The sequence below is a fragment of the Pseudomonas sp. 14A genome (assembly GCF_018132745.1).
In the GTDB taxonomy this organism is placed as follows: domain Bacteria; phylum Pseudomonadota; class Gammaproteobacteria; order Pseudomonadales; family Pseudomonadaceae; genus Aquipseudomonas; species Aquipseudomonas mercuritolerans.
In genome coordinates, this window is record NZ_JAGRQJ010000001.1 from 173,015 (window position 1) to 288,357 (window position 115,343).

Below are 115,343 nucleotides of genomic sequence, written 5' to 3' on the forward strand. Positions count from 1 at the left end.
CTCCAGAAATCCAGGCAGTACCACTGCAACTGGCCGGCATGGCGCTCGAACAATGGCTGCAATTCCAGCTCGGCCATGGCCCGGCTGATGCCGTGCAGTTCGGCGTAGCGCTGGGGCAGGTGCTCGAGCCAGAAATGGTTGTCGAAGTGCAGATCCAGCAGCGTGCCGTCCATGTCGAGCAGAACGGTATCGATGTCGGACCACGGTAAAGAAGGCATGGCAACGTCTCGAACGGTGAAAAGATATCCGACGCAAACAATCGGGAAAGCCGCGTTATAGTAGCGCGTTCACGCCAAGGAGCTTTGCATGCGCCAGAAACCCACCGTACTCGCCCGCGAGATCGTCGCCACCAGTCGCCTGTTTCGCGTCGAAGAACTCAAGCTGCGATTTTCCAATGGCGTGGAGCGCACTTACGAGCGTCTGGTTGGCAAGGGCGCTGGCTACGGCGCGGTGATGATCGTCGCGATGCTTGATGCCGAACACGCGGTGTTGATCGAGGAATACTGCGGTGGCACCGACGAATACGAACTGTCTCTGCCCAAAGGCCTGATCGAGCCGGGCGAGGACGTGCTGGCGGCGGCCGAGCGGGAACTCAAGGAAGAGGCCGGTTATGGCGCGCGTCAACTGGAACATCTGACCGAGCTGTCGCTGTCGCCCGGTTACATGAGCCAGAAGATCCAAGTGGTACTGGCCACCGATCTCTACGAAGAACGGCTGGAAGGCGATGAGCCGGAGCCGATGCGGGTCGACAAGGTCAACCTGCGCGAACTGTCGGCGCTGGCGCTCAATCCGCAATTCACCGAAGGCCGCGCATTGGCGGCACTATATTTGACCCGTGATCTGCTGAGCCAGCGCGGGGTGTTCAGCTATGAGTGAGACGTCGATGAGTTTTCCCCATCCGCTGATGGCGCCAGTGGTTGAGCTGGCATTGCAGGCTGGCGAGGCGATTTTGCCATTCTGGCGTGCAGGCGTTGAAGTCACGGCCAAGTCCGATGATTCGCCGGTGACAGCCGCCGACCTGGCTGCGCATCACCTTATCGTTGCGGGGCTGACGGCCCTTGATCCGAGCATTCCAGTGCTGTCCGAAGAGGACGCCGATATCCCGCAGAGCGTGCGCGCCGGTTGGCAGCGCTGGTGGCTGGTGGATCCGCTGGACGGTACCAAGGAGTTCATCAGCGGTAGCGAGGAATTCACCGTCAACATCGCGCTGATCGAAAATGGCCGGGTGGTATTTGGTGTGGTGACGATGCCGACCAACGGTCGTTTTTACGTCGGCGGTGCCGGATTTGGAGCCTGGCGTGGCGACGAAGGTGGTACGCCGACGGCGATTCAGGTGCGTGATGTGCCTGCACCGGGCGAGGCGTTTACTGTGGTGGCCAGCCGTCGCCATTCAAGTCCCGAGCAAGAGCGTTTGCTGGCCGGGTTGAGCGCCAGTCTTGGTGAGTTGCAACTGGCCAATATCGGCAGTTCCTTGAAGTTCTGTCTGTTGGCCGAAGGTGCTGCCGACTGCTATCCGCGACTGGCGCCGACTTCGCAGTGGGACACGGCGGCAGCTCAGGGCGTGCTGGAAGGTGCGGGGGGCGAGGTGCTGGATTTAAAGGGTGAAACGTTCAGTTACCCTGCGCGGGAATCGCTATTGAATGAGTTCTTTCTGGCGCTGCCGGCGAAGGCTGCATGGCGAGCCCGGTTGTTGGAGCTGGCCCGAGGCTAACTGCCTGATCCGCAATTCCCCTCACCCCAGCCCTCTCCCCCAGGAGAGGGAGCCGACCGAGTTGTCTGGCGCCATGCATCGACCTGGAGAATCGAGTCGATTGTGGATTCCGCGAAGCAGTTTCAGGTCGACGTAAATCTGTAGCATCCCCGTATCGGTTCCCTCTCCCCCAGGAGAGGGAGCCGACCGAGTTGTCTGGCGCCATGCATCGACCTGGAGAATCGAGTCGATTGTGGATTCCGCGAAGCAGTTTCAGGTCGACGTAAATCTGTAGCATCCCCGTATCGGTTCCCTCTCCCCCAGGAGAGGGAGCCGACCGAGTTGTCTGGCGCCATGCATCGACCTGGAGAATCGAGTCGATTGTGGATTCCGCGAAGCAGTTTCAGCTCGACGTAAATCTGTAGCATCCCCGTATCGGTTCCCTCTCCCCCAGGAGAGGGAGCCGACCGAGTTGTCTGGCGCTATGCATCGACCTGGAGAATCGAGTCGATTGTGGATTCGGCGAAGTAGTTTCAGGTCGACGTAAATCTGTAGCATCCCCGTATCGGCTCCCTCTCCCCCAGGAGAGGGAGCCGACCGAGTTGTCTGGCGCTATGCATGGACCTGGAGGATCGAGTCGATTGTGGATTCGGCGAAGCAGTTTCAGGTCGACTTAAATCTGTAGCATCCCCGTATCGGTTCCCTCTCCCTCGGGAGAGGGCTAGGGTGAGGGGCTGTTGATCTTCAACGGTGCAAAACGTACTGCCCGGTAAATCTAACCGCCTCGTCCTCACTTCCCGCATTCAGTATCCGCGTATCCAGCGTCAGCCGCGCCCGCCCATATCGCCGATACATCGCCACAAAGCGCTTCCACACCGCCGCATCCGGCGCCGGGCAGATGGCCACGGCGTCCCCGGTCACCGGCAGCGGATAACTGATCTGTCCTTCCTGAATGACGATATGTCCGTCGGCAATCCCTTCTTCCTTCAAACGTAAATGCAACCAGCCCCAACCGGCCAGCACCGCGCCGCAGTAGAGGCTGCCGCCAAACATGGTGCTCTTGTGATTGACGTTGGGCGCAAGCGGCAGGTGCAGGCTCAATTGCTGCTCACGCCACTCAAGCACTTCGAGGCCCATCTCGGCGGTCAGCGGAATGTCGTGATGCAGCACCGTTTGCAGGTATTCGCTTGCGCTGCTCATTCGTGGTCTTCCCCGTGGCTGCTGTCGCCGAAATTCAGACCGTGTTTGCGCAGCTTGTCATGCAGGGTCTTGCGCGGAATACCCAAGGCTTCGGCGAGGCTGCGCACCGAGCTGTGCGAGCGCGCCAGTTCAGCGGCTATCAACGATTTTTCGAAGTTTTCCACTTGCTCGCTGAGGCCGCCACTGACCACTTCTACCGGCGTGCCGCCGCTGCCATCAGCGCTGTTGTCCAGTGCCAGTTCAAGCCCGAGGGCGAAGCGTTCGGCGGCATTTTGCAGTTCACGCACATTGCCCGGCCAGGTGTGGCGCAGCAGCAGGGCGCGGTGTGCCGGTTGCAGTTCGTGGGGGGGCAAGCCGTGACGGGCGCTGGCTTCATCGGCGTAGTGCTGGAACAGCACCAGTGCGTCTTCGCCCCTTTCGCGCAGCGGCGGGATGCGCAGCGGTGCGACGTTGAGGCGGTAATACAAGTCGGCGCGGAAGCGACCCTGATCCGCCGCTTGGCGCAGATCTTCCTTGGTCGCGGCGATGACGCGGATGTCCAGCGGGATCAACTGATTGCCGCCCAGGCGTTCAACAACGCGCTCCTGCAGCATGCGCAGCAGTTTCACTTGCACGTCCATGCTCATGCTTTCGATTTCGTCGAGAAACAGCGTGCCGCCGTTGGCGAATTCGAATTTGCCGATGCGGCGTTTTTGCGCCCCGGTGAAGGCGCCGGGTTCGTGACCGAACAGCTCGCTTTCCACCACCGATTCCGCCAGCGCGCCGGCGTTGATCGCCACGAACGGACCGTTGCGGCGGCTCGACAAGTCGTGCAGCGCGCGGGCAACCACCTCTTTGCCAGCGCCGGTTTCGCCGAGGATCAGCACGTCAGCCTTGGTCGCCGCCAGCGCACCGATCTGCTCACGCAGACGCAGCATCGGCGTCGAATGGCCGACCAGTCGCGCGCTCAATTCGTTGCGGTCGCTCAAGGCCAGACGCAGGCTGCGGTTGTCCAGCACCAGCCGCCGTAGCGCGAGGGCGCGACGGACGCTGTCGAGCAGCGCATCGCTGGCAAAGGGTTTTTCCAGAAAATCGTAAGCGCCGGCGCGCATCGCCTGCACTGCCAGCGGTACGTCGCCATGGCCAGTGATCAGCAGCACCGGCAGCTCCGGATCCTGTGCATGCAACTCGCTCAACAGTTCGAGGCCGTCCATGCCCGGCATGCGGATGTCGCTGACCACCACCCCCGGCCAGTCACGCTCAAGTTGCGCGGCCAGGCCCTTGGCTTCGGACAGCGGCAGGATTTTCAGGCCGGCCAGGTCCAGCGTCTGGCCGAGGGCCTGGCGCAAGTGCGGATCGTCGTCGATCAACACTACCTGGATGCGATTGTCGATGGTCATGCACTTCGATCCTCGGACGGTTGCAGGCTGACTCCGGGCGCACCGGCGCGCAGGCGCAGGGTGATCAGGGCGCCGCCTTGCTTGTGGTTGGCGAACGACAGCTCGCCACCAAAGGCGCGCATCAGCGTTTCACAAATGGCCAGCCCCAGACCCAGACCCTGGGTGCGGGTCTTGGTGGTGTAAAAGGGCTCGCTGGCGCGGCCAAGGGCTTCCATGCAGAACCCGGGGCCGTTGTCGCGAATGTACAGATTGACGCCGTCGGCGGTGGCTTCGGCACTCAGCCACAATTTGCGCGGCGGGCCTTTTTCGGTCAGCGCATCGAGGGCGTTGGCCAGCAAATTGCCGAGCACCTGGCGTAATCGGGTTTCGCCGGCCTCGACCCACAGCGTCGCGGCGGGCAAGTCGCGAATCAGTTCGACCTCCATGCTGCGCCGACGTTTGGCCAGCAATGCCAGCGCATCGTCCAGCGCCGGTTGCAGGGCGACGCTTTCCGGTGCGTGACGATCGCGGCGGGCGAAGGCGCGCAGGTGGGCGATAATCGAGGCCATGCGCCCGGTCAGTTCGCTGATCAGCTTGAGGTTGCCCCGGGCGTCCTCGGTGCGCTGATGATCGAGCAGCACTTCGGCGTTTTCCGCATAGCTGCGAATTGCCGCCAGCGGCTGATTGAGTTCGTGACTGATGCTTGCCGACATGGTCCCCAGCGCCGACAGTTTGCCGGCCTGGACCAGATCGTCCTGGGCGCGCACCAGCTCCTGCTGCGCGTGCTCGCGCTCAAGCACTTCCTGTTTCAAACGGCGGTTGAGGCCTTCCAGATCGCTGGTGCGCTCGGCAACCCGGCCTTCCAGTTCGCGGCGCGCCTTGGCCTCAAAGGCGATGCGCTCCAGATAGTGCCGGCGACGTTGCATCATCAAACCCACCAGCAGCATGACCACCAACAGCGTTGCGCCGCCGATCGCGACCACCGTGCGCACCGGACGATCGATCAGCGTGCGCGGGGCGAGGATGCTGACGCTCCAGCCGGTTTCGGCGATGTCGTGGGTCTGCGTCAGCCAGGCGTCCGGGCTTAGATTCAGCGGTCGGGGTTCGCGGGTCGGGTAGGGCTGGATCGCAGTGATCGCGGCGCGCTCGGTTTCGCTCAACTCGCGGGTGGAGCGGAAGCGCCATTCCGGGCGCGAGGTGAGAATGACCACGCCGTTGTGGTCGGTTACCAACAGTTGTTCCGGGGTTTTGCCCCACAGGCTTTCGGTATGGTCGAGGTCGACCTTGATCACCAGCACGCCGATGATCTTTTCGCCGTTGCGCACGGCGGCGGCGAAGAAGTAGCCGCGTTTGGCCGAAGTGGTGCCCAGCCCGAAGAAGCGCCCGAGGCGCCCGGCCATGGCTTCGCTGAAATACGGGCGGAAGGCGAAATTGCGGCCGACGAAGCTGTCGCGTTTGTCCCAGTTCGATGCCGCCAGGGTCTGGCCGGACGTGTCCATCAGGTACATGACTTCGGCGCCGGTCTGCGCGGCGATGTTTTTCAGCAGGCGATTGGCGTTGCCTTGGGTCACGCCGTCGTCCGGCGCACCAAGCACCGCGCGCAGGGCCGGCAGATCGCCGAGAATCTGCGGCAACACTTCGTAGCGATGCAGGGTGCCGAGCAGGTTGGCCACGTAAAGATCGAGGGTCTGGCGATTCTGCCCGGCAAGCTCGCTGCGGTAATAGCGTTCGGCGAGATGCTCCAGTGGCCACAGCAGCGGCGCCAGGCACAGGGCCAACAGCGCTAGGCTGCGCCAGCGAGGTCTGCGGGGAAGCGGTGGTTTCATGAGCCGATGCGCCTGAGGTAACTGGCGCATTATGCCCGGCCTCAGGCGAAGACGTCAGCGTCCTTGAGAAGCACGGCCGTCTGGTCCTTGGCCGATAGCTTCGGTGCTTCGCCCAGTTGCCAGTCGATGCCCAGCGCCGGGTCGTCCCAGCGAATACTGCGCTCGGAAGACGGGTCGTAATAATTGGTGGTCTTGTAGAGGAATTCAGCGAACTCGCTCAGCACGGCGAAACCGTGGGCGAAACCCTCCGGTATCCAAAGTTGGCGATGGTTTTCCGCCGACAGACGCACCGCCACCCATTTGCCGAAATACGGCGAGCTGCGACGGATATCCACCGCCACGTCGAGCACTTCACCTGCGGTCACCCGAACCAGTTTGCCCTGGGTGTTCTGCAACTGGTAATGCAGGCCACGCAGCACGCCTTTTTGCGAGCGCGAATGGTTGTCCTGCACAAACTGCGTTTCCAGACCGGTAGCGTCCTGAAACGCCTTGGCATTGAAACTCTCGTAGAAAAAACCACGCTCGTCGCCGAACACCTTGGGTTCGATGATCAGAACACCGGGCAGATCGGTGGTGATGACATTCATGGGGATTTCCATTGATAGGTGTGAATGGCCGACATTCTTGCGCAAAGCGCTGCGGGGCGCGAATGTTGGGTTTGAATTGGAGCGTTCATTGAAGCCGGGGGTTGCGTAACCGCCAATGCAATGGCGATATAAGCGCCTAATAAAATTTCAGGGGTCGTTTCATGCCGCTCGCCACGTTGATTCATCGCGCCAGTTTGCCCGGTCCGCAGGTTTCAGAGGCGCAGGCGCTGCAATGGCTGGCCGAATATTACGGACTTGTCGGTACGTTGCAGGCGCTGGGCAGCCAGCAGGATCTGAATTATCGCGTCGACAGTGCGCGCGGGCGCTTCGTCTTGAAAGTCTGCCGTGGCGACTACGCCCTTGTGGAGCTGCAAGCCCAGCACGCCGGCCTCAAGTATCTGACCGAGCATTCGGCGATCAAGGTGCCGCGCGTCATTGCAGCCAATAACGGTGCCGATCTGTTGTCGTTGCAAGCCAGTGGCGAAACGGTGCATGTGCGGTTGCTGGAGTACATCGACGGCCAGCCGTTGACCGATTTCGATCACCTTGGCCAGGACGTGGTCGCCGGGTTTGGCCGGCTCTGTGGCGAGATGGATCTGGCCCTGGCAGGTTTCGATCACCCGGGTCTTGAACGTACCTTGCAGTGGGACGCGCGTCACGCCAACGCTTTGATCAGTCATCTGTTGCCGGTGGTCACTGACGCGCAGCAGCGTGCGGCGATCGGCGTTGCCGCCGAGCAGGCCGAGCGCCGTTTGCAGCCGTTGCTGGACAAACTGCCGGTGCAGGCGATTCACATGGACATCACCGATGACAACGCCGTATGGGCGCGCGATGCACAGCGGCATTGGCAGTTGCAGGGCGTGATCGATTTCGGTGATCTGGTGCGCACCTGGCGCATCACCGATCTGTCGGTGACCTGTGCGGCTTTGCTGCACCACGCCGATGGCGATCCGTTTGTAATCCTGCCGGCGGTCAAGGCCTATCACGCGGTCAATCCGTTGCAGTACCCAGAACTGCAAGCGCTGTGGCCATTGATCGTGGCGCGGGCGGCGGTGCTGGTGCTCAGTGGCGAGCAACAGGTGAGCATCGATCCCACCAATACGTATAGCCGCGACAATCTCGGTCACGAGTGGGAAATCTTTCGCGTCGCGACATCGGTGCCACAGGCGCTGATGGAAGCGGCAATTCTCAGCGCCGTGGACCAGCCCCTGCCGAGTATCGAAAAAAACCAGTTCGCGCCGCTGTTGCCCGAACTGGTCGGGCGCGAATTTGCGCTGATCGATCTGGGCGTTTTGAGCCCGCACTTCGAGGCGGGCAACTGGCAGCAGCAGGGCATCGATCAGCGCTTGCTGACAGAGGCCGCAGCGGTACATGGGCTGGCGGCGACGCGTTATGGCCAGTATCGCTTGTCACGTACTCGGCCAGACTGCGCGACTGAGCCGGACACGTTCCCGTTGCATGTCGAATTGCGTGTGCCGACTGGAACCGAAGTGCAAGCGCCATTCGCCGGCGTGCTGAATCAAGCGGCAAACGGTGCGCTGCAACTCGATGGCCCACAGTTCAGCGTTCGCCTGTGGGGCGTGACGCCAGTTCTTGGCCATGGCGCGGCACTGGATCAAGGCCAGAAGCTCGGCACGGTCACGGGCCCGCTGCTTGTGCAGATGTGCCGGGGAGCAGAACTCGACGCGCCGCTGTTCTGCACGCCGTCCCGTGCATCTGCGTGGCAGGCGTTGTGCCCGTCGCCGGCGACTCTGCTAGGGCTGGCCTGCGACGCCGAGCCTGAGCTGGACGCGAAAACCCTGCTCGAACGCCGCGATGCCAGTTTTGCCCGCACGCAAAAACACTATTACGTTGACCCGCCGCGCATTGAACGCGGCTGGCGCAATCACCTGATTGATATGCACGGCCGATCCTATCTGGACATGCTCAACAACGTCGCCGTGCTCGGCCACGGTCACCCTCGGATGGCGGCGGTCGCGGCGCGGCAGTGGTCGTTGCTCAATACCAATTCGCGCTTCAACTACGCGGCGGTCGCCGAGTTTTCCGAGCGCCTGCTGAAGCTTGCACCGCAGGGCATGGATCGCGTGTTCCTGGTCAACAGCGGCAGCGAGGCCAATGACCTGGCGATTCGTCTGGCCTGGGCCTACAGCGGCGGGCGCGAAATGATCAGCGTGCTTGAGGCGTATCACGGCTGGACGATCGGTGCCGATGCGGTATCGACGTCGATTGCCGACAACCCGAAGGCCCTGGAAAGTCGCCCGGACTGGGTGCACCCAGTGCCGGCGCCGAACACTTATCGCGGCGAATTCCGTGGCGCCGATTCGGCGCCGGATTACGTGCGCAGCGTCGAGCATCATCTGCAAAAACTGGCCGAGCAGAAGCGCCAACTGGCCGGTTTCATCTGCGAGCCGGTCTACGGCAATGCCGGGGGTATTTCTTTACCGCCGGGCTATTTGCCGCAGGTGTATGAAAAGGTCCGTGCGCAGGGCGGGGTGTGCATCGCTGACGAAGTGCAGGTCGGTTACGGGCGCATGGGCCATTTTTTCTGGGGCTTCGAACAGCAGGGCGTAGTGCCGGACATCATCACCATGGCCAAAGGCATGGGTAACGGCCAGCCGCTTGGCGCGGTGATCACTCGCCGGGAAATCGCCGAGGCGCTGGAGGCTGAGGGCTATTTCTTCTCGTCGGCAGGCGGCAGTCCGGTCAGTTGCCAGATCGGCATGGCGGTGCTCGATGTGATGGAAGAGGAAAAGCTCTGGGAGAACGCCCAGGTCGTCGGCGGCCACTTCAAGGCGCGCCTGGAAGCGTTGATCGATAACCATCCGTTGGTCGGCGCGGTGCACGGCTCCGGGTTTTATCTCGGGCTGGAACTGATCCGCAATCGGCAGACACTGGAACCGGCAACCGCCGAGACTGCGTTGCTGTGTGATCGTCTGCGTGAGCTGGGGATTTTCATGCAGCCGACCGGCGACGATTTGAACATTCTCAAGATCAAGCCACCGATGGTGACGTCGCGCCAGAGCGTGGATTTCTTCGTCGATATGCTGGATCGGGTGCTTACCGAGGGCCTGTAAGCAAGGCACATCCCCTGTGGGAGCGAGCCTGCTCGCGAAAGCTGTGTATCAGTCGCCACATGCGGTGACCGACACAGCGCATTCGCGAGCAGGCTCGCTCCCACATTTGTTTTTGGTCTTAAGTTCGATTTGTATCGAGTTAATTGGCGTTCTGACAGAGAGATTCTTTCTTTACAGCTTTCAAAACCGATATTTATCGGCTATAAAGTTGCCATTGCTCCGGCATGGTGATCTCTTGTCCGGTGCGCGCGTTTTCTTTTCGGTCGAATTCTTCGACCGTCAAAGCACTAGCCCGGAGATGATTCATGAGCCGTATCGTTACCGTCGCCGCCACGCAGATGGCCTGTTCGTGGGACTTGGAAGCCAACCTCGAAACCGCTGAAAGACTGGTCCGCGAAGCCGCCGCCAAAGGCGCGCAGATCATCCTCATCCAGGAACTGTTCGAGGCGCCGTACTTTTGCCAGAAGCCGAATCCGGATTACCTGCAACTGGCTACGACCGTTGAAGAAAACGTCGCCATCAAGCATTTCCAGAAAATCGCCAAAGAGCTGCAAGTGGTACTGCCGATCAGCTTCTACGAACTGGCCGGGCGTGCACGCTTCAACAGCATCGCGATCATCGACGCTGACGGCAGCAACCTCGGGATTTATCGTAAAAGCCATATCCCCGACGGCCCGGGCTATCACGAAAAGTATTACTTCAACCCGGGCGACACCGGCTTCAAGGTGTGGAACACCCGTTACGCGAAAATCGGCGTCGGCATCTGTTGGGACCAGTGGTTTCCGGAAGCGGCGCGCAGCATGGCCCTGCAAGGCGCGGAGATTCTCTTTTATCCAACCGCGATCGGCAGCGAGCCGCATGACAAGACCATCTCTTCACGCGATCACTGGCAGCGGGTGCAGCAGGGCCATGCCGGCGCCAACCTGATGCCGCTGATTGCCAGTAACCGGATTGGCAATGAAGAGCAGGACGGCTACGACATCACCTTCTACGGCTCTTCTTTCATCGCCAACCAATTCGGCGAAAAAGTGCAGGAGCTGAATAAAACCGAAGAAGGTATTCTTGTGCACACGTTCAACCTCGACGAGCTGGAACACATTCGCAGCGCGTGGGGTTCATTCCGCGACCGCCGGCCGAATCTGTACGGCGCGTTGAAAACCCTCGACGGTTCCCTGGAGTCCTGATGACCACATTGAAAAGTACCCCACGCGCCGATGGCTTCTACATGCCGGCCGAGTGGGCGCCGCAAACCCAGACCTGGATGATCTGGCCGGAGCGCCCGGACAACTGGCGTCTGGGCGGCAAACCGGCGCAGGCTGCGCACGCCGCGGTGGCCAAGGCCATCGCCCGTTTCGAACCGGTGACCGTTGCGGTCTCCGCCGGCCAATACGAAAACGCCCGCGCGCGCCTCGATGTGCCGAATATCCGCGTGGTGGAAATGTCCAGTGACGACGCCTGGGTTCGCGACAGCGGCCCGACCTTCGTCATCAACAACCGTGGCGAAGTGCGCGGCGTGAACTGGGATTTCAACGCTTGGGGCGGTTTCGATGGCGGTCTGTATGCGCCGTGGAACCGTGATTCGCAGGTCGGCGGCAAGATCCTCGAGATCGAACGCAGCCCGCGCTACCGCACCGAAGGTTTCGTGCTCGAAGGCGGTTCGATTCATGTCGATGGCGAAGGCACGCTGATCACCACCGAAGAATGCCTGCTCAACCGCAATCGCAACCCGCACCTGAGCCGCGAAGAAATCGAAGCGGTGCTCAGCGACAACCTGTCCGTGGACAAGATCATCTGGCTGCCGGATGGCTTGTTCAACGATGAAACCGACGGCCATGTGGATAACTTCTGTTGCTACGTGCGCCCGGGCGAAGTGCTGCTGGCATGGACCGACGATCCGCAGGATCCGAACTACCCACGCTGTCAGGCCGCGATGCAAGTGCTGCAAAGCAGCACCGATGCCAAGGGCCGCCCGTTCACGGTGCATAAAATGCCGATTCCGGGGCCGCTGTACGCGACCGAAGAAGAGTGTGCCGGCGTCGATGCGGTGGACGGTTCGCAAGAGCGCAATCCGTCCGTGCGCCTGGCCGGTTCCTACGTGAACTTCCTGATCGTCAACGGCGGCATCATCGCGCCGAGCTTCGACGACCCGATGGATGCCCCGGCCAGGGAAATCCTGCAGAAGTTGTTTCCGCATCATGAAGTAGTGATGGTGCCGGGCCGCGAACTGTTACTGGGTGGCGGCAATATTCACTGCCTTACCCAACAGCAGCCAGCGCCGCACAAAGAGTGAGTTGAGTCGTAACAGCTTGAGTTGTTTAGCAAAACAGCGAGGCAATGATTAGCTCGCTACGCATGAAAGCAAGCCCGCAGCCCGTCAGGACCGCGGGCTTGTTTGTATCCTCCGGTCGACAATCGGCGCTCCTTGGCATAGCTCTTGTATTGCTCCTGCTGCACTAGGGAGAGAGGGGAACTTCAACAGTTCTGTCACAAAGCTTGGATAACGTAGCCGCTCATGAATGGGAGAGAGCGCTGAAATGAACGCCGAAGTGAACGTAATCAGCGAGCGGACTGTGCATCCCATGGCCGTCAACGGCGAATCGCTCCAGCTTGTCGCGCACTGGTTGAAGTCCAATGGAACGCGTCAGATCAGGGAACCTGATCCGCGCCGGATGATGATCGAGCGTTACCCCGCTGGCCTGTTCAGCGAGGCCGAGCTGGAAGCCTTGTGGGATGTGATGGAAGGATAAGAACAATAGGGATTGGTAAAAGCGCTGCCGGGATGGTGGCGCTTGTTTTGCCTGATTTTTATCCACAGGTATACAAAGGTGGGAGCGAGCCTGCTCGCGAAGACGTCAGCCCTGCCAATGACTTCATCGAATGATCCACCGATTTCGCGAGCAGGCTCGCCCCTACAATTCAGAACTCCCTGCTTAACCTCATTTTTCTGCAATAGCCCAGCAAGAAAATTACGTTTCTTAGACGTTTTTCGCCTATTTAAAGACGATTCTTGAAATTGACACACTGTTCAGGGCGCGGCTACGATTCGGCCCAACGCCTGTGGCTAACCGCCATGACTCAAAACAAGGAGCAGGCCCGCCATGACGGTCTCGCTGGCGGGTCTTTTTGTTTCGGGGTGAATACAAGAGTGCAAAAGCGCCGTTTCAGCCGTTCGACACAGCGCGTTTCAACCCGTAATAAGGAAAACAAAATGTTGAACAAGCGAATCAGTCTGATCGCACTGGGGATGTTGAGTGCTACACAGGCCATGGCTAACGACCAGGCCGAATCCAAGGGTTTCGTTGAAGACAGCAGCCTGAAAGTGCTGCTGCGCAACGCCTACATCAATCGTGATTACAAAGACGGTAACAAGGACAAGGCCGAATGGGGCCAAGCGGCCATCGGTACGTTCTCGTCGGGCTTCACTCAAGGCACCGTCGGTGTCGGCGTGGACGCTTTCGGTCTGTACGCATTGCGCCTGGACGGCGGAAAGGGCCGTAGCGGCGCCGGCGGCATCGACTTCTTCAAGCAGGAAAATGATGGTCGCGCGAACCACGACATCGCCAAGGGCGGTGCTGCGGTCAAGTTCCGTGTGTCCAACACCGTACTGACCTACGGCGACCAAATGCCGGCCCTGCCGGTGCTGAGCTACGACAACGTGCGTCTGCTGCCGGAAAGCTATACCGGTACCTTGGTCACTTCCCGTGAAATCCAAGGCCTGGAATTGAACGCCGGTCGTTTCACCGCCGAATCGCGCAAGAGCGATGAGGGCCGTGACAGCGGCGGTCTGAAGTCGATCAACGTGTTGGGCGGCAGCTATCAGTTCACCGAACACTTCAAAGGCGCGCTGTACGCCTCCGACGTTGAAGACGTCTTGAAGAAACAGTACGTGAACGCCAACTACGTGATTCCGTTCAACAAGGATCAGTCCCTGACCCTGGATTTCAACGGCTATCGCACCAAGCTGGACAGCTCGTACGTGCGCGAAAACACCGTGCCGGGCGAAAGCATCGTCACCGGTCGCGACAACAAGATCTGGAGCCTGGCAGCCACCTTCGCCACCGGCCCGCACTCGTTCACCGTGGCGCACCAGCGTTCCACTGGCGACAGCAACCTGGGTTATGCCTACGGCGGCTATCAGAAAGATCAGGGTCGTGTCGGCGACGGTGGTAACTCTATCTACCTGGCCAACTCCTACTGGTCTGACTTCAACGCCGAAGACGAACGCAGCTGGCAGCTGGGTTATGGCCTGGACTTTGGTTCGTTCGGCGTTCCAGGTCTGAGCTACAACTTCGCTTACGTGCGCGGCGACAACATCACCACGTCTACCAGCGAAGGCGGCACCGAGCGCGAAATCTTCAACCAGTTCAAGTACGTCGTGCAAAGTGGCCCGGCCAAAGACCTGAGCGTGAAGTTGCGCAGTTCGATCCTGCGCGTGTCGCAGAAATCCAGCGAGTACAACGTCAGCGGTAACGAGTTGCGCGTATTCGTGGACTACCCAATCAATATCTTCTGATGATCGATCCTTTGTAAGAGAAATGAGAAAACCCCGATTCGATCGGGGTTTTTTTTCGACGGTTTTTCAGTGAAAACCGGAAATAACCGGTGTTCTTGTCATGTAAAAGTCGTTTTTCAAGGGCTGCAGATTCCGTTTCAAGCAGAGCTTCAAATGCCTGAAATTCTTTCTCATGGACGCAAATTCTCCACCCAATAGATTAGGGCGTTCAACGCAGCGGAGAATTTGGTAATGATCGTTTTGAACAGAGAAGTGGGCGAATCGCTACGGCGCGACAAGTTTGTCAACGTCCAGGGTGGTGACTTCAATCTCTACGGTCATTTTGCCGACTTCGTCAGACTGACCAAAAGTTGGGAAAACATGGAGCCTGACAGCTACTACGGTCAGGCCGAAGCCGGCATGCGTTACCGTCGTTACAGCGACTTTGAATACAACCCGAAAACCCGCGAGCTCAAGCAACTGGAGCATCGCCCCTATGTGCAATCGAAAGAGAACAACGCTTACGTCGGTGGCGTGGTGCGGCACTTTCAAGACTTTTCCGAGGAAGTGATCTCTTCACCGGTGATGCGCAGCCTGATCGACACTGATTTCGAAGTGTACAAAAGTGTGCTGCCGGAAGAGTTGCACGATGAAATCTGGCAGTGCCAGATCCATCAGATCCGCATCGAAATCAAACCCGGTAAACAGTTGGAAATCACCCCTGAAGGTATTCACTGCGACGGCTATCCGTTCAGCGGCGTGCACTTCTGGGGGCGCAATAACGTCGAGGGTGCGGAGAGCCGTTTGTACGACACCCACAAGCAACAACTGGCGGCGACCACCTACGAGGAAATTCTCGACACCACCTACTTCCTCGATCGCGACATGCGCCACTACGTGACCCCGGCGCGCAATACCCACACCCATGCCATGGCGTACCGGCAGATTCTGGCGATTTCCTTCTCGCGGCCCGGGACCGCTTTCGACATTGTTCGCTAATCAGATCACCCCAATCGACGGCGTCGAATGCTCGACGCCGGTGGTACTGCGCCGCGCCACCGCCAAGGATGCGCAACGCATGGAGCGCTTCTTCCGCCAGTTCGACGAAGTGTCGTTCTGCGAATGGCAGGACGCCAAGTGCCTGCGCGGCGTGTTGATCCAGAAAACCACCACGGCGTATCTGGCTTTCGATGTGGATGGCGAGATCGTCGGCGCGGTGCTCGGCGGCATGCTCGGCAGTCGCGGCACGATCAACCATCTGGCCGTAAGCCCGCGTTACCGCAGTCAGGGCGTTGGCCAGCGTTTGGTCGAAGCAGCGTCGTCCGACATGAAACGGGTCGGGGTGTTGCGGATGTTTCTGTTCGTCGACGATGCTAACCTCGCGGGCAAGCGATTCTGGACCGCCCAGGGTTTTTGCGAGCCTCACGGCGAACGAACATTTGAGAGGGATCTATGAATGAAAGGTCCGGCAGCGCGCCGCTGATGGCGACTCATCAGCCGTCGCGCACGTTTGCCGAAGCCAGCCCGGTGGTCGCCGGGTATTTCACTGTGTCGTTTGTCTTCGGGCTGATGGCGGTCAACGCCGGCCTGCCGATGTGGCTGCCGGTGGCGATGTGCTTGTTCGTCTATGCCGGCGCATCGCAATTCGCCGCGCTGGCGCTGATCTCCAGCGGTGCGTCGCTGACCACCATTGTGCTGACCACTTTCCTGATCAATGCGCGGCACATGCTGATGTCGGTGTACATGGCCAAGGCCCTGCGTGCATTGGGCTTGAGCCGCATGGAGCGTTGGGCTTACGCCGGTGGCCTGACCGATGAGTCCTTCGCCTTTCATAGCGTCAAGCTCGGCACGGGCGCGCCGGTCAACGTGCGCTACCTGATCGGCTTCAACCTGTTTTGCCACACCTCGTGGGTGCTCGGCGGTTTGCTTGGCGCGGTCTGCGCGCAGTACGCGGCGCACTTGATCAAATATCAGCTCGATTATGCGCTGACGGCGATGATGCTTTACGTGCTGGTCTCGCTGTGCAACACGCGCAACAAACTGATTGCCGCAGCTGCTGCCGTGGTCTGCATGGGTGCGCTGAGCCTGATCGGCAGTTCGCCCTTCAACGTATTTATCGCGACGTTTGTGGGCTGCGGAGTGGGTGTATGCCTGACCAAACGTTCCTGATTCTGGTGGTGGTGCTGATGATGGCGGTGACCTTCCTGCCGCGCGCCTTGCCGCTGCAGATCAACACCGAACACTGGCCGCCGTTCGTGGCGCGCGCACTGGAATATCTGCCGGTGGCGATCGTCGCTGCGATCAGCCTCACGCCCCTGTTGATCAAGGACCGGCAGATTCAGCTCGATCGCCCGGAATTCTATGCCGCGATTCCGACGTTGCTATGTGCGTATTTCAGCAAAAACCTCTTTCTCAGTGTGGCGGTGGGGACGGCTGCGTACATTGCGCTCGGCTCGTTCATGTAGCGCCAGATCAACGACATCGTTCAGCGCCTGGTGGGACAACTCCGGATTGTTCACCGCCAGGCGCACTTCGAGGAAATCCTCGAAACCGGGGAAAATCGTCAGACCGTTCTTCTGAGCCGCTTCACGCGAGACCATACCCACCGCGTCCATCTGAGTGATCAACGACAGCGTCAGGGTTTCGCTGCAGGAATAAACCATACGCTGGCCGTTCTCGTGATTGCCCAGCCCGGCGTCGAGAAAACGCAAAAAGCTGTGGGAATACGGACAATCTTCCGCAGGACGCACCTGAAACTTGTTGCCCAGCAAAGTCAGCGGATCGTTCTCCTGACCGCAATGCGCACCGACCACCTGCACCTGCACCTCCGGCAGCACGATACTCGGCAGCCCCGGCCGCTGCGGGCCGATCAGCACGGCAAGGTCGAAATCTTCGTTCTTCAGCTTGCTGAGGTTTTCCATCGACTCGGCGTAGCTGAATTCCATCTGGTAGTCGGGAAACACCTCGATCAGCCGTCCGATCATGCGCCGGTTGAAGTCAGGCGACAGGGTGTTGTTCAACGCCACCTTCAACGTCCGCTGACCGGGTACCTTCAGCGCCTCGACCTTTTCTTCCATCTGTCGAGTGGCGATCAGCACTTTGTCGATGTAGGGCGTGAGCTCCGTGCCTTGTGGCGTCAGCGTCAGGCCCTTGTTGGAACGGCGAAACAAGCGGAAACCGAACTGCTCTTCGACCTTGTTCAACTGTGCGGCCAACGCCTGCACGGTCAGGCACGAATGCTCGGCTGCGGCCGACAACGAGCCGGTCTGCACGATGCGCATGAGGTTGCGTAAGGTTCTGCTATCCATGGGTAATGCCCTCTGAAGTGGGCTGGGTATTGTTGTTTACGAAACGACCGAAACGGCGCCATATGCCGGCTATATTCCTGCACCTGAGCATAGTTGTCGCGGATTTAGTAGCGAATTGATTTCCCCGCCGATGGCTGGAGGCTGACAGAGGATCGGGGTTTTTGGTGAAGTGGGGGTGATGAAGGTCAAAAAATTGCGTGGTTTTGGTGCGCGGGGAGATTCTTTCGAAGAGAAACAGCTTACATCTCCCTAGCTTTTTGCCCGCGTCATACGCAGATAGGTCTCGGGTAAAGTAACGATTTAGCTGATAGCGCCCAACAGTCAAAGAGTTGAAATGGATGTCTGGCATGCGAGCCATGGTGGTAGATAACCACCTATCAACTTCGCGTTGACCGACCAAAATCACTCCGAACACAATGCAGAGGTAGCGCTGATGTAGCTACAAAACCACGATGAGGTAATTGAAATGGCTGCACTACTGAAAACTACCGATGTGCGCTGCCGCATTGATGAGGATTTGAAAGCGCGTGCCACTGAAGTCTTGAACGCTTGCGGGCTGAGCATTAGTGACGCCATGCGACTTTTTCTGCGACAGGTTGTTGCTACTCAGGGGCTTCCCTTCGAGGTGCGAGTTCCATCGGAAAAGACGGCCCGCGCAATGATGGAAGCACGAGAAATCCGTCAGCGTTTCGACTCGATAGACGACATGCTGAGGAATGCTGATGGCGAAACAGGAGAAAACACAAAAACGCGCTGATCGACCTAAACAGTGTGCACAGACTTCTGAATTCAAGAAGTCTTGGGATCGTTATAACCGTGCCGGAAAGCGAGATATGAACGACGTTCGGAAGGTGATGGCAATGTTGTTCCTGGGGCAGCAGTTACCGGCAGAATATCTGGATCATGCGCTGACTGGAGTTGGTCTGGATTCCGCGAGTGTCATATTGGTGGCGATTTTCTGATGGTTTACTAGAACACACGTCCAGACCTGATCACGTTCGTGGATTTAGGGAGTCATTCAGAACTGTTTCAATAGCGCAGAAATACATAAGCCGGCTTAACTCGGGCTTCTTTGCGTTTGATTGTTACGATTCGTTCGTTTGTGTATCAAAACACTAAAAAATTACAGTTATGTACTAGTCTTCAGCTAAGACAAAAAATCAGGAGGCGTCTATGCCTACCTCATCCCCAGTTCTCACCCCACACGAACAACTCGACGCCCCCGAAGCCGGCCGCGTTGCGTTGAAGTTCTTCTTCAGCCTCATGGAGCATTGGGGCTGTAGCGCTGAGCAACAACGCACCCTGCTCGGTGGAGTCGGCAACACCACATTCTATAAATACAAACACCTGCCAAACATACGCCTGCCCCACGACACCCTTGAGCGCATCTCTTATCTGATGGGCATCCACAAGGCGTTGAGCATCATCTTCAGCAATAGCCGCGAGCGCACCTACCAGTGGGTCAGCAGCCCGAACACCGCGGCACCGTTCAATGGCAAAACCGCGCTTGATTACATGCTGGCGGGCCGGGTGGTCGATATCGCGGATGTGCGCCGCTACCTCGACGGAGTCCGCGGTTGAAAACTCCGCAGCTGGTCGATGTGCCATGGCCACGCGCGTATCGCATCGTCAACAGCAGCTTCCCGCCGATCGCGCTGTTCGAAGACGTCCTCGACCCCGAAGACCTTGAAGTTGCCTACGCCATCGAAGCGTTAACCAATGATCGGCTGGTCGAACAGGCCGGCGTCCTTGCCCGCGTACGTCCCGAAGATCGCCTGTCCGGCCCCGGTTCCAGCCCGGTGATGGCCGCGTTCACTCACGTCGGCAAACGCAGCCGTTTCAGTGACGGCACCTTCGGCGTCTATTACGCCGCCAGCAGCCAGAGTGCGGCCATCGCTGAAACCTGTTTTCATCAGGAACGTTTCCTGGCGGCAACACAGGAAGCTGATCTCGAACTGACCATGCGCACTTACGTCAATCAGGTGGTCAAACCGCTGCACGATGTTCGCCATGGCTTTGATCATCTGCATCAGCCTGATCCTGAGGCCTATGGCCCATCACAGCTGTTCGCGCGGCAACTGCGCGACGCCGAGTCGTGGGGCTTGCTCTATAGCAGCGTGCGGTTGCCTGGGCATGAATGCGTTGCGGCGTTTCGTCCGCCGGCGGTATCGATTCCGAAGCAGGGCAAGCACTTGCGCTATGTCTGGAGCGCAAGTGAGGGCAGAATTTCGTTTGTGTTCGAGGTCAGTCAGGTCTGAATTATCGCTTTGACTTCGTCGAGTGTTTTGCCCGGAATGACGCTGGAAGGAATTCGCGAAGAGGGCGACAAGTTGTAAACGGCAAACTCTTTGCCGACGACTTTGTCGGACATGAGTTTCAGAGATGGAAGTATTCTGGAGTGGAAATGCTGATCCAGGCCGCACGGCGAGATAGAACTTCCATCAGTCTCGTAAAAGCGCCCGGCCGACTGGTTCATGTCCGCTCCCACCAAAATCACCTTTGAAAAGCCTGCGTGATAGGCAAGTTGGAGTGCGAGATACAAGACTGTGCGGGCATCAAAAAAACCATGGGCCAGGTTTTTGCTGAACCCGATACTGCGGTTTCGACTACCCCAAACAGCGCGATTACGTACCAGATCCTGGTTGTTGCGCAGTAGCCATTCAGTGAAGGTTGGTTTGGGCGCTTTCTTGAGCAAATAGAGATCACCTGTCGGCTCAACAATCAGTTCCTGAGCCTGGTTAGCCCACACAGCTACACGCTGACTAGTGCGCATCGCATAGGCAAACAGTTCAGGTTGTTGTAGCGAAAAACTGGTATCGGTGCATGCGTAGAAAAACGGCTTTATGCCTGTTCCCATGAACATGGATATCGCACCGTTCACCGTAATCATCGGGATGTCGGCAAACTGTTCGATGGGAAAATCTTTCGCGGAGCTGCCCGAAACGATGATGAATGCAGCGCCGTGAGCGATATTTCGGCAGTCAGCAAAGTCCCTGACGTGGAGGGGACGTGGGGAGGCATTTGGCGTTCTTGATGTCGAGTTCATCGATGGTCTCTAGGTCCATGTCATGCATTCAGTCCGTTGTGCTGACGTGATGAAGCGAGATGACTCTTCCACAGCGCCGCGCTTTGTAAGTGAGTGTTGCGCTCGGCGTTAGTTCCAGTTGGCTGCTGGGCAGCCGATGCGTTGGCCAAGAACGCTCCAGTGGCTGGCGGGTTATCTGGATAGATCCAGGAGGGAAGACGGGCATGTTTTCGGCAGGCCTGAAACGCAAAAAGCCCTCGCATCAACGAGGGCTTCATATGAAGGTTTACATCAATGGTTTGTCTGGCGGCGCATCCATTACTTTCACCACATCATCGATCAGTGCCTTGCTTGGCTCGTGCAGATACTGCGAGGCATAAGCATGAAGATGAGGATCGCGCGCGACTGAAACAACAAATTTCCCAAGGCATGCTCCATGCATTTCGTCTGTCCCTACTAACGTTTATGGTGTGGCTGGTGATGTCGTGCCTGGTAGTGGAGGTATGCGCAAGGTGCGCTGCACTTGCAGCGGCATGGTAAGCGAGGCGGTATACGCATCATTTATTACAACACGCTTGCTGAAGGCCCGATTTGGTTGCTCATTGCCTACACCAAGGCAAAGCTCGACAACTTGCCCGTAGCCTTCCTCAAGCAACTGAAGGAGGAAATCAGCGATGGTCGATGAACTGGAGCAATTCCAGCAGGACTTGCTGGAATCTGTACGTCAGATGAAAGCCGGAAAGGCCGCGCGCGTAAAACAGGTGCCGCTCTCTGCGGCAGCAGAAGCACGCGCCAAGGTGGGGGTTTCACAAACTGCGTTCGCCAAACTGATCGGTGTCAGTCTGCGGACCTTGCAGGATTAGGAGCAGGGGCGCAGGCAGCCGACGGGTGCAGCGCAGACTCTCTTGCGGGTGGCAAGTCAGCATCCTGAGGCGTTGCGGGATTTGCATATTGCTTGATACAACTAAGGCCTTTGGCCTGACCTCTGCAATACGAAACGAAGCCCCTGCATTTTTGCAGGGCTTCGTTTTGTATGGCGTCAGCACTAAAATCGTAAAAAATGAATTCAGGTTGCGACTCTGTCATTTTTTGAAAAACGTGGTCTGTCCTCAATTCTGTTTCTCCGCGCAATGGCAAAAGAACAAGACCTCTGGCTTCCTCTTCCCCAAACACCATTGCGATTGCCGTTTCCAGTTATCTGGAAATCCCATAAGTTTCAAATCACCCGGTTCCCTCTGGTCCATTATTTCGGCCAAGTGAAATTTCCACTGGCTGTCTGGACTGATCAAATCGGTTAAATACGCCAGCATCGTTAGCACTATAAATAGCCGCTGCTTGGGTTGAGGCCGATCGCCAGGCGCATTTTGGATGACCCATTCTTTTGGTAAGGATGGTCGAATCGAGAGCTCTCTGTTCCATAGCCGTGAGTGGTGGGCGCAGCAGTTTCGAATGAAGGTCAGAGTGTGGAGCCAGGAGGCCAGTACTTCGAAGGGGAGATTGAATCTGCTCGCGATCGCTTTCTTGTCGACGCTTTTGCCTATGGCATTGAACATCGTGGATACCGTCCCAAGGCTAAGCTCTTCCAGAACAGCCCAGGCGGGCGGCAACTCGGGATGGGAATAGGTTGATCCGTAGAATCGAAAATAGTTATCGCGCATGCGATTTTCAATTCGCTGCTGCTGGACCTGATCAGCTCGGCTGCTCTTTTTTATACGATCAATCTCACGTTCCAGTTTGTTGCGCTCCTTGCCCAGTTGATCGCGCAGGGGCCGCAATAAATCGCCGTGTGAATATGAAGAAGAGAAGATTGACGCGTCAGCTATCCAGTCAGGCCCGTACTTAGGGCACATGTGATTGCTGATAGCCGCTCGTATGGCGACTTCGACACGTTCGATAGCATCCATGGTTATGCGTCGCAACGAGCCATCGAAGCGGTAGATGTCGACGACTGCTTTCAGAGTGCTACCAGGTTTGAATGTGTGTTCAGGGTTTGTTTCCTGAAAAGGGCGCATGTAGGGGCTCAAGCGAAACAGCGTGACCACTTCCAGGAAACGCATGGCGCGCTCGTCATTTGCGACTTGCAGGCCTCGTTGCTTTAGCAGTTCCAATTGCTGTTCTACGCTGAGGGCCGGCTTGTCGAAGGGCCTCATGTAGTTTTCTCCAGGCCAAAAAAAACCCGCACGATTTGAGCTTGCTGACTGGGTCAACCTAGGCTTGGCGGGTGTGTTGGGGTGCATTATAGGTAGGTGCAAGAGCCCTTCAATGTTGGGCTGATGTGAAATTGTAACGGGTCCAGGCGCGCGGGCAGAGTAGGGGGCTGCTGGTTGAGATAAGGCGTCGTTGGTTTTGTCGCAGCGATGCGGACCTCCTAGTGGGCTCCAAACGCCAGAAACAACAAAGCCCCTGCATTTCTGCAGGGGCTTTATTTTGTATGGTGCCGGCACCAGGAGTCGAACCCGGGACCTACTGATTACAAGTCAGTTGCTCTACCAACTGAGCTATACCGGCGTGTGGGCGACGATTATAGCGATTGGGTTGATCCTGTAAACCCCTGAATTCAGACTATTTTTGCATTCCCGGAAAATGAGGCCCTGCGTAAATTTATACGCAGCTTTTTGTACCTCACCTGCAGTGAGGCATTTATGCAGGGCGGACAGTTGAGTTTGGGCTTTCGGGACCCTGAAGTTACTCACTCGGCTTGCCCAATATTCGTCGGTTATGTCGTTTTGATTGGCACCTTATGCACAACTGAGGGGCGCTAGGACTGCTTGGGCGAGGTTTTGTGAAGCCATTCTCATCTTGTTCGCAAATCCCTGTTTTACCGGTTTTTATTTATGTGAACAAAAAATGACCAGTGTTGTTAAGGCGACGAAACAGGCGCAGATATTGGATCCACGGAAAATCCATCAACAGAGTTATCCACAGGCTGTGATGTTTTCAGCGCGTTCGGCGAGCAGCAGTAAGTTACGCGGTGTAAGTGAGGTATCGCAGAAGGTCCCGAGGCGTACGAAGTATCCCTGTTCTGCGAGGAAAAGCGCTCGATCCAGATTCAGCCAGAGCTCAAGCGGTCGTCGGAACAATCCGCGAAGCAATTCCAGGTTGCGCACTTCGGCCAACCGCTGCCAACCGGCGGCTTCGAGTGTCGACCAATCTGGCGAGCCGACTGTGGATAACTCCTTCAGCGCTGCTAGATCGAGACAATAGTCCGCAAACGGTTTATCCAGCCAGGCGCTGGGCAGGGAGGGCGTTGGAAGGTAGTCATCGACGCCGCGCACTTGCCGTTGCAGCAGGTCGAAAGCCAGGCGACGAGCCATCGAGGTGTCGCGCTGACGTCGGACGCGAGCACCGGCGGTGACGGTTTCGCTCATCGGCAACGCCAGATCTTCCAGCGACAGCTTTAGGAGCGATGCCGATCCTGCGCAGGACAAGGCCTGATATTCGTTGCGACTGATGCGGTTGTAGCAGCAGGGCGCAATCGCCATTTGCTGGCAACCTGCGGCACTGGCCAGTTGCATCAAGCGCACATGCAGATCACCGCACGCGTGGAGGGCGATGGGTGTGTGCGCGGCGTTCAATACGGCTGGGGCATCCGCCGCGAGTACATCCTGTTCGACATGCAGGGCGTTCAAGTGATGACGCTGACTCAAGGCCTGACCGCTGGCGACCAATAAAGGATCGTATTCAACGCAAGTCAATTGTTGCCCGGCACCCAACAGGCGGCGTCCCAGATGCCCTTTGCCGGAGCACCGGTCCAGCCAATGCGTCGGCTGCGAGGCGAAAGACAAGCGACTGGCAAACGCTTCAATCTGCTGCCACTTACGACCCGGCACATCGACATTCAAGCGATGCCCGGCAGCCTCAAGCGCATGCCCCGACAACTCACCGACCGCACTCAGCTCAGCCGACAACTTCGCCAATGAAGCGAACGGCTCCGGCGCTTCAACAAGATCAGCAGGATGGTTGTGCGTGCGTTCTGCATCTTCCAGCGACCGCCCGCGTAGCCACGCAGACACCTCGGGATAAGACGCTTCCCAGGCAAGCGAAAGGTGGGTGAACGGCCGAGGTTTCCACAGCGCCTGATGCTTAATCAAAAAAGCATCCAGCGCGGTGAAGCGGGCGAGTAGGGCCTCGCCCGTCAGCACGTGGGACGTTTCAGCGGCCTTGGCAGGCATCGACGCGCAGCCAGCGTTCCAGCAGCTTGAAGCCGCGAACCAGCACGTAAGCCATGACCAGATAGAACACGCCGGCGGCAAAGAAAATTTCCACCGGCAGATAGGTGCGCGCAATGATCGTGCGCGCCATGCCGGTCAGTTCCAGCAGGGTCACGGTGCTGGCCAGGGCGCTGGCTTTGAGCATCAGGATCACTTCGTTGCTGTAGGCCGGCAGGCCGATGCGCGCGGCGCGGGGCAGGATGATGTAGAACATCGCTTTCGGCCTGGACATGCCCAAGGCCCGCGCGGCTTCGATTTCTCCCGGCGGAATTGCCTGAATGGCACCGCGCAGAATCTCGGCGATGTACGCCGCCGTGTGCAAGGTCATGGTCACGGTCGCACACCAGAACGGATCGCGCAGGTATGGCCACAACGCGCTTTCACGTACTGCGTCGAACTGCGCCAGGCCGTAATAGACCAGGAACAGCTGCACCAGCAACGGCGTGCCGCGGAAAAAGAAGATGTAGGCGTAAGGCAGCGAGCGCACGTACCAGCGCTTCGAAGAGCGCGCGATGCCCAGCGGAATGGCGAGCAGCAGGCCGGCAATGACCGCGATGGCGACCAGTTCCAGCGTCAGGGTCGCGCCCTGTGCCAGTTTTGGCAGCCACTTGATGATGACTTCCCAGTTCATTGCGCGCTCCTCGCAAAGCCGCGAGCGGCGCGTTTTTCCAGCAAGTGCATGCCGGTCATCGCCAGCACTGTCAGGCCGAGGTACATGATTGCCGCGACCATATAGAAGGTGAATGGTTGTTTCGACACGGTCACGCCAATCTGCGCGTGACGCATGATTTCTTCCAGGCCGATGACCGATACCAACGCGGTGTCCTTCATCAGGATCATGAACAGGTTGCCCAGGCCCGGCAGGGCGATGCGCCACATCTGCGGCATGATCAGCCGGGTAAAAATCCGCCATTTCGACAGGCCCAGGGCCTGGCCGGCCTCACGGTGACCTTTGGGAATGGCCAGCAGGGCGCCGCGAAACACTTCCGTGGCGTACGCGCCGAAGCACAGGCCCAGTGCGATGACACCGGCGGCAAACGCGTTGAGTTGCAGGTCGGGATTGCCGAAGTACTCACCGAGGGCGCGCATCAGGTTGACCGTACCGAAGTAGATCAACAGCACCCAGAGCAATTCCGGGACGCCGCGTACCAGCGTCGAATAAGTGCCGCCAAGCCATTGCAGCGGCTTGTACGGGGAGGTCTTGGCCAAGGCGCCGAGCAGGCCGAGCACCAGGCCCAGGCACAGGGCGGTGAGGGCCAGTTGGACGGTCATCAGCGCGCCAGCGGCGAGCGCCGGGCCGAATCCGTAGAGGTCGATAATCATGGGTTTCTGTTCAAATTGCGGCAGGCAAAGTCGGGAGCCGGTGCCGCTTGATCACGGCGCCGGTCCCACAGGTCAGATCAATAGATACTGAACGGGAAGTACTTGTCGTTGATTTTCTTGTAGGTACCGTCAGCGACGATTTCCTTCAGGGCTGCGTTCAGCTTGTTGCGCAGCTCGTTGTCACCCTTGCGCACGGCGATGCCGATCTTGTCGCTTTCCACCACCGGGTCGCCCTTGAACTCGTAGTTCTTGCCGGCGTCGGTTTTCAGCCAGTCATAGTTGGCGTACTTGTCGGCGAGGATCGCGTCGACACGACCGGAGGTCAGGTCGAGGTAGGCGTTTTCCTGGGTGTCGTAGAGGCTGACCTTGATGTCGTCACCGTAGGTGTCTTCCAGCCAGGTGCCGGCCAGCGTTGCGCGCTGGGTGCCGATGGTCTTGCCCTTGAGCGAGTCCTTGTCGGTTTTGAAATCGACATTTTTCGGCGCGATGAACTGCAATTTGTTCGAGTAGTACGGGTCGGTAAAGTCCACCGCGGCTTTGCGCTCTTCGGTGATAGACAGCGAGGAAATCAGGAAGTCGAACTTCTTCGCGTTCAGCGCCGGAATGATGCCGTCCCAGTCAGAGGTGACGACGGAGCATTCGGCTTTCATCTTCGCGCACAGGGCGTCGCCGATTTCCTTGTCGAAGCCGACCACTTGGCCGCTCGCGTCTTTATTGTTGAACGGCGGGTAGGCCGCTTCGATGCCCATCTTCAGGGTTTCAGCCATGGCACCGGCGCTGAACGCGAGGGTGACGGCGGCGGCCAGGAAGACCTTTTTGAAGTTCTGCATGCATGTTGCTCCGTTAGCGGTTGCTGGACATGAATTGTTTGCAGCGCGCCGAAAGCGGGTTGTCGAACACCTGCTGTGGCGATCCTTGCTCTTCTATAAGGCCCTGATGAAGGAACACCACTTCGCTGGAGACCTGGCGGGCGAAGCCCATTTCGTGGGTCACGAGCAGCATGGTGCGGCCTTCTTCGGCCAATGCGCGGATGACACTAAGTACTTCCTGAACCATTTCCGGGTCAAGCGCGGAGGTGGGTTCGTCGAACAGGATCACCTTCGGCTGCATTGCCAGCGTGCGGGCGATGGCGGCGCGTTGTTGCTGACCACCGGACAATTGCGCCGGGTAGGCGTGGCGCTTGTCAGCGATGCCGACCTTGGCCAGCAACGCTTCGGCGACTTCGATGGCCTCGGCCTTGCTCTGGCCGAGCACGCGGCGCGGGGCCTCGATGACGTTGTCGAGCACGCTCATGTGCGGCCACAGATTAAAGTTTTGAAATACAAAACCAATCTCCGAGCGCAGGCGGTTGATCTGCTTGCCGTCGGCGGCGACCAGTTCGCCGTTCTTCGCGGCCTTGAGCTTGAGTTCTTCACCGGCCACCAGGATCTGGCCCTGGTGCGGGTTTTCCAGCAGGTTGATGCAGCGCAGGAACGTGGACTTGCCGGAACCGGAAGAGCCGAGGATCGAGATCACGTCGCCGTCGCGGGCGGTCAGCGAGATGCCTTTGAGCACCTCAAGCTGTCCGTAGCGTTTGTGCAAGTTGCGGATTTCAAGCGCGGGCGTGGCCTCAGCCATGTGCGTTCCTCATATATGTTGCGCTCCTGCTGTTGGCGGGCCTTCCTGGCGAGGCGGCCAAGCTAGCATAGCGTTTCAATGGCAGCCAACAGCGCTACGAGCGGTAAACGGGTGGCATGTGGCGGGTTGTCGCATCGGCGCAGCAGACTGTCGCCCCTTCAACAACCTAACGGGTGTTTGATCATGCAAACCCGTGGGTGCCGCGTAAAAAAAGGCGCGATGTTGCCAGCTTTGGCGGGGTGTTGGAAGCGCTATCCGGCCGAACGTTCCTTATTCGCCCTTTTTCTGTGCGCCGCACACTTTTTCTGTGTGTTTCTGGTGCGCTGATTCGTCTTGAAAGTGAGTCGCCGGGTAACGTTCTGGCGAATAGCCATTAAACTCAATGACTTGCATCGGATGCCGGAGCCCCCGGCACTCAAGGACTTGAAACATTTTGGCGCAAATATTGCGTGCAGAATAAGGAACAGGCCGTTGGATTCTTTTTACGAGAAAGAATTTTCAGACGCGCCGGACGCACTCGCTTTCCTTGCAAAGGTAGTCTCTATGAGCAGTACCCCAAGCTCCACTGGCCTCGAACAGGGGCTCAAACCGCGTCATGTGACCATGTTGTCGATCGCCGGGGTGATCGGCGCCGGTCTGTTCGTCGGCTCCGGCCACGCCATTGCTGCCGCCGGCCCGGCCGTGCTGCTGGCCTACGCCGCTGCCGGCACTCTGGTGGTGCTGGTGATGCGCATGCTCGGCGAAATGGCCGTAGCCTCGCCGGACACCGGTTCGTTCTCGACATATGCCGACCGCGCGATCGGTCACTGGGCCGGTTTCACCATCGGCTGGTTGTACTGGTGGTTCTGGGTGCTGGTGATTCCGCTGGAAGCCAACGCCGCCGCGACCATCCTGCACGCGTGGTTCCCGGGCGTGGACATCTGGGCTTTCGCTTTGGTCATCACCATGCTGCTGACCGTGACCAACCTGTTCAGCGTGAAGAACTACGGCGAGTTCGAGTTCTGGTTCGCCCTGATCAAGGTGCTGGCGATCATCGGCTTCATCGGCCTCGGCCTTGCGGCGATTTTTGGCTTCCTGCCGACCAGCCAGGTCAGCGGTGTGTCGCATCTGTTCGACAGTGGCGGCTTCCTGCCCAACGGCATGGGCGCTGTGCTGGGCGCGATCCTGACCACCATGTTCTCGTTCATGGGCACCGAGATCGTCACCATCGCGGCGGCGGAATCGAAGGACCCAGGCAAGCAGATCTCCAAGGCGACCAACTCGGTGATCTGGCGAATCGGCTTGTTCTATCTGGTTTCGATTTTCATCGTGGTGGCGCTGGTGCCGTGGAACGATCCTACCCTGGCCAACCTCGGTTCCTACCAGACCGTACTTGAGCGCATGGGCATTCCCAACGCGAAGATGATCGTCGACATCGTCGTACTGGTGGCGGTGACCAGTTGCCTGAACTCGGCGCTGTACACCTCGTCGCGCATGCTGTTCTCCCTCGGCAAGCGCGGCGACGCCCCAGCCATGTCGACCCGCACCAACAAAAGCGGCACGCCTTACTGGGCAGTGATGTTGTCGACCGGCGCAGCGTTCCTCTGCACCTTCGCCAACTATGTGGCTCCGGCCGCGGTGTTTGAATTCCTCCTGGCCAGCTCCGGCGCCATCGCCCTGCTGGTGTATCTGGTGATCGCGTTCTCGCAACTGCGTATGCGTAAACAGCGCATGGCCCGCGGCGAGAAGATTGTCTTCAGCATGTGGCTGTTCCCGGGTCTGACCTGGGCGGTGATCATCTTCATCGTCGCCGCGCTGACCATCATGCTGTTCCAGGAAGCCCACCGCGTGGAAATCCTCGCCACCGGCCTGCTGAGCCTGATGGTGGTGGCTGCCGGTCTGCTGGTGTCGCGCCGGCGCAAGCTGGAAAAGCGCGGTGCGGTGGTGTTGAACTGATTTTTAACGCGTAATGCAAAACGGCCGCTGTCAGGGATGACTAGCGGCCGTTTTTGTTTCTGAGCTTTTCAATCAGGTTAAACCCAGTCCTCGATTCGCAAACCGGAAACGCGTTCAAACTCCCGTACGTTGTTCGTCACTACAATGAGTCCAAGTGACCGCGCGTGGCCAGCGATCATTTGGTCGTATGGCCCGATCGGCGTTCCAGCCTTCGCAAGTTCAGATCGAACCATCCCGGCCTGTGCGGCTGCGTCGTTATCGAAAGGCAAGACATCCAGTCTCGCGACAAACCCTTCGACAATCGCCAGATTCTTCTCCGGGACCGCTGACTTTTCAGCACCGTAAATAAGCTCCATGAGCGTGATAGCGCTGATGCACAACTGCCCGGAATGTCGATTGAAGGCTTCCCGGACAATTTGTGGTTTGTTCTTGATGGTGAAGATGCAGATGTTTGTATCCAGCATGTATTTGATCATCAGAACGACTCGCGCTCCTGATCAGTGGGTTGCTCACGGTCAGCCATGAAATCAGGGCTGACGCTGTCGCCATCAAACCAGCTATCCCAGCATTCTCCAGCAGGCGTAATGACGCGTGTTCTGCCAATCGCGATAACTTCCACGCGTTTAACGTCGCCGGGCATCGCAACTGCCTTTGGCAGGCGGACTGCCTGACTTCTATTGCTCATGAAAATTGTGGTCTGCTCCATATCCGACCTCCGGGCCTGATCCTGTGATTGGTTCAGGATAGGTTGTGCTGGGGATATGTCAACGGGATATACATTGTCATTGGGCAAAGAGTGCTAGGCCATCCAAACAAAAAAACGGCCGCTGTCAGGGGTGACTAGCGGCCGTTTTGGTTTCTGAGCAGGGCTTATTCGCTCTTGTCTTCCTGGGTGTCTACCGACTTCCCATAAGCATCCAGCGCCACCCCGAAATCCGTAATGAACTGCGGCTCGCTCAGCCAGGCCTGGGCCTGTTCGATGGTCATGCCGTCGGCCCACATGCGGTAGTCGATGAGCATGTCGGCGGCGAGGTGGGTGGCGGCCATGCCTTCGTTGTCGGCGTTTTCCATGTCGAGCAGTTCAGGATGGTCGACGATGATGAAGGCCAGTTCGCGCAGCAGGGTCAGCAGCATTTCGTCGCGACTGACCGCTTCGGCTTCACGCATTTTGCTGAACATCGCCAGGGTGTATTCCGGGATCGGCTCGGCGAGGTGGCCGAGGTCTTCGTCCTGATCCAGCGGTTTGCGCCCGACCATGCGGATCTGCTTGGCCTTGGCCTTGGCGCGTTTGGCGCGTTTCTGTTGCTTGTTCAGGGATGCCATGGGAGCTCAGTTCTTCTGTTGGGTTTGTGCAGCGATCGCGTCGGATGCCGCTACATAGTCAGCCTGGAAGGCCGGGGATTCGATCCACGCCAGTGCGCCAGCCTCGTCGGTTTCCTGCGACCACTGGCGATACTCGATCAGCGCGGCGAGGATGAAATCCATCGCGCCTTCTTCGCCTTCCTGCTCATAGACCAGTTCCAGCAGCGGGTCTTCGAGGAACGCGGTGCACATGGCTTGCTGGCTGATCTTCTCGGCGTCGATCATTTTCTTGAACAGTTCGGTCAGGTCCACCGATTCGAAATCGATGCGGTCGTCGTTCGGGTCCAGCTCGACCGGCGCTTCGGCGCGCTTGGTGCGGTTCTGCTTGGCCTTGGCTTTGGCCCGGGTGGCGCGTTTTTGCTGCTTGTTGGCGGAGGCCATGATGTGTTCCGTCGTGCGTGGAGAAGGGCTCAGCTGCGCGGGACTTGCCGCCCGGGTGTGTCGGGGGCCAGTGCGCCGGTCTGCAGCCAGGTCAGAGCGATGGGCCATAGTGTGGCTTGGTATGCGCTGCGAAAAAAGCCGAAATGTCCGACTTGTCGTTCGCCGATGTCCTGCGGCTCGATGCGCAGGTGAGTTTTTGCCGCGTTGCTGAAATAGCCGAGCAGGCGTTCGATCGCCGGGATCGTACCGTATGGGTCGTCGCTGAGGCTGATGGCGAGGGTCTGCGCGCGGACGTTGGCGAAAGGCAGGGCGCCCGCCTTTTTCATCAGAGCACGACCGCTTGGACGATCCTCGTAACGCGCGGTGGGTGTGCTCCAGTCGCGGACTACACCGGTGGGCGTGTCCTCCAGCCAGCCGAGCCGCTTGCCTGGAAAATAACCGCAGAGCAGCGCCATCAAAGGCATGACCACATGCCACTTGCCGAACATCCGCCAGCGGTGTTCGGGGGCGTAATCGCGCCAGTAGGCGAACTGCGCACCGACGGTTACCAGCCGTCGGATTACCTTGCCGGATGCGGCGAGACCGGCCGCGCAACCACCGAAGCTGTGGCCAACCACATCGATTGGCTGACCGGGAAACTCCTGCTGCGCGCGTTTGAGCATCGCTTCGAAATCCAGCACGCCCCAGTCGGTCCACGAGGTACGCAGCCCTTTGATCGATTCGCTGCGTGATTCGCCGATGCCCCGGTAGTCGTAGGTCATCACGTCGAAGCCGTGGCTGAACAGATAGGCCGCGAACCGTGAATAGTGCCGACAGCGCACCGAGGTGGCGGCGTTGATGATGACCACCGGGCGCTGAGGATTGGGCGAACTGTGGCGCCAGGTGAAGCCGCCGAGTGCGTAGCCGTCGGCTGCGGTTTCCTTGAAGGGCGTGGCTTTAGTTACAGTCAAAGCTGCTTGGCTCAACTCTGGGGCGCCCACATCGGATGTCTGCTGACAGCTCATGGCGCTTGACCTCGGCGGTTAGGTGCCAACCATAGTCGCCGCGCTGATCAAGAACAATCCGGCCGGTTCATTCACTGGATTGAATGAGCATGCGTTCTTCGATCAACGCCTGTTCGCGGTTGAGTTCAGCACGTAACTCTTCTTCGCTCGGCAGTATCGTCTTGTAGCTGCTGGCGAACAGTTGCTCATTGCCTTTGAGCATGGAATAGCGCGCCACCGAGTCATTGCTTTCCGCGCTCAGAATGATACCGACGGTTGGCTTGTCACCTTCGCTGCGCTTGAGCTCGTCGTACATGCGCACATACATGTCCATCTGCCCGACATCGCGGGCGCTGAGCTTGCCGCGTTTCAGGTCGATGATCACGAAGCACTTGAGCAGGTAGTTGTAGAACACCAGATCGATATAGAGGTCGACGCCGTCAGTGCTGATGCGTTGTTGGCGGGCGACAAAGGAAAAGCCTTTGCCAAGTTCAAGCAGAAAGCTTTGCAAGTGGTCGATGAGTGCTTGTTCGAGTCCGCTTTCCCTGACTTTGCCTGCCGAGGGCAGGCCGAGGAATTCGAGCATGACCGGATCGCGAATGAATTCCCGCGGATTGCATTTCATCGCGTCGATGTTGGTCGTGGCTTCCTCGACCACCTCGGCTTTGTCCGGACTCATCAGCAGGCGCTCGTAGTAGAGCGTCAGGATCTGACGATCAAGGGCGCGGCTTGACCAGTTGAGGTCGGCGCATTCGTTCATGTACCACAGGCGCGCTTTCTCGCTTTCGACCCGCAGTAGCCGGCGGTAGTGGGTCCAGCTCAATTCGGGACGCAGTGCGTCTCGAATTGGAAATTTTTGATAAAACAGGCGCATCTTCCACAAATTGGTTTCATCAAACCCTTTCCCGAATTGCCCGGTCAGATCCTTAGCCAGTAGGCCAATCAATTTTTTCCCATATCCCGCACGTTGGGCTCCCTGTTGTTCAAACTCGACGATATGCCGGCCGATTTGCCAACAGGTCTGCACCTGGATCGTATCGACCGCGCGCAGCACTTTTTGCCGCGCCTGGCGAATCAGTTCGCCCAGTTCGCCCAGCAGTGAATCGATTTTATGGTCTTGCGTATCAGCAGGTTTGAGCTGGCTCATCGGGTCTTCCGCATTCTGGAAACAGAGACGCAAGCATGCCGGGGAAGGCGGCGCAGGTATGTCGGGCGAACCTGCGAGTTCGGAAGGAAGGGCGGGACAGGCGTTGCAGGACTTTGCCACCGGAAGGCGCGTAACAAGGTAAATGTCCGTAGTCCATTTCGTACTTTTTGCCCAGTCAATCGCCGCAGAGTTGGCGGCGCTGCGGTGAGCGATCTGGTGTTGCGCTGGAATGAAAGGAACAGGCAGGTAAGAGGCTGCTTCAAAAAAGCACCCCAGCTTCATCATCGCGAGCGCTTGCCCTTCGGCCTCTGCTCACGCACCCGCCCTTTGCGATAAACCCACAGCCCGAACACACCGATGGCCAACATGAACGCGGTCCAGAAGCTCTGCCAAAGGAACTCGAACCAGTATCGCCGAGGTTGCAGTGCCAAGGTGTAGGTGCTGCGCGGTCCGCGATTGTTGGTGGTGATGGAACCGCTGACCCAGCTCTCGATAAGCATGTAGATCGACAGACACACGGCAAAGGCGATCAGCACCCCAGCGAGCACGGTAAGCCAGAACGTCCAGCGGCTCGGGCGATACGGCGGGGGATGCGGCAAACGAATACGGGTTTTTTTCTGATTCATAAGCGAGGCTCGCGTGAGCCGGTCAGGAAACTGCCGGCTCTTGCAGTTGCTCAGTCGGCATCTGCCGCAGGCTCGTCGGTCGAGTGGCAAGGTGCGCAGACTCGGCAATCACCTTGAGTATGCCGATCACCGCCGGGGTCAGCGCGGTGCCGAGGCAGATGCGCACGCCTGTGGAAGCCTGGCCGTCAGCGAAAAAGATCCCACTGCCAGCGACGTGGCAACCGCGCTCCGTGGCCAGTTGCTGCAATGCCGGCATGTCGGTGTTTGCGGGCATTTCGATCCAGTGGATGAAGCCACCGCGCGGTGGGACGTAGAGGGTCCCGGCCGGGAAATCCGTGCGCACCAGCGCTTCGACGAAACTCGCCAGCGAAGACAGTTGCGACCTCAATCTGGCGCAGTGCTCGTCCATGTAGCCACGGCCGATGAATTCATTGAGAACATTTTGCGCCAGGCTGGAAACGGCCAGGTTGCGCGAAAACATCTGCGCGAGGATGGCATTGCGGTATTTGCCGGCCAGACACCAGCCGACGCGATAACCCGGCGCGATGGTTTTAGAAAAGGACGAGCAGTAGATCGTCTGGCCGCTGCTGTCGTAGCTCTTGAGGGCGCGCGGCCGATCAGCTTCGGGCACCAGGTCGAAGAAGATGTCGTCTTCGATGATCGGCACATCCGCTTCGCGGGCGATCCGTGAAAGTCGGGCGCGCGCTTCGTCGGGCATGATGAAGCCACGCGGATTCTGCAGCGTCGGGTTGAGAAATATCACCGCGACTTTTTTCTGTTTCAGCGCTTCTTCCAGATGATCGACATCCAGGCCCGTGCGGCCGTGGGTGCGGATCGGCAAGGCGCGCATGCCCAGGCGTTCGATGGTCTGCAGAATGCCGTAATAAGTCGGGGTTTCGATGGCGACTGTAGCGCCTTTCGACGCGACGGCTTCGAGGGCCAGTTCCAGAGCGATGGTGTCGCCCGAGGTCACCAGAATATCGTCCGGCCCGCAGACTACACCGCGGGTCAGCATCAGCCCGGCGATGCGCCGTCGCAGCGCTGGCAGGCCGGGTGGCGCGACCAGACCGCTCAGCGCGTTGTCAGTCCTGGCGGCCAGCACCGAGAGGCATTTGTTGAGCAACACGTTGGGCGTGAGATCGCTGTGCAGAACCGCCGAATTCAGCGATGCGGTGGTGCGCGAGGCCGCTTCGGAGAGCATCGCGACCACCGCGTGATTGACGTTGACGGTGACACTGGAAAAGTCGAAGGCGCCGGACGGTTTTGCCCGCCCTGACGCCGAGACGAAGTAGCCGACGCGGGGCACGGTCGAGACGTAGGCATCAGCCTCGAGATCGGCCAGCGCCCGCTGCACCGTGGTGATGCTGGTCTCGAACATTCGCGCCAGAACGCGGATTGACGGCAGTTTCGCTTCGGCCGCCAGGTCACCGCTGTCGATCTGGCGAATAATCCAGTCCTTGACTATCCGCCAGCGCTTGTCCGGCAAATCAAACCTGTCCATAAGTTCTCTGTGATGATTCGAAACAATTCACAGAAAGTAGAGCAAAACGATCCCCGTTGCAGCAACTATGACGATGTTCAGCGCCACCAGTCCGAAGGCGAAGCGGATCAGGCTGTTTTCTTCCTGGCGGTTGGCACCGGCAAGTCCGGTGATCAATGACAGGATCGACAGCGAGCCAAGTGCGCCATGGCCGGCGGCGCTGTTGACCATTGCCGCCAGCCACGCCCCGTGTTCGCTGCTCAGCGCGGCAATGGACGGCATCACCAGCGTGTTGCCGCCGACGTTGGAGCCGGTGACATAACCGGCAATCCCCGCCAGCAGGGCGACCGTCGGCGCCAGCGAAATACCCGACATGGATTGCAACGCGCTTTGCGCCTCGACGAGGAATCCGGCGTTGACCATCACCTGGGACAGCAGCAGGAACAGGAAGATTGTCGTGACCGGAAACTTCGCCCGGTTGAACAGCGCTTGCCACGGGAAACCCGCGCCCGCGGTTTGCCTGAACGCCATCAGCACGGTCACGATCAGCAGCGCCAGCCCTGGAGACGCCAGCGGCTTCCATGAAACGTGTTCGCCCCTGACAACCCACAGGCCATCCCAGCCCGACAGCACGAACAGTCCGCGCGACGCCACAATCACTCCCAGCAAGGCCAGATAAGGCCACGCGGCGCTCGGCCAGCGCACCAGTTTTTTCCGTTGCGCCCAGGAGATGCCCAGGCCAACGCAAGCCACGGCCAACCCGGCCAGCACACCGGAGACTTCCGGGCCGAGCCACAGGTTGACGCCAAACAGCACGGCAACGAACAGGGCCGTCACGACAAGCAGCCCCAGCCACGCTGTGATCCTGCGGATGCCGGCCTGCCACAAGGCCAGCGACGCCAGGCAGAGGAACACCGGCGCGCTGATCAGCGCCGAATGGCTACCGAGGGTTTGCGCCGGCAAATGCGCCAGCAAGGCACCGATCACCGTTGCCAGACCCAGTGTGCCCCACGGCATGATGACCATGCCGGCGAGGGCGATTTTCATCCCCGATTGGCGAGTGAAAAGCCCCATCAGCAGCGGCACCGTGGCGATCAGCGAAACGCCGAAGCCGGTCATCGCTTCCAGCAGCGGTGCCAGGCCCAGCACGATGAAAATCACCTGCGCGGGGGGTGTCCAGCCGAGTTCCTTGACCCACGCGCCGATGGCCTGTGGCGCGCCGCCGCGCTCGACCAGAATGACGAAGGCCAGCCCCGGGACGATGACGCACGCGGTGCTGAGAAACAGGATCGTGGTGTCCTGAAAAATCGCCGAGGAGATCGCCGCCGACACCGGCCCGGCAGCGCCCAGCGCCCACAGCACCAGCACCAGCACGACACCGGCCAGCGCCGCTTGTACCGGCGGACGCCGGAGGATCAGGATCAGCGCGATCACCAGCGCGATCGGTGACATTTGCAGCAAGAGAGAGCTCATAGCGGTTTCCTTGGCTTAATCGTGCGTCTGTCCGCTGTACTCGGTCGCCCGCATGGACGCGCGCTGGCAGAACGTCTGATACCACTCGCTCAGGCGAGCCTGCGCCGAGAAGTCCGAGAGTTGACGGAAAGCGATCCAGTCCAGGGCCGTCGCCAAGGCGATGTGGCCGACGGTGATCGGGCCAGTGAGGTCGACATGCTCTTCGATGAAGCGATACGCCTCCTTGAGTTTGTAAGCCTGGCCGTCCGCGTACGCCGGATAGCGCAAAGCCTCGGGGCGCCGCTCGACTTCCCAGCGCAGCTTGATGCCGACGTCGCACATGCCCTGCGCCAATGCCTGCAGGCGCAGCGCCTTGTAGCGCTCGGGGCCGCTTGCCGGGATGAATTTTCCACCACCGCTCAGGTCATCGAGGTATTCGCAAATCACGATTGAATCGAACAGTGCGCTGTCGTCCGGCAGCATCAGCACCGGCACTTTACCCAAAGGGTTGGCCTGGTAAATGGTCGCGTTCGGTGAAGTCGGGCTGGTCTCGTGATGTATCACCTCAAGGCTCGATGCGATGCCAAGTTCGTGAGCCAGCACCAGTACCTTGCGGGCGTACGGCGAATGCGTCTGATAGTAGAGTTTCATGCGCGAGTTCCTGTCTCAAGGATGGCGGTGGCGACTCGATGGGCGTCCATGAACAGCCGCGAAGGTGCGCCCGCCGAGGTGACGTAGTGGTTGTAATAACAGGAGCCTTCGGCGAGCGGCCCCAGCACCCAGATGTCACGCACCGCTTCGCCGCCGTTCGATTTGGGGTGGCAGGCCGCGTCGACATCGATGCCGTCGATGCCCGGCACATCGGTGCGCGGACGCACAAGGCCCAGGCGCGCGAGGTCGCGCACCGGCGCGCAGTCGCTGTGGGCGACGCCGCTGCTCTGGACGTAACCGGCGATTCGCTTGAAGTGCTCGATCGCGGGGCGTGAGCCAGGCTTGAGAAAGGTCAGCAAACCGGCATCACACAGCGCGAGCAGATCGGCGTGGCGCTCCTTCTGCGGGCCGGCGACCAGACGATTGATCGCCTTGTGCCAGCGGCCATAGAACTGCCGATGCGAATCTTCGGTGAGCCCGTCGAAATCCACCGCCTCACGCAGCCGGTCACGCAAGTCTCGCCATACTTCGATGGCGGCTTTGATCGGCGACGCGCCGCGTCCCAGGCGTGCTTCATGCAAGTCGGCTTCGAGGGTGTCGTAAATCCATGCGTGATAGTTGTAAGGCGTGACGCTGTCGGGCAGTGCGTGGCAGATCAGCTCCAGCGGATTGATTGCCCCGGCAATCGCTTCGAACTCGCGCAGCAAAGCTTCGCAGGCGACAACACCTGCTGGGCCGGCAACGCTGACGGTTCTGAGCTGCTCAAGCAACTGTTGTGGCGCTGAGGGTTTATGCAGGACGGCGACCGCAGCGGCACGCATTTCCAGCAGCATCAGCGGCAGAATGTCCCGTTCGAAATCCAGTCGGCGGTTGTGCGCGTTGACCCGCAACGACTCGATGCGCTCGCTCGTGAGCAGCACGGCGCTATGGCGGGGGCAGCCGATCAAGCCATTGGGACGCGTGCGAAACGGCAGCCCGTCCCGCGACTGGATGAAAATCACCGGCTCCCGACCCGAAGGCTGGTAAGTGTGACTGCCATCGGCCATGGGTTTGTAGATCCCGCCTCTGCCAGCCGTCAGCGCCGCCAGGGTGTCCATGGCGCCCAGGCCCAACCCTTCGATCAACACCGTTTCGCCTGGCTCGACGGTGGTGAGGCTGCCCGGCAACGGGTAAACGTTGTCGACCCGGTTCTGCCCCGCCAGGTGCAAGCGTCCGGTGTGGCCGACGGTCAGCACCAGACGATCCACCGTCACCGCAGCGCCGTCGGCGGTTTGCAGAACGTATTGCTGATTCTCGTTGCGCTCGACCGCCGTGACCTGATGCCGATGCAGATTGACGGTGACCCAGGCGGGTGCGGTCGCGAGGATCTGCGTGAAGGCGTCGGCCAGATAGGCGCCGAGCAGGTGCCGTGGCAGAAAATCCTCCGGCTCGACGTCGCGACCGTCGGCGGCGAGCAGGCCGCTGTCGGGGTCAACCTTGACGCGCCGGGCTCTGCACCACGCGAGAAAGTCCGGCCCTGGCCGTTCCCGGGCGTCGGTCAGATCACCGAACGCTGCTGCGTCGGGAAATACCCCGAGCTGACCGGCGACGGTGTTGAGCAACAGGTAGTCCGGTTGATCGGGCCAGTGCGCGCCGCTGCCGAGCACGTTGGGCTCGAAGATGTCGATGACCACCGGTTGTTGCGGGCGTTCCTCGGCGCGGCTCAACAGGCGCTCGAATACCGACAATCCGCGCGAACCGCAGCCGACCAGGCCGATGTGCACAGGCGCCTTCACCATCTGCGCTCCTCGCCAAAAAATGACGGGATGGCAATTGCCGTACCGGCCGCGACTGCAATGTCGTGGATCATTCGGCCAATTGCGAGATCGAGGATGCCCATGCCGAATGGCGAATAGATCAGCGGTTTGTCCTGGGCGACATGCAGGTCGCCGCGAATCAGCTGCGCCACTGTGCCGGTGACAAAGTCGCGATGGCCGTATTGCTGCTCGGCCAGATGCGGTGAGGTATTGGCCTTCAGGCAATGGGTGATGTCGTCGAAATAGTTGTAACTTTCCTCGATGATTTCGGCGCCGATATCCCGCAGCGAAATGTTCAGAACAATCTGCCCCGGGCGGAACGTGCCCTGGCCTTTTACGTACGGCTCGCCCGCGCTGGTGGCGAACACCACGATGTCGGCAGTCAGTGCGTCTTCGAGCGACAGCAGACGCACATCCGGCAGGCCCAGTTGTTCGCCAAATTCCGCGAGGGCTTGGGCCGACTCGGCGTTGAGATCATGAATGCCCACGCTATCGAAGGACCAGTCGTCGGCGACGAAAGTCTCGAGGATATTCCTAGAAATTACCCCGCCACCAATGATCGCAAGCTTCGGCGCGTGGCGGTTCTGACCATTCAGCCACCAGGCACCCAAAACTGCCGAGGCTGCCGTGCGCACGGCACTGATCAGCGCACCTTCGAGCAGCGCGTAGGGGTAACCGGTCTCGGGATCGTTGAGAATCAGCACCGCAGATGCGCGCGGAATGCCCGACTTGATGTTGTCGGGATAACTGGCAATCCACTTGATTCCGGAGACGGATTGATCGCCCTCGCTGTCGACGATGGCCGCCGGCAGCGCAATGATCCGGTTCGCCGGTTGCGCAGGGAAACGCAGAAAATAACTGTCGGGGTTAACGGTTTCGCCACGCTCGTGGGTCAGATAGGTCTGCGCCACCATGTCGATGGTTGCATGCCGCAGCCCGTTGAGGATGTCTTTGACGACAGCGCCGGGGATGACGTGGAACGGTTGGATCGGATTCTGTTTGGTCATGAGGTTTACGCCGAGAGTGCCAGAGCGATTTCAGGGAAAAGGGGCTGCAGTGCGGTTGCGCCGATCCGCTGGGTGACCCAGTCGTCGGAATAGATGGTTTCGAGATAGCGCTCACCCATGTCGGGGGAGATCGCCACCACGACATCGTCGGGCCGGATATGCGGCGCCCACTGGCGGATGCCGGCGAGCACAGTGCCGGTGGAGCCGCCGAAGAGCAGGCCGTAGCGTTGCGCCAGCCAACGGCAGACCTTGATCGTCTGTTCCTCGGGAATCGACAGGAAGTCGTGAATGCCCGACGACTCGAATATCTCTGGCAGACGGCTGGTGCCGAGCCCCGGAATATGGCGCGTGCCGCCCGGCAGTCCGAACGTCACCGAGCCGACGGTATCGACGGCAATGACTTTGGTGTGCGGATGATGTTCGGCAAAGTAGTTCTTGCAGCCCATCAGCGTGCCGGTGGTGCCAGCGCCGACGAACAGATAATCGACCTGGGGAAACTTGCGCGCGATGGACGTCGCAGTCGCTTGATAGTGAGCGAGGGGGTTGGTTGGGTTCTTGTACTGGTTGAGCCAGATGTAGTCGGCGTTATCAGCGACCAGTTGCTCGATCAGACGAATCCGCGAATTCAGATAACCGCCGTTCTCGTCGCGTTGATCGACCATGAGCATTTGCGCGCCCAGGGCGTGAATCAGCTTGCGGTTCGGCGCGGAAATATTCGGGTCGATCACGCAAACGAACTGGTAACCCTTGGCAGCGCAGACCATGGCCAGCGCAACGCCGAGATTGCCCGATGAGGATTCGATCAGGCGGGTCTTGTGGTTAATCAGTCCGCGAACTTCAAGATCAGTGATCAGCGCGTGCGCGGTCTTCAGTTTGATGGAGCCGGCGGGATTCAGTCCTTCGATTTTGAGCTGGATCGTTGCGCTGCAAAGATCGCCGATCTGCACATAACTGTCTTCATTGATGAGTTGCTTGATCATACGTCGTCCGTTTCGCTGTTTTGCCGGGCGCACGGGGGCGCCAGCATTCATCCTGGAATGTTTGAAAAGCAGTAACTGCAGTTCGCCTGTGGGTTGGGTTCAGATTTTTTTGCTGGACAGGAAGTGACCTTGCGGGCGACGCCGATCGATTCAAAAAATCAGGTTTTGCGCTCTGAGGGCTACAGAAACCCAGAGTGTTGCGGGGCGCAAAGTGGAGCCAGTCATTGGCTCGCCAAGGCTTGCGCAAAGTATTGGCGAAACGCCATCTGCGCGGAGAGATACAGATTTCGGGTTTTTTCCAGTACAGCTGGAATTGGGTGTATCGAAGGGAGAAGTGAGGAGGGGGATCAAATCGCAGGCATAAAAAAACCCTGAATCTTGCGATTCAGGGTTTTCGGTATTTGGTGCCCAGAGACGGAATCGAACCGCCGACACGGGGATTTTCAATCCCCTGCTCTACCGACTGAGCTATCTGGGCAACGGGGCGCATTAAAAGGGTTTTTCGGATTTACGTCAACGACTTTTTGAAAATTTCTTAAATTAATTCCGTCGCTTACGAAATCTGCGGGTTATTCGGCTGGCGGCACGTAGCCTTCGGCCTTGGCGTATTCCTCGCCGGAGAAGTACTTGTCCATTTCGCCCTGCAGGTATTTGCGATCTTCGGCGTTCATCATGTTCAGGCGCTTTTCGTTGATCAGCAGGGTCTGGTGTTTCTGCCAGTCGGCCCAGGCCTTGGCCGAGACGTGGTCGAAAATGTCCTGGCCCTTGGCACCCGGGAAAGGGGCGCGTTCCAGCGCGGGCAGTTCTTCTTTGTACTTGCGGCACATTACGGTGCGGGTCATGGCGATTCTCCTGCATTCAAGACGGCGGCCGCGCGTTCGAGCAAGGTCTTGACCGGGGCAGCAAGGCCCAGGCGCGGCGGGGTGGCGAGGTTATACCAGAGCCAGTCGGCCTCGGCCACGTGATGGCTGGCTTCCTGCACCTGAACCAGCCAGGGTTCGATGGACAACTGGAAATGGCTGAAGGTGTGAACCAGGCTCGGCAGCGCCTGCTGCTGGCCCATGGTCAGTGAGTGCTGATCGGCCAGATGTTGCAGATCCTCCAGGTCATCCAGTTCCGGCAGGCTCCACAAACCGCCCCACAGTCCCGTCGACGGGCGGCGGTAAAGCAGAATCGCGCCTTCACCGTTGGTGAGCATCGGCATCAGCGTGCGTTTCTGCGGGATGGCCTTGCGTGGCTTGGGAATCGGATAACGGGTTTCCAGGCCAAGCATGTGCGCTTCACAGCCACGCTTGAGCGGGCACAGCAGACAGCTCGGCTTGCTGCGCGTGCAGAGTGTCGCGCCAAGATCCATCATCGCCTGGGTGTAGGCGTTGACCCGATCGTGCGGGGTGAAGCGCTCGGCGTTGGCCCACAGCTGTTTGGCGACTTTCGGTTCGCCGGGGTAGCCCTCTTGCGCGGTGAAGCGCGCCAATACGCGTTTGACGTTGCCATCGAGGATCGGCGCGCGCAGGCCCATGCTGATGCTGGCGATTGCCCCGGCGGTGGACAGGCCGATGCCTGGCAGCTCGGTGAGTTTTTCCACGTCACGGGGGAATTCGCCAGCGTACTGGCTGACGACGATCTTCGCGGTCTTCTGCAGATTGCGTGCGCGAGTGTAGTAACCCAGCCCGGTCCACAGGTGCAGCACCTCGTCTTCCGGCGCCTCGGCCAACGCTTCGACCGTTGGCAGCGCCGCCATGAAACGCTCGAAATAGTTGAGCACGGTGCTGACCTGAGTCTGCTGCAACATGATCTCGGACACCCAGACCCGGTACGGGTTGATGTCCTGCTGCCATGGTAAGTCGTGGCGACCATGGCGGTCGAACCACTCCAGCACCGCCGTGGAAAACTGCTCCGCTGTCATCGCTTGAACAGCCCCTTCAATGCGTTTTTCAGTTCCGGGCTGACTTTGTCGCCCAGTTTCTCGTCGATCTTCTCGCTGAGCTTGTTGCCGGCCATCTTGCTGGCGACCTGACCGAGACGATCATTGTCGACGCGGCAGGCCTTGGCTCCCAGCTCCAGCGGGCCACGGCAGCGCAGTGGCCACTCGATGCCGACGAACTTCTCGCCGACCTGACAGGCCGGGTCGGGCATGGCGCTGGTGTCGCCCTCGACGATGATGCCGACGCGGTAATCCATGCCGAGCACGCGCAGGTCGATGTCGCCGTCACCGTTGACGGTCATGCCGGGGATGCGCACTTTCAGGTCTGGGTTGCTGGCGACGCCGTTGCGCACGGTCAGGTTGCCCTTGAGCTCCTCGAACGGCGTGTCCTTGCCCCGTGGCTCGCCGCTGAGGGACTTGCGATTGAGCGTGGCGATGCCTTTGCACAATTGCTGTTCAAGGTTGGCGTTGAGCAGCACACCGTTGTTGATGACGAAACTGGCGTTGCCGTTCAGCGTATCGATCAGCGCCTGTTGGCTGTTGCCGCTGCCAGTGAAGCTGCTGGTCAGCGTCACCAGGCCTTTGACCGGCGGGTTCTTGCCCTGGCTTTCGATGATTTTTTCCACCGGGACGCGATTGAGGCGGGTCTGCAGGTTCAGCACCGGCGCGCTTGGGCGCACGTCGAGTGTGCCGTTGGCGACGAAGCCGCCGTTGTACAGATCGCCGCTCAGGTTAGTCAGCGTCAGCAGGCCGCCCTGGCCAGTGGCTTTGAGCGCGGCGTTCTGTATCGGCAGTTTGTCGAGGGTCAGTTGGCCGAAAGTCAGGTCGGCATCGACGTCGAGTTTGGCCAGGCGTTCGACCGGCAGCAGACGCTCGGTGCTCCAGGCGGTTTTGCTCGGTTTGTCCGGCAGCGGCGTGGTGCCGGCCACAGCCCCGGCCTCGGTGCTGGCGACTTCGGCCTGACGTGTTTGCGTGGCGCTGTTGGCTTGGGCAGATTTCGGTGGCAGGTAGCGATCGGCGTTGAAAGTGTCGGCCTTGAGAATTGCGCGCAGCGATTGTTTGGCGAAGTCCTCGATGGCGATGCGACCGCTGAAGCTGCTGTCATCGAGTTTCAGGTTGATGTTGTCGAACGACAGGCTGGTCGGAGTGGCCGCAACGCGGCTGACCAGTTCGACCTTGCTCAGGCTGCCTTCGCCCATCGCCGGCAGTGTCTGGCCGATGCTGTCGACGAATTTCGCCAGATCGAACTGCGCAATGGAAATGCCGCCGCTGATCTGTGGCGTCTTGTCGAGGTCGTTGGCTTTCAGCTCGCCCAGGGCGCGCAACTGGTTGGCGGAAATCTTGATGCCGGTCCACTCGGCGACGTTCGCTGCCTTGTCCAGCAGCAACTGGCCCTGAGCAGAGAAGGTCATGGTCTTGCCTTGCAGCGGATCGCCAGCGAGTTCGCCAGTGAGTTTCAGGTCTTCAAACTTGTAGCGTTGCAGGGCGCGCTCGAAGCGCAGCTCACCGTTGAGCTCGGTGCGCACGCGCAGCACCGGTTGGTTGGTGCCAAGGAACGCGGTGGCTTTCACCGGGATATTGGTCGAGTCATGGACCGGGCCGGTGCTCAGCTGAATGCTTTCGGCGCTGAACTGCTTGCCGGTCAGCTCATCATTGTATTCAACGCGGGCGTTGTTGACGGTCAGGCTGTCGATGTCGAGGCGGATCGGTTGCGCCGGTTTTTCCACGGCGACAGTCGGCTCGCTGGCGGTCGCGCCCGCTGTGGCCGGTGGAGTCGAGCCCGGCGCCACAGGCACCTTGCCGATGTCTTCCCAGTTGCCGTGGCCGTTCTTGTCACGGTTCAGGCGCAGGTTGAGGCCTTCGACGCGCACGTCGCTCATCTGCACTTCGCGGCGCAACAACGGCAGCACGCGCACGGACAGGCCGAGCATCTGCAAGTCGGCAAACGGTTCGGCAGGTTTGGCCAGGGTAGCGACGCTGGCTTCGTGCAATTCCAGGCCGAGCCACGGGAACAGGCTCCAGCCGATATCGCCATTGAGCGTCAGCTCGATGTGGGCCTTGTCGCGGGCAATCTGGCGGATCTCGTCTTTATAGTCGTTGGGATCGAAGAGGTGGGTCAGGGCAAAGCCTGCCGCCACAATGATCAGCAACAGCCCGAGAAGTACCAGACCCAGGATTTTGCCGAACGCTTTCATGGGCGAGTCCTTGTAGTTAGTCGAATTGGTCATATGGCCGGGGAGTATAGCGCTGCCGGCACCCGGTTCGGTGTGGCGTCATCTGCCGAGGGTCGGCGGTGGCACCTGCAACTTCGCCACCGGGCCTGCGCTTGAGGATGCCCGGCGGGCGTCAGAGGGTGCAATTCGTCCCCCGCTTGCGACGCCATTTTTTGCGCTTGGTTCACCAGTCGTTCAGTCACGCCCAGTCGACGGGTAACTTTTCACACGCATAAATGGGACAAGTAGCAAACGGCGTGGTGCCTTTGCAGACGCGGGGTTGGCAGCTTCCCGAGTCGTACGAGAACAGATGACTTGAAAAAAGGTGATATCAGTTTGGTTTTTCTGTCACCTGAGAATGGTAACCTTCGCCAGTTCGTCCGCCCGTCTGCGACTTAACGTCGCGCCTTCAAGGAGCTTCACCTCAAAAAACGGTCATGCCTGCGTGCATAAGGCCGAGGGTGAGCAGTGGCTGGCGAACCATACTAACAATTGGGGGATACACAATGAGCACGAGCATCACGGCGGACGGCCTCAAGGCCGACCAGCCTGCGTTCCTGTCCAAGGAACGCATCATCGCCAAGCCCGGTTTCAACCGCTGGCTGGTTCCACCGGCCGCTTTGGCCATTCACCTGTGCATCGGCATGGCCTACGGCTTCTCGGTGTTCTGGTTGCCGCTGTCCAAGGCACTCGGCGTTAGCGCGCCGGTGGCTTGCGCGCCGGACATGAGCTTCATCGCACAGGTATTTTCGTCGAACTGCGACTGGCCGATCTCCATGCTCGGCTGGATCTACACGCTGTTCTTCATCTTCCTCGGCTGCTCGGCAGCGATCTGGGGTGGCTGGCTGGAACACGCCGGTCCGCGCAAGGCTGGCGTTGTTTCTGCGTTGTGCTGGTGCGGCGGTCTGCTGATTTCCGCGCTGGGTATCTATACCCATCAGATCTGGCTGATGTGGATCGGCTCCGGCGTGATCGGCGGTATCGGTCTGGGCCTGGGCTATATCTCGCCGGTGTCGACCCTGATCAAGTGGTTCCCGGACAAGCGCGGCATGGCGACCGGCATGGCGATCATGGGCTTCGGTGGCGGCGCGATGGTCGGTGCGCCGTTGGCGACTGCGCTGATGAGCCACTTCGCTTCGCCAGAAGGCGTGGGCGTATGGCAGAGCTTCGTGGCCATGGCGGCCATTTACTTCGTATTCATGATCGGTGGCGCACTGTCCTACCGCGTGCCGCCAACCGGCTGGAAACCTGAAGGCTGGACCGCTCCGGCGAAGAAAGCTTCGAACGCGATGATCACCAACCGTCACGTCCACGTGAACGTTGCGTGGAAAACTCCGCAATTCCGTCTGGTCTGGCTGGTGCTGTGCCTGAACGTGTCGGCGGGTATCGGTATCCTCGGCATGGCTTCGCCACTGTTGCAGGAAGTGTTCGGCGGCAAACTGCTGGGCGTCGATGTGCCGTTCGGCCAACTCGACGCTGGCCAACTGGCCTCGATCGCGGCGATCGCAGCGGGCTTCACCGGTCTGCTGAGCCTGTTCAATATCGGTGGCCGGTTCTTCTGGGCCTCGTTCTCGGACTACCTGGGCCGCAAGAACACCTACTTCGTGTTCTTCGCGCTGGGTTTTGCCTTGTACGCGCTGATTCCGAACATGGGCCATCTGGGCAACGTTGCGCTGTTCGTGGCGGCGTTCTGCATCATCCTGTCGATGTACGGCGGTGGTTTTGCCACCGTTCCGGCGTATCTGGCCGACCTGTTCGGTACGCAGATGGTCGGTGCGATCCACGGTCGTCTGCTGACTGCCTGGGCCGCTGCCGGTGTGCTCGGTCCGGTGCTGGTCAACTACCTGCGTGAATATCAGCTGAGCATCGGCGTGGAACGCGCTGCCGCTTACGACATCACCCTGTACATCCTCGCCGGCCTGCTGGTGCTGGGCTTCCTGTGCAACCTGATGGTGCGCCCGGTGGCCGACAAGTACTTCATGACCGACGCCGAACTGGCCGCCGAACAGGCGCTGGGCCACGACAAGGGTGCCGATGCCAGCACCGTTCTGGAGTGGAAAGCGGCGCCGGGCACCAAGCCTCTGGCGATCGCGGCATGGCTGGTGGTGGGTATTCCGTTGGCGTGGGGTGTGTGGGTGACCCTGCAGAAGACGGCGGTACTGTTTCACTAAGGTGTTAGCTAAATAAACACCGAACCTGTGGGAGCGAGCCTGCTCGCGAAGACGGAGCACCAGTTGACATCAATGTTGGCTGGCGTACCGCATTCGCGAGCAGGCTCGCTCCCACATTTGTTTTTGGCATGCCTGTTATGGCTTGTATGGACATGTCTACCCGCGACAACCGGGTGTTCTATCCGTCAGGCATCTCACCTCTCGTGTTTCTGTTTGCGCCTCACGTGCCTATAATGGCTGCCTTTTTCGCCCAATGATTTTGCGGAGCTGGTGATGGCCGAACGTAAGGCGTCTGTCGAGCGCGACACTCTGGAAACCCAGATCAAAGCCTCGATCAACCTTGATGGCACCGGAAAGGCCCGATTCGATATCGGTGTACCTTTTCTTGAGCACATGCTTGACCAGATCGCCCGTCACGGGTTGATCGACCTGGATATCGAATGCAAGGGCGATCTGCATATCGACGACCACCACACGGTGGAAGACGTCGGTATCACCCTCGGCCAGGCCTTCGCCAAAGCCATCGGCGACAAGAAAGGCATCCGTCGCTACGGCCATGCCTACGTGCCGCTCGATGAAGCGCTGTCGCGCGTGGTGATCGATTTCTCCGGTCGCCCGGGCCTGCAGATGCACGTGCCGTACACCCGCGCCACCGTCGGCGGTTTCGACGTTGACCTGTTCCAGGAATTCTTCCAGGGCTTCGTCAACCACGCGCTGGTCAGCGTGCACATCGACAACCTGCGCGGCACCAACACTCACCACCAGATCGAAACCGTGTTCAAGGCTTTCGGCCGCGCGCTGCGCATGGCCGTCGAGCTGGACGAGCGCATGGCCGGGCAAATGCCGTCGACCAAAGGCGTTCTGTAATGCAGACGGTTGCAGTTATCGACTACGGCATGGGCAATCTGCACTCGGTGGCCAAGGCGCTTGAGCACGTCGGCGCCGGCAAGGTGCTGATTACCAGCGATGCGAAGGTGATTCGCGAAGCCGACCGCGTGGTATTCCCGGGCGTTGGCGCGATTCGCGATTGCATGGCGGAGATCCGTCGCCTCGGCTTCGATTCGCTGGTCCGTGAGGTCAGCCAGGATCGACCGTTCCTCGGCATCTGTGTCGGCATGCAAGCCCTGCTCGATACCAGCGAAGAGAACGCCGGCGTCGACTGCATCGGCCTGTTCCCCGGCGCGGTGAAATTCTTCGGCAAGGATCTGCACGAAGACGGCGAGCACCTCAAAGTCCCGCACATGGGCTGGAACGAGGTGAAGCAGAAGATCAGTCACCCGCTCTGGCATGACATCCCGGATCTGGCGCGTTTCTACTTCGTGCACAGCTACTACATCGCCGCCGCCAATGCGCGTCAGGTGGTGGGCAGCGGTCATTACGGTGTCGATTTCGCCGCAGCGCTGGCCGACGGTTCGCGTTTCGCCGTGCAGTTCCACCCGGAGAAAAGCCATACCCACGGCCTGCAACTGCTGCAGAACTTCGCTGCGTGGGACGGTCGCTGGTAAATGGCTGTCAAGAAATCCAAACCGCCGATTCTGACCCTCACTCCCGAGCAGGAGAGCGAGGCCAGTCGCAAGATTCAGCGGTTCATGGAAGATCGTTTCGAATTGGACCTGGGTTCGTTCGAGGCGGCGGAAATTCTTGAGCTGTTTACCCGCGAGATTGCTCCGCACTATTACAACAGGGCGATTTTCGATGTGCAGACCCACCTCAAGGAACGGTTTGAAAGCATCGAAAGCGACCTGTGGGCGCTCGAAAAAAGCAGCTGAAAGCTACAAGCTTCAAGCTGCAAGAGTAAAACGAACACACGCATGCTTGCAGCTTGTGGCTTGCAGCTTGCAGCTCTTTTGACGAAGGAAAAAGCATGCTGATTATCCCCGCTATCGATCTCAAGGACGGTGCCTGCGTACGTCTGCGCCAGGGCCGCATGGAAGATTCCACGGTGTTCTCCGATGACCCGGTGAGCATGGCTGCCAAGTGGGTGGAGGGCGGTTGCCGTCGTCTGCATCTGGTCGACCTCAACGGCGCGTTCGAAGGCCAGCCGGTCAACGGCGAAGTGGTGACCGCGATCGCCAAGCGCTACCCGACCCTGCCGATCCAGATCGGTGGCGGCATCCGTTCGCTGGAAACCATTGAGCATTACGTCAAGGCCGGCGTCAGCTACGTGATCATCGGGACCAAAGCCGTAAAAGATCCGGCGTTCGTTGCTGAAGCCTGCCGTGCGTTTCCGGGCAAGATCATTGTCGGTCTGGATGCGAAAGACGGTTTCGTCGCCACCGACGGCTGGGCTGAGATCAGCACCGTGCAGGTCATTGACCTGGCCAAGCAGTTCGAAGCCGACGGCGTGTCCTCGATCGTTTATACCGACATCGCCAAAGACGGCATGATGCAGGGCTGCAACGTGCCGTTCACCGCTGCGCTGGCCGCTGCCACCAGGATTCCAGTGATCGCTTCCGGCGGCATCCATAACCTGGGTGACATCAAGTCGCTGCTCGACGCCAAGGCACCGGGCATCATCGGCGCGATCACGGGCCGCGCGATCTATGAGGGCACTTTGGATGTTGCAGAGGCTCAAGCTTTTTGTGATGGCTACGCGGCCAGATAAAAGCAGCTTCAAGTTGCAAGCTGCGAGCTGCAAGTTAGAAGCGCGACCGCAATCCGCCCTTTCTTGCAGCTTGAAGCTTGAAGCTTCTTAATCGGAGATTAAGTCTTATGGCGTTAGCCAAGCGCATCATCCCTTGCCTGGACGTGGACAACGGCCGGGTCGTCAAAGGTGTGAAGTTCGAGAACATCCGCGACGCCGGTGACCCGGTGGAAATCGCCCGTCGCTACGACGAGCAGGGCGCCGACGAGATTACCTTTCTCGACATCACCGCCAGCGTCGATGGCCGTGACACCACGCTGCATACCGTCGAGCGCATGGCCAGTCAGGTGTTCATCCCGCTGACCGTCGGCGGTGGCGTGCGTACCGTGCAGGACATCCGCAACCTGCTCAATGCAGGCGCGGACAAAGTGTCGATCAACACCGCTGCCGTGTTCAACCCGGAATTCGTTGGCGAAGCCGCGCAGCATTTCGGCTCGCAGTGCATCGTCGTTGCCATCGACGCCAAGAAAGTCTCCGGCCCCGGCGAAACCCCGCGCTGGGAAATCTTCACCCACGGCGGGCGCAAGCCGACCGGTCTCGATGCAGTCGAGTGGGCGAAGAAAATGGAAGGCCTCGGTGCCGGCGAGATCCTGCTGACCAGTATGGATCAGGACGGCATGAAAAACGGCTTCGACCTCGGCGTGACCCGCGCCATCAGCGACGCGCTGGGCATTCCGGTGATCGCTTCCGGTGGCGTCGGCAATTTGCAGCATCTGGCCGACGGCATTCTCGAAGGCCATGCCAGTGCGGTGCTGGCGGCAAGTATTTTCCACTTCGGCGAATACACCGTGCAGGAAGCCAAGGCCTACATGTCGCATCGCGGCATCGTCATGCGCTAAAGCGTACAGGCCAGTGGACAGCATGGCGCGCCCAAGGCACTCTTGGGCACGCCATGGATTCCGGTAGCCCGACATGATCAAACGCCTGCTTGTTGTTCTCGCCAGCGCCTCGTTGTTGTTCATCAGCAATGCCCGGGCCGAAACCAGTCCCGACACCGATCTGGTGCTGCTCACCGAGAACTTCCCGCCGTACAACATGGCGAAGAACGGCAAGAATTTCGCCCAGGGCGACAACATCAACGGTATTGCCACGGACATCGTTCGCGAGATGTTCCAGCGCGCCGGCCTCACTTACAGCCTGACCCTGCGTTTCCCCTGGGAACGTGTCTACAAGCTCGCCCTGGAAAATCCCGGTTATGGGGCCTTCGTCATGGCGCGCCTGCCTGATCGCGAAAGACTCTTCAAATGGGTCGGCCCGATCGGACCCGACGACTGGATCCTGCTGGCCAGGGCTGACAGCAAGATAACCCTGGAAACCCTCAATGATGCGCGCAAATACAGGATCGGCGCCTACAAGGGCGATGCGATTGCCGAGACCCTGACCAAACAGGGCCTCAAACCGCTGGTGGTGCTGCGCGATCAGGACAATGCGAAGAAACTCGTCAACGGCCAGATCGATCTCTGGGCTACCGGGGATCCTGCCGGCCGTTATCTGGCGCGGCAGGATGGCGTGACCGGTCTGAAGACCGTGCTGCGCTTCAACAGCGCCGAACTGTATCTGGCACTGAACAAGGATGTGTCAGATACAGTCGTTGCCAGGTTGCAGGCTGCGCTTGATCAGATGCGCAAGGACGGAGTTGTCGACGAGATCATGGGACGCTATCTGTAGTCACTGGCAACTCTGTGCTTGTTGGCAACGCTGCGGCTTCGTTATCCGTTTCGTCCTCGACTGTTGTGCTTTGCATGTGCGCGGCCTCGGCAGGCAGGACTGTCGCGTTTGGTTGCGGTGGTGTGTACACGCTGAAATGCAGGTTCTTGCCATCGGTGTAGCTGACGACGCTGCCGATCTGTGTGCCGTCCGCGCGCAGCAGCTTATAGTCACTCTGAGTCAGATACACCGCCATCGAGCTGTTGCTGGCCACGATAGCCGCGACCTCGATAGGTGCCGGGTTGAGCCATTCGTTCGAGTGCATTTCACACTGGGTGAAATCATTGTTCAACCGCGCCGAAAACAGAAAGGGTTGGGACAGATTGCTCTGCCACTGTGCGCCGAACTCGATCAAAGTGGCGCTGGTAAACAGGCGCAGTCTATCGTTTTGTTGCAGGCGGGGGGCGACCCAGCGGACGGTCTTGTTGCTGTCTTCCGTGTTGTGGCAATGGCCAACGAGCTGATAATGATCCGTGCGCTGTAGCAGATACTCAGGTGACTGACTGAGCTGTTGGCGTCGGGTGAGCTGTGGGTCTTTTACGATGAACCAAGGCAGTCGCGCGCTGTAGGCAGGTTGCTCGGGCACCCGCAGGTCGGGTGGCGTGACATCCGCAAGGACTGGCACGGCGGGGCGTGCATTGACGTCAATCTCAATCGGGATACGCAGGGAATAAATGGTGAAATTGGCGGGTTTGGAATAACTCTTCAAGCCGACGAAGGTGCCGGGCGCCAGATGGATTTCATCCGCAGGCGCCGAAGGCGGAACGGCGCTCCACGTGCTGATGCTTTGTCGGGCTCCACTGCCCTTGTCTGTCCACACCGATTCAGCCAGGCCGGAAGCAATCAAGAGGTCGGCACGGACGCAACGGACAGCGTTCAAGGAAGGCTTTGAGTGACCGTCGGAGCAGACCGAACCGAGCGCTACATACCCTTGCGGAGGAATGGGTCGCCAGATCGCCCCGTCCTTTTTCGAGCCTGAGCCTGTGTCTTGCCAGATCAGTTCATAGTCGTCAGGACGGCGCAACGCGCTGCCTTTTGCGGGATCCGCACTGGGTGTCGCCGCTTCGCAAACCACAGCCACCGCATGTCTGTCAGTAATGTTGTCATGGTCATCAATCGCCACGTCGCCCAACGGAAAGTAACCCGGCAGCACATCGGCAGGTGGCGTGGGCCGCCAGAAGGCAGCCGGTTTTGCCCGGGATCCAGCGGTATCCCAGATGCGCAGAAACTCCGTCGTAAAGCTGATCAGCAAGTTGTCGTTTCGGATGGGTTGCATTTGCCTGGTTGGCAAAGCGGTAGTCTCATGAGTAGTCATTGCGATTCCTGATAGTGAAAGCGACGCATGGGCGTCGCGACCTGTTGCAGGTCGCACTATCGGAAACGGGGGCGGTTACCGGGTGGTAAATATGTATGTGTCAACGTCACAGGGCGTTACCGGTAAACGCCGTCCTTGCCATGGCCGGCCATGGCGCGGTTGCTGCGCACGCTGATCATCTGCCTGATGTCGATCCAGTCGATACCCTGCGCCTTCAGTCTGGGCAGTTCGCGCTCGAGCACCGCCAGGGTCTGCGGATACGGATGGCCGATCATCACCGCTGAACCCTGTTTGTGCGCCAGAGCGATTGCGGTCTGCAGTTGAGTGGAAATCGCCGCTTCGGTGCGTTCGTCATCGAGAAACACATCGCGGGAAACGCTGGCCAGATCGATTTTCTGTGCTTGCTGCGCAGCGACTGTCTGGGCGCTGGTGCGGCTGTCGACGAAGAACTTGTGCCGGTGCTGCAACTCAGCCATCAGCCACGCCATCGCCGCCGGCTGCGCGGTCATGCGGCTGCCCATGTGATTGTTGATGCCGGCAGTGAACGGGACTTTCTCGAACGCGGCATTCAGGCGTTTCTGCAGTTCTTCGATGGGCAGTTCGGGGTGCCAGGCGTACGGTCCGGTGGCCGGGTCCATCGGCATGTGCAGGATGACGATCTTGCCGGCGCGATGGGCCTCGCGGGCAAACTCGGTGGCGTGGGGCGTATCGGGCATGATCGCTGCCGTGACCGGGCCGGGCAGGGCGAGCACGCGGCGATCCCGGGGCAGATTCTGCCCCAGGTCATCGATGATCAGTGTCAGGTAGGCTTTGTGCGGCGTGGAGCCGGCGGGCTCCGCTTGGGCAAAACCCGCCAGACAGCACAACAGAGCGCAGACGAAACGCAGCAACATCCTCAGCGGCCGGAGGTGATGCTCAGGCCTTTGAGCAGGCTCAGGGCCTGGGCCAACTGGTAATCGTCATCCTGCGGCATGGCTTTGGCCTTGCCAGCCGAACCACTCGGTTTGTCGGCGCCGCCGTTGCCGTTGCCCAGGTGACCTTGCAGATCGGCTTCCTTGAAGTATTCGCTGTCGGCTTCGTTGGTGATCTTGGCGCGGCGCACTTCGATGTCCGGCACGATGCCCTGGGCCTGGATCGAGCGGCCGTTCGGCGTGAAATACAGCGCGGTGGTGATCTTCAGTGCGCGGTCGTTGTTCAGCGGCAGCACGGTCTGCACCGAGCCCTTGCCGAAACTGGTGGTGCCCATGACCACGGCACGTTTCTGGTCCTGCAGGGCGCCGGCGACGATTTCCGAAGCCGAGGCACTGCCGCCGTTGATCAGCACGACCATCGGCACCGCTTCGCTCTCGTCCTTGCCGGTGGCGGAGAAGCGCAATTCGGAGTTGGCGATGCGGCCCTTGGTGTAGACGATCAGGCCTTTGGTGATGAAGTGGTCGACCACTTCCACCGCCGATTGCAGCACGCCACCCGGGTTGTTGCGCAGGTCGAGAATGATGCCGTTGAGCTTCTTGCCGTTGTCCTTGCGCAATTTGGCCAGCGCCTTGGAGACTTCTTCGCCGGTCTTGACCTGGAACTGGGTAATGCGGATGTAGCCGTAGCCCGATTCCAGCAGCTGCGCCTTGACGCTCTTGACCTGAATCACCGCCCGCGCCAAGGTCACGTCGAATGGCGTGCCGCCGTCGCGAACCAGGGTCAGGGTGATTTTCTGGCCGATCTTGCCGCGCATCTTGTCGACGGCTTCGGTCATGGTCTGGCCGCGGGTTGGCTGGCCGTTGATCTTGACGATGAAGTCGCCAGCCTGAATGCCGGCCTTCGACGCCGGGGTGTCGTCGATCGGCGAGACAACCTTGATGAAGCCGTCCTCGGCGCCGACTTCGATGCCCAGGCCGCCGAATTCACCGCTGGTGCTTTCCTGCAGCTCGGTGAAGTCTTCCGGGCCAAGGTAGGCCGAATGCGGATCGAGGTTGCTGAGCATGCCCTTGATCGCGTTTTCCAACAGGGTCTTGTCGTCTACAGGCTCGACATACGCGGCTTTGATCCGGTCCATGACCTCGGCGAAGGTGCGCAGCTCTTCCAGCGGCAGCGGCGCCTTGGCGGTCGCGGCAGTGCCTGCCGGAGCGACGGTCGGGGCCGGTTGTGCGGCGAACGCCAGAGGCGCGCCGATCACCAGAGCGATCGTCAGGGCCAGCGAGGTAAGGCGGGACAAATGCAGCATGTCGAACGAACTCCTGAATTAGATGCCGTGCTTATCCTTGCGCACGACACCATTGCGCCGGATCACTCGGGTGACCCTGCTGACGAATTGCGAAATACAGCGCTGGCGTGTCCTGACCGCCACTGTTACCGACAGTGGAAATCGACTCGCCAGCCTTGACCACATCACCCGCCGACTTGAGCAGCGTCTGGTTGTGGCCGTAGAGACTCAGAAAACCGTTGCCGTGATCGAGGATCACCAGCAAGCCGGCACCGCGCAGCCAATCGGCGAACACCACGCGCCCGCCGTGTACAGCGTGCACCTGGCTGCCGGCGGAAGCGCTGATCATCACGCCATCCCATTTGGTGCGGGCATCGTCGCCACGGCTTTCACCGAAGCGTGCGAGTAATCGACCATCAACCGGCCACGGAAGTTTTCCCCGGGATGCAGCAAATGGCCCGCCAAAGGTTTCGCCGCTGCTCGATACCAGCGCGCCGGGGCTTGATCTGACGGGTTTTCGTGGGGCGTCGCTGTTTTCAGCCTGCGCCTCACGCAAACGCTTTTTTTCCGCTTCCTGCTGGGCGATCAGCGCTTTCTGTCGCGCTTCTTCTGCCTCACGAGCTTGGCGGGCCAGGGTTTCTTCAATGGTTTTAAGGACTTTAGACAGGTCTGCCTGATCCTGCTCGCGGGCGGCGAGTTTCTGGTCGCGGGCCTTCACGTCGTCATTGAGTCTGGCGAGAACCTGCTGGCGCTCCTTGCGGACTTTCTCGAGTGCTTCGCGCTGCGTGTCGAGGTCGCTTTTCTGCACCAGCAACTGCGCTTGCTGCAGACCGATGTCTTTTTCGACATTGGCCAGTTGGCGCAGGGTTTCGTTGAAGTTCTTCAACTGCTCCAGGCGTGCCTGGCTCAGGTAGTCGTAATAGGTGAAGGTGCGGGCGAACTTCTCGGGGTTCTGCTGATTGAGCAGCAGCTTGAGGTATTCCTGGCGGCCGTTCTGGTAGGCCGCACGGGCCTGAATGGCGATCAGTCGCTGCTGTTCAGTGCGCGCGCTCTGGAGTTTTTTTTTCTCTGCATCGAGCCGCTGTAGCTCGGATTCGCTTTTCTGCAGTTCTTTCTGCAGCGCGTCGACCTGCTTCTGCAGCTTGCCCATCTCGGTTTCAGTGCCCTTGAGCTCTTTCTGCACGCCGGACTTTTCTTCCTGCAACTTGCCCAGGAGCTTTTTCAGCTCGGCGATATCCTGACGCGTGGCCTCCAACTGCTGTTGGGTTTGCGCGCGCTCGTCGGCGAAGGCCGGCTGGAGCAGACAGGTCAGAGCAAGGGCGATCAGGACGCGAAGCATAGGGGCGGGCGGCACCAGGGTAAGGGACGGCCTAGTATGCCCGCCCGAGGCTGCAAAAAAAACGCCCAATTGGGGCTGTGTGATAACTGGACAGAAAAACACCGCAAAACCAATGTGGGAGCGAGCCTGCTCGCGAAAGCGGTGCGTCAGGCGACATCGCTGTCGACTGATCCACCGTATTCGCGAGCAGGCTCGCTCCCACAGGGATTGGCGGTGTTTATACGAGGATCGAGGTACCTGTCATCTCCGCCGGTTTTTCCAGGCCCAGCAGCATCAGCATGGTCGGTGCCACGTCCGCCAGCACGCCGCCTTCGCGCACTTTCAGGTCGCGTTTGCCGACGTAGATGAACGGCACCGGCTCGGTGGTATGCGCGGTGTGCGCCTGACCAGTGGATTCATCGGCCATTTGCTCGACGTTGCCGTGGTCAGCGGTGATCAGTGCTTCGCCGCCGACCTTTTCCAGCGCCTCGACGATGCGACCGACGCAAGTGTCCAGGCACTCGACCGCTTTCACCGCCGCGTCGAACACGCCGCTGTGGCCGACCATGTCGCCGTTGGCGTAGTTGACCACGATCACGTCGTAACGCTGGTTTTCAATGGCGTCGACGATGCGGTCAGTAACTTCCGGGGCGCTCATTTCCGGCTGCAAGTCATAGGTAGCGACTTTCGGCGACGGGATCAGGATGCGCTCTTCGCCCGGGAACGGTTCTTCGCGACCGCCGGAGAAGAAGAAGGTCACGTGGGCGTATTTTTCGGTTTCAGCGATGCGCAGCTGGGTCTTGCCGTTTTTCGCCAGATAATCGCCGAGAACGTTTTCCAGGCTGCCGGCGGCGAAGGCCGACGGTGCCGGAATGCTTGCGGCGTACTGGGTCAGCATGACGAAACCGGCCAGTTTTGGCTGGCGGGCGCGCGCGAATTCCTTGAAATCGTCTTCGACGAACACGCGGGTCAGCTCGCGGGCGCGGTCGGCACGGAAGTTCATGAACACCACGGCATCGCCGTCTTCGACTTTCACCGGCTCGCCGATGGAGGTGGCTTTGACGAACTCGTCGCTTTCGCCACGGGCGTAGGCAGCTTCAAGACCTTCCTGAGCGGTGGCGGCGTTGAATTCGCCGTTGCCGTCGACGATCAGGTTGTAGGCCTGGGCGACGCGATCCCAACGGTTGTCACGGTCCATGGCGAAATAGCGGCCGATGATGCTGGCGATCCGGCCTTTGCCCAATGCCTGGAACGTCGCGTCGAGCAGTTCGATCGACGAGGCAGCGCTCTTCGGCGGTGTGTCACGGCCATCGAGGAAGGCGTGCAGATAGATTTTTTCGGCGCCGCGCTTGAAGGCCAGTTCGGCCATGGCGATCAGGTGATCCTGGTGGCTGTGCACGCCGCCATCGGACAGCAGGCCCATGAAATGCACGGCTTTGCCGGCGGCCACGGCTTTATCGACAGCGGCGCAGATGGTCGGGTTTTCGAAGAATTCGCCGTCGCGGATCGCTTTGGTCACACGGGTGAAGTCCTGATACACCACGCGCCCGGCGCCGAGGTTCATGTGGCCGACTTCGGAGTTGCCCATCTGGCCATCCGGCAGGCCGACGTCCATGCCGCTGCCTGAGATCAAGCCGTTTGGCACGGTGGCCCACAGACGATCCAGCACGGGTTTCTTCGCCGCGAACACGGCATTGGATTCGGGGCTGTCGCTGTGACCGAAGCCGTCGAGAATCATCAGGACCAAAGGTTTGGGCGTAGTCGTCATGGAATCCACTCGTGGCTGATAAAGAAGAGGCGATGGAAAACGGAGTTGGAGTTTAAAGCGAAGTTCCGACCGCGTCACCGCCGGACGGGGTTTGGCCGACCATAGTGGCTGTGTATACTGGCCGACATTTTAACGCCCTGGAACCTCCTTCGATGGTTGCTCACCTGATTGAATTTGCCACTAACCACTACATTCTTGTCGGTATTTTCGTCGTACTGCTGGCTCTGTTGCTGGCGCACACGATGCAGGGCGGCGGCAAGAGCCTGAGCACCGGCGAGCTGACCGCACTGGTCAATAAAGATGCAGGCGTGGTGGTGGACATCCGTCCGGCCAAGGATTATGCCGCCGGCCACATCGTCGGCGCGGTGAACATCCCGCAAGACAAGCTGGCCGCTCGCGTCGGCGAGCTGGAAAAGCACAAGGCCAAGACCATCATTCTGGTCGATGCCCTCGGTCAGACCGCCGGCACCCACGCCCGCGAACTGATGAAGTCCGGCTTCACCGCCGCCAAGCTGTCCGGCGGGATTTCCAGCTGGAAGGGCGACAACCTGCCATTGGTGAAATGACATGAGCGAAGTCATCGTCTACTCCAGCGATTACTGCCCCTACTGCTCGCGCGCCAAGCATCTGCTCGCCAGCAAAGGCGTGGCCTTCGAAGAGATCAAGGTCGATGGCAAGCCGCAGCTGCGTGCCGAAATGACCAAAAAGGCCGGGCGCACGTCCGTGCCGCAGATCTGGATCGGCTCTAAGCACATCGGCGGTTGCGATGATTTATATGCCCTGGAGCGCGCCGGCAAACTCGACGCGCTGCTCAAGGGCTGAACGGCTGCACCCACGTACAGCACTCCCTAAAAGACCCAAGATCGATAAGGATCTGAGATGACTGACCAACAGAACACTGCAGCCAGCGAAGAAGAAACCGCACCGCAATTCTCCTTGCAGCGCATCTACGTACGCGACCTGTCCTTCGAAGCCCCGAAAAGCCCGGCGATCTTTCGCCAGCAGTGGGATCCGGCGGTCGGTCTGGATCTGAACACTCGGCAGAAAGCGCTGGAAGGCGATTTCTACGAAGTGGTGTTGACCCTGTCGGTGACCGTGAAGAACGGTGAAGAAGTCGCCTTCATCGCTGAAGTGCAGCAGGCCGGTATATTCCTGATCAAGAACCTCGATGCGGCTTCGATGAGCCACACCCTCGGTGCGTTCTGCCCGAACATCCTGTTCCCTTACGCCCGCGAAACCCTCGACAGCCTGGTTACCCGTGGCTCGTTCCCGGCGCTGATGCTGGCCCCGGTGAACTTCGACGCCCTGTACGCGCAAGAGCTGCAGCGCATGCAGGAAAGCGGGGACGCACCAACCGTTCAATAACGGCGCGGATACGCATCGCGGGCAAGCCCGCTCCCACAGGTTTTGCACATTCCTGTGGGAGCGGGCTTGCCCGCGATTGTTTTGGTCAGGTGAAAATTATTTGAAGTCGTTCTGCCGCCACGCTTCGTACACGGCGACCGCCACAGTGTTGGACAGATTCAGGCTGCGGCAGCCCTCGCGCATCGGCAGGCGCAGGCGTTGTTCGCCGGGCAGGGCGTCGAGCACGTCCGCGGGCAGGCCCCGGCTTTCCGGGCCGAACAGAAACGCATCGCCGGGCACGAACGCGGCATCATGGAACGGCCGCGAACCCTTGGTGGTGAAGGCGAACACGCGCGGGTTGCCCAGACTTTCCAGACAGCTGGCCAGGTCCGCGTGACGCTGCAACGTGGCATATTCGTGGTAGTCGAGACCGGCACGGCGCAGGCGCTTGTCGTCCATCTCGAAACCCAGTGGTTCGATCAAATGCAGGTGGCAGCCGCTGTTGGCGCACAGCCTGATAACGTTGCCGGTATTCGGCGGAATTTCTGGTTGAAAAAGGATGACGTGAAACATGCACGGCTCCGAAGGTAAAGATGACGCGCATTCTACGCCGCAAGCGGACCCGCGTTCGAAACTATTCCCGCGCGTCATTGGTTCGCTGGCGATCGTCGGGATGATGATCGGCTTGATGATCGGCCGCCTGACCACGCCAGACCCGAGCGTGCTGGAGAGGGTCGAGGTCACCGAAGGCGGCCTGGTAGTGTGGTTCAACAACGAACCGAAACTGCACGGCGAGATCATCGATGGCACCATCGCGCTGCTGTTTCAGGCCGAAGGTCGGGCGCAGAAAGGCCAGCTCAGGCTCAACGGCAAGGACGTCAACTGGCGCACGCGCAAGAGTGATGGCGGATTGTTGCTGACGGTGCTGGCAGCGCGCCCATTGCAGGGCGACTGGGTCGGTAGCGAGGTCGATGATCGCTGGCGACTGGAGATCCGCTTGAGCGAGCCCTAGCGGGAAGTCATCCTTGCTGATGTTCGTTCCTACACTGTTTTAGGTCGTTTCCCACTGCGGCCGTCGCCCTTTCCCATCTCCGTCAGATGCTCGTCCACGCTATCGTTCGCCCCTTCAAACGGCAGGATGCCGATACCAAGCGTGCCCTTGCATGAATGCATGGGGCGTTTTTTTCAAGGATGAAGATATGCCAGTAAAACCACCGCGCGGTGGCAGTACCCCCGTTGATGTGAATGCTTCCGCCGGCGCGAGTCGATCGGCCGAAGTTGATACGTCGCTGCCGACAACATCGGGCCGCCGAGGTTCCGCATCGGATATTTCTGTGGATCATTCGCGCCCGGGAGACGGGGCGTCCGACGGCACCGCCGGGAATGAAACCAAGCCGCTTGCGGTGGTAATGGTCCACGCGGCTAGCGCTGAGGCGCTTGTTATTCCCGGTCCGTCGTCGTTGGAAAACTACCTGATCAGTGCCGGTTCAACGCTTCCAGACGCCAACAGCAGCGGACTCAGAGTGTTCAAGAGCCGCACTTATGTTGATCTGTCCATCGGCGGGACTGTGCTTGTCGGGGCGGATCCGGATACGGGACTTTATCGCGCCCGGCGTTCGAGTGAATTGCGTCCCTCTGGCCCCGTGCTGGAGCGCGATAGCGCTAGCGGCTTGTGGCGTTTGCACGAGGATGTTGGCGCGACCATTCGAGAACAATTCAAGAGATCGTTTCCTGAGGCAGCCGATGAACACGCGCAGCACTTTAACAACCGATTTGGTGACAGGGACAGCGCAGAGATTGAACTTGAGCGGATCAAGTTTGGGTTTCCTCAACTGGACCGCGAACTCGGCGCATGGGAGAAGGCTTACAAGGGCTCTGATACCGAGGAGCGCGATCGGCGCTTTGCTCTGGGAGCCAAGGTGCGTCAATTGTTCAAGTGGCTAGGCGATGCATCGGAAAGAATCCATCAGGAGGGATTTCAGACAGGGTTTGTCCTGAAACTGGCTTTTGGAAGGAAGAGGAACTTCGCTCTCCCGGTTTTATCTACACGACTCGATTCCATAGTTGCCCTTGAAATCACAGAGGGGGCCGTAGGTAAACTCGAAGGTCTGTTCAAGAGCTTGTCCCACATTGAAACGCTGAAAGTGCAAGCGTCACTTGATGGCTTACCTGCCGGGATCGAAACACTCACAGAGCTGAAAGTCCTCGACATGAGCCGAACCGGAGTCCTATTCAAGCCGGCCGATGTGGATCGCTTCACACGCATGAGCCGCCTGCAGGAGTTGAACCTCGAAAATGGCAGGGTACTGCACGCTCCGTCAGTCCGCGGTCTTACCGAGTTACGCGTATTGAATCTTCGATATACCGGTATAAATGCCTTGCCGGCTGGACTGAGTGAAATGCCCGGCCCGTCACGTTTACAAGTGCTTGATTTGGGTCGGAATCGGGGCCTGAAAGTCGCACCTGACGTAAGTGCAATGTCCGAGCTGCGAATATTGGATCTGGCGGATACGGGGATAAGCAGGCTTCCGGTAGGGCTTGATTCCGGGAGTGGGCCTTCGCGGCTCGAAATATTGAACCTCAGCGCCAATGATCTTTATGTGGCGCCTTCGCTTAGAGGGATGACTGCATTGCAGGAGCTGGATCTGAGCTGGACCCGTATAGACAGACTTCCCGAGGGCATTACGGCCGATATCCCCAAGACGAAATTGATACTTAAAGGCAACGATATTCAAACGATCCCCGAATCGCTTGAGCTCAGGAAAGGCTTCGACCTTTCATACAATCCGATTTCCGACCCGGCTGCCCTGCGGCGATTCATTTTTGCTCGGCGACAAACAGGCACAGATGTCTGGCTGGGGCGAGGAAGTACTGACCTGTCTGCAAATCTTTGGCTGAAGAATGTGCCGCCAGCACAATTGCCCGACAAGCTGGCGCTCTGGAACCGATGGTCGAGCGTTCCCGAAAGCGACCTGATGTTACGTATCCGGCACTTGAGTGGCACGCCAGAATTTCACATCGAGCGTCCGCTATTGCAACGCCGCGTCTGGGCATTCCTCGAGGCATTTGACAAGGCTGACGCTGTCGAACAGGCACAGCTCAGAGCTGTTGCTGGAAGGTTCACGGAAAATGAACCAATTATTGGCGTCATGCTGGAAAGACTGGAAGCCGAAATTGAAAAATTTGATGCACGGCGCCAACACGTGCCACCGCATCAGTTACCCAAGCGACCGAGATTTGAATGAACGCAAGTTCATGCCTCGGCGCGCGATATAAAACCGGGAATTCCTGACCCGCCTGTATTCAGATTGCTCCAAGGCACAGCTCATTGCGCTGCGGTCTGAGTCCGAGGCGGGCAATCTCTGTCGCGCTCTCATTTCCCCCTTGCATGATGCAGGGGGCATTTTTTTCAAGGATGAAAACATGCCATTAAAACCAGCCAAAGGTGGCTCTGCCCGCGCGAAAGTGGACGCTTCCACCAGTCCGACCCGACCGGACGACATCGATATCGAGCTCGCCGGCACATCACGTCGGGGAGGCGCCGGCGCGGCTTCCTCCGCCGATCATCTGGCGTCGCGCGCCGGCCCGTCCAGCGCTATCGACGCAGACGCCACTCGTGCGACTGCGGCAGTCGTGGTTAATGCGCTCCCTGCTCAAGCCAGTCTGCCAGCGTCTCAACCCACGCTGGACCATTACGTGATCAATGCCCGCGCAATGCTTCCAGAACTCAACAGCGAAGGACTAAGGGTGCTCAATCAACGCACCTACGTTGACGTGGCCGATGGTGACCTCGTTCTTGTCGCCGTGGATCCGCAGACGGGTCTGCAGCGTGCCCGCCGGCCAAGCGAGTTGTTGCCAGGTCCGGTGATGCTGCGCGATGCGGACAGCGGACTCTGGTATGCGCGCGAAGTCGTTGAGCCAACCACGCGAGCGCAGATCGAACGATATTTTCCGCAGGCGACCGATCAACAGGTGGAAAACCTTATTGCCCGATTCGGTGACAAGGATGTGGCAGACGTGGAGCTCAAACGGGTCCAGTCCGGGCTTGCTCAGATGGAACGGGATATGGCAATTCTTGATGGCACAGGGAGTTTCGTTGCCAGAGAAATGGCAAGCAGACTGCGCAGACTTTATACGTGGCAAGGCGATCCTGATGAGCGGGTCTACCACGATGATCGGCTGGCGGGGTTCAAGATCGAGATCGATCTCAACGCTTGGCCGACCCATCGAACTTTTCCAACAACATTCAATTCCATTGCTTCTCTCACCCTGAGGGACGGGAGTCAGCTCAACCTGGAGGCTTTCCTCAGGCAGTTTCCCAACGTCGACCGGGTACTCATCAATCCACCGTCTCAGTATCGGACTTTTTCGAAGCTCAGGATCGAGAATGGTTCTGTTGAGCAGTCGACGTTGCGCCGTTTCAGGGAGCTGCACCTGCAAGACTGCATCTTGCCCGATGATTTTTCGCTGGCTGGCATGACCAGACTGCAATTGCTTACGCTGGGTAACATTCAGCAGGGGCCGGACTTGATTGCTCTGGTCAATCAACTGCCAGAACGCTCACAGTTGCAGTTGCTGGACTTGAACCAAAATCCCTACTTGAAGGCCGCACCACCCATTGTGGGGATGACGCAGTTGCGTGTACTGGACCTGACGATGACTGGAATACACCAGTTGCCTGTCGGGCTGGGGGCTGAAAACGGGCCGTCACGCCTGGAAGTGCTGAGACTTGGATATAACCCGTTATCCGTTGTGCCTTCGCTCAAGGGAATGAATGCACTGCAGGAACTCGATCTTTTCGGCACGGGTCTGGACAGGTTTCCTGAAGGCATCACGTCTCAGTTGCCAGGGAAAGTGTTGAATCTGGCGAATAACCGTATTTCAGCCATCCCCGAATCTGTTGAACTTCGAGCAGGCCTCAATCTCAGTGGTAATCCTGTAACTGATCCGGCTCAACTTCAGCGCCTGATGGATGCACGTATTAAAACAGGCTCTGACATTTGGCTGGGTGGAGAGAGTATTGACCGATCGGTAAATCCCTGGTTACGGCATTCACCGTTGGAAGAACTACCTGAACAATTGAAGCTCTGGGAAAGGACCGGCGATTCCACATGCCGCCAAGGAATCTTGAAGCTTACTCGTCTGCCCGACTTTCATCTTGACCGACCATTCTTGCAGCAGCGAGTTTGGCGGTTCCTGGACGTCTACAGCAAGGCTGGCGCCAGGGATGTGTTTACCATGAGGAGTATCATGTCCAGTGAACTCAGCCCTGGGAAAATGCTCGACCGACTGGAAGCGGAAATCTATTCGCAAAGCGAGCCTATGCCCTCGGCCACGGATCTGCTCCGCGAATCCGGCAGTATCGTCCAGCCCCCCCGTATACGAGACGAGTCGGCCTCGCGAGCGCTGGTACGAAAATATTTTCCGGAGGCGACCGATCAGCACGCAGATCACTTTATCGCCAACTTCGGCGACAAGCGCGCGGCAGAGTTGGAACTCCAACGCATGCAGCTCGGAATTCCAGAACTGGATCGCCAGGTCAACGCTGCGTTTGAACAAAGCCCTCACACTCAAATGTGGCGCAAGTTGCGTCGTCTGTACAAATGGCAAGGGGAGCCTGATGAGTTGGTCTTCCACGATGCTCGACCGGTGGGTTTCAAGACGTCTATCAGTCTTGATCTATGGGGGGATGACCTGCAGTTACCTCTGCAATTCAGCTCCGTTGTCTCCCTTTCCCTGACAGCAGGCATCCTGCGTAAACCGGAGACTTTCTTTGCACATTTCCCCAGTCTTGAACGTCTGACGGTCATGAGCGAAGCCTGGCAACCACGCTTCAACGCGGACCCCGGCTTCACTGAACAATTGACAAAGCTTACGCGCCTGCGCGAATTGCACCTGCAAAGGACGTCCGTACCGTCCAACTTTTCGTTGGTGGGCATGAACGAGCTGCGCATACTCGATCTTACGCAGACGGGACTGGTTCGACTTCCTGTCGGGCTTGGTGCCGATAACGTCGCGCCGGGGTTGGAAGTACTGAAACTTGGCGGTAATCCTCTCTCTGAGGTGCCTACGGTCAAAGGAATGACTGCGCTGCAGGAACTGGATCTCTCCAATACCGGCCTGGACAAGTTCCCGGAGGGCATCACATCCCAGATACCCGGGAAGGTGTTGAACCTTGCGAACAACCGTATTACTTCGATTCCCGAATCTGTTGAACTCAGGGCGGGCTTCAATCTCATGGGTAATCCTGTAACAGATCAGGCTTCACTCCGACGGCTCATACGTGCACGTATCGAAACGGGTACTGATATCTGGCTGGGAGATCTGAGCAGCGATCAGTCGTCGTTCGTCTGGCTAAGAAATGTGGATAAGGACGTCGCTGAAAAACAGCAACTATGGGACCGCGTCGGCCCCTCTGGCGGTCTCTTGAAGAACAGGATATTGCTGCTTACTCGTACGCCGGAATTTCATGCCGAGTATCCGCTTCTGCAGCGGCGGGTCTGGTCGTTCCTCAAGATCTACAGCGAACTTGGGTACGGCGAGCAGGTCCGTCTCGATGACATTTTGCTCGGTGAATTCAGCCCCGGCAAAATGCTGGACAAGCTGGAAGCAGAGATCCGCGAACGTGACTCAGGGAGGCAAAACCAGCCTTCGCATCATTTACCCAAGCGTCCGAGGCTTGATATTTAACGGCTCGACGGGCAATTCGAAACCGCAACCGCTCCATTTATGTTGGCAAGATGCCAATTTCTTCGTCCCTTGCGTAAATGCCGGGGGCGATTTTTTCAAGGATGAAAACATGCCAGGAAAACCAGCCAAAGGTGGCGCTACCCGCGCGAAAGTGGATGCTTCCACCAGTCCGACCCGACCGGACGACATTGATATCGCACTCCCCGGCACATCAGGTCGGGGAGGTTCTGGCCCGGCTTTCTCCGCCGATAATCTGGCGTCGCGCGCTACCGACGCAGACGCCACTCGTGCGACTGCAGCGGTCGTGGTTCATGCAACCCCTGCTCAAGCCAGTCTGCCAGCACCTCAACCCACGCTGGACCATTACGTGATCAACGTCCGCGCAATGCTTCCGGAGCTCAACAGCGAAGGGCTAAGGGTTCGCAATCAACGCACTTACGTTGACGTGGCCGGTGGTGACCTCGTTCTTGTCGCCGTCGATCCGCAGACGGGTCTGCATCGTGCCCGCCGGCCCAGCGAATTGTCGCCAGGTCCGGTGATGCTGCGCGATGCGGAGAGCGGACTCTGGTATGCGCGCGAAGTCGCGGAGCCAACGAGTCGGGAGCAGATACGCAAATATCTTCCGGACACGACCGATGAGGACGCGGATGCCTTCATCGCGCGGTTTGATGACAAGGATGCAGCAGAGCTTGAGCTCAAGCAGATCCAGCTTGGGCTTGCGCAACTGAACTCGACGTATATTCGCGTGCCGCGCAGTCCGGATCGTATTGTATCGGGCCCGGAATTAGATGAGGCCTCTGTAACTTGGACGACGCTACGCCAGTTATACAAATGGCAGGGCCAGCCCGATCAACGGGTCTACAGTGATGGGCGGTTTGTGGGCTACAAGCTGGATATCAATCTCACGACATGGCCAGTTCAAGAGCCGCTTTCATTGAAATTCAGCTCAGTCGTTTCTCTGACCTTAAGAGGTCGTGGGAGGCTGGACCCGGACGCGTTTTGCGCACAATTCCCCAACCTTGAAAGTCTGACGATCACTAGTCAGGTGATCAACATGAATGGCCGGGTACCGGGACGGATCTCGGTAAGATTTGTTCATTCGAAATTCAGCATGGATTTGGGCTTTGCCGAACAATTGAAAAGATTCCCGCGTTTGCAAAGGCTGCGCCTGCAGGACTGTGAACTGACGGCTGGCTTTTCGCTGCGAGGCCTTACCAGGCTACGTGAGCTATGGTTTTGCAATACATTCGAGGCGCCGGTGAGTACGTTGTACGGGCAGATGCAACGTCAGGAGCAAGTCACCTTTTCGCAAGTGGCAGCTGACGTCAGAGGGATGACTGAATTGCGGGTGCTGGATTTGAGCCACACCGGAATAGAACTGCTTCCTACCGGACTTGATGCCATTGAAGTTGCATCGAAGCTGGAAGTATTGAAACTTGGTGGCAATCCGCTTTCAGCCAGCCCGCCACTCAAAAACATGACCGCATTGCAGGAGCTGGATCTTTCCAGCACAGGGCTGGATCGATTCCCGGAGGGCATCACCGACGTTTTTCCCGGCAAAGTACTGAATCTGGCGAACTGTCGGATTACTTCGATTCCTGAATCCATCGAGCTCAGAGCGGGCTTCAATCTCATCGGCAATCCCATAACGGACCCGGCCTCTCTTCGGCGGTTGATACGTGCACGTATGGCGACGGGCACAGATATCTGGCTTGGGCAGGAAAGCAGCGATGTGTCTGCCGGTCTCTGGCTGCGCAATGTACCGCAGCAACAGATAGCCGAAAAACAAACGCTGTGGGACAGGCATTTCGGAACAACCCCACAAGCCTTGACCATGATCATTCGTCGACTGAGTCGTACGCCCGAATTTCATGTTGAGCGACCGCTTCTGCAGCGGCGCGTATGGTGGTTTCTGGATATGTATGACAAAGCCGAAGTCAACGAGCGATCCAGGCTTGACGCCATTCTTGCCACCGAAACGAGTCCTGGAAGGATGCTGGACAGGCTGGAAGAAGAGATTCGCAAATATGACGGCGGGCGGCAGAATCAGCCGTCGCACCCCCCGCCCAAGCGCTCCAGACTGGAGTGACTCGCAGGCGTCCGCAATGCCGGTGTAAAAGCGGCGATATTCAGCCTCCCTGTACCAAAGGTGCCAACCCCAACATCGTCTCTGGCATTTATGCCAGAGAAGAACTTTCAAGGATGAAAACATGCCAGTAAAACAGTCTCGCGGTGGCAGCGTTCGCGTGGATACGGATGTCCGCACGCACTCCACTCACAGTTCGGAAAAGAATTTTTCACAGGCCGGCACGGCCGGCCGGGATGCTAAGGTCTCACGAGTTCGTGTTGATGACACGTGGCAGCGAAGCACCTCTGTTGGCGACGCTGCAGTCCGGGAGACGATTGCGTCGACGCTCACAGTCGAGGCTCGCCCGGATCCGCTTCCTGTCCAGAAGCCAATCGCTTTTTACACGTCGCTGGAAAATTACCGGATCCAGTCAGCTGCCGTGCTGCCGGACGCTGACAGCGAAGGCTTGAGGGTTTACAAGGATCGCCAATATGTTGATGTGCCTGACGCAGGCGTGGTGCTTGTCGGCGTGGATGCGGAAACCGGATTGTATCGCGCTCGGCTATCTAGCGAGTTGCTGCCCTCCGGCCCATGGATGCTGCGGGATATCGAGAGCGGCATCTGGCATCCGCACAACGACTTCAGCACACGTACCGATCCTTTGACCGACGCTAGTTTGCAGAACTTTCGCAGTGGCCTCGATCTTGGCAGTGTGGAACCCGGCGTTGACGGCGTGATACGTCACAACGGCAAGCTCTACGTGGTCATCCAGGAACACACGTATCAGGTTCTGCAGGATCTTGATGCGTCCCGCCCGGAATATCGAGTCTGGCGTCTGGTCAATCCCGCAGATCCCGTCGCCACCGACAGCGCAAACATTTATCGCGCCAGCCTTGGCGGTGAGACTGTGGCAATTACCCGTAGCGAACAGGATACGTGGGTTTCCATCCTCACAGGTCTGCGCGGCGGTATGGACCGCAACGCCCCCGCAGATGCCAACCCGTTCAACTTTCACCGCCCCTGGCTCACCGGTGCGGGTCAGTCAACGCCGCAACCACCGGCCCTTGTCGCGACGACCCGGGCACAGGTCAAACGCTATTTTGCAGACTCGACCGATCAACATGCCGATGATTTCATCGCACGCTTTGGTGAAGCGGGTGTGGCGGAATCGGAACTGCAGCGGATTCACCTCGAGTTTCCTCAGTTGAACCGTGAGATCGCGGCCTGGGAAACGGGCTATAAGGGCAATGACGATGCTGAGCGCAGTCGGCGACTGGAAATAGGTGCGAAGATGCGCCGGCTGTTCAAGTGGCAGGGAGACAGTAGCGAAAAAGTCTACCGTGACGGGCGGCTGGTCGGTTTCAAGCTGGAGCTCGACCTGGGAAGGCGAAGCAATCTGTCGTTACCGGAATTTTCGATTCCACTCAGATCCGTTGACTCTCTTGTCCTTGAAGGCAGCCCCTCGAGAAGCCTGGTGAATATGTTCGCAATGTTCTCGCATATCGATTCTCTCGAAGTTCGGAGATTCTCAGGCGAGAGCCGTGAGCTGCTTGCCGAAATTGCCAGGCTGCCGGCGTTGAGAGTCCTGCAGATGCGGGACAGCAAGGTCTGGGCGTCGTCGATCGATCATGAACTCTTTCCGCACTCGACGCGTTTACAGAAACTGATCCTGACCAACTGCAGTATCTGGCCAGATCTCTCAGTGCGTGGCATGGCCGATTTGCGAGTCTTGCGCGTGCGTGGTTGTGCTTTGCTCGGGTTACCGCCCGGACTGGGTGATATGCCCGCCGCGGCGCGGTTGCAGGTACTTGATCTGTTCCATAATCCGGCGATCACGGATGCGCCGGACGTGACCCATATGTCGGAACTGCGAGAACTGAATCTTTCCTATACCTGCATTTGGGCTCCACCGCGTGGACTTGGCTCGCAGAATGGTCCTTCGCGGCTTGAAACCCTGAATTTATCGCAGACCCCACTTGCCCAGGCGCCATCCCTCAGAGGCATGAGAAGCTTGCTGGAGGTTGATCTCAGCCATACTCAGATACAAGATTTTCCTGACGGTGTGACTTCCGAGAATCCCGTTGTTAGTTTGGATCTGTCTTACACCGGAATCACCTCGATACCGGACAGCGTTGAAATCAGGGCAGGTTTCGAGCTGACCGGCACTCTGCTTTCTGATCCGGTCACTTTCCGGCGGCTCATTGCTGCGCGTCGGCAAACAGGTACGGATTTCTGGTTGGGAAGAACCCTGTACGACCTGGTGATCGATCATTGGATGCATAACGTTCCGCAGGAGCAGCACGCCGCCAAAGCATCTCTCTGGGTCTCGTTGATCAATCCGACAAACATTCCGATGATGAGAAAAATCAGGGATCTTGTACGCACGCCTGAGTTTCAGGTCGAGCGGTCACTCCTGCAGCGTCGGGTCTGGGCGTTTTTTGAACATTTCCAAAGGGCAAGCCTTGGTGAGCAGGAAACTCTGCGGGATATTGCTTTCGCTGAGCCAAGTCCCGGGAAAATGCTGGACCGGCTCGAAGAGGAAATACGCAAGTTTGATCCAACGTGGCAGAACCCGCCCTCGCATCATGTGCTTAAGCCTGGGAGGGTGGGTTGAAGGGATGCAATGGCTGTATGTAAAAGCGGGAATCCCTGACCTGCCTGTATCAGGGTTCCCAAAAGCGTGGGCTGCGCTTGTGGCGTCAGCCCGGTGTAAAGAGGGAACCCCCGGCCTGCCTGTACCAAGGATCCCAAAAGGGTGGGCTCGCCGCTTTGCGCTGTGAGCCCAATGTAAAGAGGGGAATCCCCGGCCTGCCTGTACCAAGGTCCCCGAAACGGGTGGTGAAACGAATCACCTGAGATAGGTGTTGCAGGGTGCGTGCCAGCTTTTAATCTGCTGAAACAAAAAACGCTTTGGAAACGCGAAAGCCCCGGAACTCGGGGCTTTCGCGTTTTTGAATAAAGGGTTTTTCAGTGTTTTCAGGAGTGATTGTGGCGATACGGCTGTGCGCGATCGCGGGTCATTGTGCATTGATGCGGTGCACGGTAGCCCTCACCCTAACCCTCTCCCAGAGGGAGAGGGGACTGACCGAGGTGCCCGGTCAAGTTACGCCGACCTGAGATACCGAGCCGAACTCAGGCCTCGAAACCACCCGAGATCGGCTCCCTTCCCCCTCTCCCCCTCGGGGGAGAGGGCTGGAGTGAGGGGGATCGATCCTGAGTACACGACAATCCTTAAGCGTTAACCCTCTTCCCCCTCGTCATCATCCCCACCATCAACCTTCATCCCCAATTCCTTGATCTTGCGCGTCAGGGTATTGCGCCCCCAACCCAGCAGCACCGCCGCATCACGCCGACGTCCTGCGGTGTGCTTCAAAGCAGTCTCGATCATGATCCGCTCGAATGCCGGCACCGCGCTGTCGAGCAGGCTCGACTGGCCACGGGCCAAGGCCTGATCGGCCCACTGGCGCAGGGCCTGTTCCCAGTTGGTCACTGGCGCCGAATCCTGCGGCAGGTTGAGCAGTTCCGGCGGCAGGTCACTGATGTGCACTTCACGGCCGGAGGCCATGACGGTGATCCAGCGGCAGGTGTTCTCCAGTTGACGCACGTTGCCCGGCCACGGCAGGTTTTTCAGGTATTCCTCGGTTTCGCTTTTCAGCAGCTTCGGCTCGACCGCCAGTTCCTGCGCGGCGCGGCTGAGGAAGTGCCGGGCCAGGGTCGGGATATCTTCGCGACGATCCGACAGGCGCGGGATGTGGATGCGGATCACGTTGAGGCGGTGGAACAAGTCCTCACGGAATTTGCCGGCGTGGACGAGCGTTTCGAGATTCTGGTGGGTGGCGGCGATGATGCGCACATCGACCTTGACCGGCACATGGCCGCCGACGCGATAGAACTCGCCATCGGCCAGCACGCGCAACAAACGGGTCTGGGTGTCCGCCGGCATATCGCCGATTTCATCAAGGAACAGCGTGCCGCCGTCCGCCTGTTCAAAACGACCGCGACGCAAATTCGCCGCGCCGGTGAACGCGCCTTTCTCGTGGCCGAACAGCTCGGATTCCATCAGATCCTTGGGAATCGCCGCCATGTTCAGGGCAATGAACGGCGAAGCCGCGCGTGGGCTGTGGCGGTGCAGGGCGTGGGCGACCAGTTCTTTACCGGTACCGGATTCGCCGTTGATCAGCACGGTGATGTTGGAGTGGCTCAGGCGCCCGATGGCACGAAACACTTCCTGCATCGCCGGCGCTTCGCCGATTATTTCCGGGGTGCGGGTCAGCGCCGGCACCACTTCCAGGCCTTGCTGTTCCTGCGCATGTTGATTGGCGCGTTTGACCAGCGAAACGGCTTCGTCGACGTCGAAAGGCTTGGGCAGGTACTCGAAAGCACCGCCCTGATAGGAGGCGACAGCGCTGTCCAGATCGGAGTGAGCGGTCATGATGATGACCGGCAGCCGTGGGTGCTGTTCGCGAATCCGCGCCAGCAGATCCAGGCCACTGGCGCCCGGCATACGGATATCGGAAATGATCACGTCCGGCTGTTGTCGGGCCAGACGACTCATCACGCCATCGGCGCTGTCGAAGCTCTGGGTGGTCATGCCTTCCTGCTGCAAGGCCTTTTCCAGGACCCAACGGATAGAACGGTCGTCATCGACGATCCACACGGTTTCACTACGGCTCATGTCGATGTGGCTCCTTGTTCCAGTGGCAGGAAGATCGAAAAGGTGGTGTGGCCTGGATGGCTCTCACACTCGATCAGGCCCTGGTGCTGACTGATGATGTTCTGGGTAATGGCCAGGCCCAGCCCGGTACCGTCCGGGCGGCCGCTGACCATGGGAAAGAAAATGGTTTCCTGCAGTTCCGCCGGGATGCCCGGGCCGTTGTCGATGATCTCGATCTTGGTCACCAGACGATGGCGGATGTGGCCGATGGTGAACTGGCGCATGGCGCGGGTGCGCAGGCTGATGCGGCCCAGGCGCAGCTCGTTCTGGCTGCTGATCGCCTGCATCGCGTTGCGCACGATGTTCAACACCGCCTGAATCATCTGCTCGCGGTCGATCAATACGTCGGGAATGCTCGGGTCGTAATCACGCACCAGGGTGATGCAGCCCTGGCTTTCGGCTTCGACCAGATGGCAGACGCGTTCGAGCACTTCGTGGACGTTGCACATGGCCAGCGACGGCAATTTGTTCGAGCCGAGCATGCGATCCACCAGATTGCGCAGGCGGTCGGCCTCTTCGATGATCACATTGGTGTAATCGCGCAGGCTGTCTTCTGGCAGTTCGCGGGCGAGCAATTGCGCCGCGCCACGGATGCCGCCGAGGGGGTTCTTGATCTCGTGGGCGAGGCCGCGTACCAGCATCTTGCTGGTTTCCTGCTTGGACAGCTGGGCCTCTTCCTTGGTGATGCGCAACAGGCGATCACGCGGATGCACTTCAAGCAAAAGCAAAGTCTCGCCGTTACTTAGAATCGGCGTGACCGCGTAATCCACGGTCAGCGTCTGGCCGGTGAGGGCGGTGAGCATCGCTTCACGCTTGGTGAACGGGTGCGCCTGCTCCACCGCCTGACGCAGGGAATTGAGCGCCTCGGGGGATTCGGTGAACAGCTCGCTGATGAACTGGCCGTGACTGCGCTGACCGCTGACCGCCAACAGCATCTCCGCCGCCGGGTTCATGTACTCCAGTCGCAATTCGGCATCGAGCAGGATGGTCGCCGTGGTCAGGTTGTCGAGCAGCAAACGGTGAATAGCGTCGCTTATGGTCATCTGGACCCCTTTTGGAGCAAGGCGTGCGCGAGAACAAAGCGCTGATGTCGGGAAAATGCAAAAACCAAACCAAGGCTCCGAAAAGAAGCGTTTAACCCCTGAAACAGGCGTTTGACGCGCGTTTGTATGGCACGAAGCCAGCTCAAACGGGAAGTTTCGAACCAAAATGGGTTGGGTTGTGAGCGAGATGCAGTTTAGTGCACCAATAGAGTGCGCACGCCCGACGGGTGTTAAAAGAAGCGCAGGAATGGATTCTTCGGTTCTTCAGGTTTGTCCTTGAGCGGGCATTCCGGCCGCACGCCGTAATCGTCGGCGACACAGGGTTTGACCTGACGTTTCTGCGCCAGGGAAATGCGCAGCATGTGGAACGGCTGATTGGCGGTGCGTTCCACGGTACGCCCGGCAGCGTCGAGAATCTCGATCGACAGGCTGTGGCTGCCGCGATCGATATTGCTCAGCGCAAAAACCGGACTGACACCGGGTTCGCCGGTGGCCTTGCCATCGAGTAGCAGGCGATAACGATGGCCGTTTTGCAGGCCGGGTTCGCTGGTGACGCTGACGATCAGCTCGCCGGCGCTGCTGCGCAGAGTCGCGTCGGGCTCCGGGATCAGGATGCGCAGCATGTCGTAATGGAAGGGCGCTGGTTCGGCGGATTTTTTCGCCGTGGTGATCGGCGCTGCGCTGCTGGCAGGGACAGCCATGCGATTGCTTGTTGCGATCGGCACTCGCTTGGCGTTGGCGCGTGGCTGGTCGGTGTAGACGCGGTTGCCCTGTGCGTCGATGTAGGTAAAGACCTCCGCCGAGGCTGACGTCGACATCAACACCAGGATGAGTGCCAGCCCCGCGCGAATCACGGCGTATGCACCCGTTGCACGGTGAAGACCGCTGGCGGGCTGTGCTGGATGACAGTCTGTCCGTCGATCACTTGCACGGCCAGGCGATGTTCGCCGCGATCGATGTTCACCAGTTGCAGAACCGGCACGTTGCTCGGCTGGCCGTAGGGTTCATCGTCCAACACCAGTCTCAGTTGATGGGGCGGTTGCAGGCGCGGCTTGATCAGGACGTTGACCGTGAAGGTACCGTTATTGGCGCGCAGCGCCTCGTCAGTGGGGAGGCCGGAGAGCTCGAGAATTTCATAGGCGTTGCGCGGTGGTTGGGGTTGTTCCGCAGCGGGTGCTTGCGGCGCGCTCGGCGCTTGTGGCTCGACCCGATTGAGTGGCGGCAACTCGACCGGTTGCGCCTGCATGCCGTCCGGCGGCTGATTGCTGTACGCCGTGTTGCCGTTGGCGTCGGTGTACTTGTAGATCTGCGCGGCGGCGGGCAGGGCGATCAGCAGCAGAATGTAGAGGAGCGTGCGACCCATGAAATCGACCGGGGTTGGAAGCGATGGGTAGCAGCATAGGACAGGTGGGGCGGTTGGCCCAACTGGCGACACATTCAAAGATCATTCAGACACCACAGATCGCCTGTGGGAGCGAGCCTGCTCGCGAAGGCGTCGCATCAGTCACCATCATCTTCAATGCCTCACCGCTTTCACGAGCAGGCTCGCTCTCACAGGGTAAATGAACTGCGCCGGGCAATAAAAAAGGCCTCCCGAAGGAGGCCTCTTTTGTCACGCCACTTTACGCAGCGCTACCGGATCAGCAGCTGTAGTACAGCTCATATTCCAGTGGGTGTACGAAGGTGCGAACCTTGATTTCTTCTTCCGATTTCAGCGCGATGTAAGCGTCGATGAAGTCGTCGGAGAACACGCCGCCCTTGGTCAGGAACGCGCGGCCCTTGTCCAGCTCTTCCAGGGCTTCTTTCAGGCTGCCGCAAACCTGTGGAATCTCTTTCGCCTCTTCAGGCGGCAGGTCGTACAGGTTCTTGTCGGCAGCATCGCCTGGGTGGATCTTGTTCTGGATACCGTCCAGACCGGCCATCAGCAGCGCTGCGAAGGCCAGGTACGGGTTGGCAGCCGGATCCGGGAAGCGTGCTTCGATACGGCGGGCTTTCGGGCTCGACACGTATGGAATACGGATCGAAGCGGAACGGTTGCGCGCCGAGTAGGCCAGCATTACCGGAGCTTCGAAGCCTGGCACCAGACGCTTGTAGGAGTTGGTCGCCGGGTTGGTGAAGCCGTTCAGGGCCTTACCGTGCTTGATGATGCCGCCGATGAAGTACAGAGCGGTATCGGACAGGCCGGCATAGCCTTCACCTGCGAAGGTGTTCTTGCCGTCTTTCCAGATCGACATGTGCACGTGCATGCCCGAACCGTTGTCGCCGTACAGTGGCTTCGGCATGAAGGTCGCGGTGCGGCCGTAAGCGTCGGCAACGTTGTGCACAACGTATTTCAGGGTCTGAACTTCGTCAGCCTTCTTCACCAGGGTGTTGAACTTGACGCCGATTTCGTTCTGGCCGGCAGTCGCCACTTCGTGGTGGTGAACTTCAACCGACTGACCCATTTCTTCCAGTGCGTTGCACATGGCGGTACGGATTTCGTGGTCGTGGTCGAACGGTGGAACCGGGAAGTAGCCGCCTTTCACGCCTGGACGGTGACCCTTGTTGCCGCCTTCGATGTCCTGGTCGGACATCCACGAACCTTGCTCGGAGTAGATCTTGAACATCGAGCCGGAGATGTCCGACTTGAATTTCACCGAGTCAAAGATGAAGAACTCAGGCTCTGGACCGGCGAATACGGTGTCACCGATACCGGTAGCTTTCAGGTGCTCTTCGGCGCGCTTGGCGATCGCACGTGGGTCGCGATCGTAGCCCTGCATGCTCGAAGGCTCGATGATGTCGCACACCAGGATCAGGGTTGGGTCTTCGGTGAACGGATCGAGTACGGCAGTTTCGTCGACCGGCATCAGGATCATGTCGGAGGCTTCGATGCCTTTCCAGCCGGAGATGGAGGAACCGTCGAACATCTTGCCGACTTCGAAGAAGTCGTCATCCAGCGCATCGCGAGCCGGCATGGTCACGTGGTGCTGAGTGCCTTTGGTGTCCGTGAAGCGCAGATCAATCCACTTGACGTCATGATCTTTGATGAGTTGAACCGACTTCGACATAGTGTCCTCCGGGTGAATTAGGGCGGGTAGTGGATGCCCTTAATAATGGTGATGCCGGCGCGAATACTCTGCCAAGGCAACCTGCCTCACAAGGGAGCAAATTGCATGCCAGTGCCCCAGCATGGGTTTTTTGCCCCAAATTCACGCTTATTAAGGCGTGCGAGGTTCTGAATCGACAAATCCCGCCCCTTAATGTTGCGTTTAAATTCAGAAATGACCTGTTTTGGTGCAAGCAAAACCTTCTGCACATTAACTGGTTAAACCTTGAGCAATTTCCGCTATAATCCGCGCCCCCCTTTTTCGGCTGGCCGTTCGCGCGCTGTTTTCATGAAACTTATCGTAAAAGTCTTCCCCGAGATCACCATCAAAAGCCGACCTGTCCGGACGAAATTCATCCGCCAGTTGGCCAAGAACATCCGCACCGTGCTCCGTGACCTGGACCCGGCCGTGGTGGTGAACGGCGTGTGGGACAATCTCGAGCTGGAAACCCGCGTTACCGACGCCAAAGCCTTGAAAGAGATGGGCGAGCGCCTGACCTGCATGCCGGGCATCGCGCATTTTCTGCAGATCGACGAGTACCCGCTGGGCGACTTCGACGACATCACCGAAAAGTGCAAACAGCACTACGGCGATGCACTGGCCGGGAAGATTTTCTCGGTGCGCTGCAAGCGCGCGGGCAAGCATGCCTTCAGCTCGATGGACGTGGAAAAATACGTCGGCAGCAAGCTGCGTCGCGAGTGCGGTGCGGCCGGAATCGACCTGAAAGCGCCGGAAATCGAAGTCCGTATCGAAGTTCGCGACAAACGGTTGTTCGTGATTCACAGCCAGCACAACGGCATCGGCGGCTACCCGCTGGGTGCGCTGGAGCAGACGCTGGTATTGATGTCCGGCGGCTTCGATTCGACCGTGGCGGCTTACCAGATCATGCGTCGCGGCCTGATGGCGCACTTCTGCTTCTTCAATCTCGGCGGGCGTGCCCACGAATTGGGCGTGATGGAAGTCGCGCACTTCATCTGGAAGAAGTACGGCAGCTCGCAACGCGTGCTATTTGTCAGTGTGCCGTTCGAGGAAGTGCTGGGCGAAATTCTCGGCAAAGTCGATAACAGTCATATGGGCGTGGTTTTGAAGCGTATGATGTTGCGCGCCTCGTCCGAGATCGCCGAACGCCTGCACATCGATGCACTGGTGACCGGTGAAGCGATCTCCCAGGTGTCGAGCCAGACGCTGCCGAACCTGTCGGTGATCGACTGCGTGACCGACAAGCTGGTGCTGCGGCCGCTGATCGTCGCGCACAAGCAGGACATCATCGACACCGCCAACGAGATCGGCACCGCCGATTTCGCCCGGCACATGCCGGAATATTGCGGCGTGATTTCGGTCAACCCGAAGACCGCCGCCAAGCGTGGCCGGGTTGAGCACGAAGAGAAAGAATTCGACATGGCGGTACTCGAGCGTGCGCTCGCCAACGCCAAACTGGTGCCGATCGATCGGGTAATCGACGAGTTGGGCCAGGATTTGCAGATTGAAGAAGTCAGCGAAGCGCTGGCCGGTCAGATCGTGATCGACATCCGCCACCCGGATGCCGCCGAGGATGACCCGCTGGAGCTCGCCGGCATAGAGGTACAGACGATGCCGTTCTATGCAGTGAACGCACGTTTCAAGGAACTGGACCCTACTCGCCAGTACCTGCTGTATTGCGACAAAGGCGTGATGAGTCGCCTGCATGCCCACCATTTGCTCAGTGAGGGGCATGCCAATGTGCGCGTTTATCGACCGAGCTAAGTGCCCGGGGCTGTTTGCCTGTGGCCTGCGTCACCGGCCCCCCGACACCGCCGTCAAGCTGTAACGGCCATGCCGGACACTACTGCTAATCGCTGCCATGACTTGTCAGCAAACCGAATCCTCTGATCGAGATACACAAGTGATCGAAAATCTACGCAACATCGCCATCATTGCCCACGTTGACCACGGTAAAACCACCCTGGTAGACAAACTCCTGCGTCAATCCGGCACCCTGGAGCGCAACGAGCTCAACGACGAGCGCGTGATGGACTCCAACGACCAGGAAAAAGAGCGCGGTATTACCATTCTGGCGAAGAACACCGCCATCAACTGGAACGGCTACCACATCAACATCGTGGACACCCCGGGCCACGCCGACTTCGGCGGCGAAGTTGAACGCGTAATGTCGATGGTCGACTCCGTTCTGCTGCTGGTTGACGCTCAAGACGGCCCTATGCCGCAAACCCGTTTCGTGACCAAGAAGGCTTTCGAAGCCGGCCTGCGTCCAATCGTGGTGATCAACAAGGTTGACCGTCCAGGCGCGCGTCCGGACTGGGTTCTGGACCAGATCTTCGACCTGTTCGACAACCTCGGTGCGACCGAAGAACAACTGGACTTCCAGGTTGTTTACGCTTCGGCCCTGAACGGCATTGCCGGTCTGGACCACACCGCCATGGGCGAAGACATGACCGCGCTGTACCAGGCGGTAGTCGACCACGTTCCGCCTCCGGCCGTTGACCGTGACGGTCCGTTCCAGATGCAGATCTCCGCTCTGGACTACAACAGCTTCCTGGGTGTTATCGGTGTTGGCCGTATCGCTCGTGGCCGCGTCAAGCCGAACACTCCGGTTGTCGCGATCGGTGCCGATGGCAAGCGTCGCAACGGCCGTATCCTGAAACTGATGGGTCACCACGGTCTGCACCGCGTTGACGTTGAAGAAGCTGCTGCCGGCGACATCGTCTGCATCAGCGGTATGGATTCGCTGTTCATCTCCGACACCCTGTGCCACCCGGATACTGTCGAGGCGATGAAGCCGCTGACCGTTGACGAGCCAACCGTTTCCATGACCTTCCAGGTTAACGATTCGCCTTTCTGCGGTAAGGAAGGCAAGTTCGTGACGTCCCGTAACATCAAGGACCGTCTGGACAAAGAGCTGCTGTACAACGTTGCACTGCGCGTTGAAGAAGGCGACTCGGCTGACAAGTTCAAGGTTTCCGGCCGTGGTGAGCTGCACCTCTCGGTACTGATCGAAACCATGCGTCGCGAAGGCTTCGAACTGGCCCTGGGCCGTCCTGAAGTGATCATCCGTGAAGTTGACGGCGTGAAGCAGGAACCGTTTGAAAACGTGACCATCGACATCCCTGAAGAATCCCAGGGCAAGGTCATGGAAGAGATGGGCCTGCGTAAGGGCGACCTGAGCAACATGGTGCCGGATGGCAAGGGCCGTGTACGTCTGGAATACAACATCCCTGCTCGCGGTCTGATCGGTTTCCGTAACCAGTTCCTGACCCTGACCAACGGTGCTGGCATCCTGACCTCGATCTTTGATCGTTACGACACCGTCAAGTCGGGCCACATGTCCGGCCGTCAGAACGGCGTTCTGGTTTCGGTTGAAACCGGCAAGGCACTGACCTACTCGCTGGAAACCCTGCAGGCTCGCGGCAAGCTGTTCGTAGAACACGGCCAGGAGATCTACAACGGTCAGATCGTTGGTCAGAACAGCCGTGACAACGACCTGGGTGTCAACCCTACCAAGGGCAAGAAGCTCGACAACATGCGTGCTTCGGGTAAAGACGAAACCATCGCTCTGGTACCACCGGTGAAGTTCACCCTGGAACAGGCTCTGGAATACATCCAGGAAGACGAGCTGTGCGAAGTTACTCCTAAGTCGATCCGTCTTCGCAAGAAGATCCTCGACGAAAGCGAGCGTACCCGCGCTGCCAAGAAAGCCAAGGCGTAATTCAGCCCCGGCATAAAAAAACGCCCCCGGTCGCGAGACCGGGGGCGTTTTTGTTTGTCTGGGGGGAAGGAAATGTGTGAAGCCTGAAAAGCCCCTCACCCTAGCCCACTCCCGGAGGGAGAGGGGACCGATTGGGGGATGCTCTGAAGATACGTCGACTTGAAAGAATTCTGCTGAATCCATAATCGACTGGGTGTTTCAGGTCGATGTATGGCGCCAGACACCTCGGTCGGCTCCCTCTCCCTCTGGGAGAGGGCTGGGGTGAGGGTTTGCTGTTAAAACTTCTCGATCGCCCGGAAATTCTGCACCCGCTCGACTTCTTTCGGCTTGTAAGCGCAATACCCCGGCCGCGGGCCGATCTTCGGGTGGTTGCGGCAGGTGTCCGGGCGCTTGTCATAAATGGTGCACAGGCGCGTTTTACGATCCAGGTAATAGCAGTCGTTGTTGCTCATGCGCTGCAGGGTGAAGATCCCTGACTTCTGATTGAAGCGCTCGACCAGACCTTCCTTTTGCAGACGCTTGGCGATGTTCTTTGGCGGATCGCCCAGTTCGAACTCGTCGACCACGCCGATGCGCACCAGATCCTTGATCTTCACTTCGACCGGTAGCGTGCAGCAGCTGGACATGCACGAGCCGCACATCGGTGCCGAATATTTGGCCCACGTATCGAGACGATCAATCTCGGCGGCGGCGATCAGGTTGGGCTTCATCATCGGGAGTTACCAGGCGTGTATGCATCAGGGCGCGCGATCATACCGGGAGCGGTGGAATTTTGAACAACCTTTCGCCGGATATTTTTGCAGCGGCCGCATTTTTCCCGACAGGACGGCACGGCCCCTGCATTCATTGGCTCATCCGCCAAGGTTATGTCGCACTGGCGCACAGTCCGCGCAAATACTGCCGAACCAGAGCCGTTACCGCCGGTCAGACCGTCTAGGCTCAGAAAATTCCCGCTCGCTCGAGGTCCTGTTGATGACTCAAGAACCACTAGTTCGCGAAGCAGAGGTGGCCGCGTTCCGCGACGCCGTCCTGACCAAACTCACCTACGCCGTGGGCAAAGACCCCGATCACGCCTTCGACCATGACTGGTTCGAAGCCATCGCCCTGGCTGCGCGTGATCACATGGTCGAACACTGGATGGACCACACCCGGCAGATCTACCGCAAAGGCCAGAAGCGCGTTTATTACCTCTCGCTGGAATTTCTCATCGGCCGCCTGCTCTACGACAGCCTGAGCAACCTCGGCCTGCTCGACGTCGCCCGTGAAGCTCTGACCGAGCTGGGCGTCGATCTGGAACGCATTCGTCTGCTGGAACCGGACGCGGCGCTCGGCAACGGCGGCCTCGGGCGTCTGGCAGCGTGCTTCATGGAAAGCATGTCGACCCTCGGCATCGCCGGCCATGGCTATGGCATTCGTTATGAACACGGCTTGTTCCGTCAGGCGATCGTCGATGGCTGGCAACAGGAGCAGACCGAACACTGGCTGGATTTCGGCAATCCGTGGGAGTTCGAACGGCCGGAAGTGGTGTACCCGATCGGCTTCGGCGGCAGCGTCGAAACCGTCACCGATGCCAACGGCAAGACCCGTCAGGTCTGGTCGCCGGCGGAAACCGTTCGGGCGATTGCCTACGACACGCCGGTAGTCGGCTGGCGCGGGGCGAGCGTCAACACCTTGCGCCTGTGGCGTGCCCGCGCCATGGAAGACCTGCACCTGGAGCGCTTCAACGCCGGTGACCACTTGGGCGCCGTGGCTGAGGTGGCCCGCGCCGAAAGTATTTCCCGCGTCCTCTACCCGGCCGACAGCACCGAAGCCGGGCAAGAGCTGCGCCTGCGCCAGGAATACTTCTTTGTCGCCGCCTCGCTGCAGGATCTGCTGCGCCGTCACCGCAACATGCACACCTCGGTGCTGACCTTGGGTGATCACGCGGCAATCCAGCTCAACGACACTCACCCCTCGATCGCGGTGGCCGAACTGATGCGGCAACTGGTCGACGTCTACGACGTGGCGTGGGACGCGGCATGGCAAGTCACCGTCGACACGCTGTCGTACACCAACCACACGCTGCTGCCGGAAGCGCTGGAAACCTGGCCGGTCGGGCTGATGGAGCGCATGCTGCCTCGGCACATGCAGATCATTTATCTGATCAACGCGCAGCACATCGACTCGCTGCGGGCCAAGGGCATTCATGACTTCGATGTATTGCGCGCGGTGTCGCTGATCGAAGAAGACAACGGTCGCCGGGTGCGCATGGGTAACCTCGCGTTCCTCGGTTCGCACAGCGTCAACGGCGTGTCCGGTCTGCACACGCAACTGATGCGCAAAACCGTATTCGCCGAACTGCACAAGCTCTATCCGGAGCGGATCAACAACAAAACCAACGGCATCACCTTCCGCCGCTGGCTGTATCAGGCCAACCCGGAACTGACCTCGATGCTGGTCGATGCCCTCGGCCCGGACCTGCTCGACCATCCCGAAGAGCGCCTGCTCGAACTCGAGCCGTTCGCCGAGAAAACCGCGTTCCGCAAAGCCTTCGCCGAGCAGCGCCTGCACTCCAAGAAAGCTCTGGCCTATCTGATTCATGAACGCTTGGGGATTGCCGTCAACCCGGCGGCGATGTTCGACGTACAGGTCAAGCGCATCCACGAGTACAAGCGTCAGTTGCTCAACCTGCTGCACACCGTGGCGCTGTATCAGGCGATCCGTGCCGAGCCGGAAGTCGACTGGGTGCCGCGCGTGAAGATCTTCGCCGGTAAAGCGGCGGCGAGCTATCACCAGGCCAAACTGATCATCAAACTGACCAACGACATCGCCCGGGTGGTGAATAACGACCCGACCGTGCGTGGCCTGCTGAAAGTGGTGTTCCTGCCCAACTACAACGTCAGCCTCGCCGAGAGCATCATTCCGGCGGCGGACCTGTCCGAGCAGATTTCCACCGCCGGATTCGAGGCGTCGGGCACCAGCAACATGAAGTTCGGCCTCAACGGCGCGCTGACCATCGGCACCCTCGACGGCGCCAACGTGGAGATGTGCGAGCGTATCGGCGCCGAGCACATGTTCATCTTCGGCCTCAGCGCGCAACAGGTTGAAGCGCGCAAGCAGAACCACGAGTTCAGCGCCGTGCCCGACATCGCTGCATCCCATCGTTTGAACGATGTGCTGCAAGCGATTCGCAGCGGTGTGTTCTCGCCGGACGACACCTCGCGCTACACCGGCCTGATCGACTCACTGATCGACTACGACCGCTTCCTGGTCTGCGCCGACTTCGACTCCTACTGGGAAGCGCAGAAGCGTGTCGATGCGCACTGGCACGACTCGCAGAACTGGTGGCGTTCGGCGGTGCTCAACACCTCGCGGATGGGCTGGTTCTCTTCCGACCGGACGATTCGCGAGTACGCCACGGATATCTGGAAAGCGCTTGAGTAACTTTCCGCAACAAATCTGCGCAGGGCCCAACGTTTGTTGGGCCGGATCGATATACTGAGCGCCGGTTAAAAGGCATCAATCACCGCCATCCCCTGTGGGAGCGAGCCTGCTCGCGAAGCGATCGTCGACTTAAACAGAAATGTTGGCTGACAATCCGCCTTCGCGAGCAGGCTCGCTCCCACAAGGTTTGTGCCTAGACTGAAGCCATCGCCGGACTCGCCCCGTCTCGGGGCTGCTTAGGGATATCGACCATGCAATGGATGTTCATGTTGATCGGGCTGGTGCTCGGTGGGCTGCTTGACGAGTCTGTCAGTGGCGCGCTGTTGGGTGCGCTGCTGGGGCTGGTCATCGGCCAGATGCTTCGCATTGCGCGCCTCGGCTCGCAGGCGGCGGAGCAGCAGCGCCAACTCGAGCAGGTGCGCGAAGCCTTGCAAGGCGTGGCTCAGCGGCTGTTTGTGCTGGAGGGTTTGCCCTCGCATGCGCCCGCGCCGCCACCTGAAGCCGAGCCAGTCGCCGCACCCGTCGACGTGGCTGAGCAGGCTGCCCTGACCCCTGAACTGATCTGGGAACTGCCTCCCGAACTCGAACCGATTTCCGCCGTCGCCCGCGAAACCAGCCAGCCGCTGCCGGCCGATGTCTGGCGCGCCGAACCGGCTCCCGTTGCACCACCGCAAAAACCCGCCCAACCCCGTGGCCCGAACCTGATCGAACGCGGCATCAGCGCTGCGCGCAACTGGCTGTTTGGCGGCAATACAGTGCTGCGCGTCGGTGTGGTGCTGCTATTTTTCGGTCTGGCGTTTTTACTGCGTTACGCCACCGAAGGCATGGTGGTGCCGATCGAGTTGCGTTACGCCGGCGTCGCGGCAGCGGCGTTGGCTCTGCTTGCGCTGGGCTGGTGGTTGCGCCGACGCAACAGCAACTATGCATTGATGCTGCAAGGCACCGGGATCGCGGTGTTGTACCTGACGGTGTTTGCGGCGATGCGTTTGCATCCGTTGCTTGATCCGTCCGCTGCACTCGGTTTGCTGGTCGCGGTGACAGTTTTCTCGGCAATTCTGGCGATCACTCAGGATGCCTTGGGGCTGGCGGCAGTGGCGGCGCTCGGTGGTTTCGCCGCGCCAATCCTGACTTCTACGGGCGAGGGCAATCACGTCGCGCTGTTCAGCTATTTCGCGCTGCTCAACGCCGGCATTCTCGCTATCGCCTGGTTCAAGGCCTGGCGCCTGCTCAACCTGATCGGCTTTGTCGGCACCTTCGGTATCGGTTTCGCCTGGGGCCTGCGTTCCTACACGCCGGAATTGCTGTGGAGCACCGAGCCGTTCCTGATTGTGTTTTTCCTCATGTACCTCGCCATCGGCCTGCTGTTCGCCCGGCGCAAATTGCGCGACCTGCATGATGCTCCGGCGGAGGCTGATCGCGAGGCGTTGCTGCAATGGTCGGCGCGCAAGGGCGATTACGTCGACGGCACCCTGCTGTTCGGCCCGCCGATCATCGGCTTCGGATTGCAGTTCGCGCTGGTGCAGCATCTCGAATTCGCGGCGGCGTTCAGTGCGTTGGCGCTGGGCATGATCTATATGGCGCTGGCCAAAGTTTTGATGGGCGGGCGCGCGATGCTGCTGGGCGAAACCTGCCTGGCGCTGGGAGTGATTTTCGCCAGCCTGGCGATTCCGCTGGGGCTCGATGCGCGCTGGACTTCTGCGGCGTGGGCCGTGGAAGGAGCGGGGATTTTCTGGCTTGGTTTACGTCAGCATCGGCCGTTTGCCCGGGCCTTTGCCTTACTGCTGCAACTGGGTTCGGCACTGGCGTTTCTCAGCCAGTTGCAGCTCGGCGACAGCAGCCTGCTCGACGGCGCACCGCTGGGCGCGCTGATGCTTGGCGCCGCGCTGCTGTTCAGTTTCTTCCAACTGCGCAAGGCTACGCCCGAGCAAACATTGCCGTGGGAAAGGCAAGGCCTGCCAGTGCTGGCATGTCTGGGTCTGACGTTCCTGTATCTACTGGCGCCGTTGTTCCTGTTCGTCCAGAGCACCGCGATCAGTTGGGCCTTGGCCGGGTTGGCGACCTTGTTTGTTGGCTTGCGAATTCAATCGCGCACATTCCTGTTTACCGCGTTCGCCGTGCAGTTGCTGGGCGGCGCGTTGTTTCTGCTGCGCCTGCAAACGGCCGGCGAAGATTCGGCGGCGGTGTTCAGCGCTGGCTGGAGCGGTTTGCTCAGTGCGTCCTTGATCGGTCTGGCCTTGATTGGCGGCATGCTGCTGGCGGCGCGGGACGAGATGGTGCGCGGCGATGTACGCCTGCTGCGCGGCTTGTCGGTGGTGCTGCTGGCCGGCTTGGTGCTGATCAATCTGGCGGTGCTGTTCGTGCTGCCGTGGCAAACCGCGAGTGCAGTGTGGGCGGCCAGCGGCTTGCTGATCATCTGGCTGAGCCTGTACCTGCAACAGCGTCTGAGTTTCGTCTTCGGACTGCTGTTGCAGGTGGTCGGCGGCGCGGCGTTTCTGCTCGCCGGCCCCGAATGGCTCGGGCCGCTGTCCAGCGAAGGGCTGAAACCGCTGGCCCATGGCGGCTTCTGGACGCCGCTGGTGCTGGGGCTGGCCGCGCTGATCGGTGCGTGGCGCTTGCATTTGGGCAACCATGCCACGGCTTTTGATGCCTTGAGTTTGCAGCGCTTGTCGCAAGTGCTGCTGGTCTGGGGCGCCGGTTGGTGGACGCTGGCGTGGGTCAGCGAAATCCTGCGTTTCGCCTCGCCGAACCTGCAAGGCACATTGTTGCTGCTGGTCGCTGCGATCAGTGTGGCGCTGTGGACGATTTTGTCACTGCGCTTGAAATGGCCGGCGCTGGGGTTGCTCTGCACCTTGCTGATTCCGGTGGCGGCGCTGGTTTTGCTCGGCGCTTGGCATTCGCGCTACCACCCGGCCGCCGACTTCGGCTGGCTGGCGTGGCCGGCGCTGTTCGCGGTGCACTTCTTCAGCCTGCGCCGCTTGGCGTCGATGTTGCCGGCGCGCGCATTGAGCGTGGCCCATGTGCTCGGTTGCTGGCTGCTGATTGGCGTGCTGGCGCTGGAGTTGCGTTACGGCCTGCTGCTGTTGTCCGAGCAGTACAACGCGTGGCGCTGGCTGGGCTGGGCGATTCTGCCGAGCCTCTATCTGTTGCTGATGGCTGCTCACCGTACGTGGCCGTGGCCGGTGGCCGCATTTGCCCGCGAGTACCGCTTGTATGCGGCGGCACCGCTGGCGGTGTTGATGCTGGCGTGGTTCTGGCTGGCCAATGGCGTCAGCGATGGCAATGCCGAACCGTTGCCCTATGTGCCGCTGCTCAACCCGTTGGAGTTGGGCCTGTTGTTCGCGCTGTTCGGCGTTTATGTCTGGTCGCGCAGTGCGGTTGCACAACTGTCGATCCGTAAGGACTACGCCGACCATGCCACGCAACTGATCGCCGGGGTTTCGCTGTTCGCCTTCTGCACCGCGCTGGTCACTCGCGCCGCGCATCACTGGGCCGGTATTCCGTTCGAGCTTGATCAACTGCTCGCGTCGATGCTGGTGCAGGCCGGCCTGTCGATCGTCTGGACGTTGATGGCGCTGGGGCTGATGATCGGCGGCCATCTGCGCCATCGCCGCGAAGTGTGGCTGATCGGCGCGGCACTGATTGCGCTGGTGGTGGCCAAACTGATTTTTGTCGAACTGAGCAACCGTGGCGGCCTCGCCCGGATCGTCTCGTTTATCGGTGTCGGCGTATTGCTGCTGGTGGTCGGCTACTTCGCGCCGCTGCCACCCAAACGCGTCGAGGCCGAACCGGCGGCGGACAAACCCGCGCCGGAAACCGAAGGAGTTGCATCTTGAGTCGCATGCTGAATCTGGGGTGGTTGGCGCTGGGCGTGGTGATGGTCGCTGGCGCTCAGGAAAAACCGGCGGACTTCGCCACGCAAGTGCCGTTGACGGTGAGCGGCAATGGCCCGTGGTATCGCCTCGACCTGCCGCTGAGCGCGCAATTGCAGGCGCGCCAGACCGATCTCGGCGACCTGCGTGTGTTCAACGCCGCCGGCGAAGCGCAGGCCTATGCCTTGGCTCGCGAATCGGCGCAGACCCGCGACGACGGCAAGCTGCATGAGGTCAAGTGGTTCCCGCTGTACAACGCCGCCGATGCCAGCGAGCGCGCGCCGAACGTGCGCGTGCAGTCGACCACCAACGGCACACTGGTCGAAGTGCAACCGTCCTCGCAACTGGAGGCGGGCGAAGAAGTGCTGCGCGGCTGGCTGCTCGATGCCAGCGCGATCAAGGCGCCATTGCAGCAGTTGGTCCTCGACTGGACCAGCGAGCGCGACGGTTTCCAGCGTTTCAGCATCGAGGCCAGCGACGATCTGCAGCACTGGCAGGCATGGGGCGAGGGCCAGGTGGCACGGCTGACCTTTTCCGATGAGCGCATCGAACAGCACGAAGTGACTTTGCCGGGGCAGACCGCGCGCTATGTGCGCCTGTTGTGGGAGTCGCCGGGTTCGGCGCCCGTCCTGACGTCGGCGCAATTGAAAAGCAGCGACCCGCGCAACCTGCCGCTGCCTTTGGTGTGGTCGCCCAGCGTGGCCGGCAGCAGCAGCAAATCCGGGGAATACACCTGGCAGTTGCCGATGGGGCTGAATGTCGAGCGGGTGCAGATTGAGCTGAAACAGCCGAACAGTCTGGCGCCGGTCACGTTGGCTGGTCGACGTGAAAGCAACTTGCCGTGGCAGCCACTGAGCAGCGGTTTGCTGTATCGCCTGAGCCAGAACAATCAGGATGTGGTGCAGAACGAAATCCCGCTGTCCGGGCAGACCGTGCAGCAACTCAAGCTGACCGTGGATGAGCGCGGCGGCGGGTTGGGTGAGCAGGCGCCGGACCTGAAATACGCAGTGCGCGCCACCCAGGTGATTTTCCTTGCCCGCGGCGAAGGTCCGTACAGCCTGGCGTTGGGCAATCCGACAGTAAAAACGGCGAACCTGCCGCTGGCAACGTTGATTCCGGATTTCAAGCCAGAAAAACTGGCGAGCCTGGGCAAGGCAACGGTGCAGGGCGAAGCGCTGGCCACGCAGACCTCGACGGCTACCACGGCTGCGGTGGCCGGAACCAATTGGAAGAAACTCGGCTTGTGGGCGGTGTTGTTGCTCAGTGTGGTGTTTCTCGGGGCGATGGCGTTCAGCCTGTTGCGCAAGCCGCCTGCCAATACCTGAGCATGGCCGGCGCTGCGCGCCGTTCGCGAGCGGGCTCGCTCCCACAATGGAATGCATTGCCCTGTGGGAGCGAGCCTGCTCGCGAAAGCGCCCGGGCAGACACTGAAAATCTTCAATCGCTCATGCCGAACCGAACTACGCTCAATCCGACACCTGAACTCTCCACCAACAATCACGTCTCATACAGGCAAATACACCCAGGCGCACGTTAGCCGGCGTCTTCGCTCGCTAGGTTTTCAGACTCCCTGTAAACTGCGCGGGTTTTCCGCCCCCCATTCCACCGGAGCCGTCCATGTCCCGCGTTACCTTGAGTCGCTATTTGATTGAGCAGACCCGCAGCAACAACACTCCTGCCGATCTGCGCTTTTTGATCGAAGTGGTGGCGCGTGCCTGCAAGGAGATCAGCCACGCCGTGTCCAAAGGCGCCCTGGGTGGTGTTCTGGGCAGCATGGGCACCGAGAACGTGCAAGGCGAAGTGCAGAAGAAGCTCGACGTGCTGTCGAACGAGATCCTGCTCGAAGCCAACGAATGGGGCGGTCACCTGGCCGGCATGGCGTCCGAAGAAATGGACAATGCCTACCAGATCCCGGGCAAATACCCGAAAGGCGCGTACCTGCTGGTGTTCGACCCACTGGACGGCTCGTCGAACATCGACATCAACGCCCCGGTCGGCACGATCTTCTCGGTACTGCGTTGCCCGAACGAATACCTGAGCCAGAACGAGCCGCTGAACGAAAAAGCCTTCTTGCAGCCAGGCACTCAGCAAGTGGCCGCCGGTTACGCGATCTACGGCCCGCAGACCATGCTGGTGCTGACCCTGGGCGACGGCGTCAAAGGCTTCACCCTCGATCGTGAAATGGGCAGCTTCGTCCTGACTCACGAAGACATCACCATTCCTGAAACCACTCAGGAATTCGCCATCAACATGTCCAACCAGCGTCACTGGGAAGCCCCGGTGCAGCGCTATGTCGGCGAGCTGCTGGCCGGTGAAGAAGGCCCGTTGAAGAAGAACTACAACATGCGTTGGGTCGCGGCGATGGTTGCCGACGTACACCGCATTCTGACCCGTGGCGGTCTGTTCATGTACCCGCGCGACAGCCGCGAGCCGTCGAAACCGGGCAAGCTGCGCCTGATGTACGAAGCCAATCCGATGTCGTTCCTCGTTGAACAGGCCGGTGGCGCGTCCACCGACGGTCACCAGCGTATTCTCGACATCCAGCCGGAAGGCCTGCACCAGCGCGTTGCAGTGTTCCTCGGTTCGAAAGAAGAAGTCGCCCGCGCCACGGCTTACCACAAGGAATAAACCATGCACGCGCCCTGGCAGCCGTTGCTCGACTGGTGGTTCGGACACGCCGAATCAGCCAGCGAAGTAGCGGCCGAAAAGGGCAAGTTGTGGTTCGGCAAGCGAAACAGCCAAGACCTCGAAGCGCAGACGCGTTTCGGGGTCTTTGTCGATCAGGCCCTGGCCGGCGAATTGACCGAGTGGACGCAATGTCCCGAAGGTTGGCTGGCGGTGGTGCTGTTGCTTGATCAATTGCCGCGCATGATCTATCGCGACACTCCCAAAGCCTTTTCCGGTGATCTGCTTGCGCAGAAGCTCGTCGCGCAAGGCGTTGCGGCGGATTTTGATCGGCAATTGAAGCCGATTCAGCGCGTTTTCATTTATCTGGTGTTCGAACACTGCGAAAACCTCGCGGTGCAGAACGAAGCCGTTTCCAGATTTATTGAATTGGTGGCTGAACAGCCAGAGTCGGAGCGGGCGGTGTTTGCCGATAACCTGGACTATGCCGAGCGGCATCAGAAAGTGATTGCCCGATTTGGCCGGTTTCCGCATCGCAATGCGGTGTTGGGGCGGGAGTCTACGGCTGAAGAGTTGGTATTTCTTTCCAAACCTGGATCACGGTTCTAGTTTGCTGGGCTGGATCCAGTTCATCTAGCTCAAGAAATACGTCTTCAGCGTTTGTATAGTTTCCTCGATCGATTTCCTCGCTACCCAGCGCAAGGATTGCCAATAATGTGATTTGATCTGGATGAACCCCGTTGTGTTTCTTGTTCATCTGGCAAATTCCCGATGTTTATATTGAAGACATTCTGCGTGATGCAGGCCGCTTTCGCGAGCAGGCTCGCTCCCACAGGATCTGGTGATGCACTCAAATTGTGTAACCACCGGAGATCCCTGTGGGAGCGAGCCTGCTCGCGAGGAAGCCTGAGGCCGCGGCTTAGATCCTGAAGCTGCCGACCAGATGCTTCAACCGCGCGGCTTGCTGCTCAAGATCCGAACAGGCGCGCAACGTCGCCTGCAAGTTCTCCACGCCTTCCTGGTTCAGCGTGTTGATCTCGTTGATATCAACGTTGATCGACTCGACCACGGCTGTCTGTTCTTCGGTCGCGGTGGCCACCGACTGGTTCATGCCGTCGATTTCGCCGATGCGCTGGGTCACGCTGCCCAGACGCTCGCCGGCCTGGTTGGCGATGCCGACGCTGCTTTCGCTCTCACGCTGGCTCTCGGTCATGATGGTCACCGCCTGACGTGCGCCGACCTGCAGCTCTTCGATCATCTTCTGCACTTGCTGCGCCGAATCCTGGGTGCGGTGGGCTAGATTGCGGACCTCATCGGCGACCACGGCGAAACCACGCCCGGCCTCACCGGCACGCGCGGCTTCGATGGCGGCGTTGAGTGCGAGCAGGTTGGTCTGCTGGGAAATGCTGGTGATCACTTCGAGAATCTGACCGATGTTCACCGTGTTGCTGTTAAGCGTTTCGATGTTGCCGCAGGAGTCGCTGATCTTCGCCGACAGTTGCTGCATGGCCTGGATGGTTTTATCCACTACCTGCTGGCCATCGACCGCCAGGCTGCGTGCGTCGCTGGAATGCTGCGAGGCGAGGGCGGCGTTCTGGGCGATTTCCTGAGCGGCGGCGCCGAGCTGATTGATCGCGGCCGCAACGCTGTTGGTGCGGCTGGCCTGCTGGTCGGAGTTGTACATCGACGAGTTCGAGGCAGCGACTACTCGCAGAGCGACTTCGTTGACCTGGCCGGTGGCCGAAGACACTTCGCGGATCGACGTATGAATGCGCTCGACGAAGCGGTTGAACGACGTTCCCAGCGCGCCGAATTCATCATTGCCGTGAATCACCAGACGTTTGGTCAGGTCGCCTTCGCCTTCAGCGATGTCATGCATCGCGCGGCCCATGGTCAGAAGTGGCTGCATCAGCACGCGAATCAGCATGCCAAGCAGGCCGATGATGATCAGCACCGCGATGACCATGGCGATCAGCGCCGAGGTGCGGAATTCGCTGAGCATCGAGAACGCGGTGTCTTTATCGAGCACCAGCGCCACGTACCAGTCAGCCGATGGCACTCCGTTGACGCGAGTGAAGGAAATCAACTGGGTCTTGCCGTCGAACTCGACTTCTTTCAGGCCCGGGCTGACTTGAGGCGCGCCGTTCGGATAGGCCTCGGCGAGGGTCTTGAGCACCAGTTTGCTGTCCGGGTGAATCAGGATCTTGCCTTCGGCGCTGACGATGAACGCATGACCGTGGCCGCCGAAGTTCAGCGAGTTGATGATCGCGCTGACGCTGGTCAGATCGATGTCGGCCCCGGCCACGCCGAGCATCTGGCCCTGACGCTGCACCGGCGTGGCGACGGTGATCACCAGTTTGCCCGACGAAGCGGCAATGTACGGTTCGGTGACGATGGTCTGTTGTGCGCTGTTGGCGGCTTTGTACCAGCCGCGCGCCCGTGGATCGTAGTCCGGCGCACGGTTGCCGGCCGGCACCGAGAACATCACGCCGTCGGCGCCGCCAAAATAGCTGAGCTGGAAATTGCCGGTGTAGGCGGGCAGGTCGATGATGCGCTTGAGGCTGGTGGGCGCGTTGCCGTCGACGGCGACTTGCTGCGACAGCGATTGCAGCAGTTGAATGCGACTTTCCAGCCAGGTCTGGATGTTGCTGGTGGTCAGGCTGCCCAGCTCCTGCATCGTCGCTTCGGTGCTGCTGCTCAAGGCCTGACGCTGGCGATAGTCGTTGAAGAAGATGAAACAGGCGAACGCAACGGCCACCACGAGGGCAGCAGCCAGCAAAATCTTGTGGCTGAATTTCATGTTTCTGGTCATCGAATGAACTACCGCGAAGGGGCTGGTCAAGAAAGGGCGGCAATTTGCCATATTCGGCAGCGTTGCGCTGCTCTTATTTTCGACCGCGCCGCGCCAAAGATTAGGCGTTTGCAGGGAAAGTCGACGAAATGCTCGACGGCTTCACAAAGTTTTTGATTTACCGAAAAAAGCCAGACGGGCGGGCTGATAAATAGGCGTTCGGCCACGGAACCAGATGACACTTTTCTCTTCTAAGCTTCTGGTTGGCACCATGCCATCCCCCCTCGTTCCAGGAGTTTCACCATGTCGCTGCGATCTATCGCCCTGCTGTCGTTTTGCGTGCTGTTGGCCGCATGCAGCAAGGTCAATCAGGAAAACTACTCCAAGCTCTCGGCCGGCATGGCCAAGTCCGAAGTGGAAACCCTTCTCGGCAAGCCCACCGATTGCTCGGGCGCGCTCGGTATGTCCAGCTGCACCTGGGGCGACGAGAACAGCTTTATCAGCGTGCAATACGCCGGTGACAAAGTGCTGATGTTTTCCGGCCAAGGCCTGAAGTAAACCGGGGCTTCGCGCCCACGGAGAAAAAAATGAAGCGGTTATTGCTGATCCTTTTTGCTGGCCTGGTACTGGCTGGCTGCGCCACTTCCGGCGTCGACCCGTTGGCGCCCAAGACCGTCAACAGCGTCAACCTCAAGCGTTATCAGGGCACCTGGTATGAACTGGCACGCTTGCCGATGTTCTTTCAGCGCCACTGCGCGCAGTCCGAAGCCCACTACACCCTCAAGCCTGACGGTAACGTCGGCGTGCTCAACCGTTGCCTGACCCCGGAGTGGCAGTGGGAAGAAGCCAAGGGCACGGCTTATCCACAAGTGCCAGGCAAGACCGACAAGCTCTGGGTCGAATTCGATAACTGGTTCTCGCGCCTGGTGCCGGGTGTGGCGAAGGGCGAGTACTGGGTGTTGTACGTCAGCGACGATTACAAGACCGCCATCGTCGGCGATCCGAGTCGCAAGTACCTGTGGCTGCTGTCACGCACGCCGACCGTCAACGGTGTAGTGCGCGAAGAATTGCTGAGCAAGGCGCGTCAGCAGGGTTACGACACCACCCGCCTGATCTGGCGGGCTTCGGATCGGCAGATGGCCAAGACCTCTAATTAAGCCGCTATACAAATCAAATGTGGGAGCGAGCCTGCTCGCGAAGAGGGTGTATCAGTCGACATGAATATTGACTGATACACCGCGTTCGCGAGCAGGCTCGCTCCCACAGTTTGGTTTTGGGTCAGCCCAAGAGATCGCGCAGGACCCGGGTGAAGGCTCGGGCGCTGTCCTCTTCGCCGGCATGCCGGCCATCGCGCACCACCCACTGACCATTGACCAGCACATCGCGCACCTGGCGATCGCCGCCGGCGAACAACCAGCGATTGAGAATCCCGTCGCCATTGGCAGTCGCCAGATACGGATCGTTGCCATCCAGCACAATCCAGTCCGCGCGCTTGCCCACTTCCAGAGCGCCAATTGGCTGCCCCAGCGCCTGTGCACCGCCGTCCAGCGCGGCGCCATACAGGGTGCGACCGACCATCGGCTGCTGCGCGCCATACAAGCGATTGCGCCGCTGATCGCGCAGGCGCTGGCCATATTCCAGCCAGCGCAACTCTTCCACTACGCTCAGCGACACATGGCTGTCGGAGCCAATGCCCATGCGCCCGCCCTGGGCAAGAAAGTCCACCGCCGGGAAAATTCCGTCGCCCAGATTCGCTTCAGTGGTCAGACACAGCCCGGCGATCGCGCGACTGTTGGCCATCAGCGCGACTTCTTCCGGGTTGGCGTGGGTGGCGTGGACCAGGCACCAGCGCTGATCGACTTCGGTGTTTTCGTAAAGCCATTGCAATGGGCGCCGACCGCTCCAACTCAGGCAATCATCAACTTCCTTCTGCTGCTCGGCGATGTGGATGTGCACCGGGATTTGCTTGTCGCTGGCGGCGAGCACTTCGCTGATCTGCTGGGGCGTGACCGCGCGCAGCGAGTGGAAACACAGGCCCAGCGATTGCGCTTTTTGCTGTGCCAGTAATGGCTGCAGACGCGCTTGCAGATTCAGATAATTCTCGGTGCTGTTGATAAAACGACGCTGGCCGTCGTTGGGTATCTGCCCGCCGAAACCGGAATGGCTATAGAGCACCGGCAGCAGGGTCAGACCGATACCGCTTTCGCTCGCGGCCTGACTGATGCGCAAGGCCAGTTCGGCCGGATCGGCGTACGGCTGACCATTGCTGTCGTGGTGCACGTAGTGAAATTCGGCGACTGAGGTGTAACCGGCCTTGAGCATTTCGATGTACAGCTGACGGGCGATGATGCCGAGCTGATCGGGGCTGATTTTTCCGACGAGGCGGTACATCAGATCGCGCCAGGTCCAGAAACTGTCGTTGGGGTTGCCGGCCACTTCGGCCAATCCAGCCATGGCGCGCTGGAAGGCGTGGGAGTGCAGATTTGGCATCCCCGGCAGTAACGGCCCGCGCAGCCGCTCGGCCTCGTCTGCGCTGGAATCGGCCTGGATTCGGGTCAACAGGCCATCGGCGCTGACCTCGAGACGTACATTGTTGGCCCATCCCTCAGGCAGCAGTGCGCGTTCGGCAAAGAAGGCGGACATCGTTCGGCACCCCATCGTGTGTTATTTGTATATACATATACAGACGTTTGCCTGCCCGGTAAACTCCGGCAAGCTAGTCACTTTCATCCAATGAACAGGGATCAACCGTGCCGACTCCGCCTCCAGTTTCTCCGTTGGCCGCGAACATGGGCGACAGTCCGGCGCCTTTGTACGCCCGCGTCAAACAGATGATTACCCAGCAGATCGACAGCGGTAACTGGCCGCCGCACTACCGCGTGCCGTCCGAAAGCGAACTGGTCAGCCAGCTCGGCTTCAGCCGCATGACCATCAACCGCGCCCTGCGCGAGATGACCGCCGACGGCCTGTTGGTGCGCATGCAAGGCGTGGGCACGTTTGTCGCCGAGCCGAAGAGCCAGTCTGCGCTGTTCGAAGTGCACAACATCGCCGATGAAATCGCCTCGCGCGGCCATCGCCACACCTGCCAGGTCATCACCCTCGAAGAAGAGGCCGCCGGTTCCGAACGCGCGCTGGCGCTGGACATGCGCGAAGGTCAGAAGGTCTTTCACTCGCTGATCGTGCATTACGAAAACGACATTCCGGTGCAGATCGAAGACCGTTTCGTCAACGCCCTGGTCGCGCCGGAATACCTCAAGCAGGATTTCACCCTGCAAACGCCCTATGCCTATCTCAATCAGGTCGCGCCGCTGACCGAGGGCGAGCACGTGGTCGAAGCGATTCTTGCCGAGCCGTCGGAGTGCAAGTTGCTGCAGATCGAAAAGGGCGAGCCGTGCCTGCTGATTCGTCGACGTACGTGGTCGGGGCGTCAACCGGTGACGGCGGCGCGTTTGATCCACCCCGGTTCGCGTCATCGTCTGGAAGGGCGCTTTCATAAATGAATTATCAAATTAAGGTTCTACGCGCCGAAGGCTACCCACGCATGCCGTGGAAAAACGGCGGCGGCAGTACCGAGGAAATCACCCGTGATGCCGGCGCTGGCCTGGACGGTTTCGGCTGGCGTCTGTCGATCGCCGACATCACCGAATCCGGCGGTTTCTCGACATTTGCCGGATACCAGCGAGTCATCACTGTGTTGCAGGGCGACGGCATGACCTTATGCGTCGACGGTGACGATACCCGGCCATTGTTACCCTTGGACCCGTTTGCTTTCAGCGGCGAAAGCCAAGTGTCCTGCACCTTGCTCGGCGGTGCGATTCGCGACTTCAATCTGATCTACGCGCCGCAACGTTACAGTGCGCGATTGCAGTGGCTGGACGGCGAGCAGCGGTTCTTCAGCTCGGCATCAACGCTGCTGGTGTTCAGTGTCAGTGAGCGGATGGACGCGCGTGTTGGCGACGGCGTTTCGCAGCTCGGTCGGCATGATTGCCTGCAACTGGACGGTAACAGTGGGCTGGTCGAAGTCTCCACCAACGCCGCATGCTGCGTGATCGAACTCCTTCAGAACTGAACACACCCCTGTGGCGAGGGGATTTATCCCCGCTGGGCTGCGCAGCAGACCGCCTTTTTAATCAAGAATGGGGCCGCTTCGCGACCCAGCGGGGATAAATCCCCTCGCCACCAAAGCCATCCCCACTCTTGTTTCCCTTCACGCACCAACTTGTTACCGAACGCCCCAGCGTGGCGCAAAACCCCTGCTCACGCCGCTAAGCCCCGCCTCCCTCAAATACACCTCAGAAAAATTTCATCCACGCCAGAACCCCCGATTCAGGCGCTCTACAGCCTCGCCCATGATTTTTCTTGAACGCCGATCCAACAAGTTGGCCGCTTGATTGCATATGCTTGTATGTACAAGTAAAGACGTATGCGTATGAGTCGGTCGAGACTCTCCGCAGCGTCCACTGATTCGCTTGTCGCGCAGCACAGCGCGCAGGCTGCTGCCCACTGCCAGGGTTGGTTTGAATTGATCGCTGAGGAGTCTTTTTCGTGACTGACAATACCCAGAACAGCAACAAGTTTCGTGACGTGCAGATCCGCGCCGCACGCGGTAACACGCTGACCGCCAAGAGCTGGCTGACTGAAGCGCCGCTGCGCATGTTGATGAACAACCTCGACCCGGAAGTCGCCGAGAACCCGAAAGAATTGGTGGTCTATGGTGGCATCGGCCGCGCTGCGCGGAACTGGGAGTGCTACGACAAGATCGTTGAAAGCCTGACTAATCTGAACGACGACGAAACCCTGCTGGTGCAGTCGGGCAAGCCGGTCGGCGTATTCAAGACTCATAGCAACGCGCCGCGCGTGCTGATCGCCAACTCCAACCTGGTGCCGCACTGGGCGAGCTGGGAACACTTCAACGAACTCGACGCCAAAGGCCTGGCCATGTACGGCCAGATGACCGCCGGCAGCTGGATCTATATCGGCAGCCAGGGCATCGTTCAGGGCACCTACGAAACCTTCGTCGAAGCCGGCCGCCAGCATTACAACGCTGACCTCAAGGGTCGCTGGGTGTTGACCGCCGGCCTCGGTGGCATGGGCGGCGCGCAACCGCTGGCCGCCACCCTGGCCGGCGCCTGCTCGCTGAACATCGAATGCCAGCAGGTCAGCATCGATTTCCGCCTGAAAAGCCGTTACGTCGATGAGCAAGCCAAAGACCTCGACGACGCTCTGGCGCGCATCGACAAATACACCAAAGAAGGCAAAGCGATTTCCATCGCCCTGCTCGGCAACGCGGCGGAAATCCTGCCGGAACTGGTCAAGCGCGGCGTGCGCCCGGACATGGTCACCGACCAGACCAGCGCCCACGATCCGCTCAACGGCTACCTGCCGGCTGGCTGGAGCTGGGACGAATACCGCGCCCGCGCCAAGACCGAACCGGCCGCTGTGATCAAAGCCGCCAAGCAGTCGATGGCGGTGCATGTGAAAGCCATGCTGGAGTTCCAGAAGCAGGGCATTCCGACCTTCGACTATGGCAACAACATCCGCCAAATGGCTCAGGAAGAAGGCGTCGAAAACGCTTTCGATTTCCCGGGCTTCGTGCCGGCCTACATCCGTCCGCTGTTCTGCCGTGGCATCGGCCCGTTCCGTTGGGCGGCGCTGTCGGGTGATCCGCAGGACATCTACAAAACCGACGCCAAGGTCAAAGAGTTGATCCCCGACGACGCGCATTTGCACAACTGGCTGGACATGGCCCGCGAGCGCATCAGCTTCCAGGGTCTGCCGGCGCGTATCTGCTGGGTCGGTCTGGGCCAGCGCGCCAAGCTCGGCCTGGCCTTCAACGAAATGGTCCGTAGCGGTGAGCTGTCGGCCCCGGTGGTGATCGGCCGCGACCACCTCGACTCCGGCTCGGTGGCCAGTCCCAACCGCGAAACCGAATCGATGCAGGACGGTTCCGACGCCGTCTCCGACTGGCCGCTGCTCAACGCACTGCTGAACACTGCCAGCGGCGCGACCTGGGTCTCCTTGCACCACGGCGGCGGCGTCGGCATGGGCTTCTCGCAGCATTCGGGGATGGTGATCGTCTGCGACGGTACTGACGAAGCGGCCGAGCGCATCGCGCGCGTGCTGCATAACGACCCGGCGACTGGCGTCATGCGCCATGCCGATGCCGGTTACCAGATCGCCATCGACTGCGCGAAAGAGCAGGGGCTGAATCTGCCGATGATCACTGGCGGGTAACACGCTCTGGTTTTATGTGGGAGCGAGCCTGCTCGCGAAGGCGTCGTGTCAGTCGCTACTGCTGTGACTGATACACCCGATTCGCGAGCAGGCTCGCTCCCACAGAGGAATTTCAGTGAACCCGAATAGCAATCCACAGAGGTTGAATCATGGCGGTTAACAACGAACGTGCAGGCAGTACACCGTTGATCGAAAGGCGTTCGATCGACTACATCCCGGAAGCGGAAAGACACGGTCGTCTGTTCAGCCAGTTCACCCTGTGGATGGGCGCCAACCTGCAGATCACTGCGATCGTCACCGGGGCGCTGGCCGTGGTGCTTGGCGGTGATGTGTTCTGGTCGTTGATCGGTCTGCTGATCGGCCAACTGCTCGGCGGTGGTGTGATGGCGCTGCATGCCGCGCAAGGGCCGAAACTGGGCCTGCCGCAAATGATCTCCAGCCGCGTGCAATTCGGCGTTTATGGCGCGGCGATTCCGATCGTGCTGGTGTGCCTGATGTACCTGGGTTTCACCGCCACCGGTACGGTGCTCTCCGGGCAGGCGCTGGGGCAGTTGTTCGGTGTTAGCGACAGTGTTGGCATCCTGATTTTCGCCAGTGTCATCGTGCTGGTCACAGTGCTCGGCTATCGGGTGATCCACTGGATCGGCCGCGTCGCCAGCGTGGTTGGCGTGATCGCTTTTGTGTTCCTGTTCTGGCGGCTGATGAGCCAGACCGACGTCGGCGCACTTCTGCAGATACGTCATTTCAGCTGGAGCAGTTTCCTCCTGGCGGTGTCGCTGGCGGCGTCCTGGCAGATCGCTTTCGGCCCGTATGTAGCGGACTACTCGCGTTACCTGCCGAGCGCCACTTCATCGGTGAAAACTTTTTTCGCCGCTGGCGCAGGTTCGGTGATTGGCGCCCAAGTGGCGATGATCCTTGGTGTGTTTGCCGCCGCTTCGGCCGATGGTCAATTCGCCGGTCACGAAGTCGCTTACATCGTTGGTTTAGGCGGCACCGGCGCCACCGCCGCGCTGCTGTATTTCAGCATCGCGTTCGGCAAAGTGACCATCTCGACGCTGAACTCCTACGGCAGCTTCATGTGCATCGCCACCATCATCAGTGGCTTCAAAGGACACCTGACGGTTACCCGCATGCAGCGCCTGGTGTTCGTGCTGTTCATCGTCGGCGCGGCAACCCTGATTGCCCTGCTCGGACAGCACTCGTTCCTCGGTGCGTTCAAGTCGTTCATCCTGTTTCTGCTCGCCTTCTTCACCCCGTGGAGCGCGATCAATCTGGTCGACTACTACTGCATCACCCGCGAGCGCTACGACGTGCCGGCGCTGGCCGATCCGAACGGTCGCTACGGACGCTGGAACCTGCTCGGCATCAGTGTCTATGTGTTCGGTGTACTGGTGCAGCTGCCGTTCATCTCGACCAAGTTCTACACCGGGCCGCTGGTGGCAGCGCTGGGGGATGTGGATATCTCTTGGATCATCGGCCTGGTTCTCCCGGCCGCCGTCTATTACTTCTGCGCAAAGAAATGGCACAGCGCAGTGCCCGATCGCCTGATTCTGCCGGTCGAGCCGAACAGCACCCAACAAGCAAAAACGAGCGGGGCCGGTCGCGCTGCGGCGCAGGCCTGATCTGGACGTGGACCAGGCTGGATGCCTCTTGAACTGCCGTAAGCCCATTCATGATTAGGAGCGTCACGACAATGAAATCGAACAAGACCCTGCTGACCACATTGCTGTCCATGGGCCTGTTGGCCAGTGCCGGTGCGACGCAAGCCGCCGGCTGGTGCGAATCGGGCAAACCGGTGAAATTCGCCGGGCTGAACTGGGAAAGCGGCATGCTCCTGACCGACGTGCTGCAAGTGGTGCTGGAGAAAGGTTACGGCTGCAAGACCGACAGCCTGCCGGGCAATTCCATCACCATGGAAAACGCCCTGAGCAGCAACGATATTCAAGTGTTCGCCGAAGAGTGGGTCGGCCGTAGCGAGGTCTGGAACAAGGCCGAGAAGGCCGGCAAGGTCGTCGGCGTAGGTGCTCCGGTGGTGGGCGCGGTCGAAGGCTGGTACGTGCCGCGTTACGTGATCGAAGGCGACGCCAAGCGCAAGCTCGAGGCGAAAGCCCCGGACCTGAAAAACATCGCTGACCTGGGCAAGTATTCCGCCGTGTTCAAGGACGCCGAAGAGCCGTCCAAGGGCCGCTTCTATAACTGCCCGGCCGGCTGGACCTGTGAGCTCGACAACAGCGAAATGCTCAAGAGCTACGGCCTGGAAAACAGTTACACGAACTTCCGCCCGGGCACAGGCCCCGCGCTGGATGCGGCGGTGCTGTCGAGCTACAAGCGCGGCGAGCCGATCCTCTTCTACTACTGGTCGCCGACGCCGCTGATGGGCCAGATCGATGCAGTCAAACTGGAAGAGAAACCCGGCGTCGACAAGACCGTCAGCATCAAGGTCGGCCTGTCGAAAACCTTCCACGACGAAGCCCCGGAACTGGTCGCCGTGCTGGAAAAGGTCAACCTGCCGATCGACCTGCTCAATCAGAACCTCGGGCGCATGGCCAAGGAACGTATCGAGTCGGCAAAACTGGCGAAAATCTTCCTCAAGGAACATCCTGAAGTCTGGCACGCATGGGTGAGCGACGACGCAGCCAAGAAAATCGACGCGGCCTTGTAGGTCAGGTTTCCCGGCTGCCAGCACGGCAGCCGGACGCTTGATCGCAACCCCTTGATTGAGAGTCCCTTATGTTTCCCGAAAGCTTTACCTTTTCCATCGCCGACTGGGTCAACGGTTGGGTCGATTCGCTGGTGACCAACTACGGCGACGTGTTCCGGCATATCTCCGACACGCTGCTGTGGGCCATCGTCAGTCTCGAAGGTTTGCTGCGTGCGGCGCCGTGGTGGTTGATGCTGGCAATCGTCGGTGTCATCGCCTGGCACGCCACGCGCAAAGTCGTGACCACCGCCGTGATTGTCGGTCTGTTGTTTCTGGTGGGTGCGGTCGGCCTCTGGGACAAACTCATGCAGACCCTGGCGCTGATGATGGTCGCGACGATCATTTCGGTGCTGATCGGCATCCCGCTGGGGATCCTCTCAGCGCGCAGCAATCGTCTGCGTTCGGTGCTGATGCCGCTGCTCGATATCATGCAGACCATGCCGAGTTTCGTGTACCTGATCCCGGTACTGATGCTGTTCGGTCTGGGCAAAGTACCGGCGATTTTCGCCACGGTGATCTACGCCGCGCCGCCGCTGATTCGCCTGACCGACCTCGGTATTCGTCAGGTCGACGGTGAAGTGATGGAAGCGATCAACGCCTTCGGCGCCAACCGCTGGCAGCAGCTGTTCGGCGTGCAACTGCCGCTGGCGCTGCCGAGCATCATGGCCGGGATCAACCAGACCACGATGATGGCCCTGTCGATGGTGGTGATCGCCTCGATGATCGGCGCCCGCGGCCTCGGTGAAGACGTACTGGTGGGGATTCAGACCCTCAACGTCGGCCGGGGTCTCGAAGCCGGGCTGGCGATCGTGATTCTCGCGGTGGTCATCGACCGCATCACTCAAGCGTACGGTCGGCCACGCCATGAGGTGAGCAAATGAGCAATGCAAGCGTGAGCAAGATCGAAGTACGCAACGTCTTCAAGATTTTCGGCAACCGCGCCAAGGATGCGCTGGCCATGGTCGGCCAGGGCAAGAGCAAGGATCAGGTGCTCAACGAAACCGGTTGCGTGGTCGGCGTGAACGACTTGTCGCTGAGCATCGGCACCGGCGAAATCTTTGTGATCATGGGCCTGTCCGGCTCGGGCAAATCCACCCTGGTACGGCACTTCAATCGCCTGATCGACCCCACCAGCGGGGCGATTCTGGTCGATGGCGAGGACATCCTGCAGTACGACATGGACGCCCTGCGCGAATTTCGTCGGCACAAGATCAGCATGGTGTTCCAGAGCTTCGGCCTGCTGCCGCACAAGACCGTGCTCGATAACGTCGCCTACGGCCTGAAAGTACGTGGCGAAAGCAAGCAGGTCTGCGCCGAGCGCGCACTGCACTGGATCAACACCGTCGGCCTCAAGGGCTACGAAAACAAATACCCGCACCAGCTCTCCGGCGGCATGCGTCAACGTGTCGGCCTCGCCCGTGCATTGGCGGCGGACACCGACATCATCCTGATGGACGAAGCGTTCAGTGCGCTGGACCCGCTGATCCGCGCCGAGATGCAGGACCAGTTGCTGGAACTGCAAAAGACCCTGCACAAAACCATCGTCTTCATCACCCACGACCTCGACGAAGCCGTGCGCATCGGCAATCGCATCGCGATTCTCAAGGATGGCCGGTTGATCCAGGTGGGTACGCCAAGAGAGATCCTGCACTCGCCGGCGGATGAGTACGTTGACCGGTTCGTACAGCGGCGGGCGGCGGTGGTGTGACGCTGAGTGGCCGTTGTGGTGAGGGGATTTATCCCCGTTCGGCTGCGAAGCAGTCGTAAAACCGGCCACTGCGGTCTGTCTGACGGATTTGCGGGCATGGTTTGGGGCGGCTTCGCCACCCAACGGGGATAAATCCCCTCACCACAGGGTTACCGGCATCAACAGAATTGGTATGAGGTTAGAGATGTCCCAGGCTGAAAAAATCGTTATCACAGGCAGCCCTCTGCGTTGGCAGGACGTGGTCGCTGTCGCCCGTCACGGTGTGCCGCTGGAACTGTCCAGCGACACCTGGGCGCGCATCGACAACGCTCAGGCCATCGTTCAGCGCATCGTCGCCAGCGGCGAGCGCGCCTATGGCGTCAACACCGGTCTGGGCGGTCTGTCCAACGTCTCGCTGCAGGACGAACAGCTCAGCCAACTCTCGCGCAACACCTTGCTCAGCCATGCCTGCGGTGTCGGCCCGGTGCTCAGCGACGAGCAGACCCGCGCAATCATCTGCGCCGCGATCCACAACTACAGCCACGGCAAATCCGGCCTGCATCGGCGTGTGGTCGAAGGGCTGCTGGCGCTGCTCAATCGCGGCATCACCCCGCAGGTGCCGTCGCAGGGTTCGGTGGGTTACCTGACGCACATGGCGCACATCGGCATCGCGCTGCTCGGCGTTGGCAATGTCAGTTATCGCGGGCAGATCATTTCGGCGCAACAGGCGCTGGCCGAAGAGGGCCTGCAACCTGTGCAGCTCGGCGCGAAGGATGGCTTGTGTCTGGTCAACGGCACGCCGTGCATGACCGGCCTCAGTTGCCTGGCGATTGCCGACGCCACGCGGCTGCTGCAATGGGCCGATGTCATCGGTGCGATGAGTTTCGAAGCCCAGCGCGGCCAGATCGATGCGTTCGATACCGAGATCATCGCGCTCAAGCCGCATCCCGGAATGCAGCAGGTCGGCATCAATCTGCGCGCCTTGCTCGATGGCAGCGAAGTGATCGCCGCGAGCAAAGGCATTCGCACTCAGGATGCGCTGAGCATTCGTTCGATCCCGCAGGTCCACGGCGCCTCGCGTGATCAACTGGAGCATGCGATCAAACAGGTCGAAGCGGAGCTGAACGGCTGCACTGATAACCCGTTACTGCTGGGCACGCCGGACAATTTTCGGGTGATGTCGCAGGCCAACCCGCACGGTCAATCCGTGGCGATGGCGGCGGATCTGCTGGCGATTGCCATGGCCGAAATCGGCTCGATTGCCGAGCGTCGTCTCGATCGTCTGGTCAACCCGCACGTCAGCGGTCTGCCGGCGTTTCTGGTGGCCAATCCCGGGGTCAACTCGGGGATGATGATCGTGCAATACGTCGCCGCATCGCTGTGTGCGGAAAACCGCCAATTGGCGCAACCGGCGGTACTCGACAACTACATCACCTCGGGCCTGCAGGAAGATCACCTGAGCATGGGCACCAACGCCGCGCTGAAGCTGCATCGTGCGCTGGAAAACTGCACGCAGATCCTCGCGATTGAATATTTGCTGGCGGCGCAGGCGTTTGAATTCCTCAAGGAACAGCGCTTTGGCGTGGGCACTGACCGCGCGTGGAAACTGCTGCGCGAAACGGTCCCGGCCTACGATCAGGATCGCTGGCTGGCGCCGGACATCGCTGCCGCTGCGACTGTATTGAAAGACCCGAATCTGCCGCACAACCTTTTACCGAATTTGCACTGACAACTACCCATACCAGCGTGCCAAGGCGTGGATCGTTCACAAGACGAGAAGCGACGGATAACGGAATGCTCCGGAGCGACTGGTAGTTAATAACAATGCCTGACAGGAGCATTTTAATGACTGCGCTGAATCTGATCCCCGGCCAACTGAGCTTGGCCCAACTGCGTGACGTCTATCAGAACCCGGTCACACTGACCCTCGACAACAGCGCCAGCGCGCAGATCGAGGCCAGCGTCGCCTGCGTCGAGCAGATCCTCGCCGAGAACCGCACCGCCTACGGCATCAACACCGGTTTCGGCCTGCTGGCCTCGACGCGCATCGCCAGTGAAGACCTGGAAAACCTGCAGCGTTCGCTGGTGCTCTCGCACGCGGCCGGGGTCGGCCAGCCGATCAGCGATGAGCTGGTGCGACTGATCATGGTGCTCAAGGTCAACAGTCTCAGCCGTGGTTTTTCCGGCATCCGTCGGCAGGTGATCGATGCGCTGATCGCGCTGATCAATGCCGAGGTCTATCCGCACATTCCGCTGAAAGGTTCGGTCGGTGCGTCGGGGGATCTGGCGCCGTTGGCGCACATGTCGCTGGTGCTGCTGGGCGAGGGCAAGGCGCGCTACAAGGGCGAATGGCTTGAAGCCACCGAAGCACTGAAAGTCGCCGGCCTGGCGCCGCTGACTTTAGCGGCTAAAGAAGGTCTGGCGCTGCTCAACGGTACCCAGGTTTCCACAGCCTTTGCCCTGCGCGGTTTGTTCGAAGGCGAGGATCTGTTTGCCGGTGCAGTGGCGCTGGGCAGTCTTACCGTAGAAGCCGTGCTCGGTTCGCGCTCGCCGTTCGACGCGCGCATTCATGCCGCACGTGGGCAGAAAGGGCAGATCGATGCCGCTGCGGCCTATCGCGATCTGCTCGGTGAGCGCAGCGAAGTCTCCGCCTCGCACCAGAACTGCGACAAGGTCCAGGACCCGTACTCGCTGCGCTGCCAGCCGCAAGTCATGGGCGCCTGCCTGACCCAGTTCCGTCAGGCCGCTGAAGTGCTGGCAGTGGAAGCCAACGCGGTTTCCGACAACCCTTTGGTATTCGCCGCTGAAGGCGACGTGATTTCCGGCGGCAACTTCCACGCCGAACCAGTGGCCATGGCTGCTGACAACATGGCATTGGCCATCGCTGAAATCGGCTCGCTGAGCGAACGCCGCATCTCGCTGATGATGGACAAGCACATGTCGCAACTGCCGCCGTTCCTGGTGGCCAATGGCGGGGTGAACTCCGGTTTCATGATCGCCCAGGTCACCGCTGCGGCGTTGGCCAGTGAAAACAAGGCGCTGTCCCATCCACATTCGGTGGACAGCCTGCCGACCTCGGCCAACCAGGAAGATCACGTATCGATGGCCCCGGCCGCCGGCAAGCGTCTGTGGGAAATGGCCGAGAACACTCGCGGGATTCTCGCCGTGGAATGGCTGGCGGCGGTGCAGGGGCTGGATCTGCGCAACGGTCTGAAGACCTCGCCGAAGCTGGAACAGGCACGGGCAATCTTGCGCAGGGAAGTGCCGTTTTATGAGAAGGACCGGTTCTTTGCCCCGGACATCAATGCTGCGACTGAATTGCTGGCTTCGCGGTGTTTGACAGAGCTGGTGCCGGCGAAGCTTTTGCCGAGCCTGTAAAAACCAACCCTCACCCCAGCCCTCTCCCGGAGGGAGAGGGAGCCGATCTCTGCGAGTTTCAAGACCTGAGTTCGGCTCAAGACTCTCAGGTCGATGTAGCTCGACAGAACAACACGGTCAGTCCCCTCTCCCTCTGGGAGAGGGCTAGGGTGAGGGGCTTTTGAGGCTGCTCACCATACAAACCCAAACGGAGGCCAACAGTGAAAACCCTCTGGCAACACTGCCACGTCGCAACCATGGCCAACGGCGCCTATTCGATCATCGAGGATGCCGCGATCGTGACGTCCGGCTCGCTGATCGAGTGGATCGGCCCACGCACTCAATTGCCGTCCGGCGAATACCCGGCGGTCAATGACCTGCAAGGCGCGTGGGTCACGCCCGGGCTGATCGACTGCCACACCCACACCGTGTTCGGCGGCAACCGCAGCGGCGAGTTCGAGCAGCGTCTGCAAGGCGTCAGCTATGCCGAGATCGCCGCGCAGGGCGGCGGCATCGCCAGCACCGTGCGCGCCACTCGCGAAGCCACTGAGGACGAGCTGTTCGCCAGCGCCGCCAAACGCCTGAAAAGCCTGATGCGCGACGGCGTGACCACGGTGGAAATGAAATCCGGCTACGGTCTCGATCTGGCCAACGAGCGCAAGCTGCTGCGGGTCATCCGGCGCTTGGCCGAAGAGCTGCCGATAAGTGTGCGCAGCACTTGCCTGGCGGCGCACGCCTTGCCACCGGAGTACAAGGATCGCGCCGACGATTACATCGATCTGGTCTGCGAGCAGATGCTCCCGGCCCTTGCCGCCGAAGGTTTGGTCGATGCCGTGGATGCGTTCTGCGAATACCTGGCGTTTTCGCCGGAGCAGGTCGAGCGGGTCTTCGTCGCCGCGCAACAACTCGGACTGCCGGTGAAGCTGCACGCCGAGCAATTGTCCTCGCTGCACGGCTCCAGCCTCGCCGCACGCTACAAAGCCTTGTCCGCCGATCATCTGGAATTCATGGACGAGGACGATGCCATCGCCATGGCCGCTGCCGATACCGTCGCCGTGCTGCTGCCGGGCGCGTTCTACTTCCTGCGCGAAACCCAATTGCCGCCGATGGACGCGCTGCGCAAACACAAGGTGAAGATCGCCATCGCCAGCGACCTCAACCCCGGCACCTCGCCGGCGCTGTCGTTGCGTCTGATGCTGAACATGGCCTGCACCTGTTTCCGCATGACCCCGGAAGAAGCTCTGGCCGGGGCGACCATCCATGCCGCGCAGGCGCTGGGCATGGCGCAGACCCATGGCTCGCTGGAGGTCGGCAAAATCGCTGATTTCGTGGCGTGGGACATCGAGCGTCCGGCGGATCTGGCCTATTGGCTCGGTGGCGATCTGGACAAGCGCATCGTGCGTCACGGCGTTGAATCGAATTTATAGGAGGGCGGTTGTGGACAAGGTTCTGAGTTTCAAACAAGGCCGCGTGCCGCTGCTGATCAGCATGCCCCATGCGGGCGTGCGTCTGACCTCGGCGGTCGAGGCCGGGCTGATCCCCGCGGCGAAAAGCCTGCCGGACACCGACTGGCATATTCCGCAGCTCTACGATTTTGCCGAGGAGCTGGGCGCCAGCACCCTGGCCGCCGAGTATTCGCGTTTCGTCATCGACCTCAATCGGCCGTCCGACGACAAGCCGTTGTATGCCGGGGCGACCACCGGGTTGTATCCGGCGACGTTGTTCGACGGCATTCCGTTGTTTCAGGAAGGTCTGGAACCGTCGAAAGAGGAGCGCGCGACTTACCTGGAGCAGATCTGGACGCCGTATCACCGCACCTTGCAGCAAGAGCTGGCGCGACTGAAAGCCGAATTCGGCTACGCGCTGTTGTTCGATGCGCACTCGATCCGCTCGATCATTCCGCACCTGTTCGACGGCAAACTGCCGGACTTCAACCTCGGCACCTTCAATGGCGCCAGTTGTGATGCGCAACTGGCCAGTCAACTGGAAGCCATCTGCGCGCAGCACGAGCAGTTCACCCATGTGCTCAACGGTCGCTTCAAGGGCGGACACATCACCCGCCAATACGGCGACCCGGCGCAGAACATCCACGCCGTGCAGCTGGAACTGTGCCAGTCCACCTACATGGAAGAGTTCGAACCGTTCCGCTACCGCGCCGACCTGGCCGAACCGACGCGGGTGGTGCTCAGGGAATTGCTGCAGGGCTATCTGGCCTGGGCAAAATCTCACTACAGCGCCTAACCCCTGTGGGAGCGAGCTTGCTCGCGAAGGCGTCCGTTCAGCCGACAACCAGGCCGAATGACACACCGCGTTCGCGAGCAGGCTCGCTCCCACAGGATCGCGTTCAGCCCGTGAGGGTGATGGCTGACAAACGGTGACAGCGCACAGGCATGCTCATTGACGCAAATCGGGTTTATGATGCCCAACGGCAGAATAATACGAGTCCCCCCAGGGATGACCTCGACCCCTTACGGAGCGCGCAATGCAGACTTTGTTTCCGCAGATCAAACCCCACGCCCGGCATGATCTGGCTGTCGATGACACCCATACGCTGTACGTCGATGAAAGCGGCTCGCCGGAGGGTTTACCGGTGGTGTTCATCCACGGTGGCCCCGGCGCCGGCTGCGACGCCCAGAGCCGACGCTATTTCGATCCGAATCTGTATCGCATCGTCACCTTCGACCAGCGCGGCTGCGGTCGCTCGACGCCGCACGCCAGCCTGGAAAACAACACCACCTGGGATCTGGTCGAAGACCTTGAGCGCATCCGCAAACACCTGGGCATTGAAAAATGGGTGTTGTTCGGCGGCTCCTGGGGTTCGACCCTGGCGCTGGCCTACGCGCAAACCCACCCGGAGCGGGTGCATGGCCTGATTCTGCGCGGGATCTTTCTCTGCCGTCCGCAGGAAATCGAATGGTTCTATCAGGCCGGCGCCAGCCGTCTGTTCCCCGATTACTGGCAGGACTACATCGCGCCGATCCCGCTGGACGAGCGCGACGACCTGCTCAACGCTTTCCACAAACGCCTGACCGGCAACGATCAGATCGCCCAGATGCATGCGGCGAAGGCGTGGTCGACCTGGGAAGGGCGCACCGCGACCCTGCGGCCGAACCCGCTGGTGGTCGATCGTTTCTCCGAGCCGCAACGCGCGCTGTCGATCGCGCGGATCGAATGCCACTACTTCACCAACAATGCCTTCCTTGAGCCGAACCAGTTGATCCGCGACATGGGCAAGATCGCTCATCTGCCCGGCGTGATCATTCACGGTCGCTACGACGTGATCTGCCCGCTCGACAACGCCTGGGAATTGCACCAGGCCTGGCCCAACAGCGAATTGCAGGTGATCCGCGACGCCGGCCACGCCGCATCCGAGCCGGGCATCACCGATGCGCTGGTGCGCGCCGCGAGCAAAATGGCCCAGCGCCTGCTCGACCTGCCGCTCGAAGAAGCATGAAGGCGCTGTTGCAACGCGTACGTGGTGCGCGGGTAGAGGTCGCCGGCGAGGTAGTCGGCGCGGTCGATCAGGGTTTGCTGGTGCTGGTGGCGGTAGAACCCGACGACACGCGTACCAGCGCCGACAAACTTCTGCATAAGCTGCTTAACTATCGGGTATTCAGTGACGCCGAGGGCAATATGAATCTGTCCTTGGCGGATGTGGGTGGCGGGTTGCTGCTGGTCTCTCAGTTCACCCTCGCCGCCGACACCAAAAGCGGCCTGCGTCCGAGCTTTTCCACGGCTGCACCGCCGGCGCTGGGTGAAGAATTGTTCGACTATTTATTGAGTCAGGCGAAACAGGTGCATGGCACTGTGGCATCAGGTAGATTCGGCGCCGATATGCAGGTGCACCTGGTCAACGATGGCCCGGTAACCTTCCTGTTACAGACCTGACAGTGCCTGAAACACCTTTTTCGGAAATTTCGACTGTTTTTAGGCTGTTTTCGCGATAAATACTTTGTTACCCCTGATGCGTTGTCATCCGGGCTACTAGATAATCGCGCGCTGCGGGGATCGACATTCGTTGATCCGTTTTGACTTAGGTAGAGACTTGTCTGGATCCGATTGGGGAATCATTTTGCCCCGGCGGAGTCGGAACAATGCTCGCCAACTTGGCAAGGGTGCCCTGAAAGGTCGGTTTTTCATTGCCGAAAACCCTAAAGGCACTTCATCTGGCCGTTGGTTTATTGATCTGTTTTCGGCGAGGGTTGCTCGTGATTGTTAGTCCCTGTAATGCAGCAAAAATGTCTGCCAAACGCATGCGAAGTGCTCTGGTAGCGGGTTCGGCGCTCCTGTGCCTGCTCAGCGCCGGTCAGCTTTGGGCGTTCAATCTTGACGACGTATCGGCCAAGGCCAAAGAGCTGGCCGGGCAGAAGTTCGAAGCCCCGCGCAGCAACCTGCCGAACGAATTCCGCGAAATGAAGTTCGCGGACTACCAGAAGATCCGCTTCCTCACCGAAAAGGCTGAGTGGGCCGATCAGAAGACGCCGTTCAAACTCTCCTTCTATCACCAGGGTATGCATTTCGATACGCCGGTGAAAATCAACGAAATCACCGCAAACACTGTCTCGGAAATCAAATACGATCCGAGCCGCTTCGATTTCGGCGATCTGAAATTCGATCCGAAAGCCACCGAGCAACTGGGCTACGCCGGTTTCCGTGTGCTGTATCCGATCAACAAGGCCGACAAGCAAGACGAGATCATGACCATGCTCGGCGCGAGCTACTTCCGCGTCGTCGGCAAGGGCCACACCTACGGTCTGTCGGCCCGTGGTCTGGCGATCGATACTGCGCTGCCGTCGGGTGAAGAGTTCCCGCGTTTCCGCGAGTTCTGGATTCAGCAGCCCAAGCCGGGCGACAAACACCTGGTGATCTTTGCTCTGCTCGATTCACCGCGCGCCACCGGTGCCTACCGTCTGATCCTGCGTCCGGGCAGCGACACCATCGTCGACGTCAAGGCGCAGATGTTCCTGCGTGACAAGGTCGGCAAACTGGGTATCGCGCCGCTGACCAGCATGTTCCTGTTCGGCGCCAACCAGCCGTCGAAAGTACTCAACTACCGTCGTGAACTGCACGACTCCAGCGGTCTGTCGATCCATGCCGGCAACGGCGAGTGGATCTGGCGTCCACTGAACAACCCGAAACACCTGGCTGTGAGCAACTTCAGCGTCGAGAACCCGCGTGGTTTCGGTCTGCTGCAGCGTGGCCGTGACTTCAGCCACTACGAAGACCTCGACGACCGCTACGACAAGCGCCCAAGCGCCTGGATCGAGCCGAAGGGCGAGTGGGGCAAGGGTACTGTCGATCTGGTAGAGATTCCGACCGCTGACGAAACCAACGACAACATCGTTGCGTTCTGGAGCCCGGAAAAAATGCCGGAGCCAGGCCAGCCGCTGGACTTCGCCTACCGCATGCACTGGACCATGGACGAAGCAGCACTCCACGCGCCGGACAGCGCCTGGGTTGCGCAAACCCTGCGTTCGACCGGTGACGTCAAGCAATCGAACCTGATCCGTCAGCCCGATGGCAGCGTGGCCTATCTGGTCGACTTCGAAGGCCCGTCGCTGGCGGCCCTGACGCCGGATGCCGACGTGCGCAGTCAGGTCAGCGTCGGTGACAACGCCGAACTGGTCGAGAACAGCGTGCGCTACAACCCGGAAACCAAGGGTTGGCGTTTGACCCTGCGGATGAAGATCAAGGATCCGAGCAAAGCGACCGAGATGCGCGCCGCCCTGGTTCAGCCGGTAGTCACCGCAGATCTGGGCAAATCGGTGCCGGCGTCCAATTCGTCGGTCGCCAAGGCCGACAAGGTTGCCGCCAAGCAACAGGAAAAACTCGACAAGGAAGCCAAGGCCGCCGAAGCCAAACAGGCTGAAGCCAAGCCTGCAGCCGACGCCAAGGACAAGGCCAACAAAGACGCCAAGCAGCCAGTCGCTGCCGACGCGGCCCCAGCCACACCGGAATCGGCGCCGACTGAAGAAGTCCTGACCGAGACCTGGAGCTATCAGTTGCCTGCCGATGAGTAACTCACAAGTACAGCCAGAGACTTTGTCCGAGTATCTGGCGCATCTGCCGATGACCGACGAGCAACGCGCGGAACTCGCGGGTTGCCAGTCGTTCAGCGAGCTGCATGAACGCCTGTCGTCCTCGACATTCGACGCCCCTGCCGAAGCCGCCCAGGCTTCGGTGGGCAAGCGTCTGACCTTGAGCACTGCCGAAGAACTGGCCGAAGCGGAAATGCTGGTGCTCGACGCCAGTGGTCGGGTCAGCCTCAAGGCCACTCCACCGATCCGCCGCACCAAGGTCGTGCCGGAGCCATGGCGCACCAATATCCTGGTGCGTGGCTGGCGCCGTCTGACCGGGCGCACCAACCCGCCGCAGCCGCCGAAGGACGCCAACGTCCTGCCGGCCGCCCGTTGGCGCACCGTCGGCTCGATCCGTCGCTACATCCTGTTGCTGCTGATGCTCGGCCAGACCATCGTCGCCGGCTGGTACATGAAAGGCATCATGCCGTACCAGGGCTGGTCGTTCGTCGATCTCGATGAAGTCCTGCATCAGCCGCTGCTGCAAACCGCCACGCAAGTGCTGCCGTACGCGCTGCAAACCAGCATCCTGATTCTGTTCGGGATTCTCTTCTGCTGGGTATCGGCCGGTTTCTGGACCGCGCTGATGGGCTTCCTCGAGTTGCTCACCGGCCACGATAAATACCGTATCTCCGGGAAAAGCGCCGGTAACGAGCCTATTCCCAAAGATGCGCGTACTGCGTTGGTGATGCCGATCTGCAACGAAGACGTGCCGCGCGTATTTGCCGGTCTGCGTGCTACGTTCGAATCGGTCGCCGCCACCGGTGATCTGGATCGCTTCGACTTCTTCGTCCTCAGCGACAGTAACGACACCGATATCTGCGTCGCCGAGCAGCAGGCCTGGCTGGATGTCTGCCGTGAAGCCAAGGGCTTCGGCAAGATCTTCTATCGCCGTCGTCGCCGTCGTGTGAAACGCAAGAGCGGCAACCTCGACGACTTCTGCCGTCGTTGGGGTGGTGACTATAAGTACATGGTCGTGCTCGACGCCGACTCGGTGATGAGCGGCGAGTGCCTGACCAGTCTGGTACGTCTGATGGAAGCCACGCCGGACGCCGGGATCATCCAGACCGCGCCGCGTGCCTCGGGCATGGACACCCTGTATGCGCGCATGCAGCAGTTTGCGACCCGCGTGTATGGCCCGCTGTTCACTGCCGGTCTGCACTTCT

The 115,343-nt window shown here is 59.8% G+C and carries 98 protein-coding genes, 2 tRNA genes and 4 pseudogenes (2 of these 104 running past the window's edge); 57 read left to right on the forward strand and 47 right to left on the reverse strand.

Annotation, left to right across the window (positions count from 1 at the left end; genetic code table 11):
* Nucleotides 1–218, reverse strand: partial view of a GMP/IMP nucleotidase gene (gene yrfG / locus PS14A_RS00675; RefSeq protein WP_212615056.1) — the 5' portion only. 445 nt of this gene lie to the left of the window's left edge; only the first 218 of its 663 coding nucleotides appear in the window; the start codon lies at nucleotides 216–218; its stop codon lies off the left edge, out of view.
* Between the two features lie 88 nt (nucleotides 219–306).
* On the opposite strand from yrfG, the gene nudE reads away from it, so the two are divergent.
* Together nudE and cysQ are read left to right on the forward strand one after the other, a co-directional pair.
* The gene (gene nudE / locus PS14A_RS00680) at nucleotides 307–876 is read left to right on the forward strand and encodes an ADP compounds hydrolase NudE (RefSeq protein ID WP_130910858.1); all 570 of its coding nucleotides are present in this window, start codon (nucleotides 307–309) and stop codon (nucleotides 874–876) included.
* Between the two features lie 7 nt (nucleotides 877–883).
* The gene (cysQ, locus tag PS14A_RS00685) at nucleotides 884–1,711 is read left to right on the forward strand and encodes a 3'(2'),5'-bisphosphate nucleotidase CysQ (RefSeq protein WP_212615185.1); all 828 of its coding nucleotides are present in this window, start codon (nucleotides 884–886) and stop codon (nucleotides 1,709–1,711) included.
* A 723-nt stretch (nucleotides 1,712–2,434) separates the two neighbouring features.
* Here cysQ and PS14A_RS00690 read toward each other — a convergent pair.
* The 4 genes from PS14A_RS00690 to rfbC are packed head-to-tail and all read right to left on the reverse strand — an operon-like array spanning nucleotide 2,435 to nucleotide 6,661.
* Entirely contained in the window at nucleotides 2,435–2,890 is a 456-nt protein-coding gene (locus tag PS14A_RS00690; RefSeq protein ID WP_137215074.1) for a YiiD C-terminal domain-containing protein, read from the reverse strand.
* Entirely contained in the window at nucleotides 2,887–4,269 is a 1,383-nt protein-coding gene (locus tag PS14A_RS00695) for a sigma-54 dependent transcriptional regulator (protein WP_071174083.1), read from the reverse strand. Before PS14A_RS00695 ends, PS14A_RS00690 begins: the two co-directional genes overlap by 4 nt.
* Entirely contained in the window at nucleotides 4,266–6,074 is a 1,809-nt protein-coding gene (locus PS14A_RS00700; RefSeq protein WP_130910038.1) for an ATP-binding protein, read from the reverse strand. Before PS14A_RS00700 ends, PS14A_RS00695 begins: the two co-directional genes overlap by 4 nt.
* A gap of 41 nt (nucleotides 6,075–6,115) precedes the next feature.
* A complete protein-coding gene (gene rfbC, locus PS14A_RS00705) occupies nucleotides 6,116–6,661 on the reverse strand; it encodes a dTDP-4-dehydrorhamnose 3,5-epimerase (protein WP_212615057.1) in 546 nt (181 codons plus the stop codon).
* A gap of 161 nt (nucleotides 6,662–6,822) precedes the next feature.
* Between rfbC and PS14A_RS00710 the strand changes: the two genes are divergently transcribed.
* The 9 genes from PS14A_RS00710 to PS14A_RS00750 all read left to right on the forward strand — a co-directional run bounded on the left by PS14A_RS00710 (nucleotide 6,823) and on the right by PS14A_RS00750 (nucleotide 16,692).
* A complete protein-coding gene (locus tag PS14A_RS00710; protein ID WP_212615058.1) occupies nucleotides 6,823–9,735 on the forward strand; it encodes an aminotransferase in 2,913 nt (970 codons plus the stop codon).
* Between the two features lie 305 nt (nucleotides 9,736–10,040).
* Nucleotides 10,041–10,919: an N-carbamoylputrescine amidase gene (aguB, locus tag PS14A_RS00715; RefSeq protein WP_130910040.1), complete on the forward strand. Its 879-nt coding sequence runs from the start codon at nucleotides 10,041–10,043 to the stop codon at nucleotides 10,917–10,919.
* Nucleotides 10,919–12,025: an agmatine deiminase gene (aguA, locus tag PS14A_RS00720; protein WP_212615059.1), complete on the forward strand. Its 1,107-nt coding sequence runs from the start codon at nucleotides 10,919–10,921 to the stop codon at nucleotides 12,023–12,025. Before aguB ends, aguA begins: the two co-directional genes overlap by 1 nt.
* 244 nt (nucleotides 12,026–12,269) lie before the next feature.
* A complete protein-coding gene (locus tag PS14A_RS00725) occupies nucleotides 12,270–12,482 on the forward strand; it encodes a hypothetical protein (protein ID WP_056787152.1) in 213 nt (70 codons plus the stop codon).
* A 461-nt stretch (nucleotides 12,483–12,943) separates the two neighbouring features.
* Nucleotides 12,944–14,248, forward strand: a complete 1,305-nt coding sequence (locus PS14A_RS00730) for an OprD family porin (RefSeq protein WP_212615060.1) — start codon at nucleotides 12,944–12,946, stop codon at nucleotides 14,246–14,248.
* A gap of 231 nt (nucleotides 14,249–14,479) precedes the next feature.
* Nucleotides 14,480–15,226 (forward strand): 2OG-Fe dioxygenase family protein, encoded by a 747-nt coding sequence (locus PS14A_RS00735; protein WP_130912516.1) that lies wholly within the window; start codon nucleotides 14,480–14,482, stop codon nucleotides 15,224–15,226.
* Nucleotides 15,227–15,305: 79 nt separating this feature from the next.
* Complete coding sequence (locus PS14A_RS00740) at nucleotides 15,306–15,683, forward strand: GNAT family N-acetyltransferase (protein ID WP_042608609.1); 378 nt, start codon at nucleotides 15,306–15,308, stop codon at nucleotides 15,681–15,683.
* Nucleotides 15,680–16,396 carry an AzlC family ABC transporter permease gene (locus PS14A_RS00745; RefSeq protein ID WP_016772152.1) on the forward strand — a complete coding sequence of 239 codons (717 nt, stop codon included), beginning with the start codon at nucleotides 15,680–15,682 and terminating at the stop codon, nucleotides 16,394–16,396. The genes PS14A_RS00740 and PS14A_RS00745 overlap by 4 nt, the downstream gene beginning before the upstream one ends.
* Entirely contained in the window at nucleotides 16,375–16,692 is a 318-nt protein-coding gene (locus PS14A_RS00750) for an AzlD domain-containing protein (RefSeq protein ID WP_024011198.1), read from the forward strand. The genes PS14A_RS00745 and PS14A_RS00750 overlap by 22 nt, the downstream gene beginning before the upstream one ends.
* Here the strand turns inward: PS14A_RS00750 and PS14A_RS00755 are convergent.
* Complete coding sequence (locus PS14A_RS00755) at nucleotides 16,609–17,535, reverse strand: LysR family transcriptional regulator (protein ID WP_130909669.1); 927 nt, start codon at nucleotides 17,533–17,535, stop codon at nucleotides 16,609–16,611. The genes PS14A_RS00750 and PS14A_RS00755 overlap by 84 nt on opposite strands.
* A 466-nt stretch (nucleotides 17,536–18,001) precedes the next feature.
* Here PS14A_RS00755 and PS14A_RS00760 point away from each other — a divergent pair, with 466 nt between their 5' ends.
* The 4 genes and pseudogenes from PS14A_RS00760 (at nucleotide 18,002) to PS14A_RS00775 (ending at nucleotide 19,793) form a co-directional block, all read left to right on the forward strand.
* Complete coding sequence (locus tag PS14A_RS00760) at nucleotides 18,002–18,292, forward strand: type II toxin-antitoxin system RelB/DinJ family antitoxin (protein WP_125917396.1); 291 nt, start codon at nucleotides 18,002–18,004, stop codon at nucleotides 18,290–18,292.
* Nucleotides 18,258–18,571: pseudogene (locus PS14A_RS00765) on the forward strand (type II toxin-antitoxin system YafQ family toxin). The gene PS14A_RS00760 and the pseudogene PS14A_RS00765 overlap by 35 nt, the downstream one beginning before the upstream one ends.
* 137 nt (nucleotides 18,572–18,708) lie before the next feature.
* Nucleotides 18,709–19,116, forward strand: coding sequence for an MbcA/ParS/Xre antitoxin family protein (locus PS14A_RS00770; protein ID WP_137215079.1), 408 nt, complete (start codon nucleotides 18,709–18,711; stop codon nucleotides 19,114–19,116).
* Complete coding sequence (locus PS14A_RS00775; RefSeq protein ID WP_212615061.1) at nucleotides 19,113–19,793, forward strand: RES family NAD+ phosphorylase; 681 nt, start codon at nucleotides 19,113–19,115, stop codon at nucleotides 19,791–19,793. Before PS14A_RS00770 ends, PS14A_RS00775 begins: the two co-directional genes overlap by 4 nt.
* On the opposite strand, the gene PS14A_RS00780 is transcribed toward PS14A_RS00775, so the two are convergent.
* Nucleotides 19,784–20,581 (reverse strand): lipopolysaccharide biosynthesis protein, encoded by a 798-nt coding sequence (locus tag PS14A_RS00780; RefSeq protein ID WP_212615062.1) that lies wholly within the window; start codon nucleotides 20,579–20,581, stop codon nucleotides 19,784–19,786. The genes PS14A_RS00775 and PS14A_RS00780 overlap by 10 nt on opposite strands.
* A gap of 265 nt (nucleotides 20,582–20,846) precedes the next feature.
* Nucleotides 20,847–21,002, reverse strand: coding sequence for a DUF3077 domain-containing protein (locus tag PS14A_RS00785; RefSeq protein WP_241662872.1), 156 nt, complete (start codon nucleotides 21,000–21,002; stop codon nucleotides 20,847–20,849).
* A gap of 28 nt (nucleotides 21,003–21,030) precedes the next feature.
* Here PS14A_RS00785 and PS14A_RS26775 point away from each other — a divergent pair.
* Both PS14A_RS26775 and PS14A_RS00790 read left to right on the forward strand, forming a co-directional pair.
* Nucleotides 21,031–21,245 (forward strand): annotated as a pseudogene (locus PS14A_RS26775) (transcriptional regulator); the annotation flags it as partial.
* Nucleotides 21,235–21,519, forward strand: a pseudogene (locus PS14A_RS00790) (helix-turn-helix domain-containing protein). The pseudogenes PS14A_RS26775 and PS14A_RS00790, both read left to right, overlap by 11 nt.
* Nucleotides 21,520–21,669: 150 nt before the next feature.
* On the opposite strand, the gene PS14A_RS00795 reads toward PS14A_RS00790, so the two are convergent.
* From PS14A_RS00795 to PS14A_RS00825, 7 genes are all read right to left on the reverse strand, one after another.
* Entirely contained in the window at nucleotides 21,670–22,710 is a 1,041-nt protein-coding gene (locus tag PS14A_RS00795) for an Abi family protein (protein ID WP_212615063.1), read from the reverse strand.
* Nucleotides 22,711–22,992: 282 nt separating this feature from the next.
* Nucleotides 22,993–23,068 (reverse strand) — tRNA-Thr (locus PS14A_RS00800).
* 407 nt (nucleotides 23,069–23,475) lie between these two features.
* Nucleotides 23,476–24,732, reverse strand: a complete 1,257-nt coding sequence (locus PS14A_RS00805; RefSeq protein WP_212615064.1) for a methyltransferase — start codon at nucleotides 24,730–24,732, stop codon at nucleotides 23,476–23,478.
* Complete coding sequence (locus PS14A_RS00810; protein ID WP_016772145.1) at nucleotides 24,713–25,402, reverse strand: ABC transporter permease; 690 nt, start codon at nucleotides 25,400–25,402, stop codon at nucleotides 24,713–24,715. The genes PS14A_RS00805 and PS14A_RS00810 overlap by 20 nt, the downstream gene beginning before the upstream one ends.
* Entirely contained in the window at nucleotides 25,399–26,094 is a 696-nt protein-coding gene (locus tag PS14A_RS00815; RefSeq protein ID WP_016772144.1) for an ABC transporter permease, read from the reverse strand. Before PS14A_RS00815 ends, PS14A_RS00810 begins: the two co-directional genes overlap by 4 nt.
* Before the next feature lie 77 nt (nucleotides 26,095–26,171).
* Nucleotides 26,172–26,924 carry an ABC transporter substrate-binding protein gene (locus PS14A_RS00820; RefSeq protein WP_042608621.1) on the reverse strand — a complete coding sequence of 251 codons (753 nt, stop codon included), beginning with the start codon at nucleotides 26,922–26,924 and terminating at the stop codon, nucleotides 26,172–26,174.
* 13 nt (nucleotides 26,925–26,937) lie between these two features.
* On the reverse strand, nucleotides 26,938–27,711 hold the full coding sequence (locus PS14A_RS00825; RefSeq protein WP_024011209.1) for an ABC transporter ATP-binding protein: 774 nt from the start codon (nucleotides 27,709–27,711) through the stop codon (nucleotides 26,938–26,940).
* A gap of 543 nt (nucleotides 27,712–28,254) precedes the next feature.
* Between PS14A_RS00825 and gabP the strand changes: the two genes are divergently transcribed.
* A complete protein-coding gene (gene gabP / locus PS14A_RS00830) occupies nucleotides 28,255–29,646 on the forward strand; it encodes a GABA permease (protein ID WP_016772141.1) in 1,392 nt (463 codons plus the stop codon).
* Between the two features lie 77 nt (nucleotides 29,647–29,723).
* Here gabP and vapC read toward each other — a convergent pair whose 3' ends face one another.
* The 18 genes and pseudogenes from vapC to PS14A_RS26545 form a co-directional block, all read right to left on the reverse strand.
* The gene (gene vapC / locus PS14A_RS00835; RefSeq protein WP_039756566.1) at nucleotides 29,724–30,122 is read right to left on the reverse strand and encodes a tRNA(fMet)-specific endonuclease VapC; all 399 of its coding nucleotides are present in this window, start codon (nucleotides 30,120–30,122) and stop codon (nucleotides 29,724–29,726) included.
* Complete coding sequence (gene vapB, locus PS14A_RS00840; RefSeq protein ID WP_137215090.1) at nucleotides 30,122–30,352, reverse strand: type II toxin-antitoxin system VapB family antitoxin; 231 nt, start codon at nucleotides 30,350–30,352, stop codon at nucleotides 30,122–30,124. The genes vapC and vapB overlap by 1 nt, the downstream gene beginning before the upstream one ends.
* 164 nt (nucleotides 30,353–30,516) lie before the next feature.
* A complete protein-coding gene (locus PS14A_RS00845) occupies nucleotides 30,517–30,969 on the reverse strand; it encodes a hypothetical protein (protein WP_212615065.1) in 453 nt (150 codons plus the stop codon).
* Between the two features lie 6 nt (nucleotides 30,970–30,975).
* Nucleotides 30,976–31,389 carry a hypothetical protein gene (locus PS14A_RS00850; protein ID WP_016772137.1) on the reverse strand — a complete coding sequence of 138 codons (414 nt, stop codon included), beginning with the start codon at nucleotides 31,387–31,389 and terminating at the stop codon, nucleotides 30,976–30,978.
* 29 nt (nucleotides 31,390–31,418) lie between these two features.
* Nucleotides 31,419–32,339 (reverse strand): alpha/beta fold hydrolase, encoded by a 921-nt coding sequence (locus PS14A_RS00855; RefSeq protein ID WP_249121120.1) that lies wholly within the window; start codon nucleotides 32,337–32,339, stop codon nucleotides 31,419–31,421.
* A 121-nt stretch (nucleotides 32,340–32,460) separates the two neighbouring features.
* Nucleotides 32,461–33,519: a PDDEXK nuclease domain-containing protein gene (locus PS14A_RS00860; protein ID WP_122611110.1), complete on the reverse strand. Its 1,059-nt coding sequence runs from the start codon at nucleotides 33,517–33,519 to the stop codon at nucleotides 32,461–32,463.
* 281 nt (nucleotides 33,520–33,800) lie between these two features.
* On the reverse strand, nucleotides 33,801–34,145 hold the full coding sequence (locus PS14A_RS00865; RefSeq protein ID WP_212615067.1) for a hypothetical protein: 345 nt from the start codon (nucleotides 34,143–34,145) through the stop codon (nucleotides 33,801–33,803).
* A gap of 22 nt (nucleotides 34,146–34,167) precedes the next feature.
* A complete protein-coding gene (locus PS14A_RS00870; protein WP_212615068.1) occupies nucleotides 34,168–35,646 on the reverse strand; it encodes a PLP-dependent aminotransferase family protein in 1,479 nt (492 codons plus the stop codon).
* Between the two features lie 27 nt (nucleotides 35,647–35,673).
* Nucleotides 35,674–37,098 (reverse strand): L-lactate permease, encoded by a 1,425-nt coding sequence (locus PS14A_RS00875; protein ID WP_212615069.1) that lies wholly within the window; start codon nucleotides 37,096–37,098, stop codon nucleotides 35,674–35,676.
* Nucleotides 37,099–37,113: 15 nt separating this feature from the next.
* Entirely contained in the window at nucleotides 37,114–37,728 is a 615-nt protein-coding gene (locus PS14A_RS00880) for a glutathione S-transferase (RefSeq protein WP_130927692.1), read from the reverse strand.
* Complete coding sequence (locus PS14A_RS00885) at nucleotides 37,725–39,506, reverse strand: FAD/NAD(P)-binding domain-containing protein (RefSeq protein WP_212615070.1); 1,782 nt, start codon at nucleotides 39,504–39,506, stop codon at nucleotides 37,725–37,727. Before PS14A_RS00885 ends, PS14A_RS00880 begins: the two co-directional genes overlap by 4 nt.
* Nucleotides 39,500–40,531 carry a 2,3-diaminopropionate biosynthesis protein SbnB gene (gene sbnB / locus PS14A_RS26780; RefSeq protein ID WP_349251710.1) on the reverse strand — a complete coding sequence of 344 codons (1,032 nt, stop codon included), beginning with the start codon at nucleotides 40,529–40,531 and terminating at the stop codon, nucleotides 39,500–39,502. The genes PS14A_RS00885 and sbnB overlap by 7 nt, the downstream gene beginning before the upstream one ends.
* A 5-nt stretch (nucleotides 40,532–40,536) precedes the next feature.
* A complete protein-coding gene (sbnA, locus tag PS14A_RS26785) occupies nucleotides 40,537–41,511 on the reverse strand; it encodes a 2,3-diaminopropionate biosynthesis protein SbnA (RefSeq protein ID WP_349251711.1) in 975 nt (324 codons plus the stop codon).
* A gap of 402 nt (nucleotides 41,512–41,913) precedes the next feature.
* A tRNA-Phe gene (locus tag PS14A_RS00895) sits at nucleotides 41,914–41,989 on the reverse strand.
* A 91-nt stretch (nucleotides 41,990–42,080) separates the two neighbouring features.
* Entirely contained in the window at nucleotides 42,081–42,353 is a 273-nt protein-coding gene (locus PS14A_RS00900) for an oxidative damage protection protein (RefSeq protein WP_016772129.1), read from the reverse strand.
* Nucleotides 42,350–43,417, reverse strand: coding sequence for an A/G-specific adenine glycosylase (mutY, locus tag PS14A_RS00905; protein ID WP_212615071.1), 1,068 nt, complete (start codon nucleotides 43,415–43,417; stop codon nucleotides 42,350–42,352). Before mutY ends, PS14A_RS00900 begins: the two co-directional genes overlap by 4 nt.
* Nucleotides 43,414–45,630, reverse strand: a complete 2,217-nt coding sequence (locus PS14A_RS00910) for an AsmA family protein (protein WP_212615072.1) — start codon at nucleotides 45,628–45,630, stop codon at nucleotides 43,414–43,416. Before PS14A_RS00910 ends, mutY begins: the two co-directional genes overlap by 4 nt.
* A gap of 78 nt (nucleotides 45,631–45,708) precedes the next feature.
* Nucleotides 45,709–45,923 (reverse strand): annotated as a pseudogene (locus PS14A_RS26545) (acetyl-CoA sensor PanZ family protein); the annotation flags it as partial.
* 231 nt (nucleotides 45,924–46,154) lie between these two features.
* On the opposite strand from PS14A_RS26545, the gene PS14A_RS00915 reads away from it, so the two are divergent.
* From PS14A_RS00915 to PS14A_RS00945, 7 genes are all read left to right on the forward strand, one after another.
* Nucleotides 46,155–47,819, forward strand: a complete 1,665-nt coding sequence (locus PS14A_RS00915; RefSeq protein ID WP_212615073.1) for an OFA family MFS transporter — start codon at nucleotides 46,155–46,157, stop codon at nucleotides 47,817–47,819.
* 273 nt (nucleotides 47,820–48,092) lie between these two features.
* Nucleotides 48,093–48,686 (forward strand): imidazoleglycerol-phosphate dehydratase HisB, encoded by a 594-nt coding sequence (hisB, locus tag PS14A_RS00920; RefSeq protein WP_016772125.1) that lies wholly within the window; start codon nucleotides 48,093–48,095, stop codon nucleotides 48,684–48,686.
* A complete protein-coding gene (hisH, locus tag PS14A_RS00925; RefSeq protein ID WP_212615074.1) occupies nucleotides 48,686–49,324 on the forward strand; it encodes an imidazole glycerol phosphate synthase subunit HisH in 639 nt (212 codons plus the stop codon). The genes hisB and hisH overlap by 1 nt, the downstream gene beginning before the upstream one ends.
* Nucleotides 49,325–49,588, forward strand: coding sequence for a DUF2164 domain-containing protein (locus PS14A_RS00930; protein ID WP_212615075.1), 264 nt, complete (start codon nucleotides 49,325–49,327; stop codon nucleotides 49,586–49,588). It begins immediately after the preceding gene.
* A 95-nt stretch (nucleotides 49,589–49,683) separates the two neighbouring features.
* Complete coding sequence (hisA, locus tag PS14A_RS00935; RefSeq protein ID WP_039756586.1) at nucleotides 49,684–50,424, forward strand: 1-(5-phosphoribosyl)-5-[(5-phosphoribosylamino)methylideneamino]imidazole-4-carboxamide isomerase; 741 nt, start codon at nucleotides 49,684–49,686, stop codon at nucleotides 50,422–50,424.
* Nucleotides 50,425–50,531: 107 nt separating this feature from the next.
* Entirely contained in the window at nucleotides 50,532–51,302 is a 771-nt protein-coding gene (gene hisF / locus PS14A_RS00940) for an imidazole glycerol phosphate synthase subunit HisF (RefSeq protein WP_016772122.1), read from the forward strand.
* 73 nt (nucleotides 51,303–51,375) lie between these two features.
* The gene (locus PS14A_RS00945) at nucleotides 51,376–52,131 is read left to right on the forward strand and encodes an ABC transporter substrate-binding protein (RefSeq protein ID WP_212615076.1); all 756 of its coding nucleotides are present in this window, start codon (nucleotides 51,376–51,378) and stop codon (nucleotides 52,129–52,131) included.
* Here the strand turns inward: PS14A_RS00945 and PS14A_RS00950 are convergent.
* The 5 genes from PS14A_RS00950 to gpmI all read right to left on the reverse strand — a co-directional run bounded on the left by PS14A_RS00950 (nucleotide 52,112) and on the right by gpmI (nucleotide 58,765).
* A complete protein-coding gene (locus PS14A_RS00950) occupies nucleotides 52,112–53,485 on the reverse strand; it encodes a Vps62-related protein (RefSeq protein ID WP_212615077.1) in 1,374 nt (457 codons plus the stop codon). The genes PS14A_RS00945 and PS14A_RS00950 overlap by 20 nt on opposite strands.
* Nucleotides 53,486–53,601: 116 nt before the next feature.
* A complete protein-coding gene (locus tag PS14A_RS00955; RefSeq protein ID WP_130911995.1) occupies nucleotides 53,602–54,378 on the reverse strand; it encodes a divergent polysaccharide deacetylase family protein in 777 nt (258 codons plus the stop codon).
* Nucleotides 54,379–54,380: 2 nt separating this feature from the next.
* Nucleotides 54,381–55,700: a S41 family peptidase gene (locus PS14A_RS00960; protein ID WP_042608642.1), complete on the reverse strand. Its 1,320-nt coding sequence runs from the start codon at nucleotides 55,698–55,700 to the stop codon at nucleotides 54,381–54,383.
* Nucleotides 55,701–55,731: 31 nt separating this feature from the next.
* Nucleotides 55,732–57,018, reverse strand: coding sequence for a murein hydrolase activator EnvC (locus tag PS14A_RS00965; protein ID WP_212615078.1), 1,287 nt, complete (start codon nucleotides 57,016–57,018; stop codon nucleotides 55,732–55,734).
* Between the two features lie 217 nt (nucleotides 57,019–57,235).
* A complete protein-coding gene (gpmI, locus tag PS14A_RS00970; protein WP_016772117.1) occupies nucleotides 57,236–58,765 on the reverse strand; it encodes a 2,3-bisphosphoglycerate-independent phosphoglycerate mutase in 1,530 nt (509 codons plus the stop codon).
* 152 nt (nucleotides 58,766–58,917) lie between these two features.
* Here gpmI and PS14A_RS00975 point away from each other — a divergent pair, with 152 nt between their 5' ends.
* From PS14A_RS00975 to secB, 3 genes are read left to right on the forward strand one after another with little or no spacing between them, the layout of a single operon-like run.
* The gene (locus tag PS14A_RS00975) at nucleotides 58,918–59,331 is read left to right on the forward strand and encodes a rhodanese-like domain-containing protein (RefSeq protein WP_016772116.1); all 414 of its coding nucleotides are present in this window, start codon (nucleotides 58,918–58,920) and stop codon (nucleotides 59,329–59,331) included.
* Between the two features lies 1 nt (nucleotide 59,332).
* A complete protein-coding gene (gene grxC / locus PS14A_RS00980) occupies nucleotides 59,333–59,587 on the forward strand; it encodes a glutaredoxin 3 (protein WP_130911997.1) in 255 nt (84 codons plus the stop codon).
* Between the two features lie 57 nt (nucleotides 59,588–59,644).
* Nucleotides 59,645–60,130, forward strand: coding sequence for a protein-export chaperone SecB (gene secB / locus PS14A_RS00985; RefSeq protein WP_130911998.1), 486 nt, complete (start codon nucleotides 59,645–59,647; stop codon nucleotides 60,128–60,130).
* A 96-nt stretch (nucleotides 60,131–60,226) separates the two neighbouring features.
* Here secB and PS14A_RS00990 read toward each other — a convergent pair whose 3' ends face one another.
* Nucleotides 60,227–60,682 carry a tRNA (cytidine(34)-2'-O)-methyltransferase gene (locus PS14A_RS00990; protein ID WP_076565159.1) on the reverse strand — a complete coding sequence of 152 codons (456 nt, stop codon included), beginning with the start codon at nucleotides 60,680–60,682 and terminating at the stop codon, nucleotides 60,227–60,229.
* Here PS14A_RS00990 and PS14A_RS00995 point away from each other — a divergent pair.
* The 5 genes from PS14A_RS00995 to PS14A_RS01015 all read left to right on the forward strand — a co-directional run bounded on the left by PS14A_RS00995 (nucleotide 60,681) and on the right by PS14A_RS01015 (nucleotide 71,481).
* On the forward strand, nucleotides 60,681–61,121 hold the full coding sequence (locus PS14A_RS00995) for a hypothetical protein (RefSeq protein ID WP_130911999.1): 441 nt from the start codon (nucleotides 60,681–60,683) through the stop codon (nucleotides 61,119–61,121). The two genes, PS14A_RS00990 and PS14A_RS00995, sit on opposite strands and share 2 nt — an antisense overlap.
* Before the next feature lie 151 nt (nucleotides 61,122–61,272).
* Nucleotides 61,273–63,354, forward strand: coding sequence for a leucine-rich repeat domain-containing protein (locus tag PS14A_RS01000; RefSeq protein WP_212615079.1), 2,082 nt, complete (start codon nucleotides 61,273–61,275; stop codon nucleotides 63,352–63,354).
* Between the two features lie 178 nt (nucleotides 63,355–63,532).
* A complete protein-coding gene (locus PS14A_RS01005) occupies nucleotides 63,533–66,799 on the forward strand; it encodes a leucine-rich repeat domain-containing protein (RefSeq protein WP_212615080.1) in 3,267 nt (1,088 codons plus the stop codon).
* 109 nt (nucleotides 66,800–66,908) lie between these two features.
* A complete protein-coding gene (locus PS14A_RS01010; protein WP_241669528.1) occupies nucleotides 66,909–68,888 on the forward strand; it encodes a leucine-rich repeat domain-containing protein in 1,980 nt (659 codons plus the stop codon).
* A gap of 121 nt (nucleotides 68,889–69,009) precedes the next feature.
* Nucleotides 69,010–71,481: a leucine-rich repeat domain-containing protein gene (locus PS14A_RS01015; RefSeq protein WP_212615081.1), complete on the forward strand. Its 2,472-nt coding sequence runs from the start codon at nucleotides 69,010–69,012 to the stop codon at nucleotides 71,479–71,481.
* A 624-nt stretch (nucleotides 71,482–72,105) separates the two neighbouring features.
* Here PS14A_RS01015 and ntrC read toward each other — a convergent pair.
* The 5 genes from ntrC to glnA all read right to left on the reverse strand — a co-directional run bounded on the left by ntrC (nucleotide 72,106) and on the right by glnA (nucleotide 77,671).
* Entirely contained in the window at nucleotides 72,106–73,542 is a 1,437-nt protein-coding gene (gene ntrC / locus PS14A_RS01020) for a nitrogen regulation protein NR(I) (protein WP_016772108.1), read from the reverse strand.
* Nucleotides 73,539–74,624 (reverse strand): nitrogen regulation protein NR(II), encoded by a 1,086-nt coding sequence (glnL, locus tag PS14A_RS01025; RefSeq protein WP_016772107.1) that lies wholly within the window; start codon nucleotides 74,622–74,624, stop codon nucleotides 73,539–73,541. The genes ntrC and glnL overlap by 4 nt, the downstream gene beginning before the upstream one ends.
* A 230-nt stretch (nucleotides 74,625–74,854) precedes the next feature.
* On the reverse strand, nucleotides 74,855–75,442 hold the full coding sequence (locus PS14A_RS01030; RefSeq protein WP_212615082.1) for a DUF4124 domain-containing protein: 588 nt from the start codon (nucleotides 75,440–75,442) through the stop codon (nucleotides 74,855–74,857).
* A gap of 32 nt (nucleotides 75,443–75,474) precedes the next feature.
* A complete protein-coding gene (locus tag PS14A_RS01035; protein ID WP_212615083.1) occupies nucleotides 75,475–75,987 on the reverse strand; it encodes a DUF4124 domain-containing protein in 513 nt (170 codons plus the stop codon).
* A gap of 277 nt (nucleotides 75,988–76,264) precedes the next feature.
* Entirely contained in the window at nucleotides 76,265–77,671 is a 1,407-nt protein-coding gene (gene glnA, locus PS14A_RS01040; RefSeq protein ID WP_016772104.1) for a type I glutamate--ammonia ligase, read from the reverse strand.
* A gap of 327 nt (nucleotides 77,672–77,998) precedes the next feature.
* Here glnA and thiI point away from each other — a divergent pair, with 327 nt between their 5' ends.
* A complete protein-coding gene (gene thiI, locus PS14A_RS01045; RefSeq protein ID WP_130912624.1) occupies nucleotides 77,999–79,453 on the forward strand; it encodes a tRNA uracil 4-sulfurtransferase ThiI in 1,455 nt (484 codons plus the stop codon).
* Nucleotides 79,454–79,592: 139 nt separating this feature from the next.
* Nucleotides 79,593–81,413 carry a translational GTPase TypA gene (gene typA / locus PS14A_RS01050; protein ID WP_090280259.1) on the forward strand — a complete coding sequence of 607 codons (1,821 nt, stop codon included), beginning with the start codon at nucleotides 79,593–79,595 and terminating at the stop codon, nucleotides 81,411–81,413.
* A gap of 275 nt (nucleotides 81,414–81,688) precedes the next feature.
* Here the strand turns inward: typA and PS14A_RS01055 are convergent, their stop codons facing one another.
* A complete protein-coding gene (locus PS14A_RS01055; protein WP_133337377.1) occupies nucleotides 81,689–82,126 on the reverse strand; it encodes a YkgJ family cysteine cluster protein in 438 nt (145 codons plus the stop codon).
* A gap of 259 nt (nucleotides 82,127–82,385) precedes the next feature.
* Here PS14A_RS01055 and PS14A_RS01060 point away from each other — a divergent pair, with 259 nt between their 5' ends.
* From PS14A_RS01060 to PS14A_RS01080, 5 genes are all read left to right on the forward strand, one after another.
* A complete protein-coding gene (locus tag PS14A_RS01060) occupies nucleotides 82,386–84,836 on the forward strand; it encodes a glycogen/starch/alpha-glucan phosphorylase (protein WP_212615084.1) in 2,451 nt (816 codons plus the stop codon).
* 251 nt (nucleotides 84,837–85,087) lie between these two features.
* The gene (locus tag PS14A_RS01065) at nucleotides 85,088–88,669 is read left to right on the forward strand and encodes a DUF2339 domain-containing protein (RefSeq protein ID WP_212615085.1); all 3,582 of its coding nucleotides are present in this window, start codon (nucleotides 85,088–85,090) and stop codon (nucleotides 88,667–88,669) included.
* Nucleotides 88,666–90,030, forward strand: a complete 1,365-nt coding sequence (locus PS14A_RS01070) for a DUF3999 domain-containing protein (protein WP_212615086.1) — start codon at nucleotides 88,666–88,668, stop codon at nucleotides 90,028–90,030. Before PS14A_RS01065 ends, PS14A_RS01070 begins: the two co-directional genes overlap by 4 nt.
* A 292-nt stretch (nucleotides 90,031–90,322) precedes the next feature.
* Nucleotides 90,323–91,333, forward strand: coding sequence for a class 1 fructose-bisphosphatase (locus tag PS14A_RS01075; protein WP_039756611.1), 1,011 nt, complete (start codon nucleotides 90,323–90,325; stop codon nucleotides 91,331–91,333).
* A gap of 3 nt (nucleotides 91,334–91,336) precedes the next feature.
* Nucleotides 91,337–91,939, forward strand: a complete 603-nt coding sequence (locus tag PS14A_RS01080) for a DUF924 family protein (RefSeq protein ID WP_212615087.1) — start codon at nucleotides 91,337–91,339, stop codon at nucleotides 91,937–91,939.
* Between the two features lie 310 nt (nucleotides 91,940–92,249).
* On the opposite strand, the gene PS14A_RS01085 is transcribed toward PS14A_RS01080, so the two are convergent.
* Nucleotides 92,250–94,142: a methyl-accepting chemotaxis protein gene (locus PS14A_RS01085; protein ID WP_206663002.1), complete on the reverse strand. Its 1,893-nt coding sequence runs from the start codon at nucleotides 94,140–94,142 to the stop codon at nucleotides 92,250–92,252.
* Nucleotides 94,143–94,424: 282 nt separating this feature from the next.
* On the opposite strand from PS14A_RS01085, the gene PS14A_RS01090 reads away from it, so the two are divergent.
* Nucleotides 94,425–94,679 carry a hypothetical protein gene (locus tag PS14A_RS01090; protein ID WP_212615088.1) on the forward strand — a complete coding sequence of 85 codons (255 nt, stop codon included), beginning with the start codon at nucleotides 94,425–94,427 and terminating at the stop codon, nucleotides 94,677–94,679.
* 29 nt (nucleotides 94,680–94,708) lie between these two features.
* A complete protein-coding gene (locus PS14A_RS01095) occupies nucleotides 94,709–95,278 on the forward strand; it encodes a lipocalin family protein (protein WP_110602125.1) in 570 nt (189 codons plus the stop codon).
* 121 nt (nucleotides 95,279–95,399) lie between these two features.
* Here PS14A_RS01095 and PS14A_RS01100 read toward each other — a convergent pair whose 3' ends face one another.
* Entirely contained in the window at nucleotides 95,400–96,764 is a 1,365-nt protein-coding gene (locus tag PS14A_RS01100) for a formimidoylglutamate deiminase (RefSeq protein WP_212615089.1), read from the reverse strand.
* A 146-nt stretch (nucleotides 96,765–96,910) separates the two neighbouring features.
* Here PS14A_RS01100 and hutC point away from each other — a divergent pair, with 146 nt between their 5' ends.
* The 15 genes from hutC to mdoH all read left to right on the forward strand — a co-directional run.
* Nucleotides 96,911–97,621 carry a histidine utilization repressor gene (gene hutC / locus PS14A_RS01105; protein WP_162803449.1) on the forward strand — a complete coding sequence of 237 codons (711 nt, stop codon included), beginning with the start codon at nucleotides 96,911–96,913 and terminating at the stop codon, nucleotides 97,619–97,621.
* Nucleotides 97,618–98,190 (forward strand): HutD family protein, encoded by a 573-nt coding sequence (locus PS14A_RS01110; protein ID WP_212615090.1) that lies wholly within the window; start codon nucleotides 97,618–97,620, stop codon nucleotides 98,188–98,190. Before hutC ends, PS14A_RS01110 begins: the two co-directional genes overlap by 4 nt.
* A gap of 476 nt (nucleotides 98,191–98,666) precedes the next feature.
* Nucleotides 98,667–100,355, forward strand: a complete 1,689-nt coding sequence (hutU, locus tag PS14A_RS01115) for a urocanate hydratase (RefSeq protein WP_016772090.1) — start codon at nucleotides 98,667–98,669, stop codon at nucleotides 100,353–100,355.
* A gap of 149 nt (nucleotides 100,356–100,504) precedes the next feature.
* Nucleotides 100,505–101,977: a cytosine permease gene (locus tag PS14A_RS01120; protein WP_212615091.1), complete on the forward strand. Its 1,473-nt coding sequence runs from the start codon at nucleotides 100,505–100,507 to the stop codon at nucleotides 101,975–101,977.
* 71 nt (nucleotides 101,978–102,048) lie between these two features.
* On the forward strand, nucleotides 102,049–103,017 hold the full coding sequence (locus PS14A_RS01125) for an ABC transporter substrate-binding protein (RefSeq protein WP_071174126.1): 969 nt from the start codon (nucleotides 102,049–102,051) through the stop codon (nucleotides 103,015–103,017).
* Between the two features lie 68 nt (nucleotides 103,018–103,085).
* The gene (locus PS14A_RS01130; RefSeq protein ID WP_016772087.1) at nucleotides 103,086–103,937 is read left to right on the forward strand and encodes a proline/glycine betaine ABC transporter permease; all 852 of its coding nucleotides are present in this window, start codon (nucleotides 103,086–103,088) and stop codon (nucleotides 103,935–103,937) included.
* Entirely contained in the window at nucleotides 103,934–104,764 is an 831-nt protein-coding gene (locus tag PS14A_RS01135) for a glycine betaine/L-proline ABC transporter ATP-binding protein (RefSeq protein ID WP_016772086.1), read from the forward strand. Before PS14A_RS01130 ends, PS14A_RS01135 begins: the two co-directional genes overlap by 4 nt.
* Before the next feature lie 184 nt (nucleotides 104,765–104,948).
* Nucleotides 104,949–106,472, forward strand: a complete 1,524-nt coding sequence (gene hutH / locus PS14A_RS01140; RefSeq protein ID WP_212615092.1) for a histidine ammonia-lyase — start codon at nucleotides 104,949–104,951, stop codon at nucleotides 106,470–106,472.
* Nucleotides 106,473–106,588: 116 nt separating this feature from the next.
* Nucleotides 106,589–108,121 (forward strand): histidine ammonia-lyase, encoded by a 1,533-nt coding sequence (hutH, locus tag PS14A_RS01145; RefSeq protein ID WP_212615093.1) that lies wholly within the window; start codon nucleotides 106,589–106,591, stop codon nucleotides 108,119–108,121.
* A gap of 200 nt (nucleotides 108,122–108,321) precedes the next feature.
* Nucleotides 108,322–109,527: an imidazolonepropionase gene (hutI, locus tag PS14A_RS01150; RefSeq protein ID WP_212615094.1), complete on the forward strand. Its 1,206-nt coding sequence runs from the start codon at nucleotides 108,322–108,324 to the stop codon at nucleotides 109,525–109,527.
* Between the two features lie 10 nt (nucleotides 109,528–109,537).
* A complete protein-coding gene (hutG, locus tag PS14A_RS01155) occupies nucleotides 109,538–110,341 on the forward strand; it encodes an N-formylglutamate deformylase (RefSeq protein ID WP_212615095.1) in 804 nt (267 codons plus the stop codon).
* A 241-nt stretch (nucleotides 110,342–110,582) separates the two neighbouring features.
* Nucleotides 110,583–111,554, forward strand: coding sequence for a prolyl aminopeptidase (gene pip / locus PS14A_RS01160; RefSeq protein WP_073471584.1), 972 nt, complete (start codon nucleotides 110,583–110,585; stop codon nucleotides 111,552–111,554).
* On the forward strand, nucleotides 111,551–111,988 hold the full coding sequence (gene dtd, locus PS14A_RS01165) for a D-aminoacyl-tRNA deacylase (RefSeq protein ID WP_212615096.1): 438 nt from the start codon (nucleotides 111,551–111,553) through the stop codon (nucleotides 111,986–111,988). The genes pip and dtd overlap by 4 nt, the downstream gene beginning before the upstream one ends.
* Before the next feature lie 350 nt (nucleotides 111,989–112,338).
* Nucleotides 112,339–114,120, forward strand: coding sequence for a glucan biosynthesis protein G (locus tag PS14A_RS01170; protein ID WP_160768503.1), 1,782 nt, complete (start codon nucleotides 112,339–112,341; stop codon nucleotides 114,118–114,120).
* On the forward strand, nucleotides 114,113–115,343 hold the start of the coding sequence (gene mdoH, locus PS14A_RS01175) for a glucans biosynthesis glucosyltransferase MdoH (RefSeq protein ID WP_212615097.1). It continues 1,340 nt past the right edge of the window; the window shows 1,231 of its 2,571 coding nt (coding positions 1–1,231); the start codon lies at nucleotides 114,113–114,115; its stop codon lies beyond the right edge, outside the window. Before PS14A_RS01170 ends, mdoH begins: the two co-directional genes overlap by 8 nt.

Bases quoted from the DNA above. Each gene is read 5' to 3' on its own strand.
- PS14A_RS00815 (WP_016772144.1), bottom strand. From the start codon at position 26,094: ATGATTATCGACCTCTACGGATTCGGCCCGGCGCTCGCCGCTGGCGCG.
- aguB (WP_130910040.1), top strand. From the start codon at position 10,041: ATGAGCCGTATCGTTACCGTCGCCGCCACGCAGATGGCCTGTTCGTGG.
- PS14A_RS01095 (WP_110602125.1), top strand. From the start codon at position 94,709: ATGAAGCGGTTATTGCTGATCCTTTTTGCTGGCCTGGTACTGGCTGGC.
- hisA (WP_039756586.1), top strand. From the start codon at position 49,684: ATGCTGATTATCCCCGCTATCGATCTCAAGGACGGTGCCTGCGTACGT.
- PS14A_RS00710 (WP_212615058.1), top strand. From the start codon at position 6,823: ATGCCGCTCGCCACGTTGATTCATCGCGCCAGTTTGCCCGGTCCGCAG.
- PS14A_RS00910 (WP_212615072.1), bottom strand. From the start codon at position 45,630: ATGAAAGCGTTCGGCAAAATCCTGGGTCTGGTACTTCTCGGGCTGTTG.
- PS14A_RS01135 (WP_016772086.1), top strand. From the start codon at position 103,934: ATGAGCAATGCAAGCGTGAGCAAGATCGAAGTACGCAACGTCTTCAAG.
- rfbC (WP_212615057.1), bottom strand. From the start codon at position 6,661: ATGAATGTCATCACCACCGATCTGCCCGGTGTTCTGATCATCGAACCC.
- cysQ (WP_212615185.1), top strand. From the start codon at position 884: ATGAGTTTTCCCCATCCGCTGATGGCGCCAGTGGTTGAGCTGGCATTG.
- dtd (WP_212615096.1), top strand. From the start codon at position 111,551: ATGAAGGCGCTGTTGCAACGCGTACGTGGTGCGCGGGTAGAGGTCGCC.
- PS14A_RS01100 (WP_212615089.1), bottom strand. From the start codon at position 96,764: ATGTCCGCCTTCTTTGCCGAACGCGCACTGCTGCCTGAGGGATGGGCC.
- glnL (WP_016772107.1), bottom strand. From the start codon at position 74,624: ATGACCATAAGCGACGCTATTCACCGTTTGCTGCTCGACAACCTGACC.
- PS14A_RS01125 (WP_071174126.1), top strand. From the start codon at position 102,049: ATGAAATCGAACAAGACCCTGCTGACCACATTGCTGTCCATGGGCCTG.
- PS14A_RS00805 (WP_212615064.1), bottom strand. From the start codon at position 24,732: ATGCCTGCCAAGGCCGCTGAAACGTCCCACGTGCTGACGGGCGAGGCC.
- PS14A_RS01005 (WP_212615080.1), top strand. From the start codon at position 63,533: ATGCCATTAAAACCAGCCAAAGGTGGCTCTGCCCGCGCGAAAGTGGAC.
- PS14A_RS01090 (WP_212615088.1), top strand. From the start codon at position 94,425: ATGTCGCTGCGATCTATCGCCCTGCTGTCGTTTTGCGTGCTGTTGGCC.
- PS14A_RS00820 (WP_042608621.1), bottom strand. From the start codon at position 26,924: ATGCAGAACTTCAAAAAGGTCTTCCTGGCCGCCGCCGTCACCCTCGCG.
- PS14A_RS00915 (WP_212615073.1), top strand. From the start codon at position 46,155: ATGAGCACGAGCATCACGGCGGACGGCCTCAAGGCCGACCAGCCTGCG.
- PS14A_RS00945 (WP_212615076.1), top strand. From the start codon at position 51,376: ATGATCAAACGCCTGCTTGTTGTTCTCGCCAGCGCCTCGTTGTTGTTC.
- PS14A_RS00965 (WP_212615078.1), bottom strand. From the start codon at position 57,018: ATGCTTCGCGTCCTGATCGCCCTTGCTCTGACCTGTCTGCTCCAGCCG.
- ntrC (WP_016772108.1), bottom strand. From the start codon at position 73,542: ATGAGCCGTAGTGAAACCGTGTGGATCGTCGATGACGACCGTTCTATC.
- PS14A_RS00975 (WP_016772116.1), top strand. From the start codon at position 58,918: ATGGTTGCTCACCTGATTGAATTTGCCACTAACCACTACATTCTTGTC.
- PS14A_RS01170 (WP_160768503.1), top strand. From the start codon at position 112,339: ATGTCTGCCAAACGCATGCGAAGTGCTCTGGTAGCGGGTTCGGCGCTC.
- PS14A_RS00730 (WP_212615060.1), top strand. From the start codon at position 12,944: ATGTTGAACAAGCGAATCAGTCTGATCGCACTGGGGATGTTGAGTGCT.
- PS14A_RS00860 (WP_122611110.1), bottom strand. From the start codon at position 33,519: ATGAGCCAGCTCAAACCTGCTGATACGCAAGACCATAAAATCGATTCA.
- nudE (WP_130910858.1), top strand. From the start codon at position 307: ATGCGCCAGAAACCCACCGTACTCGCCCGCGAGATCGTCGCCACCAGT.
- PS14A_RS00950 (WP_212615077.1), bottom strand. From the start codon at position 53,485: ATGACTACTCATGAGACTACCGCTTTGCCAACCAGGCAAATGCAACCC.
- PS14A_RS01120 (WP_212615091.1), top strand. From the start codon at position 100,505: ATGGCGGTTAACAACGAACGTGCAGGCAGTACACCGTTGATCGAAAGG.
- PS14A_RS01110 (WP_212615090.1), top strand. From the start codon at position 97,618: ATGAATTATCAAATTAAGGTTCTACGCGCCGAAGGCTACCCACGCATG.
- PS14A_RS00740 (WP_042608609.1), top strand. From the start codon at position 15,306: ATGGAGCGCTTCTTCCGCCAGTTCGACGAAGTGTCGTTCTGCGAATGG.
- vapB (WP_137215090.1), bottom strand. From the start codon at position 30,352: ATGGAGCAGACCACAATTTTCATGAGCAATAGAAGTCAGGCAGTCCGC.
- secB (WP_130911998.1), top strand. From the start codon at position 59,645: ATGACTGACCAACAGAACACTGCAGCCAGCGAAGAAGAAACCGCACCG.
- PS14A_RS00725 (WP_056787152.1), top strand. From the start codon at position 12,270: ATGAACGCCGAAGTGAACGTAATCAGCGAGCGGACTGTGCATCCCATG.
- PS14A_RS00695 (WP_071174083.1), bottom strand. From the start codon at position 4,269: ATGACCATCGACAATCGCATCCAGGTAGTGTTGATCGACGACGATCCG.
- PS14A_RS00885 (WP_212615070.1), bottom strand. From the start codon at position 39,506: ATGGTGAAGGCGCCTGTGCACATCGGCCTGGTCGGCTGCGGTTCGCGC.
- PS14A_RS00825 (WP_024011209.1), bottom strand. From the start codon at position 27,711: ATGGCTGAGGCCACGCCCGCGCTTGAAATCCGCAACTTGCACAAACGC.
- hutH (WP_212615093.1), top strand. From the start codon at position 106,589: ATGACTGCGCTGAATCTGATCCCCGGCCAACTGAGCTTGGCCCAACTG.
- PS14A_RS00690 (WP_137215074.1), bottom strand. From the start codon at position 2,890: ATGAGCAGCGCAAGCGAATACCTGCAAACGGTGCTGCATCACGACATT.
- PS14A_RS00750 (WP_024011198.1), top strand. From the start codon at position 16,375: ATGCCTGACCAAACGTTCCTGATTCTGGTGGTGGTGCTGATGATGGCG.
- PS14A_RS00990 (WP_076565159.1), bottom strand. From the start codon at position 60,682: ATGTTTCACGTCATCCTTTTTCAACCAGAAATTCCGCCGAATACCGGC.
- sbnA (WP_349251711.1), bottom strand. From the start codon at position 41,511: ATGATCAAGCAACTCATCAATGAAGACAGTTATGTGCAGATCGGCGAT.
- PS14A_RS00845 (WP_212615065.1), bottom strand. From the start codon at position 30,969: ATGGCATCCCTGAACAAGCAACAGAAACGCGCCAAACGCGCCAAGGCC.
- PS14A_RS00955 (WP_130911995.1), bottom strand. From the start codon at position 54,378: ATGTTGCTGCGTTTCGTCTGCGCTCTGTTGTGCTGTCTGGCGGGTTTT.
- gabP (WP_016772141.1), top strand. From the start codon at position 28,255: ATGAGCAGTACCCCAAGCTCCACTGGCCTCGAACAGGGGCTCAAACCG.
- PS14A_RS00770 (WP_137215079.1), top strand. From the start codon at position 18,709: ATGCCTACCTCATCCCCAGTTCTCACCCCACACGAACAACTCGACGCC.
- PS14A_RS00810 (WP_016772145.1), bottom strand. From the start codon at position 25,402: ATGAACTGGGAAGTCATCATCAAGTGGCTGCCAAAACTGGCACAGGGC.
- sbnB (WP_349251710.1), bottom strand. From the start codon at position 40,531: ATGACCAAACAGAATCCGATCCAACCGTTCCACGTCATCCCCGGCGCT.
- PS14A_RS01000 (WP_212615079.1), top strand. From the start codon at position 61,273: ATGAATGCATGGGGCGTTTTTTTCAAGGATGAAGATATGCCAGTAAAA.
- PS14A_RS01055 (WP_133337377.1), bottom strand. From the start codon at position 82,126: ATGATGAAGCCCAACCTGATCGCCGCCGCCGAGATTGATCGTCTCGAT.
- PS14A_RS01030 (WP_212615082.1), bottom strand. From the start codon at position 75,442: ATGTCGACGTCAGCCTCGGCGGAGGTCTTTACCTACATCGACGCACAG.
- PS14A_RS00780 (WP_212615062.1), bottom strand. From the start codon at position 20,581: ATGAACTCGACATCAAGAACGCCAAATGCCTCCCCACGTCCCCTCCAC.
- PS14A_RS01060 (WP_212615084.1), top strand. From the start codon at position 82,386: ATGACTCAAGAACCACTAGTTCGCGAAGCAGAGGTGGCCGCGTTCCGC.
- PS14A_RS00960 (WP_042608642.1), bottom strand. From the start codon at position 55,700: ATGCTGCATTTGTCCCGCCTTACCTCGCTGGCCCTGACGATCGCTCTG.
- PS14A_RS01010 (WP_241669528.1), top strand. From the start codon at position 66,909: ATGCCAGGAAAACCAGCCAAAGGTGGCGCTACCCGCGCGAAAGTGGAT.
- PS14A_RS00900 (WP_016772129.1), bottom strand. From the start codon at position 42,353: ATGACCCGCACCGTAATGTGCCGCAAGTACAAAGAAGAACTGCCCGCG.
- PS14A_RS00930 (WP_212615075.1), top strand. From the start codon at position 49,325: ATGGCTGTCAAGAAATCCAAACCGCCGATTCTGACCCTCACTCCCGAG.
- PS14A_RS01065 (WP_212615085.1), top strand. From the start codon at position 85,088: ATGCAATGGATGTTCATGTTGATCGGGCTGGTGCTCGGTGGGCTGCTT.
- PS14A_RS00870 (WP_212615068.1), bottom strand. From the start codon at position 35,646: ATGGACAGGTTTGATTTGCCGGACAAGCGCTGGCGGATAGTCAAGGAC.
- hisH (WP_212615074.1), top strand. From the start codon at position 48,686: ATGCAGACGGTTGCAGTTATCGACTACGGCATGGGCAATCTGCACTCG.
- PS14A_RS00760 (WP_125917396.1), top strand. From the start codon at position 18,002: ATGGCTGCACTACTGAAAACTACCGATGTGCGCTGCCGCATTGATGAG.
- PS14A_RS00700 (WP_130910038.1), bottom strand. From the start codon at position 6,074: ATGAAACCACCGCTTCCCCGCAGACCTCGCTGGCGCAGCCTAGCGCTG.
- glnA (WP_016772104.1), bottom strand. From the start codon at position 77,671: ATGTCGAAGTCGGTTCAACTCATCAAAGATCATGACGTCAAGTGGATT.
- PS14A_RS01085 (WP_206663002.1), bottom strand. From the start codon at position 94,142: ATGACCAGAAACATGAAATTCAGCCACAAGATTTTGCTGGCTGCTGCC.
- hisF (WP_016772122.1), top strand. From the start codon at position 50,532: ATGGCGTTAGCCAAGCGCATCATCCCTTGCCTGGACGTGGACAACGGC.
- PS14A_RS00880 (WP_130927692.1), bottom strand. From the start codon at position 37,728: ATGAAACTCTACTATCAGACGCATTCGCCGTACGCCCGCAAGGTACTG.
- PS14A_RS00745 (WP_016772152.1), top strand. From the start codon at position 15,680: ATGAATGAAAGGTCCGGCAGCGCGCCGCTGATGGCGACTCATCAGCCG.
- PS14A_RS00850 (WP_016772137.1), bottom strand. From the start codon at position 31,389: ATGGCCTCCGCCAACAAGCAGCAAAAACGCGCCACCCGGGCCAAAGCC.
- pip (WP_073471584.1), top strand. From the start codon at position 110,583: ATGCAGACTTTGTTTCCGCAGATCAAACCCCACGCCCGGCATGATCTG.
- PS14A_RS00865 (WP_212615067.1), bottom strand. From the start codon at position 34,145: ATGAATCAGAAAAAAACCCGTATTCGTTTGCCGCATCCCCCGCCGTAT.
- thiI (WP_130912624.1), top strand. From the start codon at position 77,999: ATGAAACTTATCGTAAAAGTCTTCCCCGAGATCACCATCAAAAGCCGA.
- PS14A_RS01015 (WP_212615081.1), top strand. From the start codon at position 69,010: ATGCCAGTAAAACAGTCTCGCGGTGGCAGCGTTCGCGTGGATACGGAT.
- PS14A_RS00995 (WP_130911999.1), top strand. From the start codon at position 60,681: ATGCACGGCTCCGAAGGTAAAGATGACGCGCATTCTACGCCGCAAGCG.
- hutH (WP_212615092.1), top strand. From the start codon at position 104,949: ATGTCCCAGGCTGAAAAAATCGTTATCACAGGCAGCCCTCTGCGTTGG.
- grxC (WP_130911997.1), top strand. From the start codon at position 59,333: ATGAGCGAAGTCATCGTCTACTCCAGCGATTACTGCCCCTACTGCTCG.
- hutC (WP_162803449.1), top strand. From the start codon at position 96,911: ATGGGCGACAGTCCGGCGCCTTTGTACGCCCGCGTCAAACAGATGATT.
- PS14A_RS01130 (WP_016772087.1), top strand. From the start codon at position 103,086: ATGTTTCCCGAAAGCTTTACCTTTTCCATCGCCGACTGGGTCAACGGT.
- PS14A_RS01035 (WP_212615083.1), bottom strand. From the start codon at position 75,987: ATGGGTCGCACGCTCCTCTACATTCTGCTGCTGATCGCCCTGCCCGCC.
- aguA (WP_212615059.1), top strand. From the start codon at position 10,919: ATGACCACATTGAAAAGTACCCCACGCGCCGATGGCTTCTACATGCCG.
- PS14A_RS01075 (WP_039756611.1), top strand. From the start codon at position 90,323: ATGTCCCGCGTTACCTTGAGTCGCTATTTGATTGAGCAGACCCGCAGC.
- vapC (WP_039756566.1), bottom strand. From the start codon at position 30,122: ATGATCAAATACATGCTGGATACAAACATCTGCATCTTCACCATCAAG.
- PS14A_RS01080 (WP_212615087.1), top strand. From the start codon at position 91,337: ATGCACGCGCCCTGGCAGCCGTTGCTCGACTGGTGGTTCGGACACGCC.
- gpmI (WP_016772117.1), bottom strand. From the start codon at position 58,765: ATGACGACTACGCCCAAACCTTTGGTCCTGATGATTCTCGACGGCTTC.
- hisB (WP_016772125.1), top strand. From the start codon at position 48,093: ATGGCCGAACGTAAGGCGTCTGTCGAGCGCGACACTCTGGAAACCCAG.
- PS14A_RS00785 (WP_241662872.1), bottom strand. From the start codon at position 21,002: ATGCATGGAGCATGCCTTGGGAAATTTGTTGTTTCAGTCGCGCGCGAT.
- mutY (WP_212615071.1), bottom strand. From the start codon at position 43,417: ATGACAGCGGAGCAGTTTTCCACGGCGGTGCTGGAGTGGTTCGACCGC.
- PS14A_RS00795 (WP_212615063.1), bottom strand. From the start codon at position 22,710: ATGAGGCCCTTCGACAAGCCGGCCCTCAGCGTAGAACAGCAATTGGAA.
- PS14A_RS00755 (WP_130909669.1), bottom strand. From the start codon at position 17,535: ATGGATAGCAGAACCTTACGCAACCTCATGCGCATCGTGCAGACCGGC.
- PS14A_RS00735 (WP_130912516.1), top strand. From the start codon at position 14,480: ATGATCGTTTTGAACAGAGAAGTGGGCGAATCGCTACGGCGCGACAAG.
- PS14A_RS00875 (WP_212615069.1), bottom strand. From the start codon at position 37,098: ATGAGCTCTCTCTTGCTGCAAATGTCACCGATCGCGCTGGTGATCGCG.